The sequence below is a fragment of the Chitinophaga sp. genome, from assembly GCF_039596455.1.
Classification (GTDB): Bacteria; Bacteroidota; Bacteroidia; order Chitinophagales; family Chitinophagaceae; genus Chitinophaga.
The window spans coordinates 1-115,343 of the sequence record NZ_JBCNJR010000002.1; the positions used below are offsets into that span (position 1 = coordinate 1).

The following is a 115,343-nucleotide window of genomic DNA, read 5'->3' on the forward strand; positions in this document are numbered from 1 at the left end:
TCTTTGTCTTGCTTTTCGTCCAGCTTCAGATCTGCCACCTGCTTACTTTTCAGCTTCGTTTTAGCGTCCTGGGCATAACCCATGGTGGTTACGCCGGCCAGGAACATGAATAATAAGATCTTCTTCATATTAATGACGATTTTATAGATAGACCGGTAAAAAAGTAAAAGGTTTAACGGGCAGGCACAAAAAGAAACCCCCGGTGAATACCGGGGGCCATCATACACCAAAACAATCTTACGGTTTTTTATCGCAAGAAAAGCAGCTCTCTGTATTTGGGGAGACCCCAGATCTTGTCATCAACCAGGAACTCCAGTTTATCCGAGTGGTAGCGGATAACGTCAAAGTATTGTTCCTTGATCTTTTCACAGTAATCGATAGCTTTCTGACGGCTGTCTTCCAGCTTGTTAGCCACTTTGCGGGCTTCGATCATAGCCTGTACGTTTTCGCTGATGACGTTGATGTGTTCAGATATCTTCGTTGCAATTTGTTTCTGTGCCTTGTAGGAATCTTCGCTAAAGCCGGCTTCCTTCAGGCCTTTGATATTGGCCAGCAGCTCATTCAGGTATTTGATGGCAGCGGGCAATATGTTGTTGGTGGCCAGGTCGCCAATTACGCGGGCTTCGATCTGCACTTTCTTCACGTAGTCTTCCAGGAGAATTTCGTGACGGGCATGCAGTTCTTTTTCGTTGTAAACACCGGTTTCGGTATACAGCTTGGTAGCTTTCGGCGTTACCATGGCATCCAGCGCTTTGGGCGTGGTTTTGATGTTGGGCAGGCCGCGTTTTTCGGCTTCTTTGGCCCATTCTTCGCTATAACCGTCGCCTTCAAAGAGGATCTTCTCAGATTCAACGATGTATTTGCGCAGTGTTTGCATGATGGCGATCTCTTTCTTCTCGCCTTTTTCGATGAGGCCGTCTACTTCTTTCTTGAAGTCTATCAGGGTTTTGGCCATGATAGAGTTCAGCACGGTCATAGCGGAAGCGCAGTTAGCGGAAGAACCCACGGCGCGGAACTCGAACTTGTTGCCGGTGAAGGCGAACGGAGAAGTACGGTTACGGTCGGTGTTGTCCAGCAGCAGTTCCGGAATGTGGCGGTGCAGGTCCAGTTTCAGGATGGCCTCATCCTGCTCGTCAAATTTATTATTTACGCGGCTTTTTACTTCCTGCAGTACTTCAAATAGGTATTTACCGGTGAATACGGAAATGATGGCCGGGGGAGCTTCATTGGCGCCCAGACGGAAGTCGTTGCTGGGAGAGGCAATAGAAGCGCGCAGCAGGTCTGCGTAGTCATGCACGGCCTTGATGGTGTTCACAAAGAAGGTGAGGAACATCAGGTTGGTCTTCGGCGTTTTGCCGGGAGCCAGCAGGTTTACGCCGGTGTCTGTAGCCAGTGACCAGTTGTTGTGTTTGCCTGAACCGTTGATGCCGGCAAAGGGCTTTTCGTGCAGCAGCACTTTCAGCCTGTGGCGTTTGGCCACTTTGCTCATCACGTCCATCAGCAGTGAGTTATGGTCTACCGCAATGTTCACTTCTTCGAAGATAGGCGCGCACTCAAACTGTGCGGGAGCCACCTCGTTGTGACGGGTGCGCAGGGGAATGCCCAGTTTGTAAGACTCTTCTTCAAAATCGCGCATGAAAGCGTATACACGCTCAGGGATGGCGCCGAAGTAGTGATCTTCCAGCTGCTGGCCTTTAGCGGGCGCATGGCCTACTACGGTGCGGCCGGCCAGCACCAGGTCAGGACGGGCATTGGCCAGACCTTCATCGATCATGAAATATTCCTGCTCCCAACCAAGGGTGGCAGTTACTTTGGTTACGTTCTTGTCGAAATAGTTGCACACGTCTACAGCGGCCTTGTCAAGCGTAGAGAGCGCTTTCAGCAGCGGGGCCTTGTAGTCAAGGGATTCGCCGGTGTAGGCCACAAATATTGTGGGAATGCAAAGGGTTTTACCCGTACCTTGCTCAATGATGAAAGCAGGAGAGGAGGGGTCCCATGCAGTGTAGCCGCGGGCTTCAAAAGTAGCGCGGATGCCGCCGTTGGGGAAGCTGGAAGCATCGGGCTCCTGTTGTACCAGGGCGTCTCCGTCAAAAGTTTCAATGCTGGAGCCGTCACCTTTAATAGTAAAGAAGGAGTCGTGCTTTTCTGCGGTAGTGCCGGTAAGAGGCTGGAACCAGTGGGTATAGTGGGTTACGCCCTTCTTCATGGCCCAGGCTTTCAGGCCGGAGGCAATTTGATCAGCCATTTTACGCTCGATCTTGTTGCCACCTTTAATAGAGTTCATCAGGCTTTTATAAGCCTCATCACTCAGGTGTTCCCGTACTGCTTTGCCGGTAAACACATTGCTGCCGAACACGTCTGTGATTTTGCCATTCAGTTCGGGCTTTACTTTAAAATCAACGCCGGTGAGATTTTCCAGCGCCTGAAAGCGTAACGATTGCATGATGTGAAATATTTTTTACAAAAGAACGCTAGTTTGGCTTAATATGCAAGATGTTTCCGCTTTTTTAACCAAAAAATTGCATTTGTCCCGAAAAAACCTTATATTTTTAATTTTTGAGTAAATATTGGAGGGTCTGAGGTCTTAAAACTGATATATTTAAAATATTATAATACATATAGCCGCCTTCCTACTGTTTCTTGTCAATTGAATTAAAACTATGTAGTTTTGCATCTTCCTTTTTAAATCTTCATCAATACATGCAAACCACAGTAGAAACCGCAGAACAGTTAGGACTTACCGCAGACGAATTTGAACGTATTCAATCCATCCTGGGCCGCGTTCCCAATTTTACGGAACTCAGCATGTACTCTGTGATGTGGAGCGAGCATTGCAGCTACAAAAACTCCATAGTATGGCTCAAGAGTCTGCCCCGCGAAGGCGGCCGCCTGCTGGTTAAAGCCGGTGAAGAAAATGCCGGCCTGGTAGATATAGGTGACGGCTGGGCTTGCGTGTTCAAAATAGAGTCTCACAACCACCCCTCCGCGCTGGAACCCTTCCAGGGCGCCGCTACAGGCGTGGGCGGTATCCATAGGGATATATTTACCATGGGCGCCCGCCCCATTGCCGCCCTCAACTCCCTGCGCTTCGGCAATATCAATGATCCTAAAACGCAGCACCTGCTGAAAGGCGTGGTAGACGGCATTGGCCACTATGGCAACTGCTTTGGCGTACCCACCGTTGGCGGTGAAGTATATTTTGAAGATTGTTACGGCACCAACCCGCTCGTGAACGCCATGAGCGTTGGTGTGCTGAAAGTGGGCACCATGGTGTCTGCCACCTCTCACGGAGAAGGCAACCCTGTATTCATAGTAGGCTCCGCCACCGGCAAAGACGGCATTGGCGGCGCATCTTTCGCTTCTGCAGACATTACGGAAGAAAGCGCCAAAGACCTTCCCGCTGTACAGGTGGGTGACCCCTTCCAGGAAAAGAAATTGCTGGAAGCCTGCCTGGAAGTAGTGAAAACCAACGCCCTTGTAGGTATGCAAGACATGGGCGCCGCAGGCATCACCTGCTCTACCGCTGAAATGAGCGCCAAAGGCGAGCATGGCATGATCATCCACCTGGACAAAGTGCCCACCCGCCAGAAAAACATGAAAGGCTGGGAAATGCTGCTTTCTGAAAGCCAGGAGCGTATGCTCATAGTAGTAGAGAAAGGCCGTGAAAAAGAAGTGCTGGACATTTTCGACAAATGGGACCTCCACTGCGTACAGATCGGTGAGGTAACCAAAGACCCCGTTCTCCGTTTCTATATGAACGGTGTGTTGGAAGCGGAAGTGCCCGCTGAAAGCCTGGTGCTGGGCGGGGGCGCTCCCCAGTATCACCGCGCCTACGTGGAGCCCAAATACTTTGAAAAAGTAAAAGCCTTTGATATCCAGAACATCCCCGATATTACCAAACCCCAAGCAGTAGCGGAAAAAATAGCGCAACTGCCCAATATAGCCTCCAAACGCTGGGTGTACACGCAGTACGACAGTATGGTGGGCACCGCCAACGCCAGCACCAACGCGCCCAGCGATGCGGCCATTGTACTGGTAAAAGGCACTAAAAAAGCGCTGGCCGTTACCACAGACTGCAACAGCCGTTATGTGCATGCAGACCCGCATGCCGGCGGACAAATAGCCGTAGCCGAAGCAGCCCGCAATATTGTGTGCAGCGGCGGCGAGCCGGTAGCCATCACCAACTGCCTCAACTTCGGCAATCCGTACGATCCGGAAGTATATTACCAGTTCGTACACGCCATCAAAGGCATGGGCGAGGCCTGCCGGAAGTTCAATACACCTGTTACCGGCGGCAACGTAAGCTTCTACAACCAGTCTCCAGACGGCCCTGTGTACCCTACGCCTACTATTGGCATGCTGGGCGTGCTGGACAGTATGGACCAGCGCATGACGCTTGGTTTCAAACAGTCTGGAGACCTGATCTATATTGTAGGCCGCAGCTATAACGACATCAGCAGTTCCGAATACCTGCACAAGCTGATAGGCGTGGAATTCAGCCCCGCTCCCCATTTTAACCTGGAAGAAGAGCACAAGCTGCAGCAGGCCATCACCAAACTGATCCGTGGCGGCCTCATCCAGTCCGCACATGACGTGAGCGAAGGCGGCCTCTTCATCACCCTGCTGGAAAGCGCCATGGCCGGTAAACTGGGCTTCGAGGTGCATACCAACAAAGATTTCCGGAAAGACGCCTATCTCTTCGGAGAAGCGCAGAGCCGCGTAGTGGTGAGCGTAAGCCCTGAAAACAGGGAGAAATTCGAAGCCCTGCTGCATGGCCTTGTAGATACCTCAGACCACTCTGTGCGGTACGAAAAAATAGGTGTGGTAAAAGGAGAGAGCATGGTGATAGACGGTGAAGCCTGGGGCCTGGTAGAAGAATGGAAAGGAAAATACGATACAGCGCTGGAAAACCACCTGTAATTGGCATAAATAAAATCAGTAGAAGGCGGCCCGTTGGAGGCCGCCTTTTTTGATGGCTCCCTCAATTGTTAATGCCCGCGGCGTCCGCCCTCCGGAATTGTTAAGAGACCCGCCCGTGTTATTCCTCTGCCACGCGCTGCAGCAATGTGTATTTTTTACAAATTACCTTGCCGATCCCCTCAAGCCCTTTGCCATGGCGGGAATTATTATGTTATGCCGCATACTCCTTTTACAACTGTTTTAACATCGCGTTAACAAAATACCACATTCGTGTTATGGTTATACCGGAGAACTGCGTTATTTTTGGTTAACGTTGTAAAGCAACGATCATTGTTCGAGCAGCGCCCTGAGCCAGCGCTTATATGTTAGACAGAAATCCCCTAAAGACATTAACTAAAAGTATTGATCATAAATCATTCTATGGTTTACCCGGCGGTAAATCATATTCTATGATGACCTTAACTTTTTTTTATTACCATGTCCTCATGAACGATCGATTCTTAAGATCATGTATTACACCTAGTGAAAGAACGATTTGTTTCAGGGCTGACTAACCATCAGCCCTCTTTTTTTGCCCTTACTTTACGGAGTCTGAAATGTTGGGAACCGGCAGCCGGCCCCCTATGAGGCCGCCGTTGTGTCACTCCCTTCAACGGCTGTAGGGTGTGCCCGGCGGGAATAAAAAAGGAGCGCTCCGCAGAACGCCCCTTTCGTGTATGTAACGTACTTACTTTACCGGTTATACCACAGGAATTTCCGCAACGGCGTACACCTTCTGGTCAAGTTTGGCCTTGGTTTCGGTGAAGGCTTTCAGCGTCAGCTCAATGTCTTCGTCTGAATGCGCCGCCGTGGGTATCAGGCGGTAAATGATCTGCCCTTTCGGGATCACGGGGTATACCACTATGGAGCAGAAAATATTGTAGTTCTCGCGGAGGTCAAGGCACATGGCAGTGGCTTCCGGAATGTCTCCCTGCAGGTAAATGGGCGTAACGGGAGAGTTGGTGCGGCCAATGTTGAAACCCCGGTCTTTCAGGCCCTGCTGCAGTTTGTTCACATTGCTCCACAGCTTCTCTTTCAGTTCCGGTTTCTGCCTCATCAGCTGCACGCGTTTCAGGTGGCCTATCACGATGGGCAGGGGAATAGATTTGGCAAAGATCTGGGAACGCATGTTGTAGCGCAGGTAGCTGATAATGTCTTTGTCTCCGCTCATGAAAGCGCCGATAGATGCGCCGGATTTGGCGAAGGTGTTGAACAGCAGGTCAATCTTGCCCTGCACGCCCTGCTCTTCCCCGGTGCCTGCGCCGGTTTTGCCCATGGTGCCGAAGCCGTGCGCATCATCTACCATAAAGCGGAACTCATATTTATCTTTCAAAGCTGCAATTTCTTTCAGCTTGCCCTGGTCTCCCGCCATGCCAAACACGCCTTCGGTCACCACCAGGATGCCGCCGCCGGTTGTTTTGCACAGCTCCACCGCGCGTTTCAGCTGTTTTTCGCAGTCTTCAATATCATTGTGCTTGAATACGTAACGGTGCCCCTGGTGCAGGCGCAAACCGTCTATGATGGAAGCATGGCACTCCGCATCGTATACGATCACGTCACGTCTGTTACAGATAGCATCGATAGCGCTCATAATGCCCTGGTAGCCGTAGTTGAGCAGGGTGGTATCCTCCTTGCCCATGTACTCGCTCAGCTCCTTTTCAAGCTGCTCATGGTAATTGGTGTTACCGCTCATCATACGCGCTCCCATGGGAGAAGCAAGGCCAAAATCAGCGGCCGCCTGGGCGTCTGTAGCACGTACTTCCGGGTGGTTGGCCAGGCCCAGGTAGTTGTTGAGGCTCCAGACTATTTTTTCCTTCCCCCGGAACTTCATCCGGGGCCCTATTTCACCTTCCAGCTTGGGAAAGGCGAAGTAACCATGGGCTCTCTCGGAATGCTCACCGATAGGGCCTTTATGCTTCAGCAGTTTCTCGAATATATCCATATGATTATTAAAATGAAATTAAAATTCGCTCACAAAGGTATTAAAATATTATTTTTTGTAAACTTAGGTTACTTTTACGCCTTTATTTTTTCCACGTATATCAGTCACGGAGCAAGTTAGGAATAAATCAATGTTTTATATGAGCCGTATTAAATTATTGACCGTCATTTGCATGCTGACGGCGCCGGTTGCCTTTGGACAGAAAGCTACATCTCCCACCACGGGCTTCCCTCCCAACTATGGAAAAAAGGTGCAGAAAGAAGTGCCCCGGCCAAAACTGGTAGTGGGCATGGTGGTAGACCAGATGCGCTGGGACTATCTTTACCGTTATTACGACCGTTATACTGAAAGCGGCTTCAAACGCCTGCTCAACGAAGGGTTCTCCTGTGAGAACACCATGATCCCCTATACGCCCACCATTACCGCCTGCGGCCATACTTGTGTGTACACAGGCTCTGTGCCGGCTATTCACGGCATCATCGGCAACGCCTGGTATAACAGGGCGCTGAAACGCAGCGTGTATTGTACAGAAGATACCACCGTAACCGCCGTTGGCGGCAGTGAGGGCGCCGGCGAAATGAGCCCCCGCAACATGCTCACCACCACCATTACAGACGAGCTGCGTATGGCCACCAACTTCCGCAGCAAAGTGGTAGGCGTAGCTATTAAAGACCGTGGTTCCATTCTTCCCGCAGGCCACAGCGCTACCGCCGCTTACTGGTATGATGGCGTAACCGGCAATTTTATGACCAGCAGCTTTTACATGAAAAGCCTGCCCACCTGGGTAGAAACCTTCAATAACCAGAAGCTGCCTGCAAAATACCTCTCACAGCCCTGGAACACGCTGTACCCCATTGAAACCTACGTGCAGAGCACGGCAGATGACAAGCCGTACGAAGGCCGCTTCAAAGGCGCAAAAAACTCCGCCTTCCCGCATGAGCTGGCCGGTATGATGGGCAACAGCTTCGGTATCCTTTCTTCCACGCCTTTCGGCAACACCTTTACCCTGGAGTTTGCCAAAAAGGCCGTAGAAGGCCACCAGATGGGCAAAGGTCCCGTAACAGACTTCCTGGCCGTGAGCCTTTCTTCTACAGACTATGTGGGCCACCAGCACGGCCCCAACTCCATAGAAATTGAGGATACTTACCTGCGTTTAGACAAAGACCTGGGAGAGTTCTTCAAATATCTTGACAAAACCGTGGGCAAAGGCCAGTGGCTGTTCTTCATTACAGCAGACCATGCCGTGGCGCATGTACCGGGTTTCCTGAAAGAGAACCGCATCCCCGGCGGCAGCTGGGATGACGGCGCTATGGTGAAATCTCTCAACGCCGCTGCAGAGAAGGAATTTGGCCTGAAAAAAGTGATCCTCTCCGCTTATAACTACCAGCTGAGCCTTGACAATGAGGCGCTGGAAAAAGCCGGCAAGCAGGAAGAAGTAAAACAGTTCCTCATCCGTGAAACGCTGAAATGGCCGGGCATTGCCAATGCTTTTGACCTGCACAAAATGGGCGCCACCGCCCTGCCTGAGCCGCAGAAATCCATGATGACCAACGGCTATAACGTTCAGCGCAGCGGAGACATCATGGTGGTACTGCAGCCCGGCTGGCTGGATGGTGGTAATACCGGCACCACCCACGGCCTCTGGAACCCCTACGATGCCCATATTCCCCTGGTATGGATGGGCTGGGGCGTACGCCACGGCAAAACCAACCGTACCACGCATATGACAGATATTGCGCCCACCGTGGCCGCCATGCTGCGCATCCAGATGCCTAACGGCAGCGTAGGGCATGTCATTGAAGAAGTGACGAAATAGAATCCCCATATACAACGAACAACTAAACGCCTTTGCCGGAATTTCCGGCAAAGGCGTTTAGTTTACAGGCAGTTATGTATACTGTTTAATCGATAAAAATAAATCACTTACATTTGGCTGATGTCCGGATTAACCTATCATATCGCAGACCGGGTGGCCACCATTACCCTTAACCGGCCGGAGAAGCGCAATGCGCTCAATGGCGTGCTGGTAAAGGAATTGCGGCAGGCCTTTGCCCGTGCTGAGCAAGATGGCGATGTGAAAGTGATTGTGCTGGCCGCCAATGGCAAAGCCTTTTGCGCGGGGGCAGATCTTGACTATCTGCAGCAGCTGCAGCAAAATAATTATGAAGAGAACCTGGCAGACTCCCGGGAACTGATGCTGCTGATGCAGGAAATTTATTCCCATCAGAAGGTGGTCATAGCGCAGATAGAGGGCGATGCCCTTGCCGGTGGCTGCGGCCTGGCCTCTGTGGCAGATCTCAGCTTTGCCGTGCCGGAAGCCCGCTTCGGGTACACTGAAGTGCGTATCGGGTTTGTACCGGCGCTGGTGAGTGTTTTCCTGGTCAGGAAAACGGGGGAGGGCAGGGCCCGGGAACTGCTGCTCACGGGGGAGCTGATTACGGCTGAACAGGCTGCGGCATACGGCATTATCAATAAGGTGGTGCCGGCTGAGAACATCAGGGCGCATGTGGCCGAACTGGCGCGGCGCCTTTGTAACGAAACCTCTGCTAACTCATTGAAGATCACCAAAACACTGGTACGCACGGCGCTGGACCATCCGTTGCCGGAAGCGCTGGAAAACGCTGCCCGCCTCAACGCGGAAACCCGGCAGCATCCGGACTGCAAGAAGGGGATAGGCGCCTTTTTGAATAAGGAAAAACCAGTGTGGTAGCGGGTTTGAAGCATTTGGCACAGATTTTTCACACATACCTATGTACTAAAGGACCAATTATGCGAAAATTGTTACAGATAGGGGGATTGCTGGCGGGCCTGGTGGCCGGCATGGCAACGCCGCTCCTGGCGCAACGCACCATATCAGACGCCAGGATCACCTATAAAGTAGAAGTGCCGCAGGAACAGTTGCAGATGGAAGCCATGTTTGCCAACAGCTCCATGATGCAATACATCCGCGGCAACCAGAGCCGCATAGACATGAATTTTAACGTGGTGAACTACACCTACCTCATCAACGCCCAGGAAGAAACCGTGGTAACGCTGATGGACAATCATGGGGATAAATACCTGATCCGTACGGACAAAAAGGGCTATGAGCAAGACACCAGGAAATACCTGAACACCCAGTTCACGGACCAGGCCGAGACACGGGAAATAGCCGGTTACAAATGCCGGAAGGCCATCGGGAAAATGGAGGATGGCAGCACCTTTGACGTGTATTATACGCTGGAGATCATCCCGGAGAACAAATACTACAACCGCCGTTTCATGAACCTGAAAGGCATTCCCCTGGAGTTTGAAATTGTGACCAAATCAGGCTCCAAAATGAAGGTGACCGCTACCAAGGTAGACCTCAGCCCCGTGCCCGCCTCAGTGTTTGACGTGCCGCGCGGCTATAGGGAAATTACCGCCGAAGAGCTGAAGAAGATCAGGGGCTAGGGGAGGTATAAGAGGAATAAAACACTTTATAGCAAGGCCGTTCCTGGGAACGGCCTTGCCTTTTATAGGTGTAAGCGTCCGTTCTTCATCATTATTTCGCCGAAGCCCCAGGGTGACCCGCTCACCATGGCTGCTATAAAGGCGCTTTTCAAGCGATGCTTCAAGCTGCATTGCCTGCCCCGTGGCAGCGTTCCGATACCTTGTCAAACGCTTAACTCGCTGCCGCCCCGTGGTGTCTTCCCCAATACCCCAAAACGCAAAAAAGGCCGCTCTTCCGAACAGCCTTTCTGCAAAATCTCTTTCAAAAAAATAGGTTCCTTAATTCTTCCTGAATGGAAGGTTAAACTGTACCTGGTGGTACCGCATACCGTTTACAGGCAGCGCCTGTACGGTATAGGGAACAATGTAGGTCACATTCCCCTTTTTATAAGTCACCACAGACTTAACATTGACAGTACTGTTGTCAGAACTGAGATTGAAATTCGTTTTCAGTATGCCACTGGCCTTAAAGCCCGCGTCAAGGCTCAGATTCGTTTTAGGCATGGCGGTGAGGTTGTAGCGGGTCTCTGTCTTTTTTACAACCTTGTCCTTTTCGCTATCCAAATTACCGCCCAGATCATTGGCTTGTACACTGAGTGCAACCATGAACAAAGCACTTACCATGAGGCAAGACAATGAAAATCTTTGGATTATGTTAGTTTTCGGCTTCATTGTGATGCAAATATACTAAAAAATCATCTATCATAACGGAATCTTAAGGCAATTTACCTAATTATCTTAAGAAAATGTTAAAAAATACATAAGCGGTAAGCACTAACTTGTTTGGTGACAGCAGCAAAATCACATATATTTACATCAATGAATCACGATTTCCCATCATTTAATGAGTTTAACGAGGATTTTGAAGATTTGAGGGACTTGCTTCAGCAATTTGAGAATCTAAAGGAGGGCAGATCTCACGCCTTCCTGGATGAGGATTCTTTCGAACAGATCATCGACTATTATGATGAACATGACGAGCTTAACAACGCCCTCCAGGCCGTTGAGATCGCCATTGAACAATTCCCCTTCTCCTCCACGCTCCTGCTTAAAAAATCAGCCCTTCTCATAGAAACCAAAAAATACCGTGAAGCCCTGGCGTTGCTGGAAAAAGCCGCCCTGCTGGACAGTAACGATATTAACCTCTATATTCTCAAAACAGACGTGTACCTGGCCATGAACCAGCACGAGAAAGCCGCCGCCCTGCTGGAAGAGCAGATCTCCCAGTTTGACGGGGAAGACCGTACTGACCTGCTGCTGGAGCTGGCAGACGTGTATGACGACTGGGAAGAATTCGAGAAGGTGTTTGACTGCCTCAAAATGTTGCTGGAGTACGATCCCAACAATGAGGAAGCGCTGCACAAGATCTGCTTCTGGACGGAGTTTACCGGCCGTAATGAAGAAAGCATCCGCCTGCACACCAATATCATCAACGAGCATCCCTACAACCAGCTGGCCTGGTTCAACCTGGGCACGGCCTACCAGGGCCTGAAGCTCTACGAAAAGGCCATAGACGCCTACCAGTATGCCGTGGTGATAGACGAGCGGTTTGACTACGCCTATCGCAACATGGGAGACGCGTTTATCCATCTCCGTAAGTTCAACGAGGCCATTGAAGTGCTGCAGAAACACCTGGAAGTGGCCAAGCCGGAAGACGTGATCTACGAGGCCATCGGCCATTGTTACGAAAAGATGCGCAAGTTCACGCAGGCCCGTTATTACTACCGCAAGGCTTCACACCTGAGCCCGAATGACGACAAGCTTTATCTCAAAATAGCCAAGGCGTACATGACGGAAGAGAACTGGGAAAACGCCATCAAGTCACTCCAGTCTGCCCTCCGCATCAACAAACACAGCGCTGAGTACAACATCACCCTCGGCCAGTGCTACCTGCAGCTGGGCAGTGACAAGGAGGCCCTGGTGCACTTCCTCAACGCCGTACGCATACGGCCCAACAGCGCCCAGGCATGGAAGGAGTTTGTACGCGGTCTTTATGCCTCCGGGCATGTAGAGGAAGCCCTTACCCAGCTGGATGCCGCAGAAGGCCGCCTGGGCCGCAAGCCCGTATTCCTCTTTTACCGGGCTGCCATGCTCATTGCCACCGGCAAAACCAAGGAAGGCCTGCTGCAGCTGGAAACGGCGCTGCAGCTGCATCCACGCCAGGTTAAAAAGATGGTGGAGCTGGACCCCTCCATTCTCCAGCATACCGCCGTGGTAGACCTGGTTGCCCGCTACAGGCGTAAACGTTAAGTCATTTTTTGCCTCTTCTATTTCAGAACTTCTTATTTTTGCCGCGGTTTTCTAAATTGTATACCATTTGAAAAGCCAACAAAACCAATCCAATTACAAGGTAGGCATAGCTAAGTATGACAGTTTGGTGGGAAAAGACCATTAAGAAGAATAAAATCGTGCAAAATGAATTTTAATCTGACGCAAATTCCTGAAAGAACGGGCAAGCCCCGGAGCTATGGACTAACCATGGTGATGGACAAAGGCCTGAGCGTTGAAGAAGCAAAAAACTTTTTATCCGCGGCTTCCCCGCACGTGGATATTGTTAAGCTGGGATTTGGCACCTCTTTCGTAACACCCAACCTCCGTGAAAAAATTGCCCTTTACCAGAATGCGAACATCCCTGTCTATTTTGGCGGCACCCTGTTTGAAGCGTTCCTCATCCGCAACCAGTTTGATGAGTACGTGAACGTGGTGAAGGACTATGGGATCTCTTACATGGAAGTGTCTGACGGTTCCATCACCATTCCGCACGCTGAAAAATGCGGCTATATTGAAAAGCTTACCAAACACGGCCTGGTGCTGAGTGAGGTGGGCTCCAAAGATGCGGAGCACATCATTCCCCCCTACAAATGGATTGAGCTGATGCGGGCCGAGCTGTCAGCCGGCGCCTCCTATGTAATTGCGGAGGCGCGGGAAGGCGGCAACGTAGGCATTTACCGCGGCAGCGGCGAAGTGCGTGAAGGCCTGGTACAGGAAATACTCACCCAGATACCCGCAGAAAAGATCATCTGGGAAGCGCCGCAGAAAGACCAGCAGCTGTACTTCCTGGAGCTGGTAGGCTGCAACGCCAACCTGGGCAACCTGGCCCCCCACGAGGTAATTCCCCTGGAGGCCATGCGTGTAGGCCTCCGTGGCGATACTTTCCATCTTTTCCTGGACAAAGAATAACAGACTGTTGCAGGCCATGTGCCCCCGTACATGGCCTGTAACTTCCAATTGAATACAATGCGCTTGTTCGGCCTCATCGGTTTCCCGCTTTCACACTCTTTTTCCAAAGGATTCTTCACGGAGAAATTCCAGCGGGAAGGCATTACAGACTGCCGCTACGAAAACTTTCCCATCCCCGCCATCTCTCATTTCCCCGAACTCTGGGAGCAGCATCCTGAGCTGGAAGGCATGAACGTGACCATCCCCTACAAACAGGAGGTGATCCCCTTCCTGCATCACTTCAGCGCCGCAGCCAAAGCCATTGGCGCCGTTAACTGCATCCGCCGCAAAAATGGGGAGCTGACCGGGCATAATACAGACGTTATCGGTTTTAGCCGCTCCCTGCAGCCGCTGCTGCAACCGCATCATACCAAAGCCCTGATATTGGGGGCAGGCGGGGCGGCCAAAGCAGTAAAGTACGCCCTGCAGGAGATGGGGATTGCCTATACCGAAGTAAGCCGCAAATATTTTGACGGCACTATCGCTTACGAAGCAATAACGCCCGCGGTAATGGAAGAGCACACGGTGATCGTGAATACTACGCCGCTGGGTATGTACCCTAATGTAGATGATGCGCCGCCCATTCCTTATGAAGAAATCACCTCCCGTCATCTGCTATATGACCTCATCTACAACCCGGCCGAAACGCTGTTTATGAAGAAGGGCGCGGAGCGCGGCGCCGCTGTGAAGAACGGGCATGAAATGCTGATCCTGCAGGCGGAAGCTTCCTGGGAAATATGGAATGCGTAAACGGGTAACAACCTGGCTGCCGGCACTTTACACGCGCAACGCATACAGCACGCGGAACGTTTTATGCTCCCTGGCTCACCGGTTTGATCATGTAATACATACAGGTGGTGAAAAAGTTCCTGACGAAGGGAATGCCTTTCAGCCAGCCAAATTGCTCACGGGGTGTGAGGTTGAACTTGTATTTGTAAATAGGGTTGATGAGGTAATATTTTCTTTGGGTGATGGCATAACCCGTAGCCGCCACAATTTTCTCGAACCGTTCTATGGAAATGCCCGTGTCTACCAGCTCCATCAGCTCCTTCACCGTACCCTCAGATTCTCCGAAAGTCTTCAGCAGCCCGCGGTAAAGCGGCCTGGGAAGCAGGTGAACATAAGGCAGAAAGCTCAATATCTTGCTGTGGCAGATCTGCTGGTGCCCGCCATGCGGCATGTACCAGGGCGGAAAGCCGAAATACACCTGGCCGCGCACGCTCAGCAGGTTCTTCAGATAGTCTACCAGCTTGTGCTGGTCGGGGATGTGCTCAATGGCATCTTTTAGAATGATGATATCGAACGCATGCTTGAACTCCCCGAAAAAATCAACGTCGTAAATATTTTTCGCGATCAGCTGCAACTGCCCGCTGTCTGCGTACGGGCCCAGGAACCCCTTGGCCAGCTCGATCCTTTCCGGGAAAAGGTCTACCCCCACACACCGGCAGCCCGCTTCCAGGAAGGGTGTGAGCACCCCGCCTTCGCCGCAGCCTATCTCCATTACCCGCAACCCCTTCAGGTCAGGGAACTCCTGCTGTATGAAGGGCATCACATAGCTCCGCGAGTTATCTACCTGCTGCTGGTACCGTAATGTGGCGTCTGAGTGTTGTGGTAATGACATGCTTTTAAAAATTGCGTGAAAATAGGACTAATTTTGGAATGGTTTTAGCAAATAAACGCATGTTGAGAACGTTACTTTTGATATTATTCGCCCTCCCCGCCGTTGCCCAGCAAAAGGAGGTGACCGGCATTAGGGCCGTGTATGATTCCAACGCCGTGGCCGAACTGTACAGCACCACGCCCATTGGCCTGGTTGTTACCTATGCAGACGGCAGCGAGCGCAAAACGGCCGGACTGCTGAAGGGAGACCTGCGCTGGAGCCAGGTGATAGTAGAAACGCCCTTTGGTGAATGCAGCAACGGTGTATTACGCTTCAACCGCAACCAGGTCCGCCCAGATAATTACCGCATGCGGCTGCTCGTCAAATTCAGGGAGCAGCCTTCCAAACAGCACGAAGTAATGCTGCAGCTGCCGTACCTCACCGGCATCCGCTTTCACCATTATGCAGACAGCCTGAAGCGCGGCATCCATTTTTACCTGAACGTGGAAGGCATCTACAACAGCGGCAAGATATACCCGCTGGATACCACCCGCATCCGCTTCAGCGCCAACGCCGGCAAGCTGATAGGGCAAGACCTGCTGCTGCCCGTTACCGACAGCTCTACCCGCAGCATTTCCGTGAATGCTGTTTACCGGGGAGACCGCCAGATGACGGCCGTTACCGAAATACCCGTCAAACAGGCGCCGGAAGACGAGTCTATGATCATCAAAAACGAAAAAGACCTCTTCAGCAAACCGAAAAAAAAGCGCAATTAACCTGGATGGGATGTGGTATGAAATGCAGGCTCCATGGGCTTTTGGACAGAACCTGCGCGAATTGGCCGCTAAATATTTGCATTATATGCAGCTTTGACGTACCTTTGCAGCGGCAAGTCTTATACGACCAGCTCCTGCTGAACTCCCCCAGGACAGGAATGTAGCAAGGGTAGGCGGTTGAAGCGGTGCGATATAAGTAACTTGCCATTTTTTTTTCCACATGGCCAGTTCTCTCCTTACAATTCCGGAAAAATATTGCTGCTTTGATTAAATTGCCCCGGATTGGCGGAACGGGAACAGACGCCCGCATTTATTCAAACATAAACGATCTCCCAATATGAAATTCTTTATTGATACAGCAAACCTTTCGCAGATCCAGGAAGCGCATGACCTGGGCATCCTGGACGGCGTAACCACCAACCCTTCGCTCATGGCCAAGGAAGGCATCAAAGGGGAAGCTGCCATCATGAAACACTATGAAACCATCTGCGAAATGGTGGAAGGCGATGTAAGCGCCGAAGTACTCTCTACAGACTTTGCTTCCATTGTGGAAGAAGGCAAGAAACTGGCCGCCATTCACCCCAATATTGTGGTGAAGGTGCCCATGATCAAAGACGGTGTGAAAGCCATCAAATGGTTCACTGAAAACGGCATCCGCACCAACTGTACGCTGGTGTTCTCCGCCGGCCAGGCCATTCTGGCCGCCAAGGCAGGCGCCGCCTATGTATCCCCCTTCATTGGCCGTATTGATGACAGCAACTGGGACGGTATTGAGCTGATAGCCCAGATTGCCCAGATCTACAGCATCCAGGGCTTCAAAACGGAAGTGCTGGCCGCTTCCATCCGCACCCCCCTGCACATTGTAAAATGCGCCGAAAACGGGGCCGACGTATGCACCTGCCCGCTGGATTCCATCCTGGGCCTGCTGAAGCACCCCCTCACGGATATTGGCCTGGCCAAATTCCTGGAAGATGCCAAAAAGATGTAATAACAGGTATCATAAACGTATAGAAGGGAGCAACCGCCAGGTTGCTCCCTTTTTTTTGTGCCTGATAGCGCCGTAAAGTGACCCAGGCGAGGCCTACCGGTTTTGCCGCTCAGCCCAAAGAGGCGCTGGGCATGTTCCCTTCTTTACGCCCCCGCCCGCTTCCTGCGCCGCAACAACCAGCGCCCCACCTTATCCAGACCTTTATCCCAAGCTGTACCTGTTCTGTTTCTAACCCAGTTCTGTCCCGTACCTGTTCCGCCTCTTAAATAGACGCGGAACAGGTACGGGACAGATACGTGACGGATACGGAACAGATACGGCACGGGTATATAGTTGTACCAGGATATGCACAAGTATCAACCAAAATAATCCCGGAGTAACACCAGAAAATAGCCCTCGCTATCACCCAGCCATTCTCAAACTTTCATTTCCCCCGCGAATTTTTTTTTACTTTTAATTTATTACAACTATCTTACTACCTCGTAAAACTATGTACCACGTTAAACAATACTAATTCACTTTAAAAAATAGCCAGAACACACGCATGGAAGCAAAATTCATCATGGCCCTCGACCAGGGAACCACCAGCTCTCGCGCTATCATTTTTGACAAATCAGGGAACATTGTAGCAGTGGCCCAGAAAGAATTTAAACAGATCTACCCGCAACCGGGCTGGGTGGAGCATGACCCGAACGAGATCTGGTCTACCCAGGCCGGCGTGGCCGCAGAGGTTATTGTGAAGGCAGGCACTACGGGAGACAACATTGCGGCCATGGGCATCACCAACCAGCGTGAAACCACCATTGTATGGGACCGTAAAACCGGTAAACCGCTGTATAATGCCATTGTGTGGCAAGACAGGCGTACGGCCGCCTATTGTGATGAGCTGCGCAGCAAGGGGCTGGCGGAAGACATCCGCAGCAAAACCGGCCTCATTGTAGACGCCTATTTCTCCGGCACCAAGGTAAAGTGGATACTGGACAACGTAGCAGGCGCCCGCGCCAAAGCGGAGGCCGGAGAGCTGGCTTTCGGCACGGTAGATACCTGGCTGATCTGGAACTTCACCAAAGGCAAGCTGCATGTAACAGATGTAAGCAACGCCTCGCGCACCATGCTGTTCAACATCCATACCCAGCAGTGGGACGAAAGCCTGCTGAAGCTGATGAACATCCCCGCCTCCATGCTGCCTGAAGTACGGGCCTCCAGTGAGGTGTACGGCCATACCGAGGCTACGCTCACACCCTTCGAGATCCCTATTGCCGGCATTGCGGGAGACCAGCAGGCCGCGCTCTTCGGCCAGATGTGCACAGAGCCCGGCATGGTGAAGAATACCTACGGCACCGGCTGTTTCATGATGCTGAACACGGGCAGCAAAGCCATTACCTCCGGCAACAACCTGCTCACCACCATTGCCTGGCGCATTGGAGATAAAACGCAATATGCGCTGGAAGGCAGCATTTTCATTGGCGGCGCCGTGGTGCAGTGGCTGCGTGACGGCCTGGGCATCATCCGCCATTCTGCGGATGTGGAAGCGCTGGCATTGTCTGTTAAAGATACAGACGGCGTATACCTGGTACCCGCCTTTGCCGGCCTGGGGGCGCCCCACTGGAACCAGTACGCACGCGGTACCATTGTAGGCATGACGCGGGGCACCAAAGATGCCCACATTGCCCGCGCGGCGCTTGACAGCATTGCTTACCAGACCATGGACGTGCTGAAGGCCATGGAAGCAGACGCCGGCATGAACATAGCGGAGCTCCGCGTAGATGGCGGCGCAACGGCCAACAACCTGCTGATGCAGTTCCAGGCGGATATTATGGGTACCAACGTGGTGCGCCCGAAGGTGACGGAAACTACCGCGCTTGGTGCGGCCTATCTGGCCGGCCTGGCTACCGGCTTTTGGGACAGCATTGATACCATCCGCAGCCAGTGGAAGGAAGATGCACGTTTTACGCCCAAAATGGAAGACGCGCAGCGGGAGGAGATGACAAAAGGCTGGGACCGCGCTGTGCGCGCCGCAAAAGTATGGGCTGAACAATAATTACCACCTCTAAAAAAACTGATATACAATGTCCACATTCCTGGCAGAACTGATCGGTACCGCACTGCTCATCCTCCTGGGGGATGGAGTAGTGGCAAACTGTGTACTCAACAAAAGTAAAGGGCAGAACGGCGGATGGATCGTTATTACAATGGGCTGGGCCATGGCCGTATTTGTAGGCGTATTTGCAGTGGGCGCATACAGCGGCGCGCACCTCAATTCGGCCGTAACGCTGGCGCTGGCCGTAACCGGTGGTATTGAATGGGCGCAGGTGCCCGGGTATCTCGTTGCCCAGCTGCTGGGTGCCATCCTGGGCGCATGCCTGGTATGGGTAGCCTACAAGCAGCAATTTGACGCAACAGATGATGCAGACGGCAAGCTGGCCGTTTTTTGTACCGCCCCTGCCGTTCGCGGTACGGCTAACAACCTGCTCACGGAGATCATCGGCACCTTTGTGCTCATCTTCGGCGTATTCTACATTGCAAAAGGGGAGGTAAATCTTGCCAAGCTGGAGGGCCTGCCTTCGTCCCTGGGTACCCTGCCATCCATACCGGTGGGCCTGGGTGCGGTAGATGCCCTGCCGGTAGCGCTGCTGGTGCTGGCCATCGGCCTTTCTCTTGGCGGGCCTACGGGGTATGCCATCAACCCCGCCCGTGACCTGGGGCCGCGCATTGCGCATTTCATCCTTCCCATCAAAGGGAAGCGGGATAGTGACTGGGGTTACGCGTGGGTACCCATAGTGGGGCCCATCATAGGTGCATTGCTGGCAGCGGCTTTACACCTGGCATTGAAATAAGTATTTTCGTCTGATAAGCGAACAGGCAGTTTCTTAACATAGAGACTGCCTTTTTTTTGTGTTTTTTATTTTTATCTTCATGCCGTCCCTTCCACCGGATGACATGACGGCTTATTCCACATATACTGATACTGTACTGCTGGACCTGCTGAAGGCCGGAGACCACCGTGCCTTTGATGAGCTGTACAACCGCCACTGGAAAGCTCTTTACCAGACCGCCTACGCCGTGCTCCGGGATGAAAGCGCCTGCATGGACATTTTGCAGGATATTTTTGTGTGGTTGTGGGAACACCGCAGCCACCTGGTGCTCACCACCGTGCGCGGTTATCTCACCATGGCCGTCAAATACAAGGCCTCCAACTACATCCGCCGCCTGCACCAGCAGCGGCTCTTTTCCGGGCAGGTTGTTGTGCCTGAGCCGGCGCCGGCAGACGGGGAATTGTCTGTTGAGCTGAAGGAGCTGAAAGCCATCGTTCTCCATTTTACGGAACACCTGCCTGACCGCTGCAGGGAAGTTTTCCTGCTGAGCAGGAACGAGTATCTCTCCAACCGGGAAATTGCACAAAGGCTGGGCATTTCCGAAAAAACGGTGGAAAACCAGATCACCACCGCCCTGAAGCGCCTGCGGGTGAAGCTGGGCAATCTTTCTTCTCTCCTGATACTTTTCTGATTTTTTTTTGACAGCGTATAGGGGGTACGGCTTTTCTGCGTGCCTTATATACACATACCCGGTACATGAACGAAGCGGAATTTATCAAGCTGGCTGGCAAGATCAGTGAAGGCACGGCCTCCGATGAGGAAATAGCGCAGTATAACGCCTGGTTTGACGCTATGGCGGCCAAAGCGGAAGAAGTGGAGGTGGAAGACCGCACCGGTCAGCAAATCAAACGCAATATAGATCAGCAGCTTTCCCGCCGGAGAGGCGGCAAACCGCCCCTGGCTGCATGGCTGGCGGCGGCCGCATTGCTGGCCGGTATTGTGCTGGCCTGGATGCTGTTCAACCAGGATGAAAAAAAAACCGGCTCGCCGCAGATGGCCATTGTGGTGGAAAACAAGGCGCCGGGCGGCAACAGGGCCGTATTGACGCTTGCCAATGGCCGCAAGATTGCGCTGGACGATGCGGCTGCCGGAAACCTTGCCACGCAGGCGGGCGCCCGCATCACCAAATCTGCCGGGGATGAAGTGATCTACGAATCTGAAGGCGGAAAGAATGCCACGGAGATGGCTTACAACGTTATCAGCACGCCACGTGGCGGCCAATTCCAGGTACGGCTGCCGGATGGCACCAGGGTTTGGCTCAATGCCGCTTCTTCACTGCGGTTCCCTACCTCTTTTGAAGGCCGCGTCAGGAAAGTGGAGCTTTCCGGCGAAGGGTATTTTGAGGTGGCGAAAGACGCGGGGCATCCTTTCATTGTAACATCTTCCGGCCAAAGCATACAGGTATTGGGAACGCACTTCAACGTAAATGCCTATGGAGACGGCGGCCTGGTACGCACTACTTTGATGGAGGGCAGCGTACGCGTGAACGGCGAGCATGAAAGTAATATGCTGGTACCCGGAGAACAATCGCAGCTCAATATCCGGTCTGGCTCCATGCGGAAAGTGAAAGCGGACGTTGAGCAGGTGATGGCCTGGAAGAACGGGAATTTTCTATTCAATGATACCTATTTGCCAGACATCATGCTGCAGCTGTCACGCTGGTATGATGTGGAGGTGGCGCAGGATTTTCCGCGCATCCGCTACAACGGCGGCATTCCCCGCTCCATGCAGCTTTCAGACGTGCTGAAGATGCTGGAAGAAACGGGGAACATAAAATTCCAGCTGGTAAACAATACGATTACTATGAAACACTGAGCACCGGCAAACACATTCAACCAAATAGTGAACAACAGGATTATGAAAAAACATTAAGAGACAAACACATTCAACCAAAAAAAGTAACCGGCTACGGGGCAACGTAACCGGTTGTATCAGGTCAATTTACGGTTATCAAAACAGGCCGTTCGGATAACTTATTTCTTAAACCTAATCGTGCAAATGTATGAATTTCGGTATTCTATGCAAGGGAATCCCGTACCCCTACCAGAATCTAACTAAAATCATCAGGGTTATGAAGCTGACAGCCATGCTACTCACGGCTTTTCTCGTTCAGATATCGAGCGCAGCCTATCCCCAGCAGGTCAGTCTTGAGCTGGAAAATGCCTCTCTCCGAACGGTGTTTTCGGAGATCAGGAAGCAGACCGGTTACCAGGTGCTGTACAGCACTGAAATACTGGAAGGCGCTTCGCCGGTAACGCTCCGCGTGCAGAACGTCAGCGTAGAACAGGCGCTGAAAGCGGCGCTGCAAGGCCAGCCGCTGAGTTACCGCCTGGAGAACAGGATCATTCTCATCACGGCCAGGCGGCAGCCGCCAGCTCCTGCGCCGGCACAGGAGCCCCCGCCGCAGAGAACAATCAACGGCCGGGTTACCAACGCCCAGGGTGAAACGCTGCCGGGCGTAACGGTGCGGGTGAAAGGTACCTCGCTGGGCACCACTACGGATGAGCACGGGAAATTCACGATCAATGTACCTGACAACGCAGATACGCTACTCTTCAATTATATCGGTTACTCCCCACAGGAACTGCGGCTGGGCGGGCGCTCCACACTCAACGTCGTTTTGCAGGAGCAAAGCTCCGGCCTGGATGAAGTGGTGGTGGTGGGCTATGGCACCCAGAAAAAATCGGTGGTAACAGCTGCCATCAGTACGGTTGACCAGAAGACCATCCGGGAAACGCCCGGCGCCAGCCTGCAGAACCTGCTTACGGGAAAGGTGAGCGGCTATTTTTCCCAGCAGCGTAGCGGCCAGCCCGGCAGCGATGCCGCTGAAATGACCATCCGCGGTGTAGCCACTTACAATGGCGGCGTATCTCCGTTGATACTGGTAGATGATGTGGAATACAACCTGGGGCAGTTCCAGTTCATCAACGTAGATGAGGTAGCATCTATCTCTATCCTGAAAGATGCAGAAGCCACCGCCATCTACGGCGTAAAGGGCGCCAACGGCGTAATACTGGTTACCACCAAACGCGGTAAAACCGGCAAGCCTTCCATAGAGATACGCTCTGAGGCAGGGGTACAAGTACCGGTGAGAACGTTGCGCACGCTCGGTGCGTATGATGCGGCGGTGCTCACCAATGAGGCGCTGGTGAACGATGGCCTTGCGCCTTTGTTCAACGATGAAGACCTGGAGCTGTACCGCAACGGCACAGACCCGTACGGCCACCCGGATGTAGACTGGTACAAGACCATTTACCGCAACCTGGCGCCCATGACGCAGACCAACCTGAACTTTTCCGGTGGCGCCAAACGCGTACGCTACTTTCTTTCTATGGGCTACCTGAACCAGGGCGGTCTGCTGAAAGACATTCCCTACAAAGGCAAAGAGCCGGAGCCCAATACCAGCAAGGTCAATAACAACTATTACCTGCACCGTTACAAGTTCCGCTCCAACCTGGATATTGATGTGACCAACTCATTGAAGGTAAAGCTTGACCTTACAGGCACGCTGGCGGAAACCAACCAGCCTACGCCCAATGTAGCCTTCCAGATATTCCAGTATGACTACACGCGGCCTTACGGCTACCCGGTGTACAACCCTGACGGGAGCTTCGGCTATCCCGATGCAGGTTTGTACCAGCCCAGGGACAAGTTTAACAACATTGCGGCCCTGATGTCTCTGGGCGGCTACTCCCGCAGCTATAACAATTTCATGAACGCGGGCTTTACGGCAGACCAGCAGCTGGACGCCCTGCTCAAAGGCCTCTCTGTAAAAGGGATGGCCACTTATTCCTACGCCAACACGGCCACCCGCTCGCAGACGCGTAGCGGCATTCCCGCTTATTACTACAACCCGGAAGACGGCTCCTACACGCCGCGGGACGTGAATATTTACCGCGTTGCGCCTTACACGCTGGGGTATGGCGGCGGTACGCCCAACCACCGACTCAACCTGCAGGCCAGCCTGAATTACAACGGGAATTTTGCCGGCGGGCACAATGTAAACATGCTGCTGCTGTATAACCAGACCAGCTACTATGAAGGAGCGGCGCTGCCCTTCAACTTCCGCGGCTACACCTACCGCTTCGGCTACAACTACAAGGAGCGTTATGTGTTCAGCGCGTCGGGCGCCTACAACGGTTCAGACCGTTTCATTACCCAGAAACGTTTCAACCTTTTCCCGGCATTTGCACTGGCCTGGAACGTACATAACGAGAACTTTTTCCGTGACAGGCTGCCGTTTGTGCAGCAGCTGAAGCTGAGGGGCTCTGTGGGCGTAGTAGGCAACGATAATATCGGGGATGTGAACCAGTACTTCTTTGAAGAGAAATACGTAAGGAGCGGCGGTTATGCCTTTGGTGAAACGCCCAACCCCGTATCAGCCATTATCGAAAGTGACCAGGGTAATAACGATGTAAGCTGGGAAACGGAAAGGAAGTGGAACTTCGGTATAGACCTGGCGCTGTTCAATAACAAGGTTAGCGTTACCGCAGATTACTTCCACAATTACCGGTACGACATTCTGACCCGCCGGCAAACCATTCCCCGTTCTTTCGGTGTGCAAACGGCTACACTTCCTTATGTGAACCTGGGTGAAGTGGAGAACGCCGGTTACGAGCTGAACATCCGGCATAACGGCACCATGGGCAAGGTAGGTTACAACATTGGCGGCATGATGACCTTTGCGAAGAACAAGGTATTGTTCCGGGACGATCCGCCTGCGCTCTACCCCTGGCAAGACCGTACCGGCATGCCCATTGGCACCAACCGCCAGTACATCTGGGAAGGCACGTTCTACACGGCAGAAGACCTCACCAAGCCAGACGTGCCCAAACCTGCCGGCACCGTGCGTGAAGGATTCCTGCGGTATAGAGACCTGAACGGAGATGGCATCATCAATGTAGATGACATGGCCTACACCGGCCGTCCCAACCTGCCCAGCACCGTGCTGGGAATTACGCTGGGCATCAACTACAAGGGTTTCAATATCTCCGCGTTGTTCCAGTCTAACCTGGGCGCAGACTCACATACCAGCTTCGATATGGCAGTGCCTTTCAAAGCAGCCCTGCAGCCGCTGCACATGAAACGGTGGACGCCTGAAACCGCTGCCACGGCAGAGTTTCCGGCCCTCACCTCCAACTTCGTAGGCACCTATATGAACCCGAACGGCAACCTGTCTACTTTCTGGACGCAAAGCACAGATTACATCCGCCTGCGTTCCGTGGAAATGGGCTACACCTTTCCGCAGCAGTTCTCACGGCGCTTGAAGCTTTCTTCGCTCCGGCTGTTCGCCAACGGGTACAACCTCTTCACCTGGTCAAAGTTCTTCGACAAATACCAGTATGATCCTGAAGTGGCGGCCAACATCGGCACTTACGTATATCCCGTTACCAGGATATTCAACGCAGGCCTCAACATCAGCCTTTGATACCAGTCATCTACCTTAATTATCAATCAGCTATGTACAAGCATACCACCATATTATACATCCTGTCTGCCATCACGCTCACCTGCCTGTTCAGCTGCAGGGATGCCAAAGATTTCCTGGACCCGAAGTCTACGAATGAGCTGAATGAGGCCGCGGTGTTTGCAGACAGCGCCCGCACCATGGACTTCCTGGCTGGTATTTACAGTCGCCTGGAATTCGGCAACAACGCAGGCAAGGAAGTGAATACCGTAGGCGCGGGTTTCAGTGAATGTACGGACGAAGCGGAAACCCGCTGGCCCGGTGCGCACAACGTGCCCAACCAGATATTCGGCGGCACCTTCGGGCCTAATTTTTATGCCAAAACAGATAATTCCTGGAGCTATCTCTACACCGGCATCAGGCATGTGAACATCTATCTCAAGAACCTGCCCAACATGCCGCTTTCACAGCAGCTCAAAGACAGAACGGCGCTGGAAGCGCGTTTTCTGCGGGCGTATTTTTATCATAACCTTACCAAATACTGGGGCGGTGTAATATTGGTGGGAGACGAAGTGTTCAGCCTCAACGCGCCCAATGAAGCAGGCAGGAATACGTACGCGGAATGTGTAGACTACATTGTTGCTGAAATGAATGCCATTGCGCCGGCCTTGCCCTTGAGCTACAGCGGCATTAACTACGGGCGTATTACCCGCGGCGCGGCGCTGGCGCTCAAGGCCAGGGTATTGCTGTATGCCGCCAGTCCGTTATTCAACGGCGGCAGCTTTGCCACCGAGGCGGATGTAGTGCCGTTAACGGCCTATCCTTCCGCAGATGCAAGCCGCTGGAACAAGGCGCTGCAGGCAGCGCAGGAAGTAATAGATATGAACCGCTATGCGCTTCATACAGACAATACTACCCGCCCCGGCAACGGCTTTTACCAGCTCTTCCTGGAAAGGGTGAATAACGAATACATCCTGGCGGAAATGGTGGCTGCCAACAAAATTGTTGAGGCCGCTACCAATCCCCCTTCGCGCAACGGCTCCTTCCTGCGCTACCCCTCACAGCAACTGGTAGATGCCTTTCCGATGAAAAACGGGAAAGCCATCGCGGAGGCAGGCTCAGGCTACAATGAGAACAACATGTACGCCAACCGCGACCCGCGTTTCTATTTCACCATCATTTACAACGGTGCGCCCTTTTTCGACCACCGCACTAACTCTTTTACGCCGGTGTACACATATGAAGGCGCTAACCTGGACGGCCTCAAACCAGCTTCCAACAACACCGGCACCAGTACCGGCTACTACACCAGGAAAGCCGCAGACGAGACCATCAGCGCGGCCAGTTCCGCCAATACCCTGCGCTGCCCGCCCATTATCAGGTACGCCGAAGTACTGCTCAACCTGGCCGAAGCCGCCAATGAAACCGGTGACTGGCCCAGGGCAAGAACGCAACTGGTAGAGCTGCGCAAACGTGCCGGCATAGATCCGGGGCCGGATCATCTCTACGGCCTTCCGGCAAGCCCCAACCAGGAAGAAGCCCGTGAGCTGATCCGTAAGGAGCGCTTCATTGAGCTGGCTTTTGAAGAGCACCGGTACTGGGACGTTCGCCGCTGGCGCATCGGGGAGCGGTATGATCAGAAATCCATAGAAGGCATCCGCATCAGGCGTAATACAGACGGTACTTTCACCCAGGCCAGGTTCAATGTGAGAAGTCCGCGCTACTTCAAGGTGAACAGCTACCTGTTCCCGATCCCGCAAACGGAGATTGCGGTAAACCGTAACATCAAGCAAAATCCCGGATGGTAATCCTTTAAGGAGTAAAAACAGAGAAGCATGAACAACTATATAAAGATCATATTCAGCCTGTTCTTCCTGGCGCCCGTAGCTGCGTATGCCACAGGCCCGTTTTTCCAGGATACTGCCAGGCTGCCGCTGCAGCAAGACAGCATTTATCCATTGTTCTTCGCACAAAAGCAAAAAGACCGGCTGGTATCTGCCGTGGGCTTTGCAGATGGCGAAGCGCTGCGCGCCGTGCCGCTGACCGGTATCGGGAATGCACTGACCGGCAGAATAGCCGGCCTGGCCACCACACAGGAAAACGGCGAGCCGGGTAATGATCAGCCTGTTTTTTCCCTGCGTGGAAGAACGCCGCTGGTACTGGTAGATGGCATTCCCCGGAACATCTACACCATTTTGCCGGAGCAGGTGGCATCTGTTACCGTGCTGAAAGACGCCCTGTCTACCGCCGCGCTGGGGCTGAGAGGCGCAGACGGGGTGATCATGATCACCACGCGCAAGGAGGCGGCGCAATTGGGGCATAACATGGATTTTTCCGTGAACACCGGCATTGCGCAGCCGCTGCAACAGCGTGAGCTGCTGTCTTCCGCCGCCTATGCCGAGCTGTACAATGAAGCGCTGCAGAATGACGGAAGACCTGCATTGTATACTGCGGATGATATTGCCAAATACCGCAATGGCAGCGCTCCCTATACGCATCCCGACAACAACTGGAACGCGCGCATCATGGAAAAGCAGGCGCCTTACCAGCGGTACGTGCTCAGCGCAGACGGTAAAACAGAGGCCCTGGGCTATTTTCTTTCCATTGACTACCTGAAGCAGGAGGGCCTGCTGAACCAGAACAGCCTCAACAGCTACAGCACCAACGTAGATTACCGGCGCTTCGGCTTCCGCGGTAATGTGAGCATAGACCTTTCGCCGCGCACCAAATTATCCCTGAACATACACGGCTCCAGCCGCCGGCGCAACGCGCCCGGAGGCGCTGCCGCGCTCAGCTTTGCGCCCAACACGGGCAGGCTGGATATTTCAACGGGCAGCGTATCTGGGCTGTTCAACAGCATACTCAATACACCCGCCAATGCGTACCCCGTATATAACCCCAACGGTTCCTTCGGCGGCAACCAGCTGTTCTCCAACAACATCTGGGGGCAGTCTACCGGCGCCGGCTACTCGCAGATCAATATGAATGACGGGCTGGCAGACCTGCTGCTGGAGCGGGATATGAGTGATGTCTGGAAAGGATGGTGGATAAAGGCTACTGCTTCCTACACCATGGAGATCATTCACAACATCATCCGCAACAAAAACTTCGCTACCTATGAAATGAAAATAACCGGCGCCAATGATACGCTCTACCGGCAGTTTGGCAGCATCAGCGAGCAGAACAATTCTTCCGGCGTAAGCGTGCGCAACGGTTCGCTGTTCATGGACTTTTCAACCGGTGTTTCCCGGAGCTGGAAAGAGCATCACCTGGACGTAGCCCTGCACTACCAGCGCAGCACCGCCCGTTACGGCAGCCAGTTGCCGTTTGTGATCAAGAACGGCATTTTCCGTGCGGAATACCGCATGGGCAACCGGTATATTGTTGACCTGGCGGCTTCCTACAGCGGCAATAACTGGTACAAGCCCGGCCATCAATACAATTTGTATCCCGCGGCAGGCATTGGCTGGAATGTGCACAACGAAAATTTCTTCCCGGAAAACGGGTTGGTTGACCACCTCAAGCTGCGCACTACCTATGGCCTTACGGGCCGCATAGACGCCAACTACTTCAGCTACCTGTACACCTATTCCAATTACGGGTCTGCCTATTACATTGGCACCGGCGCCGGGGGCGTGCAGGGAACCGAAGAGAGCCAGTTGCCTTACGTACGCACTACAGAAAAGGCCCTGAAATGGAACATCGGAACAGACATCGGCATGCTGAACAACCGCGCCACACTCTCCGTAGACTATTACCGGAACCAGTTCTTTGACCTGCTGCAGCAGAGAGGCCGTAACACAGCGCTGCTGGGCGCTCCCTACCCGGCGGAGAACATCGGTAAAAGCCTGTACACCGGGCTGGAAGCCACCGCGCGCTGGGCAGACAAAGTGAATGCCCTTGACTATTATATTGCCGCCAATATGGCCATACAGCGGGGCCGCGTTACCTACAACGATCAGGCCGCACAGGCATACCCCTGGATGGAAACAACGGGAGACCGCATCGGGCAGCAATACGGATATATTGCAGACGGCTTTGTGACCAGCGCCGGCGAAGGCCCGGTGGTGGAGGGATACCGCTCCGTGCCCGGAGACCTGAAGTACCGGGACCTGAATGGTGACGGCGTGATCAATTTCTATGATGTAACGAAGATAGGCCCTGACAAGCCGGAGATATACTACGGCATCAGTGCGGGCATTACGCTGAAAGGCTTTGACCTGTCCCTGCAGATAGCAGGCCTGGCCAACCGCATGATGAGCCTTACCGGCCTGGGAGAATGGGAGTTCCAGAACGAAGGGAGAGGCCCCGCCTTTCCGCATCACTACGGCCGCTGGACGCCTGAAACCGCCGCCACCGCCACTTATCCGCGCCTGACCGCGGGTTTCAATCCCAACAATCATGTAAACTCTTCGTTCTGGCTGGCCTCCGCAGACTTTCTGCGGCTGAAGACCGTAGCGCTGGGATATACTTTCCGCGGCGGAGTATTGGACCGCCTGAAGATCAAGGGCTGCCGCGTATTTGCAAGCGGCTACAACCTGCTCACCTTCAGCGGGCAAGACCGGTTTGACCCGGAAAACGGCAGCCTGGGATACCCGCTGCAACGTATTCTCAACGGAGGCATATCGATCAAATTTTAATTGAAAGCTCATGAACATCAAAATATCCATACTGGCGGCAGCAACTTTTGTTTTTGCGTTCTCCTGCAAGAAGTACGAAGACTATCCTGTTGAGCGGATCACCAACAACATCGTGTACGATTCGCTTGACAAGAACGCTACCTATGCGGAATGGGTGGTGAACGGCATTTACGCCTTTCTGCCGAACGGGTATAACCGTATAGACAATGTGGTGCTGGACGCCGCAACAGACGATGCCGTTGCGTCCAGCTTCGGCAGCAATATTGAAGTGCTTGGAAAGTCTAGGCTCTCCGCCGTGAACAATCCAGACGATAAATGGGCGCCCGCGTATGAGGCCATCCGCAGGGCCAACCTGTTCCTTGCCAACATTGATGTAGTACCGCGTGATGCCGTTACCAAAGCCTACTGGAAAGCTGAGGTACGGTTTATCAGGGCCATGAGCTACTTTGAATTGCTGCGCCGCTACGGCGGCGTACCGCTACTGGGAGACAAGGCCTATTCACTGGAAGAGAACATCCTGGTGAAAAGGAGCACATTTGATGAAGTGGTGGCCTACATTGTGCAGGAATGTGATGCCATTTTCCCGTCTCTGCGCACAGACCCGATAGACAATACCAACCTTGGCCGCATCACCCAGGCCGCTGCGCTGGCGCTGAAAAGCAGAACGCTGCTGCTGGCCGCCAGCCCGCTGAACAACCCCGCGGATGACCCCGCCAGGTGGGCCGCCGCCGCCGCGGCAGCCAATAGCGTGATCAGCCTGGGTAAATATTCGCTGGCAGGTAATTTCAGGGATGTGTTCACCGTTCGCAAGAGCCCGGAAGTGATATTGGCCTACCAGGCCGCGCAGCATTCCAACCTGGAGCGGCAGAACGCGCCCGTGGGGTATGTGGAACCTAATGTGAGCCAGGGATATGTTAGTCCAACACAGCAGCTGGTAGATGCCTTCCCCATGCTGAACGGCCTTGCCATTACTGACGCCGCTTCCGGCTACAATCCTGCCAATCCATACGCCGGCCGTGATCCGCGCCTGGCCGCCACGGTTTTTTATAACGGTATGATGTGGCTGGGGCGCTCTGTTGAAACGTTTGAAGGCGGGTTGGATAACCCGTCCGCCGAAGTGCGCGTGGCGCGCCGCACACGCACAGGGTATTATATGCGCAAGTTCCTGGGAGATTTTGCCGCCGCCAGTGATTATTCTAACCAGAACCACAATTTCCCTATCTTTCGCTATGCGGAAATATTGCTGAACTATGCTGAAGCCGCCAACGAAACAGACAACCGGGGGGCGGCATACACGCAGCTGAAAGACATCCGCAAAAGAGCAGGGCTGCAGGCGGGAGCAGATGGCCTGTATGGCCTGAAAGCCAATATGAGCAAAGCGGAAATGCGGGAGGCCATACGGCTGGAACGGCGGCTGGAGCTGGCTTTCGAGGAGCACCGGTACTGGGATCTCCGGCGTTGGAAGGTGGCGGAGCAAACGCTGAACAAACAGGTATCCGGCGTGAAGATCACCCGCAACGCCAACGGAACGTTCGCGTACAGCTATCAGCCGGTAGACTATGTTTCCTTTGCCGCCAAACAATATTTATATCCTGTACCTTATAAGGAAGTTACCGCCAGCGGCGGCAACATTACGCAAAACAAAGACTGGTAATAATAGACACATGAAACAACTGCTTATTCTTTCCTTTTGCTGCGCCGCGTTAACCACGGTGGTGCATGCACAGCAAAAACCGAACATCGTGTTCATTCTTGCGGATGACCTGGGGTATGGGGATATTGGGCCGTACGGGCAGCAAAAGATCAAAACACCGAACCTTGACCGCCTTGCCAAACAGGGCATGTGTTTTACTTCCTTTTATTCCGGCACGTCTGTTTGCGCGCCTTCCCGCGCATCGTTGCTGACCGGCTTGCATACCGGGCATACCTACATTCGTGGCAACAAGGAAATACAGCCGGAAGGGCAGGAGCCGCTGGCAGACTCCGTGCAAAGCTATGCCAGAATGTTGCAGCAGGCAGGTTACACTACCGGGGCTTTCGGCAAGTGGGGCCTGGGTATGGTAGGCACCAGCGGGGCGCCTGATAAAAAAGGTTTCGATACCTTCTTCGGCTACAACTGCCAGCGGCAGTCGCACCGCTATTACCCCACCCATTTGTGGGATAATGACAGGAAAGTAATACTCGAAGGCAATAACCTGCAGCAGAAAAAGGTGTACGCACCGGAGCTGATACAGGAAAAAACGCTGGCTTTCATTGAAGCCAACAAGAGCCGGCCGTTCTTCCTGTTCATTCCTACCGTGCTGCCGCATGCGGAACTGCAGGGGCCGGAAGATGCATACTACCGCCAGTACGAGCACAGCTTCAGCGAAACGCCGCATAAGGGTAACGACTACGGCCCGCAGGCCTCTGTGGGCGGCTACGCGTCTGTTGCAAAACCGCGCGCCACCTTTGCCGCTATGGTAACGCGCCTGGATGCATACGTGGGGCAGGTGCTGGACAAGCTGGAAGAACTGGGGCTGTCCCGCAACACCATTGTCATATTCAGCAGTGACAACGGCCCTCATACAGAAGGCGGCGCAGACCCGGCATTTTTTAACAGCAGTGGCGGTTTCCGCGGCGTAAAGCGAGACCTGTATGAAGGCGGCATCCGCGTGCCCTTTATTGTGAAATGGCCGGGCAAGGTAAAGGCCGGCAGCCGTACCGCGCAGCCTGCCGCCTTCTGGGACCTGATGCCTACATTCCTTGACATAGCGGGCGCCCCGCCGGCAAAGGCAACAGACGGCATATCCATATTGCCCACCTGGCTGGGCAAAGGCAGGCAAAAGGAACATCCCTATTTTTATTGGGAATTCCATGAAGGCGGTGGCCGCCAGGCCGTACGCGCCGGCAAGTGGAAGGCCGTTCGCCTGCAGGTGAAAAAAGACCCTGCCGGCCCCCTGGAGCTGTATGACCTGCAGCAAGACCCTGGTGAAAAGCATAACGTGGCGGCACAACACCCAGATATTATAAAGAAAATGGATGGATATATGCGTGCAGCGCACGTGGAAAGCCCCCTTTTCCCCCTGATCGTGCAACAATAACCCGGTACGGAAATGTGTTGAACAGGCGGTGGTTTCCCGGAAAAAAGGGAGCTGCCGCCTGTTCTTTTTTACAGTATCTTTCATTTTATACTGAAAGTTTTGTACTTTTGATAAAAATTAACAATGGTATGGCATTTGTGGCCAATTTGCTGTAGCATTTAAATCACAAATCATGATACAACCGAACATACCGGATACAGACCGGCCCAGGGTAGTGATCGTTGGAGGAGGATTTGCAGGCATTAACCTGGCTAAGGCTTTAAAGCGCGCCCCCGTACAGGTAGTATTGCTGGACAGGAACAATTACCATCTTTTTCAGCCCCTTTTATACCAGGTAGCCACTGCCGGCCTGGAACCAGACAGCATAGCCTTTCCGTTGCGCGGCATTTTCAAGCACCAGAAGAATTTCCATTTCAGGATGGCGGAGGTGAAAAACGTGAATGCGGCAGAGAACATACTGGTCACCAATATTGGTGATATCAAATACAATTACCTTGTTGTTGCCACCGGCAGCAACACCAACTTTTTCGGCAACAAGCTGATAGAGGAGCATGCCATTGGCATGAAATCGCTGATAGAAGCGGTGCAGATCCGCAACTATGTGCTGAAACAGTTTGAAGAGTGCCTGCTGTTGCAGAACGAAGCGGAAGTAAGGCCCAAGCTCAACTTTGTGATGGTGGGCGGCGGGCCTACCGGTGTGGAACTGGCAGGCGCTTTTGCGGAGCTGCGTAAATACATTCTTCCGAAAGACTACCCGGAGCTGCCCCTGCACCTGATGAACATCTACCTGATAGAAGCAGGCCCGCGCGTGCTGGCGGGAATGACAGAGGCCAGCAGCCGGAAAACCTTTGAAAGCCTGGAGCATATCGGCGTAAAGGTGATGACCAATGTGGCGGTAAAAGATTATGACGGTCTCAACCTGTTGCTCAGCAACGGGGAAACCATACAAACGCAGTCATTGCTGTGGTCTGCCGGCGTTAAAGGCGTGCCCATTGCCGGTTTGCCGGAAGGAGAGGTGCTGCCCAACGGGCGGGTGAACGTGAATGAGTTTAACCTGGTAAAAGGCACCAACAATATTTACGCAATAGGAGATATTGCCCTGATGGTGAATGATGACAGGTTCCCGAAAGGGTACCCCATGGTGGCGCAGGTGGCCATGCAGCAGGGTAAGCAGCTGGGCAGGAATATCCAGGCGGCTTTGAAGGGGTATGGCCAGCAACCATTCAAATACAAAGACCTTGGCAGCATGGCTACCATTGGCCGCAACCGGGCTGTGGCAGAGTTTGCGGGCATCCGGCTCAGCGGTTACCTGGCCTGGATAGCCTGGATGGTGGTTCACCTGCTGAACCTGTTGGGCTTCCGTAACAAGCTGGTGGTGTTCATCAACTGGTTTTACCGGTATTTTACGTACGACCGTGGTACCCGCATCATCATCAAACGCGGGGCAGCCAATATTGTGAAGTTGCGGCAATCTGTATACCAGACAGACCCCGTTACGCCGGTTACCGGTTAACGGCTGCGGTTCAGCAGCGAGTTGAGGCGCAGCTGGCCTACCAGCTCATCATACCGCCCGCCCAGGGAACGGAAGTATACCAGCACGGTGTAGGAGTTTTCCGTTTCCCACCAGTTGCCCTCCGTAAATTCCGTACTGAACTGGTTGTTGGTTTTGTCCAGCAGCCCGTACACGTAGTTGTAATAGCCCTGCTTGAGGTACAAGGCCCCTTCATAGGCCTGCCGCGGGCCATTGTAGGTCATTTTGTTGAGGGTGTTAAGCTCGTAATTGGTCAGTTCCCCGAAAATATACATATCATACCCGGCATAGGGTTCTTTAGCCGGGAAGGTGAAGTTTACCCGCGCATAGTCTCCCTCAAAGCTGGGGTCATAGTCTTCTATGATGCCGGGGTAGAACATGCCGTTGATATCTTTCAGGTATTGGTATACCACATTGTCACGCGGGAAGTCAGGCAGCACCGTTACTTCCGTGCTGGATTTGCGGTAGTCCGTTTTCTGCACCCGTTCCGTTTGCAGGCGGAAGCTGCGGAGGTCTACCCAGCGCCACTCTTTCATGGCGGGAAAAATACAGTCCTGCTCCGCATTGTACTCTATCACATCCCCTTTAATGAACATCGGTTTCAGGTTGGTGATGGCATTGTCCCAGCGGTTATTCTGCTGTATCACCAGCTTCACCTGGTCAAAGGGGTTCTGTACGTTCAGGCCTTTGGTATTAACGGCCACGTTGATCTTTTGCGAAGTGCGGAACAGCTTGGGGTTAGTGGGCTGGGAAATGAAGCCCGTTACGCCTGCCCGGTTATTGTATACCATCAGCCTGCGGGTGAAGGCCAGCTTGGACGTGTCACTGTCAAGATACACTTTCAGCAGGTAATTGCCCGCTTTGGTGGGCATGCAGTTGGAGTTGGGTATCTGCAGGCTGTAATGCACATATTTTTGCAGGGCAATGCTGGAGAAGCGGAAATTCCTGATCTGGTTTTCTGTAAAGCCCCGGAGGTACTCAATGGGGTTGAGCCTTGCCGGCTTCCAGTCTGCATCACAAAGTACCAGCGTGTAATAATACGTGCGCATTTCATTAAGCAGGTCGTCAAAGCTCAGCTCCAGCGTTTCATTGGAGTTCAGGGCCACCACGGGCATGCCCAGGGGCTCTCCCGGCGGGTTCAGCTTAACTGTGGCAATGTTGCGGTGATAAATGTGGTCTGGCGTAATGGCATTCTCCTGTGCCCGCAGGGTCAAAAAACCGAATAATGCCACAACGGTAAAGCATGCTTGTGCTACTTTCCTCATAGCTGTAATTTACAATGAATTTCTAAATTGTATAAATTGCGGCATGCGCGTTTCCCTGTTTATTGCCGGAAGGATAGCCTTCAACCGCTTTTCTTCCTTTTCCAAGTTCATTATCAACATAGCCATGATTGCCACGGCTTTCAGTGTGGCGGTGATGATAATGGCCACTGCGCTGATCAACGGCTTTCAGCAGGTTATCTCGGACAAGATCTTCAGCTTCTGGGGCCACATGCACATCACCCAATACCAGGTGAACGCAGGCCCGCTGGCGGAACAGGTGCCCTTTATGGCAGACAGCGCCCTGGAGGCCGGAATCCGCGCGCTGCCAGGTGTGAAGGAGGTAGACGCGTTTGCCACCAAAAGCGTGATCGTCAAAAAAGACAAGGAAACAGAGGGCATGATATTCAAGGGCATTGCCCCCGGCAATGAGCCCGCTTTCCTGGAAGAAGGCCGTCCCATCCGGTTTACAGACAGCGGTTATTCTTCCGAGATCATTGTGTCTGCCAACACTGCGGCGCTGCTGCAGATAAAGCTCAACGACGCCGTCGTGGTATATTTTGTACGGGGAGACGGGCTGCCGCCCCGCGCGCGCAAGCTCACCGTTTGCGGCATTTATAAAACCGGCATCGAGGAGTATGATAAAACTTACCTGATAGGTGATATGGGGCTTGTTCGCCGCCTGAACGACTGGGAGCCGGGTGAAATAGGCGGCTACGAAGTGTTTCTTGACAACTACCGGCTGATAGACAGCGCCCGCAGCAGCATCGGGAACCTGCTGCCGGATGAGCTGGCGCTGCGCAGCATGCAGGAAGTATACCCCAATATTTTTGACTGGCTGGGCCTGCAGAATAAAAACGAGACTATCATCCTGGTGATCATGACCATTGTAGCGGTGATCAACATGATCACGGCCATTCTTATTCTCATACTGGAAAGAACGAACATGGTGGGCATTCTGAAGGCGCTCGGCATGCGCAATGGCGCTATACAGGGCATTTTTATTTACCAGGCGGGTTACATCACGCTGGCCGGCATCCTGATAGGCAATGTGCTGGGCATTGGCCTGGCGCTGCTGCAGCAATACACCGGTTTTTTCAAGCTGCCCGAAGAATCCTATTACATGACGATGGCGCCCATTGCCATCCAGTGGTGGAAAGTGATACTTATCAATGTGGGTACGCTGCTCATCTGTGTGCTCATCCTGCTCATACCATCCTTGCTGGTACGCCGCATTGTACCGGTAAGGGCTATCCAGTTCAAATAAGCAACCGGCCGCAGATAATGCCGGTGGCCACGGCTGCGTTGAGAGATTCCGCTTCTCCCAGCCGCGGTATGGTAATGCGGCGGCTGCAGTGCTCCAGCACGGCGGCGCTCAGCCCGCGAGATTCGTTGCCGATGAGAATGATGCCTTCTTTCAGCGGCGGAACGTTCACAATGTTATCCCCGTGAAGCGTGGCGGCATAGGAGGGAATATGGGGGTGGGCCTGCAATAGTTCAACCAGGGGCTGTACGTATACCGGTACACGCAGCAGGCTGCCCATGGTAGCCTGTATGGTTTTGGCGTTGTAGGCGTCAGCACTGTCTGGGGAGCAGATCACCTGGCGGATGCCAAACCAGTCGGCTATACGAATAATGGTGCCCAGGTTACCGGGGTCTTGCAGGGTATCCAGCGCAAGGGATACTGCCCCCTCCAGCCGCAGCGGCGGCAGGGAAGGCATGTCTGCCAGGGCCAGCGCCTGGTTGGGCGTGGAAAGCGAAGAGAGCTGCTTTAATACCTCCGGCGTTACCATTTCTACCGCAATGCCCGCCGGCACCCGGCGGCCTTCCAGCCACTGCGCAGTGGCATATACAGCTTTCACGGCGGCGGCGCTGCCGGTGATCAGTTCCTGCACTATCTTGTCACCCTCCGCTACAAACTGGCCGGATTTTTGCCTGTTTTTTTTGTGTTGTAATGATTGAATATATTTAATTTGCGCCTTTGATAACATGGGGTCAAACCTACAGGAAATCCGGCATTCAGCCAACAGCCCCTCTCGAACAGGGATGTGTAAGTACCCAAATGCAAACTACCAGTGAAGAAAAAGACATATGCACCATCTATCCATCTGCCGGTACCGGCGCTGCTGATGCTGCTATGCCTTTTGCTGAACGCCTGCTCCAACACAAGATACCTGCAGCAAAACCAGAGCCTGCTTACAGGCAGCAGCGTAAGTATTGAGGGCAAACTCCCTTCCGCGGAAAAGAACAACCTGAAGAATGACCTGAACTCTTCCTCCCTGATGCTGCAGAAGCCTAACCAGAAGGTGCTGGGCACCCGGCTCAAGGTGTGGCTCTACAACAAAAAAACGTACGATAAAAAAAGCAACTGGTTCTGGAACCTGGTGCTGGCAGAAAGAAACCTGCAGGCGCCGGTGATATTCGATTCTTCCAAAGCGGCGGAGTCTGCCGCCCGCATGGTGTCCTATCTCAACAACCAGGGCTATTTCTACGCCACTGCTACTTACAAGGCAGACATCAAGGCCCAGAAAGCGGATGTGACCTACCAGGTGAACACCGGCAAGAACTTCGTGATCAGGAAAATCCTGTACGATATACCTGATACGGCCATTGCCAAAATTGTGAAAGAAGGCGAGAACCTCTCCCTGCTGAAAGTGAACGATGCCTACAAGGCCGGCAACCTGCGCGATGAGCGGGAGCGCCTCACCCGCATGATCAGGGACGCAGGTTATTACAAGTTCAACCGTGACCTGGTGTCTTTCACCGTAGACACGTTGAACAAATCCCTGTTCCTTGACCCGCTGAACCCTTTTGAAAGCATGCCCACCGTGCTGAGCGCAGACCAGAAGCCTACGATGGACATAGAGGTGAGCATCCGCCAGCCGGAAGATTCCGCCAGTGATCTGACCAAAATATTTTACCTGAACAAGATCTACGCTTTCCCGGACTTCAAGCTGCAAGACAATGTGAATGACACCACTTTCCATACCACAGAAAGCCGCCACCTCCTTGTAAAATATCATGAGAACCTCATACGCCCGCGGGTGCTCACGCGCGCGGTGCAGCTGAGGAGCAACGACAAATATTCCACCACTAACTACAACAACACTGTAAACCGCCTGTATGACCTGAACCTCTGGCAGTTTGTGACCGTGCAGTTCCGGGAGAGCAAAGACACCGTGCAGAAGCTGGACGCATTCATCCAGCTCACCCCGCGCAAGAAGCAGGAGCTGAGCGCCAACATAGACCTCACCACCAGTAGCGACTATTTCATAGGCAGCGGCGTATCACTGGGGTACCGGCACTTCAACGTGAACCGGGCCGCCAATGAGCTGCACGTTACGCTGAAGGGCGGGGTGGAAGTGGTGCGCAACGCCAGCCGGTTCGATATGCAGGCCACGGAATACGGTATTAACGCAGACTTCATCCTGCCGCGTTTCATTACACCTTTTCGTGTGCGGCAGAGCAACCGCTCAACCGCCAAAACGAGAATATCCGCTGGTTTCAACAACCTGCGCAGGATAGACAAGTTCAACATCCGCAACGTTACCGGGGCTTTCGGGTATGAATGGAACGAGTCCATTTACAAGCGGTGGACGGTGAAGCCGTTCACCCTCAACTACGTGGGCGTGGTGCTCACCCCCGGCTTCAAGGATACGGTGGTAGACCCCAACCCCTACCTGCGGCGCAGCTTTGAGCCTGCGTTCATCGGCGGGGAGGCCATCTCCTACACCTTTGCCAACAACGATATTTTCCATAAAAGGCAAAACTCCTACTTCCGCGCCACTTTTGAAGAATCAGGCATGTGGCTGAAAGGCGTGAACGGGCTGATACATGTGATCAGCAGCCGCAGTGAGAACCTGGAAACGCTGGCCAGGGTGAATATTTCGCAATTTGTGCGGGGCGAAGTGGATTACCGTCATTACTGGAACTACAACAAGTCTTCCGTGGCTACCAGGGCCTATGCCGGTTTGGGCATTCCCTACGGGCAAAGCGACGTATTGCCTTACATCCGCCAGTTCACCGCCGGCGGCCCCAACAGCATCCGCGCCTGGCGCCTGCGTACGCTGGGCCCCGGTTCGTATACAGACACGTCTTCCATAGCCGCTATCTTCCCTGACCAAACCGGCGATCTCAAGCTGGAAGGTAACGTGGAATACCGTTTTGACGTGCTGCGCCTGTTTGGCGGCACTATCAACCTGAAAGGCGCTACCTTCCTTGATTTCGGTAATATCTGGATGTTGAAGAAAGATACGCTGCGCCCAGGGGCGGAATTCCAGGTCAAGAACCTGTACAAACAGCTCGCCATCGGCACAGGCCTGGGCGCACGGCTGGATTTCAGCTATTTCGTGATCCGGTTCGACTGGGGTATTCCCCTTAAAAAACCTTATCCCACCCGGAACAACAGCGGGTGGTACATTGGGGAATGGGCGCTGGGAGACAGCCGCTGGCGCCGGGATAATGTGATCTGGAACATTGCTATCGGCTATCCGTTCTGATGCGCCTGTTTATACTGCTCAATAAAATCCGTTACTTCTACCGCATCTTCCAGCCTGAACGCGCCTATGCGGGTGCGGCACAAGCTGCTCAGGTACGCGCCGCATCCAAGGGCCGCCCCAAAGTCATTTGCCAGTGAGCGGATGTAGGTACCCGTGCTGCACACTACCCTGAAATGCACTATGGGCAGCTCAACCGCGGTAATTTCAAAAGCATGTATCACAATGGCCCGTGGTTCCACCTTCACGTCCACGCCTTTGCGGGCCAGGTGGTAAATGGGCTTCCCGTTCTGCTTGATGGCGGAATGAATGGGTGGCATTTGCTGCTGCGGGCCGGTGAAGCGGTCTGCATACCCCTGCAGCTCTTCCCGGCTAAGGGCCGGTACGGGCTGGTGGCCCTCCGGCTGGGATTCCAGGTCAAAGGTAGGGGTGGTGGCGCCTAGGGTAAAAGTGCCGGTGTACTCTTTTTCCTGCGCCTGGTATTCATTGATCTTTTTGGTCATTTTACCCGTGCAGCAAATGAGCAGCCCGGTAGCCAGCGGGTCAAGCGTGCCGGCATGGCCTATTTTGGCTTTAGTGGTATTGCGGATTTTGCGTACAACGTCAAAAGAGGTCCAGGTTAACGGCTTGTTGATCAGCAGCACGGCACCTTCCTGGTAGTTTTGTGTTTCAGACATCTTGCAAAGATAAATTTAATTTGGGCGCCTATACAAACGCTTTCAGGCTCTGCCGGTACTCCTGCATGAGGCGGCTCACAATTTCGTCTACCCCTGTAATGTCATCTACCATTTCAACGCTTTGGCCGGCGCTCCACAACTGGTTGTAATAGTTGGGTTTGATGGCCTTCTGCAGTTTTTTCATGCCCTTCATCTGCACCATCATTTTGAAGTACTTGCGGGTGCGCGGGTTGCGGGAAAGCCATTTTTCCCAGGATGTTTGTTTGTAGCCCAGCTTTTGCGCGGCAGGGGTGTTGATGATGTTGCAGGGCGTGCCGGAAAGGCGCTCCGTGAGCACAATATCTTCCATGCCGTGGCTGATAATGGCCTGCTTGTATTCATCGCTCACGCCGGCTTCCGTGCTGGCAATAAAGCGTGTGCCGATAGACACCGCGTCTGCCCCCAATACCATGGCGCTGGCCATTTGCTGCCCTGTGGCAATGCCGCCTGCCGCTATCACCGGCACTTCCGGGAAGGCCTTTTTCAGCGCCGGTACCAGCACGTGCATAGGGTAGGGGCCCGCATGGCCGCCTGCGCCCGCGCAAACGGCAATAAGCCCGTCTGCCCCGTTCTGTACCGCTTTGGCCGCATGCTCCAGGTTGGTTACATCACAGAGTACTTTGGCGCCGTAGCTGTGGGCGCCGTCTATCACCTCCCGCGGGTTGCCCAGGGAAGTGATGTAAAAGGGTACCTTGGCCGCCACGCAGGCATCCAGGTGTTTTTTATAGAGCGGGTTCGTTTTCTGAACGATCAGGTTTACGCCGTAGGTGCCTTGCTGCACGCCGGCTTTGGTTTCATTGAGCCTTTCCAGCAGCGCTGCCAGCTCACCTTCGTTCCGGTAATTGAGAGAAGGGAAAGTGCCGGCAATGCCGCTGCGGATGGCCGCTTTTACCATGGCCTCATTGCTCACCAGGAACATGGGGGCCATAATAAGCGGGTATTGTAAACCCAGTGTCTGAGAGAGTGAATGGTTCAATTGTTGTCGTTTTTAGAAGTGCGCGCCAGTTGACGGGCCACGTATTTGCCCAGGATGTCAAACTCCAGGTTCACTACGTCTCCCGGCTGCAGGTATTGGATGTTGGTATGCTGGTGGGTATAGGGAATGATGGCCACCGTAAAGGCGTTGTCCGTAATATCAAACACCGTAAGGCTGATGCCGTTGAGGCAAACAGACCCTTTTTCTACTATGAGGGGGGCAAAACCTGCATCAAAACGGATGCGGTACAGCCAGCTGCCGTCTACTTCCTGAACAGACTCGCAGGTGCCGGTGCCGTCTACATGCCCCTGCACAATGTGCCCGTCTATACGGCTGTTGAAGATCATGGCCCGCTCCAGGTTAACGGCGTGGCCCGGCCGTATGGCGCCCAGGTTGCTTTTCTGCAGGGTTTCCGCTACCGCCACGGTTTTATACCGGTCTGCCTCCACTGCCGTAACCGTGAGGCATACGCCGTTGTGAGACACGCTCTGGTCTACCTTCAGCTCCGGTGCTATGGATGATTGTATGGTGATCTCGAGATTTCCGCCTTCCTGCACTGCGGAGGCCACAGTGCCCATTGTTTCAATAATGCCGGTAAACATAATAATCGTAATATTGGACCCCGAAATTAGGCAATTAAAATTGCGTGTGAATAACTTTGAAAGTTGAAAAATACTCCGTATCTTTGCCGTCCATAAAAATTTATAAAGGAGATTTATGTTAATTATCGATTCCAAAGATTGCGAAAACATAGACAAAGCGCTTAAAAAGTATAAAAAGAAATTTGAGAAGGCCAAGATCCTGCTGCAACTCAGAGAGCGCCAGTCATTTACAAAACCTTCCATCCGCCGCCGTACGCAGGTGCTGAAAGCTGTTTACAAACAACAGCTCTCTACCGGAAAGTTTGACGCATAAGAAACGACCCAACTTATTAGTAATACATAGATTGATGATTGTAAGGTTTTCTATAACTTTACAGTCATCAATTTTTTTGTATTCGTTATGACCGGACTACCCGCACTGGCTGAACAGTTCCTCTCTTATCTTGCGCTGCAGAAACGTTATTCGCAGCATACTACCGCCAGCTACCGGCTTGACCTTCAACAGTTTTTTGAGTACATGCAGGCCGTATACGGGCCTACCCCGCTGGGAGAGATAGATGCTTTCCAGGTGCAGTCATGGCTGGCCACAGGGTTGCATGGCAGGGGAGAGCAGGAAGACGCTTCCGCCGTTACCATCCGGCGGAAAATATCCACTTTAAAATCATTTTTCAAGTTTGCCGTACGGGAGGGCGCCATTGCCCAAAGCCCCATGTTCAGGGTGGTGAGCCCCAAAATGCGCAAGCGCCTGCCCTTGTTTGTGGAAGAAAAGGGCATGCAGCAGGTGGAGCGGAACCAGGCATGCGGGCAACCCCTGTTTGCAGATGATTTTGACGGCGCCACCCGGCAGCTGGTGCTGGATATCCTGTACCAGACCGGCATCCGCCGCGCGGAGCTGATAGGGCTGCGGCACGATGGCATCAGCCTTCCCAACAGCCACATCAAGGTATTGGGCAAAGGCGGCAAGGAGCGCATCATTCCCATCAGCAACCACCTGGTGGCTGCTATCAGGGCATATATGGAGCGCAAGCGGAGCGAGCTGGAAAACCCTGACCTGCAGTACCTGCTGGTGAAGAAAGACGGCCGGCGGGTGAATGAAGGGTATGTGTACCGTACTGTAAAGGCCGCGCTGGGGCAGGTGACCACTCTCTCCAAAAAAAGCCCGCATATACTCCGCCACACCTTTGCTACGCACCTGGTCAACAACGGGGCGGACATTAACGCCGTAAAAGAGCTGTTAGGCCATGCCTCGCTGGCCAGCACGCAGGTGTACACCCACAATACCATAGAGAAGCTGAAGAACGTATACAAACAAGCCCACCCCAAGGCCTGAGCGGCCGACCCTTGCATATCAATATAAAGGTTGACAAGGTACTTCACGCATACAGAACAGCACAACGATTGACCGCTGTCAGTTGTTATATAGCTGACAGGGGTTAACATTGCATAAAAGTCATTTTAACAAAATTTTTCAGGAAGAAAATGGAATAAGATAGAAAGTTCAGTAAATTAGTAACAAGTTCTTTACCATAAACAAAATCGCCTATGAAAAGATGATTACGTGCTTGAAATCAGATTGTTAAATGTAAAATTTAAGTGTTATGAATGTTCAAATTCAGACCGTGCGTTTTGATGCGGACGCCAAATTAATTGATCATGTGAATAAACGGATCCAGAAACTTTCCACTTTTTACGACCGAATAGTATCTGTTGAAGTTTTTTTGAAGTTAGACCAGTTAGCCCACCAGATCAAGGATAAGATAGCTGAAATAAAAGTGCACATACCCCGTCACGATTTTTTTGTAAAACATGAGTCCAAATCTTTCGAGGAATCCTTCGACCTTGCCTTTGATTCGCTTGTAACCCAGATCAAGCGCCAGAAGGAGAAGAATTTACATTAATTTTCTAAAAATATTTTGGAATTAAATATCTCTTTACTACCTTTGCCATCCCGATTCAAAAAGGGGTCGGCGAAGGTAGTAAAGTTCTTTACTGTAGGGCATTTAAGCCAACTTAAACCGGTGTTGTGAGCTACTTTAAACGGGTAGTTTTTTGCGGCAGCGGGAAAAGTTTTGTACAGAAAAATGTGCCTTGCGGGAGTGAAAAAAAAGATTTGGTTCTTAATAAGATTCACATTTATTTTGCGCTTCCTTTAAACGGGGTGTTAAGTTTTTTCTTGACAAAAAAATTGCCAGCATAGCTCAGTTGGCCAGAGCTACTGATTTGTAATCAGTGGGTCGGGGGTTCGAATCCCTCTGCTGGCTCGTAAGAGTTACGGGCTGTAAAGTACCGGGCAAAGAAAAATAAGTTGGGCAGGTTCCAGAGCGGCCAAATGGGGCGGACTGTAAATCCGCTGTCTTTCGACTTCACAGGTTCGAATCCTGTCCTGCCCACGAATCAGTTACGAATTGGCGTTACGGATTACGAATTGAAAAAGTGTCGTAATTCGTAATTGTGCAGATAGGAGTGAGGTTTTTTTCGTGATGCGCAATTCATAATTGCGGGAGTAGCTCAGTTGGTAGAGCGACAGCCTTCCAAGCTGTAGGTCGCGGGTTCGAACCTCGTCTCCCGCTCATCATCACAACTGCTGTTGTAGCTCAGGGGTAGAGCACTTCCTTGGTAAGGAAGAGGTCGTGAGTTCAATTCTCATCAACAGCTCAACGTTTCGGATACAGGAAACTGGCAAACGGTTGACGGTGTCCGAAATTTGAAGTTTAACTAAGCCGGTAAGCTCAATGGATGAGCGGCCCTGACCGTAATTGGGGGAGGTGCAGGTTCAATTCCTGCGATTGGCTCCAGTTTGTAAAACGTTTTTAAACAACTATAATACAATCTTTACAAACCATCTTAAAAAAAAATACAATGGCAAAAGAAACCTTTAAGCGGGATAAACCCCACGTTAACATTGGTACCATCGGTCACGTGGACCACGGTAAAACTACCTTGACTGCTGCCATTACTACAATTCTGGCAAACAAGGGCTTGGCTGAGAAAAGAGGATATGACGAGATCGACGCGGCTCCTGAAGAAAAAGAAAGAGGTATTACCATCAATACAGCACACGTTGAGTATCAGACAGCCAACCGTCACTATGCTCACGTAGACTGTCCGGGCCACGCCGACTATGTGAAGAACATGATCACTGGTGCAGCTCAGATGGACGGTGCTATCCTGGTGGTTGCCGCTACAGATGGTCCGATGCCGCAAACGAAGGAGCACATCCTCCTGGCCCGCCAGGTAGGTGTACCCCGTATTGTTGTATTCATGAACAAAGTTGACCTGGTAGACGATCCGGAACTGCTGGAACTGGTAGAGATCGAGATCCGCGACCTGCTGTCTTCTTATGGCTTTGATGGCGACAATGTGCCCATCATCCAGGGTTCTGCTACCGGTGCTCTCGCCGGCGACGAAAAATGGGTGGCTAAAATCGACGAGCTGATGGAAGCTGTGGATACTTATATCCCGCTGCCTCCCCGTCCGGTTGACCAGCCGTTCCTGATGTCTGTAGAAGACGTGTTCTCCATCACCGGTCGTGGTACTGTTGCTACCGGTCGTATCGAGCGCGGTCGTATCAAAGTTGGTGACAACGTTGAGATCGTAGGTCTGCAGTCTGAATCACTGAAATCTACCTGTACTGGTGTGGAAATGTTCAAAAAACTGCTGGACGAAGGTGAAGCTGGTGACAACGCCGGTCTGCTGCTGCGTGGTATTGAGAAAACTCAGATCCGCCGTGGTATGGTTATCTGCGCTCCCGGTTCTATCACTCCGCACACTGACTTCAAATGCGAAGTATACGTACTGAGCAAAGAAGAAGGTGGCCGTCACACGCCGTTCTTCCAGAAATACCGTCCCCAGTTCTACTTCCGTACTACTGACGTTACCGGTGAAGTTGAACTGCCTGCAGGTGTGGAAATGGTAATGCCTGGTGATAACATCGGCCTGACCGTTAAACTGATCCAGCCCATCGCTATGGAAAAAGGTCTGAAATTCGCTATCCGCGAAGGTGGCCGTACCGTAGGTGCTGGTCAGGTAACTGAGATCCTGAAATAATCAGTAGCAATACTGTAAATAAAAAGCCATTAGCCTTAGCGGTTTAATCAATAGGGATTATATTTGCCAGAGGTCAAAGCGCAATAGCTAATGGCTTTTACATACACGGGTATGGTGCAACGGTAGCATACGGGTCTCCAAAACCTTTGATCTGGGTTCGAATCCTAGTACCCGTGCCAAGAATTAAATTGCCGGACAGTAAAATTCAAGGATTTTACTCCACGGCAATTTTTATCGTTCATATCAGGATAACTTATTACCATGAACAAAATCACCAATTATTTCAGAGAATCGTATCACGAACTGGTTCATAAAGTATCCTGGCCCACCTGGCGGGAACTGCAGTCCTCTACCATGATCGTTCTGATCGCCACCATCATCATCACGCTGCTGGTGTGGGGTATGGACTCTGCCTCTCACCTGGTTTTATCGCAATACTATAAACTGTTTCAATAATGGATGAAGCCCAAATCCCCACTCAGGAAACCAAATGGTACGTGCTGCGCGTGGTGAGTGGCAAAGAGAAGAAAGTAAAAGAGTACCTGGACATTGAAGTTCGCCGCAGTGACTGGGGCAACGTGATCACCCAGGTGTTCCTTCCCGTGGAAAAAGTTTATAAGGTGCAGGCCGGTAAAAAAGTGATGCGCGAAAAGAACTTCTACCCCGGTTATGTGATGATAGAAGCCATCGACGGTAAAATGAACGACGAAGTGATCCAGGCCATCCGCAACGTTTCCGGCGTGATCCACTTCCTCGGTAAAGAAAAACCGATTGCACTCCGCAAGTCCGAAGTAAACAAAATGCTGGGTAAAGTAGACGAGATCTCCGACCAGGGCCTCACCATGAGCGAGCCTTATATTGTTGGAGAAACCATCAAGATCATTGACGGGCCGTTCAACGACTTTAACGGTGTGATAGAAGAAGTGCTGGAAGACAAGAAGAAGCTGAAAGTGACCGTAAAGATCTTTGGCCGTGCTACTCCGGTAGAGCTGAACTTCATGCAGGTAGAAAAGATCAGCTAAGGCTGATTGTTGTAAATATTCAAAAAGGTTGCCGCTTCAAACGGCAACCTTTTTTTATGCCGTTACTGGCGGGTCAGTTTGATTTCCATGTTCTTGAATTCAGTGCCGTCCTGCATCATGTACATTTCCATGGTCTGGGTATTGTCATCCACCCATTTTACCACCTCCCGTATGTTGAGGTCTTTCCCGGAGGTGGGGTCTGTAGACTTGCCGGTGAAAGTGATGCTGCGCGTGGCATCGTCCCACTTGCCTTCCAGGTACATGACACCGGTGCTCATGTTATCTACCCAGGTGGAGAAGAACATCTTTTTGGCGTTGTCATAACCCATTACGCCGATGCCTTCGAAGGGCTGACCTCCCATGTCTCCCGTATGGCGGCTTTCCTGGTAGCGGCCGCCCAGGATCATTTTGTTGGTGCAGGCGCCCATCTGCTTTGAGGGCGGGGCGCCGGGAGCCATCCAGAACGTGATATCCGTTTTCCAGTTGCCGTCAGCCATGGCCATCATTTTGTGCATGGGCCCGGGAGTGGCATATTCCATCCAGGCTTTTTCCATGGCGGCGGTGTCTTGTGCATGTGTGAGCAGCTGCGTTGCGCAGACGAGTGCGAGCGTTAAACAAATGCGTTTCATATTCGGGGTATTTTGTACCTGTGAAGGTACGCAATACTTGTATCAGCAACGTTTTATGCGGTGCCACATGCAATTGGGGCTGTTATTCCAGCGTGAGCATTTTCAGGCAAACCGGGTTGGGTACCTGTATTTCCTGGCCGGTGGGGCTCAGGAGGCCGGTAGCCGCATCCCGCTTGAATATTACAATGTTATTGCCGTTCTGGTTGGCCGCCAGCAGGAAGTTGCCGGAAGGGTCTATCATGAAGTTGCGCGGGTGCTGACCGCCAGAGGCCTGGTGACCCAGCAGTTGCAACATGCCCGTTTCCGGGTGAATGGAAAAGATGGAGATATTGTTCAGGTCTCCCCGGTTGGACATATAGAGATGTTTCCCGTCCGGAGACACATGGATGTCTGCACTGCTGAAATTGCTGCCGGTATAATCTGCCGGCGCTGCCGAAATGGTTTGCAGCGGGCGGAGGGTACCATTTTCATAGCGGAAGGCCGTTACCTTGCCGGAAATCTCGTGCACCACGTAGGCGAATTGGCCGTTGGGGCTGAAGGTGAGGTGCCTGGGCCCGCCGCCGGGCTCAACGTTGACAGACGGGGTGGCCGCGGCGCGGAGAGGCGCTATGGCATGGGCCGTATTGAAGTCGTACACCATGATCTTGTCTATGCCCAGGTCTGGTACAAACACCTGTTTACCATCAGGCGAGAAGTTGATAGAATGAACATGGGGCGCCTTCTGCCGCGAGGCCACAATGCTGGAGCCGTTGTGGACGAGGGTTTGGGAGGCTGTACTCACTGTACCGTCTGTCCGCACCGGCATTACGGAAATGCTGCCGCCTGCATAGTTACCGGTAATGGCAAATTTGCCTGCTTTGTCCATATTGATATGGCAGGGGCCGTTACCCACGCCGTCTTGCTGGTTGAGGAGGGTCAGGCGGCCGGAGGCGGCATCGAAAGAGAAGGCGTATACGCTGCCGGTGCGGTTTTTACCCGATTCGCTGACGGCGTAAACGTGTTTTTGGTCGGGAGCAACTACCAGGAAGGAGGGGTTGCTGAGCCCTTCTGCGGTGCTGACGTGGTGGAACTGGCCGGTGGCAGGGTCTTTTTTGTATACATAAATGCCTTTGCTTTCACCGGAAGTGTAGGTGCCTACGAAGAGAAATTGTGTTTTTTGCATGGGTGGGTGAATGTTTGCAAAAAGAGGTATCAAAAGAAAGAGAAATTTCATACAGTGGAAAGGAGGTTTGGAGGATAATAATACAAAAAATTCCGGGTGTTAACACCCTCTTGTAAATGAATAAAATGAACGGAGGGGATTTGGGGGAGAGGGGGTAGATTTGGGGAGCACAGCATTCCTTAAACCGTTAAATTTGTTGAAAATGCTCGTATATATGAAGAAAGATGATGCAATAAGGAAAAAATTGCATGAATTTATAGACGCTGCGGACAGCCGGGCGCTAAGGGCATTGGAGAGCATTGTGGGCGGCGGACAGGATTCTCCGTGGTGGAATAATGAGGAATTTGTGGCGGAGATGAAACGGCGGTGGAAAGATTATGAAGAGGGAAGAGAGAAGGCTTTTAGCCATGAAGAAGCAATGGAGATGGTAGAAAGAGGGCTGAAAAAAGTGAAGCACGGGTAGGGGAGTATGTTTCAACTCATTTATCTTTCCGGGGCTGTCACCGACCTGCAGGAGGCTGCCAACTGGTATAAACAGCAGCAGGCAGGCAGGGGGCATAAATTCCTGCAATGCATCAGGGAAAAACTGGCTTACCTGCAGCGGTATGCGGCAAGTTATCCCCTAAGGAAGGACTGGTTCCGCGAATTTTTTATCAGGAATATCCTTATGTGGTGGTGTACCGCCTGAACAAGCGTAAAAAGCGCCTGGTTATTTGCGCAATTTTCCACACCTGCAGAAATCCGGTGGAAAAGTTCAGAAGATGACGTATCTTTGACTATGAGACAGTATGCGGTATGTTGCTGACTAACAGCTACTTAACCATTAAAGTTAAACCCAATTCCCGGATAATAGCAAAAAAAATGCCGAACTCCAAACAATTTTTGCTAATAATTTAATTAATACCTACCTTTGCATCCCCCTTAAAATGTCTTTTTAAGACTTTTGAGCTTTGGGAGTTTTCTACGGTTTACCGTGGGGGACGTTTAACCAAATTAAAAACAGAATAATGGCAAAAGAAATCGCAACGTACGTGAAACTGCAGGTGAAGGGCGGCCAAGCCAACCCTGCACCTCCGATTGGTCCCGCTTTGGGTTCCAAGGGTGTGAACATCATGGAGTTCTGCAAACAGTTCAATGCCCGTACCCAGGATAAAATGGGTAAGGTATTGCCGGTTTTGCTGACGGTGTACACCGACAAATCATTTGACTTTGTAATCAAAACGCCTCCGGCCCCCGTGCAGCTGATGGAGGCTGCCAAAATACAAGGTGGTTCTAAAGAGCCTAACCGTAACAAGGTGGGTAAAGTATCCTGGACGCAGGTAGAGGCTATTGCAAAAGACAAGATGCCCGACCTGAACTGCTTCACCCTGGAAAGCGCCATGAAAATGGTAGCCGGTACAGCGCGCAGCATGGGTATTACCGTGGATGGTAAAGCGCCCTGGGAAAACTAAATTGTTCACCCTGTGCAAGCAGGTTAACTTTAAATCATTTTAAGAAATGGCAACCAAGAAAAGAAAAGTGGCTGACACTAAGGTGGACAAAAATAAGGCATATAGCCTGAAAGAGGCCTCCACCCTTGTTAAAGACATTAACTGTACTAAATTCGACTCTTCTGTCGATTTACATATCCGCTTAGGCGTTGATCCTAAGAAGGCTGACCAGGCTATCCGTGGTTCCGTAACGCTTCCCCACGGTACTGGTAAGACCAAAAAAGTTCTTGTACTGTGCACTCCGGACAAAGAGGCTGCTGCCAAAGAAGCCGGTGCTGATTTTGTGGGCCTGGACGAGTTTATTACCAAAATTGAAGGCGGCTGGACCGAGATCGATGTGATCATCGCTACTCCTGCTGTAATGCCTAAAATTGGTAAGCTTGGCAAGATCCTGGGTCCCCGTAACCTGATGCCCAACCCGAAAACCGGTACTGTTACCAACGATGTAGCAGCTGCTGTGAACGAGGTGAAAGGCGGTAAAATTACCTTCAAAGTAGATAAAGCGGGTATCATACACGCTTCTATCGGCCGTGTGTCTTTCGCATCTGAAAAGATCGAGCAGAACTCTCAGGAGCTGATCAACGCGATCATCAAGCTGAAACCGGCTACTGCAAAAGGTACTTACCTGAAAGGTTTATCTATGGCCAGCACTATGAGCCCGGGTATTGTAATTGACACTAAATCTGTTCAAAACTAATTGATAACCAGGTAAAAAGTACTTGTTGTCAATGCCAAACACAAAGCAATGAACAAAGATCAAAAAAACGAGGTTATTGAGCTGCTGAAAGGCAAGTTCTCTCAATACAGCAACTTTTATATCACCAATACGGAGTCTCTGACGGTAGCGCAGGTGAACCACCTGAGAAAGGTTTGTTTCGACAAGAACGTGGAAATGAAGGTGGCCAAGAACACACTGATCAAAAAGGCCCTTGAAAGCCTGAACGATGAGAAATACGCTGGTGTATATGAGGCACTGCATGGCGTAACCGCCCTGCTGTTCTCTGACAGCCCGAAAGAACCGGCGCTGATCATCTCCGATTTCCGCAAGGAAAACGCCAAACTGGAAAAACCCGTACTGAAAGCCGCTTTTGTGGGCGAAGAAGTATACCTGGGCGATAACCAGCTGGCTACCCTGGTGAAAATCAAGACCAAGAACGAGCTTATCGGCGAAGTTATCGGTCTGTTGCAATCTCCCGCAAAACGCGTTATTGCTGCTTTGCTGGAAAAAGCAAACAAAGAAGGCGGCGAAGTGGCAGAAGCTCCTGCGGCAGAGTAACCTTCACCCCCGGGCCTGGCCCGGCATCAATCATGGCTTCCAAGTCAAAATATAAACAAACATCTGTTTAACAACATTTTAAAAAACATTACAAAACATTATACAATGGCAGACGTAAAAGCATTAGCTGAACAATTAGTAGGTCTTACTGTGAAGGAAGTACAAGAACTGGCAGACGTTCTGAAGAACGAATACGGTATCGAACCTGCTGCTGCTGCAGTTGTTGTAGCTGCTGACGGTGGCGGCGGAGCTGCTGCTGCTGAAGAAAAAACTGCATTCAACGTAATCCTGAAATCTGCTGGCGCCAGCAAACTGAACGTGGTGAAAGTGGTGAAAGACCTGACCGGTCTGGGCCTGAAAGAAGCCAAAGAACTGGTTGACGGTGCTCCGAAAGCAGTAAAAGAAAACGTGAGCAAGGCTGAAGCAGAAGACCTGAAAGCGAAGCTGACTGAAGCTGGCGCTGAAGTTGAGATTCAGTAATTCTTTGCATCATTATACATCTTTTTGAGGTCAAAAAGTGCTCCGGCACTTTTTGGCCTTATTCCCTTTGGGAACGTGTGTTTCGGGATGGGCTGCAATTGGGGAAATCACTGCGAAGTGTGCAGGTCATCGGGGTTGAAACACAATTATTTGGGTGTATTTGCCAAAGAATCATTAATTTCCCTTATTTAGTACAAGTCATATTAACTGCTAACTTCGAATATGTCTCTAAAAAAAGCCCAAACTAACGAAAGAGTAAATTTTGGAAAGATCAAACAAGTTGCTGAGACACCGGATCTGTTGGCTATCCAAATCCAATCTTTCAAGGATTTCTTCCAATTAGAAACCACACCAGACAAGCGAAACAACGAAGGCCTTTTTAAAGTATTCAAGGAGAACTTCCCTATTACGGACACCCGTAATATCTTCAACCTGGAGTTCCTGGACTACTTCGTGGACCCTCCGCGTTATACCATCGAAGAATGTATTGAGCGTGGGCTGACGTACTCCGTGCCGCTCAAGGCAAAACTACGGTTGAGCTGTAACGATGAGGAACACGTAGACTTCCAGACCATTGTGCAGGACGTGTTCCTGGGCAATATTCCGTACATGACCCCCAGAGGCACTTTCGTGATCAACGGCGCTGAACGTGTAGTTGTTTCCCAACTGCACCGGTCCCCGGGTGTTTTCTTTGGTCAATCCGTGCATCCTAACGGCACCAAGATCTACTCTGCAAGGGTGATCCCCTTCAAAGGCGCCTGGATGGAGTTTGCGACGGACATCAACAACGTGATGTACGCCTACATCGACCGTAAGAAGAAGTTCCCGGTTACCACCCTGTTGCGTGCCATCGGCTACGAAACAGACAAGGACATCCTGGAGCTGTTTGGCATGGCTGACGAAGTAAAAGCAGACCGCAAAAACCTGGAAAAATACGCCGGCAAAAAGCTGGCTGCCCGCGTTTTACGCAGCTGGGTAGAAGATTTCGTAGACGAAGATACCGGTGAGGTGGTGAGCATCGAAAGGAACGAGATCGTGCTGGAGCGCGATAGCATCCTGGATGAGGCCAACATCGAAATGATCACCGATATGGGCGTGAAATCCGTATTTGTGCAGAAAGAAGAGGTGAGCGGCGACTTCGCCATCATCTACAACACCCTCAACAAAGATACTTCCAACTCCGAACTGGAAGCCGTTCAGCACATCTACCGCCAGCTGCGTGGTGCCGATGCGCCGGATGACGAAACAGCAAGGGGCATCATTGATAAATTATTCTTCTCCGACAAGCGTTATGATCTTGGCGACGTAGGCCGCTACAAGATCAACCGCAAGCTGGGCCTTTCCACCCCGCTTGACATGAAGGTGCTGACCAAGGCAGACATCATCTCCATCATCAAATACCTGGTGCAGCTCACCAACGGTAAGGCGGAGATAGATGATATTGACCACCTTAGCAACCGCCGTGTACGTACCGTGGGAGAACAGCTGTACGCCCAGTTCGGCGTGGGCCTGGCCCGTATGGCCCGTACCATCCGCGAGCGTATGAACGTAAGGGACAACGAGGTATTCACGCCGGTAGACCTGATCAATGCGAGAACCCTTTCTTCCGTGATCAACTCCTTCTTCGGTACCTCCCAGCTTTCCCAGTTCCTGGACCAGACCAACCCCCTGTCAGAGATCACGCACAAACGCCGTATCTCCGCACTGGGCCCCGGCGGTCTGAGCCGCGAGCGTGCAGGCTTTGAGGTTCGTGACGTACACTATTCCCACTACGGCCGCCTCTGCACTATTGAAACGCCTGAAGGTCCGAACATCGGTCTTATCTCCACCCTGTGCGTACACGCCATGGTGAACGAGATGGGCTTCATTGAAACGCCTTACCGCAAGGTAAAAGACGGTAAAGTGGACATGAACAAGGTGGAATACCTGAGCGCCGAAGAAGAAGATTCTGTAAAAATCGCACAGGCAAACGCTCCCCTGGATGACAAGGGCGTGTTTGTGAACGATAAAGTGAAATCCCGCGAAACCGGCGATTTCCCGATCCTGGAACCAGGAGAAGTGGAATACATGGACGTGGCCCCCAACCAGATCGTTGGTTTGAGCGCTTCCCTGATCCCCTTCCTGGAGCACGATGACGCCAACCGTGCGCTGATGGGATCAAACATGCAACGCCAGGCCGTGCCCCTGATCAACCCGCAGGTACCTATTGTTGGTACCGGGCTGGAAGGTAAGGCCGCACGTGACTCCCGCCTGCAGATCACCGCTAATGGCAAAGGTGTGGTTGAGTTTGTAGACGCAAACGAGATCCATGTACGCTATGAACGTGATGAAATGCAGAAGCTGGTGAGCTTTGAAGATGACCTGGTGATCTATCAGCTGACCAAGTTCGTTAAAACCAACCAGAGCACCTGTATCAACCTTCGCCCTGCAGTGAAGAAAGGACAGCGTGTGGTGGAGGGAGACTTCCTCACGGAAGGCTACGCTACCCGCGCCGGTGAGCTGGCCCTGGGCCGTAACCTGAAAGTGGCGTTCATGCCATGGAAAGGGTACAACTTCGAGGATGCCATCGTGATCTCTGAACGTGTGGCCAAAGAAGACTGGTTCACGTCCATTCACATTGACGAATACGAGCTGGAAGTACGTGATACCAAGCTGGGTGAAGAAGAGCTGACCCCCGATATCCCCAACGTGAGCGAAGAGGCTACCAAAGACCTCGACCAGAACGGTATCATCCGTGTGGGCGCCCACATCAAGGAAGGTGATATCCTGATCGGCAAGATCACTCCCCGCGGTGAATCTGATCCTTCTCCCGAAGAAAAACTGCTGAGAGCCATCTTCGGTGACAAGGCTTCCGACGCGAAAGACGCTTCCCTGAAAGCACCCCCGTCTACAGAAGGGGTGGTGATAGACAAGAAGCTGTTCTCCCGCGCCAAAAAAGACAAGAACTCCAAAACCCGTGAAAAAACGGCGCTGGAGAAACTGGAGAAAATACACCAGAAGAATGAGGAAGACCTGATGGAAGTGCTGATGGGCAAGCTGTTGACACTGCTGAAAGACAAAACGTCTGCCGGCATCACCAACACTTACGGTGAAGTGCTGATCTCCAAAGGTTCCAAATTCTCCAATAAAAACCTGGCCAACGTTGATTTCCAGAATGTGAACCCGCTTGGCTGGACCACAGACCAGGATACCAACGACCAGATCAATACCCTGCTCCACAACTATAACATCAAGTATAATGAGGAGCTGGGCCGCTACAAACGCGAGAAGTTCAACATCTCTATTGGTGACGAGCTGCCCGCGGGCGTGCTGAAACTGGCCAAAGTTTACCTGGCCAGCAAACGTAAGCTGAAAGTGGGTGATAAGATGGCGGGCCGCCACGGTAACAAGGGTATTGTGGCCAAGATCGTGCGTGACGAAGACATGCCTTTCCTGGCAGACGGTACTCCGGTAGACATCGTACTGAACCCGCTGGGCGTACCTTCCCGTATGAACCTGGGTCAGATCTACGAAACCGTACTGGGCTGGGCCGGACAGAAACTGGGTGTGAGGTTTGCTACTCCGATCTTTGACGGTGCCAGCACCGAAGAGATTGCTCAATACATCAGCGAGGCAGACCTGCCGAGCTTCGGTCACACTTACCTGCACGACGGTGAAACCGGCGAGCGCTTCCACCAGAAAGCAACAGTAGGTATCATCTACATGCTTAAACTGAGCCACATGGTGGACGACAAAATGCACGCCCGTTCCATTGGACCGTACTCTCTCATTACGCAACAGCCGCTGGGTGGTAAAGCCCAGTTCGGTGGCCAGCGTTTTGGTGAGATGGAGGTGTGGGCACTGGAAGCATATGGCGCCGCCAACATCCTGCAGGAGCTGCTCACCATCAAGTCTGATGACATTGTGGGCCGTGCCAAAGCATATGAATCCATCGTGAAGGGAGACAACATACCGAAAGCCGGTGTGCCTGAGTCCTTCAACGTATTGATCCATGAGCTGCGCGGTCTGGGTCTGGACCTGAAGTTCGATTAAGATAATTTATAACGGCTCCCGGCAACCACTGCCGGGATGCCGTATAATATCATGTGAAGACACAGGCCATGGCAAGACCATGCATCATTTCCAATGAATTTTCTTTAAATAACATACAATGGCCATCAAAAAAGAAAATCGTCCTAAATCAAATTTTAGCAGCATTACCATCAGTCTTGCTTCACCGGATACCATCCTGGAGCGTTCTTATGGCGAAGTGCTGAAACCCGAAACCATCAACTACCGTACTTACAAACCGGAACGTGATGGTTTGTTCTGCGAAAGGATATTCGGTCCCGTAAAGGATTACGAATGTTATTGCGGAAAATACAAACGTATCCGTTATAAAGGCATTGTGTGCGACCGCTGTGGGGTAGAGGTTACAGAGAAAAAGGTGCGTCGTGAAAGAATGGGCCACATCCGCCTGGTTGTGCCCGTTGTACATATCTGGTATTTCAAATCATTACCCAATAAAATCGGTTACCTCCTGGGCATGTCGTCCAAAAAACTGGAAACCATTGTGTACTATGAAAGGTATGTGGTGATCCAGAGCGGCATCAAGCAGGAAAAGGGACTGAACTATGGCGATCTGCTGACGGAAGAAGAGTACCTGGACATCCTGGATACCCTTCCGAAAGACAACCAGCTGCTGCCTGACGAAGACCCGAACAAGTTCATCGCCAAAATGGGCGCTGAAGCGGTAGAAATGATGCTGGCCCGGATAGATCTGGACGGCCTTTCTTACCAGCTCCGCAACCAGGCCGCCACTGAAACTTCCCAGCAACGTAAGGCGGAAGCGCTGAAGCGTTTGAGCGTAGTGGAAGCGTTCCGTGACGCCAATGGCCGTGTAGACAACCGTCCGGAATGGATGGTGATGCAATACATCCCCGTTGTTCCGCCGGAGCTGCGCCCGCTGGTTCCCCTGGACGGCGGCCGTTTTGCGTCTTCCGACCTGAATGACCTGTACCGCCGGGTAATTATCCGTAACAACCGTCTGAAACGCCTGATCGAGATCAAGGCGCCGGAGGTGATCTTGCGTAACGAAAAACGTATGCTGCAGGAAGCTGTGGATTCCCTGTTCGACAACTCTAGGAAATCCAACGCCGTGAAAGCAGAAGGCGGCCGTGCGCTGAAATCGCTCTCTGACGTGCTGAAAGGTAAACAAGGCCGTTTCCGTCAGAACCTGCTCGGTAAACGTGTGGACTACTCCGGCCGTTCCGTAATTGTGGTAGGTCCTGAGCTGAAACTGCACGAGTGCGGTCTGCCGAAAGACATGGCGGCAGAGCTGTTCAAACCGTTCATTATCCGTAAACTCATAGAAAGAGGCATCGTTAAAACGGTGAAATCAGCTAAAAAGCTGGTAGACCGGAAAGAAGCCGTGGTATGGGACATCCTGGAAAACGTACTGAAAGGTCACCCCGTACTGCTCAACCGTGCTCCTACGCTTCACCGTCTCTCCATCCAGGCGTTCCAGCCCAAACTGGTGGAAGGTAAAGCCATTCAGCTGCACCCGCTGGTGTGCTCCGCGTTCAACGCCGACTTTGACGGTGACCAGATGGCGGTACACGTACCGCTGAGCAACGCGGCCATACTGGAAGCACAGCTGCTGATGCTGTCTTCTCACAACATTCTCAACCCGCAGAACGGTACGCCCATCACCCTGCCTTCACAAGACATGGTACTGGGCCTTTACTACATTTCCAAGGGTAAAAAATCTACGGACACTGAAATCGTAAAAGGCGAAGGCAAAGCCTTCTACTCTGCGGAAGAAGTGATCATTGCGCATAACGAAGGCCGTGTAGACCTGCATGCCAACATCCGCGTAAAAGCCGATGTACGCCTGGCCAACGGTACCCTTGAGCGCAAGCTGATAGAAACTACGGTAGGCCGTGTGATCTTCAACCAGTACGTTCCGAAAGAAGCAGGTTTCGTAAATGCCCTGCTGACCAAGAAATCACTGCGTGAGATCATCGGAGACATCATTAAAGCAACAGACATTCCGAAAACTGCGAAGTTCCTGGACGATATCAAACAACTTGGTTTCCGTACAGCCTTCCGCGGTGGTCTGTCTTTCAATATCAATGACCTGATCATCCCCGACGCCAAGCAGCTCATGATTGACGGGGCTTCTAACGAGGTGGATGAAGTGTGGGACAACTACAACATGGGTCTGATCACCAACAACGAGCGTTACAACCAGATCATTGACATCTGGAGCCGTGTGGACACGAAAGTGACCGAAACCCTGATCCGCGAGTTGGCAACAGACAAGCAGGGCTTCAACTCCGTGTACATGATGCTGGATTCCGGCGCCCGTGGTTCCAAACAGCAGATCAAGCAGCTGGCCGGTCTGAGAGGTCTGATGGCCAAGCCGCGTAAGAGCGGCTCTACCGGTTCAGAGATCATTGAGAACCCGATCCTTTCCAACTTTAAAGACGGCCTGAACGTATTGGAGTACTTCATCTCTACGCACGGTGCCCGTAAAGGTCTGGCGGATACGGCGCTGAAAACGGCTGACGCCGGTTACCTGACCCGCCGTCTGGTAGACGTTGCGCAAGACGTGGTGATCACCGAAGAAGATTGCGGCACCCTCCGTGGTATTGCAACATCAGCGCTGAAAGACAATGAGGAAGTGGTAGAACCGCTGTACGACCGTATCCTGGGCCGTACTTCGCTGCATGACGTATTTGACCCGATCTCTGAAGAACTGCTGGTTGCAGCAGGTGAACAGATCACGGAAGAAATAGCGAAAAGCATTGAAGACAGCAGCATAGATTCCGTAGAGATCCGCTCCGTGCTCACCTGCGAAAGCCGCAGGGGCGTGTGCGTGAAATGCTATGGTAAAAACCTGGCCACAGGCTATACCGCACAACGCGGTGATGCCGTAGGCATCATAGCCGCCCAGTCTATCGGTGAGCCTGGTACCCAGCTTACACTGCGTACGTTCCACGTAGGTGGTGTGGCCGGTTCCGCTTCCGTAGAATCTACCCTCACCGCCAAGTTTGACGGTACCGTACAGTTTGACGGCCTGCGTACCACTACCTTCGAAAATGCCGAAGGCGAGAAAGTACAGGTAGTAATTGGCCGTACCGGTGAGCTGAGGATCATGGACGTGAAGAACGACCGCCTGCTGATCACCAACAACGTACCTTACGGTTCTACCCTGAGCGTAAAAGACGGTCAGAAAGTAACCAAAGGCGACGTGATCTGCACATGGGACCCTTTCAACGCCGTTATCGTATCCGAAATTTCCGGTACTACCCGCTTCGACAGCATTGTGGAAGGCATCACCTACCGCGAAGAAGCTGACGAGCAGACCGGCCACCGCGAGAAAGTGGTGATCGAGACCAAAGACAAGAACAAGATCCCGTCCATCATTGTAGATGGCAACAAGGAAGCTAAATCATACAACCTGCCTGTAGGCTCTCACATCGTGATTGAAGAAGGAGACGCCGTAAGGGCCGGCCAGGTAATAGTGAAGATCCCCCGCGTGATCGGCAAGCTGAGAGACATTACCGGTGGTCTGCCGCGTGTAACGGAGCTGTTTGAGGCCCGTAACCCCAGCAACCCCGCTATTGTATCTGAAATTGACGGTGTAGTAGCCTTCGGTAACATCAAACGCGGTAACCGCGAGATCATCATCGAAAGCCGCGAAAGCCAGATCAAGAAGTACCTGGTGCCGCTGACCCGCCACATCCTGGTACAGGACGGCGACTTCGTGAAGGCAGGTACTGCGCTGTCTGACGGCTCCATCACCCCGGCAGATATTCTCTCCATCAAAGGTCCGTTTGCCGTACAGGAGTACCTGGTGAACGAGATCCAGGAAGTATACCGCCTGCAGGGTGTAAAGATCAACGACAAGCACATTGAAGTGATCGTTCGCCAGATGATGCGGAAAGTAACTATCGAAGATCCGGGAGATACCCGCTTCCTGGAAGGCGATACTACAGACAAGTTCGAGTTCTTTGAAGAGAACGACCAGATATTTGACAAGAAAGTGGTAACGGACGCCGGTGAATCAACCAACATGAAAGCCGGTCAGATCGTAACCCTCCGCCAGGTGCGCGAAGAAAACTCCATCCTGCGCCGTGCAGACAAAAAGCTCGTGGAATACCGCGACGCAGAGTCCGCCACGTCCAGCCCGCTGTTGCTGGGTATCACCAAAGCATCACTGGGTACGCATAGCTGGATCTCCGCTGCATCCTTCCAGGAAACCACCAAAGTACTGTCTTCCGCTGCCATCAACGGCAAGTCTGACGACATGCTGGGCCTGAAAGAGAACGTGATCACCGGCCACCTGATACCGGCCGGTACCGGTCTGAGAGAGTTCGAGAACATGATCGTAGGCTCCAAGGAGGAGTACGACATCCTGGCCTCTTCCAAAGAAGTGTTCCAGTTCGACGAAGAAGAATAAGTATTATCCTGACCAGATGAATAAAAAAAGGGGAGCGTACAGCTCCCCTTTTTGTTTTACGGAAGGAACCCGTTTGCCGCTCCTCACTTTTTAATGAGAAATTAATCCCCGGAACCCTGTTTTGATTTTGATTTTCTGGAGGAAGGCCGTATTTTGTAAGCTTATGTAAGCTGATATGAAAGTTTATGAAAATAAACCGTAACATCTTCCCGAAAAAAAATATTAGAAAACATAATACCATGCGTCTACGTTATCGACTTACAAAAAGTCTTTTTATGATGCCCGCCATGCTGGTTGCTGTTGCAGCACATGCCCAGGTACAGCTGAACAACCATAACGTGCCTACAGGTAAAGCGGGCGCCCTCGTGGGGCAGCTTTTTGAGGCCGGCAAGCCCTCCAGGTCTGCCAAACTGGTGGAAGACACCTCCGGGCTGTTTACCATCAGCAAAAAGGGCGAAATACGGCTCAAAAAGAAAGCTTCTTTACGGAAAGAAGACCCTGCTTTTAAATATGCCATTACCGTGTCTACTGCGGCAGGGCAGGAAGGCTTTATACTGGTAAAGGACAATTTCAGCCGTAACAAGGTGGTGGCCCACCGCGGGGCCTGGAAGCACCACGCCGGCAGCCAGAACTCCCTCACTTCTTTCCGTGATGCGGTGCGCCTGGGCTGTGAAGGTTCCGAATTTGACGTATGGCTTTCCTCAGACGGGGTGCCTGTGCTTTCTCATGACCCGCACATTGGCGGTAAAGTGGTGGAAGAGACCACTTTGGCCGAACTGAAAAAAGTGGAGCTGAAAAACGGAGAAGTGGTGCCTACATTTGAAGAGTACATCCAGGAAGGTATGAAGCAGAATACCACCAGGCTGGTGCTGGAGCTGAAACCTTCCAGGATAAGCAAGGAGCGTGGCCAGCAGCTGGCGCAAGCCTGCATGGACCTGATCCGCAAGTACAAATGCGAAGGCTGGATGCTGTACATCAGCTTTGACTATGACATCTGCAAGAAGGTAGTAGCGATAGATCCGTTTGCCAAGGTAGCTTACCTCAACGGCGAAAAATCTCCCGCGGAGCTGGCGGCAGACAAGATCTGGGGCTTTGACTACAACTGGAAAGTGATAGACAAAGACATGAACATCTTCAAGGAGGCCCGCAAGCACAATGTTACCGTCAATATCTGGACGGTAAATGATGCCAAGCAGATGGAGACCTATCTGGCTGCAGGGGCAGACTTCCTGACCACAGACGAACCTGAGATAGCGATTGAAAAAGTGAAATAATTACCGGAGAGCGGGTGCCTGACCTTCCAACACCCGCTCTCATCCTTGTTTTCCCCTTCCCGCCAACATTTTACCCCCATTTCCATTTTAACGTTTTTTTATATCCCAAAAACCTTATTTTAGCCGCCACAACTATTCATTTCTAATCATTAGAGTTAAAAAATCTACCGATCAACATGTACACTCGTCAATTTTTTGTGAAAAACGGACTCATCCTGGCGGCGGTAGCCGGAATATTTGCTGCCTGCCAACAGGGTAATAAACCTGCCGCTGCAAAGGGCGCTGACTCTTCAGCGCAATCAGGCAACGGCATTGAACAGCGGCTGGCATACGTAGATATTGACTCACTTGAAGCACACTACGATTATTTTAAAGAAAAGAAAGCGGAACTGGAGAAGAAGAAAGAGGCCGCCCAAAACGAGATCAGCGGTCGCGAGCGCCAGTTGCAGAACGAGCTGTACGCATTGCAGCAAAAAGCCCCCACCATGACGCAGGCCGAAGGCCAGGCTGCAGAGGCCAGTCTTCAGAAAAAAGCCCAGCAGCATGAGCTGGACCGTCAGAATAAATATGCGCAATTGCAGACGCAGGAAGCACAATTCAATGAAGACCTGCAGAAGCGGCTGGATGAAACTATCAAGAAATACAACGCAGACAAGCGTTATTCTTTCATTTTCTCTTACCGCGCCGGCGCCAGCAACATCCTGTATAAAGATGAGGCGTATGATATCACTAAAGACGTGATCAAGGAATTGAACGCTGCCGCTCCCGCTAAAAAATAATGCAGGAATGCTGAAATATATTAAATTTAATCCCGGCCATAACAGCCGGGATTTTTTTATCAACCTACGTATTCACAACAATATCAACCGCTACCATGTCAACTAACCAAGAAAACGCCTTTAAACCAAGCCTCAGCCTGGTGGATGCCACCATGATCGTTGCCGGGTCCATGATTGGGTCCGGTATTTTTATTGTTTCTGCGGAAGTAGCGCGTTCCATGGGCTCTGCCGGGTGGATGATGGCTATGTGGGTGTTGGCCGGCGTGGTAACGCTGATTGCCGCCCTCAGTTATGGCGAGTTGTCTGGCATGTTTCCCAAGGCCGGCGGGCAGTACGTGTACCTGCGCGAGGCCTATAACCCGTTTATTGCTTTCCTTTTCGGCTGGACGCAGTTTGGCGTGATCCAGACAGGTACCATTGCGGCCGTGGCCATGGCCTTTGCCAAGTACGTAGGCTACCTGGCCCCGGAACTGGGGGAAGGCAACGTGCTGTTCTCCATTGGTGTGTTCAAACTGTCTGTAGCGCAACTGGTGGCCATAGCCTCCATCATTGTGCTTACCTATATCAATACAAAAGGGGTGAAAAACGGGAAGATCATCCAGACCGTGTTCACCTTCACCAAATTGTTTTCTCTCTTCGGGCTGATCATTTTCGGGTTGCTGGTAGGTGCGAAGGCGGAGATATGGAATGCGAACTGGGCAAATGCCTGGAATAGCGCCAGCCTCCAGATGTCAGATAACGGTGAGGTAATGGCCACCGCCCTCACCAGCCTTGCATTTTTCGGTGCCATAGCCGTCTCCATGAAAGGTACCCTGTTTTCCAGCGACGCCTGGAATAACGTAACCTTTATTGCCGGAGAGATCAGGAACCCGCAGAAAAATATAGGTCGTGCCCTGTTCCTGGGCACTTTCATTGTGACCATTATTTACGTAGCCGCCAACCTGATGTACCTGGCGGTGCTGCCTTTCAATGAAATTGCCTTTGCCGCGCAGGACAGGGTGGGCGTGGCTGCCGCGGAACGTATATTTGGCGTCGGCATTGGCGCGGTAACCATAGCGGTGATGATCATTATTTCCACTTTTGGCTGCAATAACGGCCTCATCCTTTCCGGTGCGCGCATTTATTATACCATGGCAAAAGACGGCCTGTTCTTCAAAAAAGCCGGTGACCTGAACCAGTTCAACGTGCCCGGCTACGGCCTGTGGGTGCAATGCATCTGGGCCAGCCTGCTTTGCCTGAGCGGGCGTTATAATGACCTGCTGGCCATGGTGATTTTCGGTGTGCTGGTATTTTACGTGATCACCATACTGGGCATTTTTGTGCTGCGCAGAACGCGGCCGGAAATACCCCGCAGCTACAAGGCCTTCGGTTACCCTGTGCTGCCCGCGCTTTACGTGCTGATAGCCTCCGCGCTGGCGCTGTTGCTGCTGAAATATGAATGGCAGTACGCCATACCGGGCCTGGGTATTATCTTGTTAGGCATCCCGCTGTATTTCATAGCGTTAAGAAGAAAATAACAATACAAGGCCCCGGCAACGGGGCTTTTTTTATTCGTATGCCCGGTGGCGTTAGCTTGCTGAGAACCTTTAAACACCGGGTTTACAACGGTTTGCAAAACCGGTTTTGAAATTTTTGAAAAAATGCCCCACTGCAAAACGGTGGCAGCAGTGCGTGCTAACTTTATACAAGCCTCCGGGAAGAAAGGAGGGAATGCCAATTTAGTCCTGACTAATGCATAACAGTGTAACTGCGGCGTATAACCCGAAAAGACAATACCTGTAGAGAAGATATAACCAGACGAGACACGGAAAATCCGCACCACCGGTTTTCCAGAAATTATGTTGATCATGCTTTGTTATTGGCTTGTTGCTGTCGTCACCAACAAGCTGATAACAGGCATGTTCAAAAAATCAATTCAAGTTGCTAATGATTATTTAAGAGCCCACTTTCAGAGAACCATTAAGAGCCTACACAATTGCATTCTCGAACATTCACATGATTTATGCCCGGCACATTGTATCTACGATGTGCTTTTTTTTTGCCCTTCAGCCGTTTCTGGATTTAAATGCCAAAAAAGGCATATTGCCTGAAAGTTAAGTTGATTACATTTGTTGCATGTTTACCGCACTTTGCATCCGCATTTTTGACCAGAGCATTGCTGACTATCACCGCTATGATGATATTCACAGGGCTATTGAGAATCCGTACGAAAAAACCGCCATTGAACACCTGTTATATGCCAAAAACTGGATAGACACCGTGCAATGGCACCTGGAAGACGTGATCCGCAACCCGCAAATAGACCCGGCAGAAGCGCTGGGCCTCAAGCGCTGGATAGACCGTTCCAACCAGGAGCGGACAGATATGGTGGAATACATAGACAGCTACTTCCTTGACAAGTACAAGGACGTAACGCCCAAGCCCGGCGCCGCCATCAATACAGAAAGCCCCGCCTGGGCCATAGACCGCCTTTCCATTCTGAGCCTGAAGATCTACCACATGCGGGAGGAAGCCACCCGCGCGGATGCTACCGAAGAGCACCGCCGAGCCTGCCAGGCCAAGCTGGACGTGTTGCTGGAGCAGCAGCGAGACCTCTCTACCGCTATTGAAGAGCTGCTGGAAGATATTCTCCAGGGCCGCAAATACATGAAAGTGTACAAGCAGATGAAGATGTACAACGACCCTTCGCTTAACCCCGTACTGTATGGCCAAAAGCCGTAGTTCACATACCATTCTCGCTATTCGCTTTTCGGCCATGGGAGATGTGGCCATGACCATTCCTGTAATGCGGGAAGTGCTGGCCGCCAACCCGGAGCTGACCATCGTTTTTGTGACCAACAAGAACTGGGGCGCTTTGTGTGAAGGCATTCCCCGGCTGGTTTTTTATCCGGCAGACCTGAAAGGGGTGCATAAAGGCGTGCCAGGCCTCTACAGGCTGTTTGCCGCCCTGCGTAGAGACCACCCCGGCATCAGCGCGGTGGCAGACCTGCACCATGTACTGCGCTCCCGCATTGTTCGCTCGTTTTACCGCTTTTTAGGCATTCCCGTGGCGGTGATAGACAAGGGACGTGCAGGAAAGAAGGCGCTAACCCGGAAAGAAAACAAGGTGCTGGAACCGCTGGAAACCACTATTTCCCGGTACCGCAGAGTATTTGCTGCCCTGGGCCTGCAAACGGCCGCTGTGGCGCCTGTTCACCGTCAATTACCTGCCCGGAAGCAGGTAGGGATAGCGCCTTTTGCAACATATAAAGAGAAAACATATCCATTGGCCAAAATGGAGGAAGTGATACGGCAATTGCTGGAGCGGGAAGAGGCAGATATCCTCCTGTTCGGAGGCGGCCATCATGAAGTGGAACAGCTGCAGCAGCTTGCGGAAAAATACCCGGCGCTTACCGTTGTGGCCGGCCGCCACAGCCTGCAGCAGGAGCTGAACATCATCAGCCAGCTGCATGTAATGGTAAGCATGGACTCTGCCAATATGCACCTGGCCTCATTGTTTGGTGTGCCGGTGGTATCTGTATGGGGCGCCACGCATCCCTACGCCGGTTTTATGGGCTTTGGCCAGCCGGAAAAAAACGCCGTACAGATAGACCTTTATTGCCGGCCCTGCTCCGTGTTCGGTAACAAACCCTGCTTCCGCGGAGACCATGCCTGCATGGAGCAGCTGGCCCCGGAACGTGTAGTGGAGCGGGTGCGTGAAATACTGGCGGGGTAAGGGATTGGGGCGATTTGGTCAAAAAAAGAGCAAGATTTTTTTGCAGAAATGAAAAAAAGTATACTTTTGCAATCCCAACGAACGATTGCCTCATAGTATAATGGTAGTACGACAGATTTTGGTTCTGTTTGTCTTGGTTCGAATCCAGGTGAGGCAACAACAATAGAGCAGTTCGAATACTATCGGAAAATGACGCTCAACAATCTTTAAACCCGCTGCGAACGCAATTGCAGCGGGTTTTTTTGTTAGCATAGCTTACTTTATTGTCTCACTGTGCCAGCCGGTTCCCACCTGGCCTGTCTCTCACCTGCTTTATACGCCTGTATAGCAAGTCAATGCCAAGAGTGCCTTCCATGCCATAGTCTCGGTAGCCATGTCATATACATTTTCCAGTTTATAATTGTCTGCCAGTACATAAAAGGTTACAGCGCGCAGAAGTTGTACTTCACTGTTCCATGTTTTTTTTGTGAGAAAACAGAAAAGGTAATGCTCAGGGCGAATAAGAGAAGCGCAAGTCTCATAAATGGGATACGGGTTTACATCTTTTAAATGCAGGAAAAATTGTCCGGAACGCTCCGGAACTGCCGCCGCACAATTTTTCCCCGGATATGTTATATTATTGTAGCACAAATGGTGCTATGAATAAAAAAGATGCCAATGAACTGTCTGGCGTAAAGGAAATTGCGAGAAGGGCCGGGGTATCTGCCGCTACGGTAGACCGGGTGATCCATAAACGGAAGGGCGTTTCAGACAAAACGCGTGACAGGATCAACGCCATTATTGCGGAGCTGAACTACCAGCCCAACCTGCATGCGCAGCGGCTGGCCTCCCGCAAGGTAGTGCATATTGCCACCCTCATCCCGGAAAGCTCTGATGAAACCAGCTTCTGGGTGGGGCCGTTGAAAGGTATTGAGGAAGCGGAAGCGGAAGTGATGCAGTACAGCGTGAAGGTGCACAAATACTTTTATAACCAGAACAATAAGAAGTCTTTTGTAAAACAGGCCAAGGCCATCCTGAAAGCCAGACCAGACGGGGTTTTGCTGGCGCCTTCCTTTATGGAGGAATCCGTACATTTTGTAACGGACTGTGAAGCGCAGGGCATTCCTTATGTGCTGATGGACTCAGACATTCCAGGCCGCAGCAATATGAGCTACATTGGGCCTGACCTTTACCAGAGCGGCCTGCTGGCGGCTCACCTTAGCAGTTACCTGCTGCAGGAGAATGACAAGGTGCTGATCGTCAATATTTCAAAGGAGATAGACAGTGATCACCACCTGCTGCGCAAGGAAGAAGGATTCAGGGCATATTATAAGGAGCATGGGCGGGAGGGCATCATCATCAAGCGTGATATTCACCAGCTGGACCATGCTTCCATAGAGGCCGGCATCTCTAAAGAGCTGCAACGGCACAAGAATATCCGCGTTATTTTTGTGACAAATTCCCGCGTGTCTGCCGTGGCGGCTTACGTACAGCGGCTGCCGCAGAAGGTGATACTGATCGGGTACGATTTTCTGAAGGAAAACATTGATTACCTGCATGACCGTACCATAGATTTCCTGATCTGCCAGAAACCCCAGCAGCAGGCATACAAGGGCGTGATGGCCCTGTACCAGCATATTGCATTTTCCGCTCCTTTAGGTAAGGTACACTACATGCCTATTGATATCATTACCAAGGAAAACTTCTCGTCTTATGAAAAATAAGCGGCCGGCAGAGCGGGGTGAAATTTTTTTTCTTCCCCCGTTCAGTAACCAAAACCGGCCATGGTATTGTATTCCCATCCAAAAAACGGCGCAAAAAACAGCTATAAATTCATCCTGAAATCAAGAAAATTGAAAATTTTTTAAAATTTACGGGCACGTGCCCGTAAATTTGTGTAAATTAGATTCCGGAAAGAATGATCAACCAGGATTGATATCCGCCGGCCCTGGCGGAAGTGACAGCGGCATGTTCTATGCATCATTAGAGGCGGGTGAAAAAAGCTACAGTAAAAAATCAAAGAGGCGTCCGGCCAGGTGAATTCGCAACTCAATTCCTATCAATACTTAAACCCGGCATACATGGAAAATAATATTTCGCAAAACGACGCCCCCAACCCGCGGCGCTCTTTCCTGAAATCTTCAGGGGCGCTTACGGCAGGCCTTTTGCTGGGCGGCTCCCTCAAAGCCGCAGATACCTTTCACATCAACGGAAGCGCTGCCACCCCGGCCATATTGGGCGGTGAACCGGTGCGCCGCGCCACCTGGACAAAATGGCCTATCTGGAAACCGGAAACGGATGAGCAGCGGGTGGTAGACGTGATCAGGAGCGGCATTTGGTCAAGGGCCAGCGTAGTGACGGAATTTGAAAAAGAATGGGCCGCCGCGCTGGGCGTGAAAAGGAGCCTGGCCGTAGTAAACGGCACCAACGCCCTGGTAGTAGCGCTCAACCAGCTTAATATCAGGACCGGCGATGAAATTCTGGTACCGCCGTACACGTTCATTGCCACCATCACTGCAGTGCTCTCCAACGGCGCCATGCCGGTATTTGTAGATATAGACCCGGATACTTACCAGATAGACCCTGCCAAGCTGGAGGCGAAGATCACGCCGCGCACTAAAGCCATCATGCCGGTACACATCCTGGGACTGCCGGCAGATATGGACCGCATCATGGCCATTGCCAGGAAACATAACCTGGTGGTAGTGGAAGATGCCTGCCAGGCGCACCTTGCGGAATATAACCATAAAAAAGTAGGCACCATCGGCAACGCCGGCTGCTTCAGTTTCCAGAACTCCAAGAACCTGGCCATTGGGGAAGGCGGCGCTGTAGTGAGTGATGATGAGGCTTTTATGGACCGTTGTTTTTCTTATCAAAACTACGGCTATCCCTATGGTACCATGGCGGGTGTAGTAGGAGCGGGCAGCACCATGCAGGGAACCAAGGTGCGCCTCACGGAATACCAGGCGGCTATAGGTCTCTCGCTGCTGAAAAGGCTGGACGGGGAAACCACTACCCGCAACAACAACGCGGCCTACCTGAAATCACAGATCAGCGGTATTCCCGGTGTGCGCCCCTATAAGCTGTATGATAAAGTGACGAGAGGTGCGTTCCATCTGTTCCCCTTCCGGTACAATGAGGCCGCGTTCAAAGGCCTGCCGCGAGAAGCGTTCCTGAAGGCCATGCGCGCGGAGGGCATCCCCTGTTCCGGCGGGTACACCGTGCTCAACAACCAGCTTTTCCTCAAAGATGCATTTGAGTCTAAAGCTTACCAGAACTCCTACCCAAAAGAACAACTCAATTTCGAAAGATACGTGGCGGACAACCGCTGCCCGGAAAATGAAAAGCTTTGCAAAGAGGCAGTATGGTTCACGCAAAACATGCTGCTGGGGCCTAAAACGGATATGGACGACATTGCCGCGGCCATTGCACGCATTCAGAAAAACGCAGACAAAATAAAACTGGCCGCAAAAACATAAACATCAGCCCAATATGAGTACGCATCACACATTTCAATTGAAAAAATTGAAAGCGGGTTTCTTTTGCCTGTTCCTCCTTATCTATCTCAACTGTCCGGCCCTGGCGCAAAGAGGGTGGAAGGCAGGCACGGCCCGCGTAAACATTACCCCGTCCACAAACATGTGGATGGCGGGTTTTGCTTCCCGTACCAAACCGGCGGAAGGCAAGATGCATGACCTTTGGGCCAAGGCGCTGGCCATGGAAGATGCACAGGGGAAAAGGGTGCTGTTGATCACTTCAGACCTGTTGGGTTTTCCCAAATCTGTTTCAGACCGCATCCGTAACGCTATTCAAACAAAATACAAGCTGCAGCGCAGCCAGGTAATGCTCAACAGCTCACACACCCACTCCGGCCCTGTGATCGGAAATGCGCTGTCAGACATCTACCTCTTTGGCGCAGACCAGGCCAAACTGGTTGAACAATATTCTTCAGAGCTGGAAGCTAAAGTGACAGACCTGGCGGGTAAAGCGCTGGCAGACCTGGAACCGGCTGAACTGTTTGTACAGAACGGCGTAACACGCTTCCAGGTGAACCGCCGCAACAACAACGCAGGTTTACTGCCCTGGGTGTCTGATCTCAACGGCCCTAATGACTATGCAGTGCCGGTCATCAAAGTGCAAACGCCTAAAGGAAAGCTGAAGGCGGTGGCTTTCGGTTATGCCTGCCATCCAACCGTATTGAGCGGCAATCTGTATTCTGCAGACTACCCCGGTTTTGCCATGCTGGAGCTGGAAAAAACTTATCCCGGCGCCACTGCCCTCTTTTTCCAGGGAGCCGGCGCTGACCAGAACCCGCTCCCCCGCGGTACGGAAGCACTGGCCAAACAATATGGCAAAGAGCTGGCTGCCGCCGTAGAAAGGGTATTGGAGGAAGACATGAAAAAGCTGGCGCCCACCATCACTACGGCTTATGCAGAAGTGCGCCTGCCGTTCACCAACCTGCCTGATGAGGCCAAGCTCACCCAACTGGCCACCAATGGAGTGGAAGGTTATCCCAGGCGTTGGGCCGCCCGCATGTTGGCAAAAGTGAAAAACAACGAGCCGCGTGACAAAGACTACCCCTACCCGGTAGAAGTATGGAAGCTGGGAGATCAGCCGGTGATAGGGCTCGGCGGTGAGCTGGTGGTAGATTACAGCATCAGGCTGAAAGAGATCTTCGGGCTGGATGCTTTTGTGATGGGCTATTGTAACGATGTCATGTCTTACATCCCTTCCTCCCGGATATTACGGGAGGGCGGCTACGAGGGCAACATGGCCTGCATGGTATACGGACTGCCTACCGCGTGGAGCCCTGAAACGGAAACCATCATTCTGCAGGAAGTGATCAAACTGGCCAAAGAAGCGCAGATACCGCTGCGGCCGGTGGTTCTTTAAAAAAAAATAATTCTGATCATCCATATGAGTACAATGCCATTATCACGCAGGGAATTTATTGCAGGGGCAGGCATACTGCTGGCCGGTACGGCCCTGAAACTGCGCGGCGCGGGTTTACCTGAGCCGGAAGCGGAACAGTTGATAGACATTCACCAGCACATCAGCTATATGGGCCGCTCTGATGCAGACCTGATGCATCACCAGCGGGCGCTGGGCGTAACCCGTACCATCATGCTGCCGTCAGGCACGCCGGTCAAAAGGCCTTCCACGCACGATGGCAAGTCTAACGGCCTGCAGGCTAAAGCCGGCGGCAATGAGGCCTGCTACCAGCTGGTGCAGCAGTACCCCAAAGAGCTGCTGTTCGGCGCTAATGAAGTACCTGACCTGCCTGGCGCCACAGCGGAAATTGAAAAGTACCTCAAGCTGGGCGCAGTGGTAATAGGCGAACTGAAATTCGGGGTGGACTGTGATTCCCGGGAGATGCAACGCATCTACGAGCTGGCGCAGGCCTACAATGTACCGGTATTGATGCACTGGCAGTTTAACATGTACAACTACGGTTTTGACCGCTTTCATAAAATGCTGGAAAAATACCCGAAGGTCAATTTCATCGGCCACGCCCAAACCTGGTGGGCCAATGTGGACAAAAGTTATACAGACAAGCAAGGGCTTTATCCAAAAGGGAAAATAACGCCGGGCGGCCTTACAGACCGCTTGCTGAGTGATTATCCAAATGTGTACGCAGACCTTTCCGCAGGCTCAGGCCTCAACTCCATTACGCGTGATGAAGAACATGCAAAAGCATTCCTGAAAAAGCACCAGGATAAGCTGATGTATGGCAGTGATTGCCTGGACGCCACGGCAGAGCTGAAGGATTGCTCTGGTGCGGGCACATTGGCGGAAGTCAGGAAACTGGCGCCTGATAAAAAAGCGCTGAATAAAATACTGTACAAGAATGCGAAACGAATATTCCGGTTATAGAAAAATCAAGCAATGATACCAGTAGACACAGTTACAGATAAAGCACTGACAGCCAAGCCATATTTTTCAGGGTTCGAATTGGCCCATGACACTTATAACGCGATTACAGCCGCCAGCAACGGAAAGATTTACTACGTGCTCTCATCAGAGTCTTATGACATTGGAGGGCAGATTTATGTATATGATCCCGCTACAGACCGTTCTGAATTTCTGGCAGATCTTACGGAAATATGCGGGGAAAAAAATGCGTCCACTATTCCGCAAGGCAAAAGCCACGTGCGTTTTCACGAAAGCGGGGGCAAGCTGTATTTTGCTTCGCATGTAGGCGTATATGAAATGATAGACGGTATGGAACGCCTGCATGTGCATGCACCGGCGGGCTACAAGCTTTACCCCGGCGGGCACTTTCTTTCATATGATCTGAATACCGGCCGGTTTGAAGACCTGGCCATTGCCCCGGAAGGTGAAGGCATTATTACCATGACCATGGACAAGGAAAGGAAACAGTTATACGCGCTTACCTGGCCATTGGGTTATTTGATCCATTATAACATACATACAGGAGAACTGAAGAACCTTGGTTTAACCTGTGCCCGCAGTGAGGCCGGAACGGTGGGGGATGATTACCGCACCATCTGCCGCTCCATGTTCGTAGACCAGGATAAGGGGAATGTGTACTTTTCTACCGCGGAAGGTTCCATCTTCACCTATCATCCTTCAGGTAACGCCCTGGAGAAGCTGGAAGACGTAGATCTGAAGATAGACTACTTTGGTACTTACGATGCCACGCGCCCCGGCAGCATGGGGTATAACTGGCGCAAAATATTCTGGTACGCGCCTGAAAAGGTAGCGTACGGTGTACATGGCAACTCCGGCTACCTGTTCCGTTTTGACCCGGCTGAAAAGAAAGTGGAGATCGTAGACCGTATTGCCTCCTCATTGTCTCAGAAAAGCGGCATGTATGACCAGTTCAGCTACGGCTATCTTGGTTTCATACTGGGCCCAGACGGAGAAACCATTTATTACCTCACCGGCGGCCCGGTGTACGAGAACGGAAAAAGGGTAACCGGGGCCAGCCAGATAGCAAAGGGTGCGGCAAAAGGCATAGAAAACCTGCACGTGGTTACCTATCACCTGCCTACCGGCACGTATAAAGACCATGGCGCGGTGTTCTATCCTGACGGAAGCCGTCCTACGTACGTCAATTCCATTGCCATTGGCGCAGACGGCAATATCTACACCCTGGCGCGGTTTAACTGGCAGGGCAACGAGATACAGGACCTGGTGAAGATCCCGAACCCTTTCCGTTTAAAAATTTCCTGAATCCACTATGAAAAAATTAATAACAGACAGCAACATGAAGAACAGGCGTATTTTTTTAGCTATCGGTGTGGCGCTACTGGCCGCATGTAACGAGCCGCGGTACAAGGGCCCGCTTTCACCGGAAGAATCCATAAAAACGTTTGACGTGGCAGAAGGCTTCAAGGTAGAAGTATTTGCAGCGGAGCCATATGTGAAAGATCCTGTAGAGATGGTGTTTGATGAAGAAGGGAACTGTTTTGTGATGGAAATGGGAGATTATCCCTACAAGCCGGAGAAAGGGCGGGGTACGGGCAAAATACGCCAGTTGAAAGATATGGACGGGGACGGAAGGATAGATTCTGCCATTGTATTTGCTGAAGGCCTGCCCAGCGGTACCAGCATGTTGCCGTGGCAGCAGGGCTTGCTGGTAACGGCGGCGCCCGATATATTATTCATGAAAGATACAGATGGAGACGGGCGGGCAGACAGCACGGAAGTACTGTTCACCGGTTTTTTTGAAGATAACTCGGAGGCCCAGATCACCAGCCTGCGTTACGGCGTAGATAACTGGATCTATGCCAACAACAACGGGCAGAAGGGCCTGGTAAAATTCCTGCGCAAGCCGGATGCGCCGCCGGTGGCCGTAGGCGGCGGAGACTTCCGTTTCCGGCTGGATAAAGGGCTGTTTGAAGTAGAATCCGGCGTTGGGCAGTTTGGCCTGGCCATGGATGACTACGGGCATCGTTTCTTCACGCAGAACACATTGCATATACAAACGGCGCCTATTCCCTGGCGGTACCTGCACCGGCATGATTACCTGCCGTCCTACAGGGGCGTAGCCAATATTTACAAGGATACACCGGTGGTGTACCAGGTGAGCAAAACGCCTTACTGGCGGCAGGAGCGTACAGACCGGCGGCAGAAGGCATACGATGAGCAAGGCCTTGGCAGAAAAGAATATGCAAGAGAGCATTTCACCGGCGCTTCCGGCGGCACAGATTATAACGGCGCCGGTTTCCCGCAGGAATATTACGGTTCCGTGTTTACCGCGGAAGTGGCTTGCAACCTGGTACACCGTGACCAGATAGACACCTTGCACAACGGGCCTTTCTTTGCGGCGAGGCGGCCGGCAAAAGAATTGAAAAGAGAGTTCATTGCGGCGTCAGACCCCTGGTTCCGCCCTGTGAACCTGGCCAATGCGCCGGATGGTTGGCTTTACCTGATAGACATGTACCGTCAGCATATAGAAACACCGGTATCTATTCCGGAAGACCTGAAAACGGATATGGACTTTATGCTGGGCAACCAGTACGGCCGCATCTACCGGATTGTACCCACGGGCGCCACAGTGCAGCACAATGTAAAACCCGGCCTCCGCGGCAAAACAACAGAAGAGCTGGTAGCGCTGTTGGGCAACGCCAGCCGCTGGTGGCGCGTGAACGCTCAACGGTTGCTGGTGGAAAGGAAAGACGCCGCTGCTATTCCCATGTTGAACGCGTTGTACATGTCTGCCAACGCCAGTGAAAAGGCACGGCTGCATGCCTTGTATACGCTGGAGGGGCTGGATGCGCTCAACAGCGGATTGGTAAGGCAAGCCATGAATGACCCGGCGCCCGGTATTCGTGAACACGCTGCTATATTGGCGGAGCGCTATCCGGATTGTTTGCCTGCACTGCTGAAGCTGAGCGAAGACACGGTGCCCCTGGTGGCCTTCCAGGCTACGCTGAGCCTTGGCCAGTTCCCGATAGATAAAACTTCAGGAGCCTTGGCCACTGTACTGGAGAAATACGCTAAAGACAAATGGTTCCAGTCTGCCATACTCAGTTCACCAGCCGGTATTTCCATGCAGTTCCTTACGTATTTGCAGACCACCGGTGCGCTTGACAAGGAAGGCCGCTCAGACAAAGGCGGGTACCTTGCCACCTTTGCCCATGCTGTTGCCGCGCGCAACGCAGCAGGGGAGGTGAGCCACCTACTGACCCTCGCGCCGCAGCTGAACGAAAAATACCAGACGGCTATTTTGGGTGGTGTTACCACCGGCCTGAAAGCCGCCAAGAATAAAACCGCTCCCGATGCTGCCTTCGGGCCTGCCCTGGCGGCATTGGAAAAAAGTGCAGACGGAAAGGTGAAGGCGGCCGCGGAAAAATTGTCCGCATCATTGAAGGAAACAGAAAAAACAGGCGGCAAATAGATCTGCCGCAAAACATATTCGCACAAAAAAGAGAAAGTGTAAAAACACTGCATGATGGAAAAACAGCATTATTCGCGCCGTTCGTTTCTGAGAAATACTTTTTCATCTGGCATGCTGCTGCTCACAGGCGGCCTGCTGGCTGCAGGCTGTGGTGACGGCAAAAAAGAAAACAAAGCGGAGGAAAAGCTGACTTCCTGCCAGGACTATAGCCACCTTACGGAAGAAGACCTGGCGGCGAGGAAGAAACTGGGATATACAGACGCTTCTCCCGATCCCGAAAAGCATTGCAGGCTGTGCAACCTCTACAAGCCCCCGAAAGAAGGGGCTAAATGCGGAGGCTGCCTGCTGTTTAAAGGGCCGGTAGAAGCGGAGGGCACCTGTACGTACTGGGCGCCCCAAACCTGACAAATGTACCAATAAATCATACCGTCATGATGAAACGCTTGTCAACACTTGTGGTACTGGCTTTGCTGTGCCAGTACCCCCTCTTTGCCGGTAACAGTCCGGGTAACGGCCGCGGGCAGCCGCAACAGCTAAAAGGCACCTACAGCGGCCTGCCGCGCCTTGCTAATGACCGGGCAGATCTGCCGCGCCTGCTGGCCGAACTAAAAGACATTCATGCCAATACGTACAACTGGCTGATCTGGACACGCGCAACAGACTGGGACGATCTGCAGGCTTTTCTGCCCATGGCGCGCAAGGCAGGCATTAAAGTGTGGGTAACACTGGTGCCGCATTCCGAATCTCCCCCGCATGCCAAATATTTTTCCGAACCCTTCCGGCTCGATTTTGAACGCTGGGCCAGGGAACTGGCCACACTCAGCCTGAAAGAGCCCGCCCTTACCGCCTGGAGCATAGATGATTTTGTGCACAACCTGAAGGTATTCACGCCGGAATATGTTGGCAGGTTCACCGCCGCGGCAAAGGCCATTAACCCCAGGTTTGCCTTTATTCCCTGCTGTTATTACCGGCAGATCAATGCCGCCTTTTCATCCACCTATGCACCTTATCTCGACGGAGTGCTGTTTCCCTACCGCGCTGAATCTGTAAAGGCCAACCTCACAGACGCCACGCAGGTGAAGGCGGAAATAGATACCATCAAACAATTGTTCGGGGCTTCTTTCCCCGTAATACTTGACATCTACGCCACCGCCCACAGCCGCCTGGGGCCGTCTACGCCGGAGTATGTGAAAGACGTGCTGAAGGCAGGCCTGCAAAATGCGGACGGGGTGTTTATCTACTGTCATCAAGACCCTGCGGCCCAGCCGGAGAAGTATGCCGTAATCAGGCGGGGATTTGCGACAGCGAAAAAAGGCATACCATAAAGACGATAGAAGCATACAGCCGAAAGGCCTGAGAACAACAGAAATCGGGAAAACAACAAACGCTCGCCTCAGTCAAAAGACATTCAGCACAGGATTTATTATTCGAAAAACCGTTTAAATATTCGCTTACACGGGTACGTACCCGAAACTCAACCAAAAGTATTACATATGATTACGCAAAAACCTTCGTGGTGCATCCCATTACGGATGGGAGGTGTCATGCTCATGCTATTCCTTTTCGTAGCGCCCGGGCAGTTACGGGCGCAGCAACAAAAAACGGTCACCGGCACCGTGCGTGAGCAGCCGGCAGGCACGCCCATGCCCGGCGTGCGGGTAATGGTGAAAGGCACCTCTAAAGGCGCCAGCACCAACGAGCAGGGCAAATATACCCTCACCGTGCCTGAACAGGCCATACTGGAATTTTCCTTTATAGGCTACCGCAAAGAAGAACGCCCCGTGGCCGGTAAAACCACGATAGACGTGAGCCTGGAAAGGGAAGATGTAACATTGAACAACGTGGTGGTGATAGGTTATGGTGCAGTAAAAAAACAAGACCTCACCGGTTCCGTGAGCCAGGTAAAAATGAAAGAGCTGACCAAAGCGCCGGTAGCTTCATTTGCAGACGCGCTGGCGGGCCGGGTGGCCGGTGTGCAGGTGTCTTCTAATGACGGCCAGCCCGGTGGCGCGCCCAACATTGTGATACGCGGCGCCAACTCCCTCACGCAAAGCAACGCACCGCTGTACGTGATAGACGGCTTCCCGGTAGAGAACCCTGAAAACGCGGCCATTAACCCGGAAGAGATAGAGTCCATGAACATTCTCAAAGACGCTTCCGCCACTGCCATCTACGGTTCCAGGGCGGCCAACGGTGTGGTAGTGATCGAAACCAAACGGGGTAAAGCAGGTAAGCCGGCCATTACGTTCAACACCTCTTACGGCTTCCAGGAAGTGCCCAAAACCATAGAAATGATGAGCCCTTACGAGTTCATCAAATACCAGTATGAACGGCGGCCTGACATTACCGCGGAAAAATATTTCACAGACGGCAAAACGCTGGAGTCTTACCGCAACACGCCGGCCATAGACTGGCAGAACGAAGTGCTGCGTAAAGGCCCTATGAGCATCAGCAATATTGCCGTTCGTGGTGGTAACGACGTAACTAAATATGCCATCAGCGGATCGTTGTATGACCAGAAGGGCGTAGTGATCAATACGGACTTCAAACGCTACCAGGCCCGCTTTACGCTGGACCAGGACATTGGCAAGAAACTGAAGGTAGGCGTAACCGCCAACTACAGCCGCCTCAAAACGTTCGGGCAGCCGGTGGCCTCCAATCCCGGTTCCAGCTCTATTTCCACTTACCTCTGGTTCAGGGTGTGGGCATACCGCCCGCTTTCGGGAGATGAGGTGAGCCTTACGGATGAAATAGCTGACCCAGAGAATATCACGCCGTCTGACATCCGCATGAACCCGTTGATTACTGTGCAGAACGATTTCACGAGAGACCTCTCTACCGTCTTTTCCGGCAACGCTTACCTCAGCTACAGCATCACAGATGACCTGGTGCTGCGCCTCAGCGGTATTGCCAACGGGGAGATCAGGAAATCAGAGCGGTTCTACAACAGCAAGACCCCGCAAGGCAGCCCGTTGAACCCTAACAACCTGCGCGGCGTTAACGGCAGCGTGGGCAATACGGAGATCAATATCTGGAGCAGCGAGAATACGCTCACCTATAACAAAACTTTTAATCAGCATCATAACCTCACTGCGGTAGGCGGTTTCTCCGCGCAGGAAACAAGAGTGGCCACCAACGGCTACGCCGCGCAAAACCTGCCTAATGAAAATCTCGGTGTAAGCGGTATGGATGAAGGTGTACCCTATTCCGGCACGGCTACTTCTGAAGGCAATACGCTCATGTCTTTTTTTGGCCGCATCAATTATAACTATCGTTCCAAATACCTGCTCACTGCCACCTTCCGCGGAGACGGCTCCTCCAAGTTTGCACCGGAGCGCCGCTGGGGATATTTTCCTTCCGCCGCCATTGCCTGGAACATGCAGGAAGAAAACTTCCTGCAACCGGTGAAAGCGGTGTCAAACGCCAAGCTCCGCCTCAGCTATGGTATTACAGGTAACAACAGGGTAGGGAATTTTGAATGGTTTGACCGCCTCACACAAAGTATACAGGGTTACTCCTTCAACAATGGCACGCCTTCTTCTACCATCAACCCGGCTAATATTGCCAATAAAGACCTGCGCTGGGAACGCACCGCGCAATTGAACCTGGGCTATGACCTGGGCCTGTTCCGGAACCGCATTGAATTTACGGTAGACCTCTACCGCAAAATTACCAACGATCTGCTGCTGCGTGCAGACCTGCCGCCCAGCACCGGTTTTGGCACAGCTTTCAAGAATATAGGCCGGTTGAAGAATGAAGGTATTGAATTGAGCCTGAACACGGTCAATATTGCGAAAGGTGATTTTACCTGGCAAAGCAACTTCAACATCAGCTTCAATAAAAACACCATTCTTGAACTGACGGAAGGGCAGCAGTTCCTCCAGAACGCTGTTTCTTTTGAGTCACAGTTTTCTTCACCGCTCTATCTCTCTGCCATAGGCCAGCCCGCGGGCATGTTTTTCGGGTATTTGTTTGACGGTGTGTACCAGTATGCAGACTTTGACAGCCCGGCGCCGGGCGTATATGTGCTGAAAAAGGAGCAGCCGGCTAATGGCACAGGCAGAACGGCCATTCAGCCGGGAGATATCAAGTACAAAGACATCAACGGAGACGGCCTGGTGAACAGCCTGGACATGGTGGTGATGGGCCGTGGCCAGCCTATTCATACGGGTGGTTTCATGAACAATTTTTCTTACAAGGGTATTACGCTGAGCGCATTTTTGCAATGGTCTTACGGCAACCAGATCTACAACGCCAACCGCCTCACGTTTGAAGGCAACAGCAACGGCCGGCATGAAATGAACCAGTTTGCCAGCTACGTGAACCGCTGGTCTCCGGAGAACCAGACCAATGCCAATTACCGCACCAACGGTCATGGGCCCATTGGTTATCACTCTTCCCGCGTGCTGGAAGATGGCTCGTACCTGCGGCTGAAAACGGTATCACTTTCCTATAGCCTGCCCGCACGCTACATCCGCAGGCTGAGCATGAGCAACCTGACATTCAGCATCACCGCCCAGAATTTGCTCACATGGACGAAGTATTCCGGCATGGACCCTGAAGTATCTGCCCGCAACTCCGTGCTCACGCCGGGCTTTGACTTCTCCGCCTATCCGCAGGCACGCACCCTGATGTTTGGGCTGAATGCCAATTTCTAAACCATTAAACTGATCCGGCATGAAAAAGTTATGTAGTTTGCTGGCCATAATAGCCGTAACGGCCGGCGCCTGTAAAAATTTCCTGGACGTAAAGCCGTCTGACTTCCTTTCTTCTTCCAATTATTACACCACTCCTGCTGAGCTGGAAACAGCGCTCACCGGGGTGTACAACATACTGTCCCATTCTGCTTTATACCGCGGCGGCATTGTATACCTCAACGGCTTTGAGGCAGATGAGGCTTACATCAACCGTTCTACGCTCATCAACTATCCTTTCACGTTTGACTATACGGCCACCAATCCTACCATAGAAGGTTTCTGGTTTGCCTGCTACACCGGCATCAACCGCGCTAATACATTGTTACAAAACGTAGACAAGAATACTGCGCTTGACCAGGCCCTTCGGGATAAGGTACGTGGCCAGGCGCTCTTTTTAAGAGGCTACTACCTGTTCCTGCTGGCGCAGAACTTTGGCGGTGTGCCCGTTTTCCTGGAACCGGTGGCTTCAGTAGAAGGTACGGATGCCAAACGGGCCACGCTCAAGGAAACTTATGACCAGGTGCTGGCAGATATGGAAAAGGCGGAACCGCTCGTTGAAGAGATCAGCGTAGCCAAAAGCAGCAGGGTGAACAAGTCTGCCGTAAGAGGCATTTTGGCGCGGGTATGCCTGAATATGGCCGGGCAGCCGCTGAATGACCAGAGCAAGTATGAAGCCGCAAGGAAGTGGGCTAAAATGGTGATAGACGATGGTTCCCATGCGCTGAACCCTTCCTACGCAGACATATTCATAAAAATTGCGCGGGATGAATACGATATCAAGGAAAGCATCTGGGAAGCAGAGTTCTGGGGTAACGGCATGGACGCGTATGCCATGGCGGGTAACAATGCTCGCATCAACGGCCCGGCTTCCTCCAATCCCAATACTGGTATGTGCCCGGCATACGTTAACATCACCGGCAAGTTTTACAACGCTTTTGAGACGGGAGACCTGCGCAAGCCCTGGAGCATACCCAACTTCAAGTACCTGGCCACCGGCCCCCGCGGCGCCAAAACATATGAGGCCCCGCCTACGCCTACCAACGTTTACCTGGTGAACACCGGCAAATACCGGCGGGAATATGAAACGCTCACACCGCAGAACATCAACAGCAGCCCGCAAAACTGGCCGGTGCTCCGTTTCGCTGATGTGTTGCTGATGTATGCCGAAGCGGTGAACGCCATCAGCGGCCCCACTGCGGAAGCGGTAGGTGCCGTGAACCTGGTGCGGCGCAGGGCCTGGTCTAAAGGCATTAAAGAAGTGACTATTACAAATGGCGGTGCAGGCTACACCAGCGCCCCCACCGTGAGCTTTAGTGCCGGCAGCAATGCGCAGGCCACTGCGGTAATAGCAGACGGCAAGGTGACCGGCGTCACCTTTGCGCCGGATGCCGTGGTGGGCGCTTTAACAGGCAGCTATACTTCCGCGCCCGCCGTTACTTTCAGTGGCGGAGGGGGCAGCGGCGCAACGGCCACCGCCACCATCTACACCGCGGCGGATGCAGACGTGCCTGCTACTGCTACCGCCACCAAAGAAAGCTTCCTGCAGTTCATTCAGCAGGAGCGTTTTCGGGAGCTGAATACGGAAGGATTGCGAAAGTTTGACCTCATCCGCTGGGGCATATTCGTGTCTTCCATGCACCAGGTGGCTGACATGATACAGCAAGACGTAGGCGCGCCCTCTTACCTGCAACGCTTCCGGAGCGTAACGGAAAGGCATAACCTCTGGCCCATCCCCGCGAAGGAAATGACACTGAACAGGCAAATGGTGCAAAATCCGGGATGGGAATAAACCAGTGGCTCACACAAAAAAAGATCATGTATGAAATTCAGTCATCTTATTATTTTTAGCAGCCTGCTGCTGCATATGGCCTGCACAAAAGACATTGAGCTTAACGGCGGCACGCCTGATTTTGAGGTAGTTTCCACTACCGGTACTTTCAAGCGCGGCGAACCTGTGCTATTCAAATTTGCCGGTGACGCCGATAACATATCCTTTTATTCCGGCGAGCCGCAGAAAGATTATGCTTTCCGCAACGGCAGAACAGAAGCTGCCACCGGCGGGCTGCTGGCCTTCACTTCAGCCGTTACAGGCGGTGCGCAGGCAGGCCAGTTTTCCGTGCTGGTCTCTTCAGACTTCAACGGCAACTATACAGACATTGCAGCGGTAAAAGCCGCCACGTGGACGGATATTACCGCCCGTTTTACGCTGGGTTCAACCGCTACCTTTGCTGCTTCCGGCACTAAAGACGTAACAGACCTGCTGGTGAAAGGCAAGCCGCTGTATGTGGCTTTCCGGTACATCACCAAACCGCAGCAGCAAAACGGCGCCGCCCGTACCTGGATGGTGCAGGGTTACACCTTCCAGGGCATCACGGCACTGGGCAATCTGACCGGCGCGGATATGTTTACCGGCGCTTTCAGGCTGGTAACTTCCAACCCGGCCACCGCGCCGGCCCGTTCAGCTGTGAGCACCAGCCGCCTCACCCTGCTGGCCAACGAGTTTACGACAGACAATGACCCGCTAACGGAAAACTGGGCCATTGGCGCACCGGTAGCCTGGGAGCAGCTCAACCTGGGGCCGGACAGGCCTGTGGGCATCAAGGGGGGAACGGGCGCGCGGCTGGAAAGCTATGCGCACACGTATACCCAACCCGGTACTTATAAAGCCAGCTTTGTGGCGGCTAATGTGAATATAGACGAGCGCAGTGAAGTGGTAAGGGAAGTAACGGTTACGATCCAGTAACGCAGGGTGATTGATCCGCCACTCCTGTTTAACCTGGTTATATTTCAGCTGAAAAGGGCTGGCCAAATGGCCAGCCCTTTTTACAGCAACAGGTAAGGTGTTATAATGTTTCGTAAATGAAGTTGTAATAAGGGAACATTCCTCCTGTAACCCCATCCTGGTAAATGGAGGTGATCTGGAACTTTACAATAGTGGAACCGCTTTTCAGCAGCAGCGTTCTGCCGCTCACCGGCTCTACGGTATGGCCAACCCAGTGATAGATATACCAGCCTTTGCTGTTGGCGTAGGCTGCCACGGGCGCAGGGGCAGGGCCGGTTACCTGGTCCATGCCTATAATATTGGGAGCGCCGCTGGGGTGAGCGCCGGGGTTCGTGGCCGCTGCCCAGTCTGCCGCGGTCACTGCGGCAAAACTTTTGTTGATGAACTTCAGGGAGTCAGCAGAAGTAATGTCTCCTGTGGCAACACCGGTCATTTTTATTTCGTAAGTGCTGGGCGTACCGGCATTGTTTTCCGAAAAGCGCCAGTAGAAATTACCGTCTGCCGGTTGTCCGCTGCCGGGGCTATAAGCCTGTTTGAAATTCTTTACGGTATATACGTTGCCGTTGCGATATACTTTGCCGCCGGCTACAACGCCCGGCCCGGTAATGTCTGAGCTGTCACCATCGGGGATAATAACGGACAAACGGGAACTGTTGTCTCTCAACAGGGGGCTTTCAGGGGATGCAACATCATGTTGCTTGGAGCAGGCTGCCAGCAGCAAGGTGGCCAGCGTAAATGCGGATAGTGTTTTTGTGATATGTTTCATAAAAAACGGGTTAAATAAATGAAGGGTTTATATACCTGTTGCGGTAATATTTTTGAGGGATTATTCTGTAATGGTAATTTTAGCCGACCCGCTTACCGGCACGTATACTTTTTGCGGTTTTGTCCATGACCAGAACCCGATAAAGTCGGTAGTACGCAGGTCAATGAACATGCCGTCTGCCTCATAACCTTCCAACTGGTACACACCAACGGGGAAGCTGGATGGTACGCGGTAGGTGGCTGTGGTAGCGGTAAAGCTCACCAGCTCAAAGGCGCCTATTTCCCGTTCTGCCCATTCCGGGGTATACCCATATACCCGCGCTTCTTTCATTTCAAGGAAACCGGTGCCGCTAAACGTAATGGTATTGCCGCGCTTTACGGTAAAGGGCGTGTTCAGCGGGTCTGCTTTCGGCTTTTTATCGCTGGGGTACAGTACCGCAAAGCGGTACTCTTCGGAAACATAACTTTGCATGCCGCTGGTTATTTTAATGCGGTAGGCGCCTTGTTTTATATCGTCCGTGTCCGGCACCTTGATCTCCATGATATTCCCTTTATACTGGTTGGAGCTAAAGCTGAGGGGGCAATTTTTTTCCCTGCCGCTGCTGTCAATGATGTAAAATTTGGTGAGCGCCGGATCTCGTGCCAGGTAGAGAATGCCGTTGTCAGTAGATACCTCTATAACGCCGCCTTTCGTTGTTGTCAGGTTCAGGTCCCGCACAACAATGGGTGGCTGGTTCACCTGTACTTTCAGGAAGTAGGTTTTGGTAGAGCCGTTCTGCGCCTTTACGGTGAAGCTGGTACCGGTTTTGAGATCTACCGCTGTACCCGGTGCAGGGATTACTTCCGCTTTTTCCGAAACGGTAATGGCCGGTGTAACGGTAGCAGGCATAGGGATGTAGGACGGCCAGTACACAATGATACTATCTCCGCTGATGGCTCCGTTAATTGTTTCCGCTGCGGGTGTTTCAATGCTGAAACTTTGAATGCTTTTGTAAGGGAAGGCGGCCGTTTCCGTTTCTTTTTTACAGGCAACGGTCAGCGCCAGCAGGCATAGAACGATGAATATTTTATGGTTGAGCATGTTATCTTGAATTACTGGAGTTTGGTAATACGGATGGGATACTGCATAGTGGCGGATTTCCCGTAAACATATACCCGCACTTTATACAGACCGGTAGCGGGCAGCGCGGTAACTATCGGAGGGTAAGGCTCATTGAATTTTGCGATGGAAATATTCAGCCTGGTAAGGTCATTGTTAGTAGAAAGACCAACGGCGAGCGGAGGATATTCCTTGCCCGATTCATCTACCAGCAGCACCTCCAGCAGATCATGATTTTCATGAAACCCCGTGCCTTTGACCGTAAAGCTGATGCTGGAAAAACCCGGCTTCATGTCGAGCGTATATTCATTTACATCTGTTGCGCTGGCACTCAGCTCTTCCAGGGTTACAGGCGGTTGCTGCGCTTCAATTTTCAGCGTGTAGGTACGGGTTCTACCATTGGCCGCCGTAACAATGTATTTTATGGGTCCCTTTTTCCTGAATATGCTCAGGAGGCCTTCAATGAAGGTGCCACTGGCAGGCTGTATGGTAGCGCCTGCGGTTACTTTTATTTCAGGCTCCAGCGTTACCAGCTGCCGGTAAATGGGCAGGTATACGGCTATGGTGCTGTCTTTTTCATTGATAGCGCCCTGTATGGGCTCACCCTGTACGTTCACGATCTTGTATTCCAGTATTTGCGCCGGATACTCTTCCGGCGGGGCTACAATTTCCGTTTTGGTACAGGCGGGAAAGAGGAGGGCCGATGTACAGCAGGCTATGGCTGTAAGGCGTAGATATTGTTTCATTGTTTATTGTCTGACTTATTTGATATCAAGGTTTTTGCTGCCATCCATCTGTATGGCGTAAGTGAAGGTGACAAAGCCAGGTTTATCATCACGAGTGGGATTGGCCGGCCCGTTTTTGTACAGGCTCTCTATCATCACCTTGGCATAATGCCCTTTATGTGTCTTAACGATCATAACTCTTGGCATGGAGTACACAATGTGCGCTTTCTTGGGATTGCCGGGGAAGAGGCTGCCGTAGAAATCATAATGCCCCCAGCCGTCAAATTCGCTCTGGAAATGGTCCAGCGCAATATCCCGCGTGAGGAACCGGTTGTCTTCTGCCGGTACTGTTTTCACAGCATCAAACGCAGATTGCCAGAGAGATGAGGGAATAGGCAGGGTATGCGGTTTGAAGTTGAGCGTATCATAATATTGCGCATCAAACTTCCTGTCTACCACCAGGTACAGCAAGGCTTTGCCGGGGCCGCCAAAGGCAGGGGAGCCGGTGGCGGTGCCATTGTTGGGGTATACGCTGCTGTTGTAGATGCCGTAGAATACAATGTCCCAGTTGCCGGTTTGCCGCTGCGAAGCAGGAATTACGCGGTTTTCTTCGAGGCTGTAATAAAGGGAAACCGCATCTCCGGAAGAAGTGGCATTGGTATCTGCTACCAGGTTTACGATACGGTACACACCCGTCTTAACGCTATTGCCGTTGCCGGGTGGTCCCGGCTCAGGGGCGGGACCGTTGTCTTTTGAACAGGCCGCCAGCAGCACTGCTCCGCAGAGCAGCAGCCCGGCCCGGCGCCATTCTTTTTGCATGAACGTCATGGTTAATTGGTTTTTAGATCGCGGCTGCCGTTTTCCTGCACAAAATATTTGAAGGTGAGGTAGGGGGCAGGCCAGAAAAGATCGGTAACTACAGGCGGGTTGCCTTTGTAAATATTCAGCAACGCCAGTTTGGCAAAGCGGCCGTCAGCCGTTTTTACAATAAATGTTCTGTTTTTAATGGGCACGGCAATGTGGTTGTTCAGGGAGTAGAAGTACCACCCGTAGCCGCTGCCGCTGTCCCAGCCTACACCGGCCACCCCGTTGCGCTCAAATTCTTCGTCAGCGGGCGCGGCATGCACCTGGTCATAAGGCGCTTCAATAATCACCATCCTGCCTACGCCAGGGCCGCCGTAACCAGGCGTGCCGGCTACAGTGCCGTTGTTGGCCACTACGTAGGAATTGTATTCTTTGGTGAAGGCAATGTCCCAGTCCGCGTTCTTCAAATATTGCGCGGAGTCTGCCGCTGTTTTGATAATGCGGGTTTGCCGCGTGCTGAAGCTGAAAGTAACACCGTAAAACGGCCGCTTCTCCTTGCCGTCAACGCCAGTGCCCATGGAGGCCAGCGTATCTCCGGGCATATCGGAAATAATGGTACTTTTGATATCCTGCGGAGCGGGCGGCGCATCGTCCTTACTGCAGGCGGCAAAAATACAGGCAGCGGAAAGGTATATGAGTGCACGTTTTATCATGATGCAAAGTTGCGCACATGCGTCAACCACTTAGGGAAAAGAAGCTACCCGTCAGGGAATTTCCAAACACGATTTTTCCGTTTGGGTAAGCATAATTCCGGAAAGGGCAAATGACATTTGTGTGACAGTGGTAATTTTGATCTGCAATTAAAACAGATCACTTATGAACAAACATTTTGTAGCCATTAACTACATTCAATGCAATGCAGATTACCAGGAAAGGTTTGAGCAATTGTTTGCCACCCGTGCCGGCGCTATAGATACCATGCCCGGTTTTGTGAACATGCACGTGCTGCGCCCGGCAAAGCAGGAAGACGCTTACCTGATTGTCAGTTACTGGGAAAATGAACAGTCCTTTAAAGACTGGACCCGTTCTGAAGCCTTTATGGCAGGCCACAAACGCGGGTTTGAAGATATAGCGAAGGCCAAGGCAGAGGGTAAACCTGCACCCATGAGCAGCGATTTCAAAATATACCAGATAATCAGCGAATAATGGAAACAACTACCAGGCAAAAAGTGGTCAAATGGCTCAAAAAGCTGGGCTTTTGGGGGTTCATATTCTTCCTGGTGAAAGGGCTGTTGTGGCTGGCCGCCATTTACTGGCTGGCAAAGTAATAACCGGAACGGTAAGGCGGTATTCGCTTTACCGTTTCATAATGCCCGGTGCAAAGCCGAAGTGTTTTTTGAATGCCCTGGTGAAATGGGCAGTGTGTTTGTAACCCGAAAGATATGCTACTTCAGACACGTTTTTTCCCTGTGCCAGCAGTTCCCGCGCATGCGTCATTTTTATTCCCTGCAGATATCCGTACACGGTAGTGCCGAATACCAGCTTGAAATGACTTTTCAGGTACGCATCATTGGTACCTACCTGGTGGGCCAGGTCTATGAGCGTACAGGGACTGTTCATGTTGCTGATGATAATATCACGCGCCAGGTACATGCGTTCCACGTCTTCTTTCTTTAATGTACGCGTATTGGCATCCTGCCGTATGCCGAGTATCTGTTCATACTGTTTTAGCTGAATGGCCAGCAGCTCCATGGTTTTGGCCTTGAGGTAGAGCTGTTTGTAGCGCCCGTCCAGCGGACAGTTCAGCATGTCATATAAAATAGTGCTGATGCCGGCCTGCAAGGGCAGGTGCTCTTTACTGAGAGAGGCCGGCGCGTTGTGTGCCATGCTCTGGTGGAACATGGTATACAGCGGATGTTCTTCCGGCAGGAAGTTGAGCGTCAGCTCAGGACTGATACCCAGCTCAAAAGTTTCCAACGGCTCATTGGCGTGCCAGTTCAGGTGTATTTCCTGCTGCGGGAAAAACAGGTAGTTATATTGCTGCTTTTCGAAAGACACGAGCATTTTATGCCCGGCATCTATGTGGTAACTCTTGCTGCCGCTGATGGTATAGCTTAATTGCAGGAAAGGCTGCTGGTTGGCAATCACTACTTTGCCGGCCTGGCTGGAGCGTACATTGTAATAACCAAGATGTATACCTTCCGGACTGGATAACTCGTACAAATATCCCTGGTGCACCTGTGAGGCAAGCGTCTTTTTCTTTTCCCTGAGACTGTCCCTCCCGTGAATATCAAATGCACAGGATTCGTACAGCCGGGTTTGATCTGGATGGAGTGCAGACAAGGGTAATGAAGTTTTAGCGGTTAATGCAACAATATTAAATGATTTAGCTTGTTAACGGTACCGCAGGAAGGATTGTAAAAATACTGTCATGGTGCAAACCCTTTGTCATGCTGTGTTTGACAACGCTTTTTTTCCGTATATGGTAAATAATTTTCCCTCATTGATTATCGAAAGGGCATGCGGCGAAGCGATTTTTTTCTCCATTTCTGGTAACTGATTTTCCCCGGCTGCATATTTTATTGCGGCAACTTTGTACCCGCATGAAAATAGTGATACGTATTGCGCTATACCTGCTTTGTTTTCTTACGGCGCATGCTGCATGGGCGCAGCATGCGTTGAAAGGCGTGGTACAGAGCAGGGGGGCTGGCGTGCCGGCTGCCACTGTAATGGCGTACAACGGGCAGTACCGCCATATGGTGCAGGCGGACTCAACCGGTCATTTTGTGATGCGCCTGCCCGCCGGCCGCTTTTCAGTAACAGCCAGTTGCATCGGCTTTACCACCGCCACCAGCAGCGTATACATTGGCCGTACGCCGCTGCCCCTGCTTTATATAGAAATACAGGCGTCGGAACAGGGCCTTGACGCAATAACGGTAACGGGCACACGTTATGCAAAAGAAGATGACCTGATAGACATCAAAAAAGTAGCCAGTCCGGTGGCGGTCATAGATAAAAAACAGATCACCGCCATGGGCAGCCGGCGGCTGGATGAGGTGCTGCGCGAGCAAACGGGCATGGCCGTTGTAAATGATCTGGGGGCTGGCAACCGGAGCATTGGCCTGCAGATGCAGGGCTTTGGATCAGAACACATACTGGTGCTGCTTAACGGCCAGCCCATGACGGGGCGGTTTAACGGCAACTTTGACCTTTCGCGCATCAGCGTGTCTGATATTGAAAGGGTAGAGATCATTAAAGGCGCCAGCAGCAGCCTGTATGGCAGTGAGGCGCTGGGCGGGGTAGTGAACATCATTACCCGGCAGCATTTTACGGCCACCCGCGGTGCGGCCAGCCTGTTGTACGGTACCTACAATACGCTTGACGCAGGCGTTGAAGGAGAAACGGGCTTCCGGCAAGAGAAAGGCGGCGCCTATGTGGCGGCCAACGTTTATCGTACAGACGGTTTTAATGCCAATACCACCTACCTCAAAAACGGGCAAACATCGCCCCCGTACCACAGTTACAACCTGCAGGGCCGTTTGAAGCATGCGCTCGGCAAAAAGAGCATGCTGCATGCGGGCCTGCGCTTCGGCAGCCGTCATTCCGTAATGACCAGGTCTTACGGTACGCAGCCTTTCCGTGACAAGCTGCATGAAACAGACCTGAACGGCTCCCTGGTGCTGAACAGCCAGTTCAGCAATGAGTGGAAGCTGCTGCTGCGCTACTACCTCACGCACTACGCTACAGACCAGGCAGTACATGTAATAGAGACCGGCCATACGCTTCAGCACAACGAGTTTTCCCAGTTCATTCACCGCCTGGAGGCGCAAACCGAAAAAAAATATTTCAATGACCGTCTTACGCTAACCGGTGGCGGCGGTGGTGACTACCAGCAGATGAACAACACCCTTGCCGAAGGCCGCAACAGCATGACCAATTATTTTGTTTACGCGCAAGCCAACTATACACCGGTACAGCAATTGACTCTCATTGCCGGCGGCCGGTATGACGGGAATACCGTGTATGGCGGCCGCTTCAACCCCAGTGTGGGGCTGCGGTATAACGCATTGCCGTGGCTAGCCGTCAACGCTTCAATGGGGCAGGGCTACAAGGCGCCCACCTATGCGCAGCTCTACCAGGCGTTTACCAATATAACGCAAGGCTATACGGTAATTGGGGCCAACAACTTCGCGGAAAAGGCGGCAGCTATGCAGCAGGCCGGCCTGATCCAGCAAATATGGCCCAACGCCGGGCTGCCGGGCAACCTGCGGCCGGAGGTGTCCACTTCCTATAATGCGGGTATGCAAATTACTGCTGCCGGCCGTGTTACGGTAGGCATCAATGGTTTTTACAACAATATTTCCGATCTCATTAATACAGAACAGGTAGGCATTATGAAGAACGGCCAGCAGCTTTTTTCCTATTTCAATATCGCCCGTACTTACACCCGTGGTATGGAAGCCAGCCTGAAATATAACATTGTGAAGGGGCTTCACCTCACCGCCGGTTACCAGTACCTGCAGGCCAAAAGCCGTGATGTGGAAGATTCCATTAAAAGCGGTACCGGCGCTTATGCACAAGTACGTACAGAAAGCGGCATCCGCCCCGCCCGCCCCGCAGACTATTTCGGGCTGCCTAACCGCAGCCGGCATATGGCTAACCTGCAATTGTTATATGAATATGCGCCATGGGGGCTTACGGTATCTGCCCGCGGCAGCTACCGCGGCAAATACGGTTTTCTTGATATGGACAACAACGGGTATATTGATACCTATGATGTATTTGTGAAAGGCTACACGCTGGTGAACATTGCCATGCAGAAAGAGCTGCTGGCAAAGAAGCTGTTGTTGCGGCTTTCGGTAGACAACATCGGGAACTATACAGATTACCTCATGCCCTCCCAGCCGGGCCGCGTGCTTATGGGCGGAGTTACCTGGCGGTTTGTCCAAAAGGAAAAATTAAAACAATAGATTGTTTTTCACCGGATTTAACCTAACTTTGCGCTCTCAAAAGATTTGGAAAATTCAGAAAAACGCTGGATTTTTGTAGAGAGAAAAGTTTATAACTGGTTAATAATCAGTAATTATTGCCTGATAGTATAACGGTAGTACGACAGACTCTGACTCTGTTTGTCTTGGTTCGAATCCAGGTCAGGCAACTCCGGTAAAACGCTGCAATTCGCTATTGCAGCGTTTTTTTATTCAACCCCGCAAAGCAGCTCCGGAAGTTCCATTTCCCAAATCTTTTGTACTTTTCTCGGCATGGTCCCTGTAAAAAGAGCCCTTTTGGCACTCTGTTTTGTCGTTTCCGGCCAACTGGCACAAGCGGCGGATGGCCCGCTGTGGCTGCGTTATCCTTCTATCTCGCCAGACGGTAAGAGCATAGCCTTTACCTACCGGGGCAACCTCTATAAGGTGCCCTCCACCGGCGGTACAGCCTGGCCGCTCACTATGAATGGCGCCAATAACACCATGCCCGTTTGGAGTGACGACGGACAGTTTATTGCATTTGCGGGCAACCAGGCCGGTAATTTTGATGTATATGTAATGCCCGCCGCAGGAGGGGAGGCCAAACGGCTTACCTGGCATTCTGCAGATGAGTTCCCTTATGATTTCTCTCCCGGCGGCAGGAACGTGGTATTTGGCGCGGTCCGGATGGATGACCCTGCCAACCGCCAGTTCCCCTCCGATGCGTTACAGGAATTATACGAAGTGCCCGCAGCGGGCGGCCGGGTGAGTCAGCTGCTCACTACACCCGCAGAAGACGCCAAAATCAGTACAGATGGACGTTTTATTGTGTATCACGACCGGAAGGGACGGGAGAATAGCTGGCGCAAGCACCAGGTATCCGCTATAGCCCGTGACATATGGGTCTATGACAGCCATAACAAAACGCATCTCAAGGTCAGCACCTTCGGTGGTGAAGACAGAAACCCAGTCTGGGCCGGTTCAGGTCATATCTTTTACCTCAGTGAGCAGGCCGGCAGCTTCAATGTATTCCGCACTTCCACCCGGGAAAACAGCACGCCGGAGCAGATCACTTTCATGAAAGATCACCCCGTCCGTTTCCTCAGCATTGCCGGTAACGGTACGCTTTGTTTCGGGTACAACGGGGAAATCTATGTGAAGCCGCAGCAAGGGGAAGCCGTCAAGGTAGCGGTAAACATTGCCACAGCAACAAAACAGGAGGAGGAAAAACGTTTCCCTTTTCCGGACGTTACTGAACTGGCGCTTTCTCCCTCCGGTAAAGAGATTGCCTTTGTCATGCGTGGAGAAGTATTTGCCGGCAGTGTGGAAGGGGACATGATCAAAAGGATTACGAAAACACCGGGTGCGGAAGCGGGGCTGAGCTTTTCGCCAGACGGGCAGGCCTTGCTGTACGCCGGTGAACGCAATGGCCGGTGGAACATATACCGCTGCGCGCTCGCAGACCGTGAAGAGCGTTTTTTCTTCAATGCTACCTCCCTGGAAGAAACGCCGCTGATCGCCAATGAACATGAAAATTACCAGCCCCGGTTTTCTCCTGACGGCAAAGAGATCGCTTTTGTGGAGAACCGGGCAACCCTGAAAATATTCAACATGGCCAGCCGTCAAACCCGTACCGTTATGGGGCCGGATCAGCTATATAGCCGCAATGATCATGACCAGTATTTTGAATGGAGCCCGGACGGCCGCTGGCTGCTGGTGAAATACAATGAACAGGGCAGCGGTAACGATGAAGTAGGCATCATTGCCGCAACCGGGAAGGAGAAACTGGTAAACCTCACCCGCAGCGGTTACAGTGATGTTAATCCGCGCTGGATGATGAATGGCAGAATGATGATCTGGCAAACCGACCGGAACGGGCTGCACAGCTATGCCAACAGCAGTACACGGCAGAACGATGTGTATGCCTTGTTCTTTGACCGCGCGCTCTGGCAATATTTTAACCTGGATAAAGATGAGGCGGCCCTGCAAAAAGAGCTGAGGAAAAATGATCAGGATGAACAAAGCGGCATAGACTGGGATGGCCTGGAGCTGCGCAAGGCAAGGCTTACCACGCATCCCGCGCTCCTGGGCAGCGCGCTCATCAGCAAAGACGGGGAAACGCTCTATTACCTTGCCCGTTTTGAAAAGAAATACGACCTCTGGGCCTGCCATCTGCGCACCAGGGAAACGAAGCTCCTGTTGCCGCTTAACATAGATGATGCTTTTATGCAGTGGGACAAAGAGCAGAAGTACATGTATGCGCTGGCAGACGGCAAGGTGCTCCGTATAGACCCTGCCGGTGGAAAAAAAGAATACCTGGCCTTCAGCGGAGAGATCACCATCAATACCGCCCTGGAAAGGAAAGAAATGTTTGAGCACGTATGGCGCAGAACAAGGGAAACTTTCTACACCGCCGGTATGCACGGCGCCAAATGGGACGTGCTGAAAACGAATTACGAAAGATTTCTGCCGGATATCAACAACAACTATGATTTTGCCGAAATGCTGAACGAGCTGCTGGGAGAGCTGAACGTAAGCCACACAGGGGCCAGCTTTAGCGATGACCGCAAGGATGGAGATGTTACCGCATCTCTGGGAGCTTTCTATGATCTTACTTTCGAAGGCCCGGGCATGGCGGTTAAAGAAGTGATGCAGGGCGGCCCGCTGGATGACCCTGCTTTTGGTATCCGCCCCGGCACCAGCATTGAAGCGGTTGACGGGGAGCCCGTAACACCGGATAAAGATTTTGCTTTTTACCTGAACAGGAAGGCCGGTAAAAAGATCGCCCTGGTACTCCGGACCGGTAAAGAAACGCGGCAGGTGCAGGTGAGGCCTGTAACGCCTGAGAAGGAATTTGACCTGCTATATGAGCGCTGGGTAAAACGGAACGAAGCAGAAACGGAAAAGCTGAGCAAGGGAGAATTGGGCTACGTTCACCTGTACCGAATGAACGACGCGGCCTACCGCCATACCTACGAAGAAGCGCTGGGCAAGTTTCCCGGCCGCAAAGGGTTGGTGGTAGATACACGGTTCAACCGGGGAGGAGACCTGGCTTCGGAGCTGATCATGTTCCTGAGCGGCACCAGGGTGCGCAATAATACAACAGACCGGTTCCTGGTATACAGCGAACCGGCTTTCCGCTGGACGAAGCCTTCCATTGTGCTGGCCTGCGAGGCCAATTACAGTGATGGCCATTGTTTTGCACATGACTACCAGGTGCTCAAAATGGGCAAGCTGGTGGGCATGCCCGTACCGGGCAGCTGTACGTGGATGACCGGCCAGTCCCTGCAAGACAACACCCTGCGCTTCAGCGTGCCTACCCTGGGTGTGAAAGACCTGGCAGGCCGCTACCTTGAAAATTCGGAAACCCGGCCTGATGTACAGGTAATGAATGCCTTTGATAAAGTGGCCGCCGGCCAGGACCAGCAACTGGAAGCGGCCATACAGACATTGATGAAAGATCTGCAACGTTGACAGGGGAGGAAAACAATATCACCTATTGGGAAGGGATGCGGAAAGGGAACAAACAGGCCCTTTTTGATCTCTACAACAGCACCTATTTCCATCTGGTGCGTTTTGGCCTGAAGCTCACCGCCAATGACGAACTGGTGAAAGACTCCGTTACCCAGCTATTTCTCCAGTTATGGGAAAAACGTCAGCGTCTCCAACCCGTTACCCAGGTAAGGGCCTACCTTTTTACTTCCCTCCGGAGAATGCTGGCAGACCAACTGGAATATCACGCCAAAATAGAAAACGCCATTGAGCGGATGGGCCGGCAGGAAACGGCCAGCGAGCTGCCATATGAGGAGATTATCGTCCGGGTGCAGCAAGATGAGGAGATGAAACGCAAACTGTACCATGCCATGCAGCAGCTTACCCCGCGGCAAAAAGAGCTGATAGACCTGATGTTCTTTGAAGGATATACCTACCAGCAAATTGCAACCCACACCTCCCAGACCGTAAAAACCGTGTACAACACCATGTACAATGCCATCAAGCTGCTGCGGGAGCTGCTGAAATAGCTTTTTCTAAAAAAAAGTGGATTTTTTTTGGGTAAAAACGCTTTTCCCGCCGTCAGTTATGGAAAGGTGTATGTAGTATGAGCAACCGTTACCGCAGCGCGGAAGATTTTGTTTGTGACGAATCCTTCCAGCGATACTGTCTTGGGACCGACCCGTCTGCCGTTGATTTCTGGGAAAACTGGATCAAGGAGCATCCGCATGCTTCCGGTGAAATAGCCGAAGCAAGGAAGCTGTTTTCCTTGCTGAATGCCAACCAGGGCAACCTGCAGGAGCAGGCGCGTGAGTTGAAAGACGGTATGGAGCGGTCTATGCTGCTGAAGGAAGAGTTCGGCCAGCGTGAGGCTACTACGGCCAGGAGGTCACGGAAGGCGCTGTACATAGGCATTGCGGCATCCATTCTGCTGGCTGCGGGCGTTTTTTATACCTGGGAACAGCAGCGCAACACGGTTGAGTTGCCGGTGGCTTCCACGGTACATTCCGGCGCGGAACCGCGTAAAACCGTCATGCTGGCTGACGGGTCTGTGATTACCATGCGCAACAACAGCGCTATTTCCCTTTCTGAAGGCTTCAGCAAAACCAACCGCGTGCTTACCCTCTCCGGGGAGGCTTTTTTTGATGTGAAGCACGATCCGCAGCATCCCTTCATCGTACACACCAAAGATGCCAGCATAGAAGTGCTGGGCACCGTTTTCAATGTGAGCGCATACCCGGAAAATTCCTATACCGAAACGGCCCTGTTCCGCGGGAAGGTGCAGGTAACCTCAAAAGAGGACCCTGCCCGTAAAACGGTGCTGATGCCCAGCCAGAAGCTGGTGATACAGTCCGGCGGCAAACGGGATACTTCGTTTTCTGTCCGCTCCCTGGCGGTAGACCCGGTAGATCACAAGGCAAAAGAGATAGCATGGGTGAGGAGCCGGCTGAAGATACAGGATGAAACCCTGGAGCAGATTGCCGGACGGCTGCAGCAGTGGTATGGTATCCCCATCGTCATTACCGATGAAGAAGTAAAAAAATACAGCTATTCCGGAACGTTCGAGAGCGAAACGGTTATCAAGGCGCTGGAAGCCCTGCAATTATCTTATCCCTTCAGCTTTGAGGTAAAGCAAGGCAGAGTGGTGATCAGTAAATAAAAAAGGAAACGTTGGCGCGTTTTCCTGTCAACCAAAATAAATAATATGAAGTAAAAATGGGAAGCGTTGGCGCGCTTCCCGGAGTTTAGAAAATGTATAAGGCTATTCACTCACTAAACCATAACAAAGTTATGAAACTCCCGCTATTGTTAGCTATGAAACTATTTACGCTATTGCTTCTCCTGGGTTTCCAGGTGTATGCCGCTACCGGCGCAGGGCAGGACAGGATCAGCCTGGACCTGCACAAAAGCAGTATACGCAAAGTGCTCAACGAAGTAGAGAAACAGACCAGCTACCGCTTTGTTTATCACAGCGGTACGCTTCCCGAAAGCCAGCGTGTAAGCATTTCCGTGCAGAATGCAGAGCTGGCGCTGGTGCTATCCCGTGCATTTGCGGGGCTGCCGCTGGAATACGTAGTAAAGGAAGATAACCTTGTAGTGATCGTTTCCGCCACGCAGCCGGCCGCCTTGCAGGAAAAAGTGATCAAAGGCCGGGTAACGGCAGCCTCCGGGGAAGCATTGCCCGGCGTGGCCGTGCGCATCACCGGTACCAATACCGGCGCAGCCACGGACGGAGACGGGCGCTTTGCCATTACGGCAGGCGAAGGCGCAAAAACCCTGGAGTTCAGCCTGCTGGGCTTCACGCCGCAGCAGGTGACTATTGGCGCCCAAACGGAGATCAACGTAGTGATGCAGCCCTCTACCACCAGCCTGGGAGAAGTGGTGGTAACGGGTTATACCGGGTATAACAGGAGCAAATCGGTTTCGGCGGCTACAACGGTGGGAGGTGACCTGATCAGTGAAGTGCCCGCCGCCACCTTCGAGCAAGCCCTCCAGGGGCGTGTGCCGGGCCTGAGCGTGAATGCCATTTCCGGCCAGCCGGGTACCAGCGCGCAGGTAACGCTGCGGGGCGTGGGCACCATAGCAGGTAATACGAACGTACTGTACGTGATGGACGGCGTGCCTATTGAAGCCAATGCCTTCCAGGCCATCAACCCCGGAGATATTGAATCGGTGACCGTATTTAAAGATGCCTCTGCAAAGGCTTTGTACGGCTCCCGCGGCTCCAACGGCGTCATCGTGATCACTACCAAAAAAGGTAAATCAGGAAAAGTAGCGGTAGAATACCGCTCTCAATACGGCCTTTCCACACTCACCTCACCGAAGTTCAATATGATGAACTCCGCGCAAAGGAAAGAGTTTGAAGAAGGCATAGGGCTGGAAACCGGCGCGGAGGCCGGCCCGTTCTGGACGTATTCCCGGCAAAACCCGGATTACGCCGATAAAACCGCCGCGGAAAAAGCGGAAGCAGACCGCATCGTAGACAGCCTGCTGCAGATGAATACAGACTGGCGCGACCTCTTTATGCGTAACGGCCGCTACATGGAACAGCAGATCAGTGCCAGCGGCGGCAACGAAAATATCAGGTTCTATTCGTCCCTTAATTATTTTGATCAGCAGGGCCTGGTGAGGGTATCTGGTCTCAAACGTTACACCGTCAGGAACAACCTGGACTTCACGGCAGGAAAATTCACCGCCAACCTGAACGCTAACCTGGGGTATTCCAAAAGCAGCCTGATACAGAGCGAAGGCAGCACTGCGGCCAACAACCCGCTGTCTGCCGTATACTACGCATTGCCTTATGAATATCCCTTTGCACCTGACGGCAAGCTGGTAACTACCGGAGACGGGGCTGACTATCCCGTGCTTGACCTGCGCGAAGGCAGCGACTCGTACGAAAGGATGCTGAATACCTCCAGGCTGCAGAACCAGTTGAAAATGATCATCAGCACTTCCCTCAACTACGAGATCGTGAAAGGGCTGGTTGCCAAAACAAGATTGGGTGTGGATTACAGGGACCAGACCAATGAAGAATGGATCAATCCGGATTCCTACGCCGGGCGCAGGGTATCCAACGGCCGGCAGGGCAGCTACGCGGAGGGTGTAAGCCGCCGGTCTTCCATCATTTCCACCTCCGGCCTCACGTACAGCAATGTTTTCAACAGCAGGCATGACCTGGAAGTGTCTGGCTATTTCGAATATCTTGAAAACTCTGTCCGCTCTTTCGGCTATACAGGCTACGGCCTTGACCCGCGCCTGCCGCGGACGCCGGCCGGCGTTGGAGACCCCGGTACCTTTGTGCCGCTGCTGAACGGCGGCAAGTCAAAGAACGCCACGGCCTCTTATATTGGCCTGTTGCGTTATACTTACAACAACAAATACACTTTCAACGGCAGCTACCGCTACGATGGTTCCTCCATGGTGCCTGAAAGCAACCGCTGGCACGGTTTCTACTCCCTGGGCGTTAGCTGGGAGGCCAAACGTGAAGCATTTCTGCAGGATATAGACTTTGTTCCCATGCTGCGTGTAAGGGCCAGCTATGGCACTACGGCCAGCCAGTTCATCAATGATTTTGCTTACCTGGCAACCTTCACCAGGGGCAGCTACGGAGGCAACCCGGCCATTGTGCCCAGCCAGCCCGGCAATGCGGACTATGACTGGGAGTACGCCAAAGAGATGAATATCGGCTTCGACCTGGGCCTCACCCCCTCCAACCGCATTCGCCTCACCGCAGAATACTACAACCGTGTAACGAGCAACCTGTTCATAGACCAGCGGCTGTCTTTCACAGCCGGCGTGCCTGACGAAACGCTGCCCATCAGCTCCGGCAAAATGCGCAACCGCGGCGTTGAGCTGGACCTGCAGGGAGACATCATCCGCAGAAAAGACTTTACCTGGACGCTGGGCGCAAACATGGCTTATAACAAAAACAAGGTGCTGGACCTTGGCGGCGCCGATGAATTTGAATACGGCTATACCGGCATCATCCGCGTAGGGCTGCCTTTCGGCTCCCACTACGCGCCCAAATGGGCCGGTGTAAACCCCGCTAACGGAGACCCGCAGTATTACGACACAGAAGGCAAGATCACTACAGAATATGACGCTGCCACCATGAGCGTGGCGGAGTTCGGTACCTACATCCCCGAGATCACCGGTGGTATCAATACCGGCATCACCTGGAAGAATTTCTATTTCAATGCGCTCCTCAGCTTCAATACACGCGTCATGCGGTACAACAACGAAGATTATTTCAACGAAAACCCCAGCTTCATCACCAGCAACCAAAGCATCCGGCTGCTGTATGACCGCTGGAAGAAACCGGGAGACCAGGCTCTGTTGCCACGTATCAGCGCAGACCGCAACTTTACTTCAAGGGATATACAAGACGCGTCTTTCCTGCGCCTGCGTAATGCCAACATCGGTTACAACCTGCCGAAGCATGTACTCGGCGGCCTGCGTTTCATCAACGGCGTGCAGATCTACCTGCAAGGCCAGAACCTGCTGACCTGGACAAAGTGGAGAGGTTTTGACCCTGAAAACGGTAATGAATACGCCCGCTTCAGCTACCCAACTCCAAGAACTTACGTGGCAGGTCTAAACGTTAACTTTTAATCTTCTCCCGGCATGAAAAAGTATTTTCTCTTCATCATCACCATCACCTTCGCTGCTGCCGCGTGCAACAAGCAGCTGGACCTTCGCCCATCGGATTATATAGACCCTGAAGGCGCTTACCGGAACGTAGATGATATTGGCCAGGGTTTATTAGGTGCGTATTCCATACTGAATTATTATTCCAGCATCCGTTACACCTCGCTGATAACGGACGAGAACATGCTGCCTTCCGAAAACAGCACCGGCTCAGGCGTAGCCACCCACCGCTGGCAGTATGACGGCAGTTTCCTGCATGATGCCTGGAAAGACAATTACATTGCCATAGACCGCGTTAACCGTGCCCTCAGCGCGTCTCGCGGCGTACCCGTAAAACCGTCCGAGCAGGAAACACTGGCGCAGTACCAGGGAGAGCTGCTGGCGCTGCGGGCTTACTGCCACCTGGAGCTGGTGCGTAACTTTGCCGAAAAATATGAGGCTTCGGCCATGGGCGTACCGTATATGGACAGCTCCTACATCGGCAAACCGGCCAGGCTGTCATTTGCTGCCACCATGCAGAAGATCAATGAAGACCTTGTGGCCGCAAAGGCATTGATCCCCGGAGGTTTTGATGACCGTACAAGGCTCACCAAAGCCGCTGTGTCTGCCCTGCAGGCACGCGTGGCCCTGTATGAGAAAAACTGGGCCAACGCCATCACCTACGCCACCGAAGCTATCAATGCGCTGCCGTTAGCTACCCGCGCCCAGTTCCCGCAGATATGGAAAGACAACAGTACTGCCGAAGTGTTCTGGAAACTCAAAAGGGTAGCGGGAGACGAAGAGGTTGGCGGATTTTATACGCAGGCCGGTTTCCTTGACAACCCCGCCGGCAGCAGGCTTTACTACGCCGCATCTTTCAAGCTCACTAACCTGTTCGACAAAAACAACGACATCCGTTTTTCCTCTTACATCAAAATAGACCCGGGCCGTGAAACAGCCGGCCAGGTACCGAACGCTGTGGTAAAATACATCAGCGCCAATCCTTCCATGGCCAACCTGGTAGACCTCAAGCTGCTGCGTACCGGCGAAATGTACCTGATACGCGCAGAAGCCTATGCGGAAGAAGATGAGCCCGGGCTTGCCGCGGCAGACATCAATGCCCTGCGCGCCGCGCGCATTGCAGGCTACACGCCGGTTACCTTTGCAGACAAGAACGCCCTGATCAGCGCGGTTATCACAGAACGGTTTAAGGAGCTGGCATTTGAAGGCCACCGGCATTTTGACCTGCGGAGAAGGAACCTCAATATTTCCCGCAATCCGGAAGATGCCGTGAACGCCCTGGGCGCCGTACTGCTCACCCCTGATGATCCGGAATACGTATTTCCTATTCCCAACAGCGAGCTGCGCGCCAACCCGAACGTTAAACAAAACCCTGGCTACGTGAACAAATAAAGCATGAAACAGTTACTGACAGTTATTTTTACAACGGCTTGCCTGTACGCGCAGGCACAAACCATCAGGGAGGCAAAACAGATCAGCGGCAGAATAGCGTCTCTGGGCGTTACCGGAGACACGGCAGACGTAGTGACCCGAACCCGCGGCGGTGTAGCCCTTGTAGGCGGAGGCGGAGACGTACCGGGCGCATTCCGGTGGATGATTGACCGGAGCGGGGGAGGGAACGTAGTAGTGATACGCGCGTCAAGCAACTATCTCTATAACCGTACTATTGACAGCCTGGGCAAAGTTGCGTCAGTGGAAACCCTTCTGATAGATTCCAGGGAGGTGGCGGACAACCCGGCCGTAGCGCGTGTAATACGCAACGCGGAGATGCTTTTTATTTCAGGCGGAGACCAGTCCAATTACATGAATTTCTGGCGGGGCACCAGAACAGCGGAGGCCATCAACTACCTGCTGAACGAGAAGAAAGTGCCCGTAGGCGGGACCAGCGCGGGCTGCGCTGTGCTCACTGGCATGTACTACAGCGGGGAGAACGGCAGCGCCACGGCGGAGGCCCTGCAAAACCCGTACACAGATCTTGTAACGCTGTACAACAACGATTTTCTGCGCCCGCCTTTCCTGCACAACGTGATCAGTGACCAGCATTACGTGGCCCGCAAGCGCCAGGGAAGGCACATGGCGTTTCTTGCACGCATCATTACTGACTGGAAAGTATTTCCCAGGGGCATTGCACCTGATGAAAGAACGGCGGTATGTATAGATGAAAAAGGCGCCGCGCAGGTATTTGGGGAGGGGAAGGCTTATTTCCTCATCACCGACCCGCGGCATGCGCCGGAACAATGCGCCCCCGGCAAACCTGTGCAATGGTCAGGCAACAGGATGGCGGTGAGCGTATACGAACTGCAGGGCGCCGACGGCGGGAATGGTCAATTTTCCGTAGCTGATTTTAATCCCGTAAAGGCGAAAGGAGGAAAATGGTATTACTGGTGGGTAGAAAATGGTAACTTAAAGGAAAGAGCAAAATAATATGTATAAACATCTTTTAATGCTGCTGGCCGCAGCCGTCACCACAATGTTCAGCGGTTGCATGCACAAGGCGCCTGAAACAAAGGCCGGCAACTATGTACTGGTGGTGCATGGCGGCGCCGGCACTATTCTCAGAAAGAGCATGACGCCTGAAAAGGAAGCGCAATACCGCGCAGGGCTTGAAGCTGCGTTGAAAAAGGGTTACGAGGTGCTGGAAGCCGGCGGCTCCAGTGTGGACGCCGTGGAAAGCGCTATCAGGATACTGGAAGACAACCCCCTGTTTAACGCCGGTAAAGGCGCTGTATTTACGCACGACGGGCGTAATGAGCTGGACGCTTCCATTATGAACGGGAACGGCCTGGCTGCCGGTGCTGTTGCGGGTGTACGTACCATCAGGAACCCGATTTCACTGGCAAGGGCCGTGATGGAAAAGTCCGGCCACGTGATGATGGCGGGCCGCGGTGCGGAACAATTTGCAGCGCAGGCAGGCATCGAGATCGTAGATACGTCTTATTTCCGGACAGATGCGCGCTGGCAGGGCTTGCAAAAGGCGCTGGAAGAAGATTCCATCAAAGCGAAGCTTGACCACAGTTATGTGCCGCAGCAAGATCCCGGCATCCGTCATAACGACAACAAGTTCGGAACGGTAGGTTGCGTGGCCCTGGATAAAAAAGGGAACCTTGCTGCCGGTACTTCCACCGGGGGCATGACCAATAAAAAATTCGGCCGCATTGGTGATTCTCCCGTCATAGGTGCGGGCACTTATGCCAACAACCGCACCGTGGCCGTGTCCTGCACAGGCTGGGGCGAATTTTATATCCGCAACGTGGTGGCTCATGACCTTTCCGCCATGATGGAATACAAAGGGCTGCCCGTGGAGGAAGCAGGTAAAGCCGTCATTAAAAAAGTGGGCGACCTGGGAGGAGACGGGGGACTGATTGCGCTGGACAAAGACGGGAACATGGCCATGCCTTTCAATACCGAAGGCATGTACCGTGGTACGGTGACGAAGGATGGGAAAATTGAGATACTGATCTATAAAGATTAAACCTGCAAGTGGATATCACGAAGCCGCTTTCCGTATGGAGAGCGGCTTTTGTATTGCCTCTCCGGATGAGTACTGCGGCCGTGTAGCGGCCCGTTCAAAAAAATGGTTGAAGAAGTCAATATTGTTCCGTACTTTTTAGAGCATGTACAGAAGAGATTTTATCAGGGCTGCGGGCATCATGGCTATGCCTGCACCTCACGTAGCGTCCGCCGTTGACCCGCGCCGCATCCGCGTTGTGAAAGCCGCCGCCCGGTTTGAGCGGGAACCGCTGTTGAGGCCCTTCGGCTTTAAAGGCAACTATCTTACGGAATTATGGCAGGTGGCCACACGCCTCACCGCCGCATCTGGCAAGAGCGGCATTGGGCTGGCCACGCAAAGCGTGCTGTATGGGGATGCAGAGCTGTTTGCCGCACACACCGAGCTGAAGGGCAACGCCATGATGTTTGCGCTGGTACAAAAAACGCTGGATATTGTGAGGGAAACTCCTTTCACCACGCCGCTTGACTTGCAGGAGAAAATATTGCCCCGCGTAATTGCCGCAGGCAAGGAAATTACCGGGCGTCAGCAGTTGCATTACAACTTTGTGCTCAACGCGCTGGTAGCCATAGATAACGCGGCCTGGCTGTTGTACGCAGCGGAAAATAACTGCCGCAGCTTTGACGAGATGATACCCGCTCCTTACCGTGCTGCATTAGGCTACCGCAACAAGCAGATCGCTGTAATGTTCCAGGTATCTTACAACATGCCGGTGGCGGATATTGTACAAGCTGTAAAGAACGGGTATTTCATCATCAAGATAAAAACCGGCTACCCCGGCAGCCAGGAAGAGATGCTGGCCTTTGACATGGCCCGGCTCACAGAGATACACAATGCGCTGAAAGACCTGTCCCAGCCCCACACCCGGCACGGCAACGTGTGGTACACCATGGATGCCAACGGGCGGTACGCGGAAAAAGATACCCTTCGCCGTTATCTTGACCATGCACGGAGCATTGGCGCATTTGACCGCATACTGGTGTACGAAGAGCCTTTCCGGGAAGACATGCGGGAACCCGTGGGCGATCTCGGCGTTCGTATGGGCGCGGATGAAAGTGTACATTCCGAACGGGACGCCCTGCAGCGGCTGCAGCAGGGATATAATGTGCTGGTGCTGAAAGGCATTGCCAAAACCCTGAGCCTGAGCATGCGCATAGCTAAACTGGCGGAGGAAAAGAAAGTGCCCTGCCTCTGCGCTGACCTCACCGTAAACCCCGTGCTGGTTGACTGGCACAAGAACCTGGCCGCCCGCCTGGCGCCTTTCCCAGGTGTAGGCATGGGCCTTATGGAAACCAACGGGGATATGAACTATCAGCACTGGGCAGACATGAAAGGATACCTCCCCGCCGCCGGCGCATCGTGGACAGAGGCGCAACAGGGCGTATTTAACCTGGGCGCAGATTTTTATGCGGAAAGCGGGGGAATTTTCAAGCCATCGCAGCACTACCAGGAGCTGTTCAAATAAACTTACCTGTACTCCACCTGGCAATTCTCGCAAAAGAACGTTCTCCGCTGGGTGGTGCCCATATACTCTTTCACAGCCGGTATGCCGCACCGCGGGCATATTTTTTTGGTATGAATGAGCCAGTGTTTCTTCAGCACAAAAGCCTTTTTCCACTCCAGGAAATCAAAGCTGTATTGTACAGCCTCTTTTACCAGCAGTTTGCGTTGCTGCAATGGCAGTTTGCCGGTCAGGCTGCGCGGGTGCACCCTGATGCGGAAGAGCACTTCGTTTTTGATGATGTTGCCCACGCCGGCAAAAATATCCTGGTTGAGGAGCACGTCACACACCAGTGTATCAGTTTGTTTACGGAGTTTGGCCATGGCCTTTGACCTGTCAAAGGCGGGGCTCAGTACATCGGCAGACCAGTCGTACACCTCATCCAGCGGTTCTTCTATAAAGCGCAGGGAGCTGGTGTAAAAATTCACCTCCCCGTTGCGGAACTGCAATTGCAGGCGGGGCGGCATATCTTTCCTTTCGTTGATGCGGTAGGTGCCGAACAGCAAAAAATGCACGCGCAAAGCAAAGCCCGGGAAACAGATAAGCAGCTGCTTGCCCCAGCTCTTGATGTCCAGTATTTTTTTGCCTTTCATGCGGGCAATGTCAAGGCTGGAATTGCCGCTCACCTCCAGCACTTTCTTGCCGCAAAAGGGAGCAAGCGCTTCCCTGAGAATTACTATGGAAGGGCCTTCTGGCATGCTGCTGATAAAACAACATCCGCGCCATTCTTACAGCAGTATTACACGCAGCACATATACCACGGCCATGGTGATGAGGCCCATGAGCACGGTGGCGCCGGAATATACTTTAAGCATGGGTTTCATTTCAAGTCCGGAGAATTTGCTGATCACCCAGAAGTAGGCGTCGTTGGCATGGGAGATCATCATGGAGCCGCCGCCCAGCGCCAGCATGCAAAGCAGCCTGCCCATGCTGCTGTCAAGTCCCAATACCGGCAGCAGCGGCTGAATAATGGAAGCGGCGGTGATGATGGCTACGGTAGAGGAGCCTTGCGCTGTTTTCAGCAGAAAGGCCAGCAGAAAGGGGAAAATAATCCCCAGGTTCCCCAGTTGCAGTGAGCTGTTAAGATGGTCCCCTATTTTGGTGGTAGCCAGCACTGCGCCAAACGCTCCGCCTGCGCCGATGATCACCAGTATGCTGCCCGCTTTTTCAGCAGCTTCCTGCATGAGATGGCTCACCTCATTGCGCTTCCAGCTGCTGCCCGTGAAAAAGGCCAGTATAACGCCAATGAAGAGGGCAATTACAGGGTCTCCCAATATATGAAGCAGGCTGCCGCCTTTCTGAAGATCGCTGAAAGCGCCTGCTGCAATGAGCAGGATGGGAACAAGGATGGGCAGAAAGGCTTTCCAGGCGGGAAGGTCAGGCAGCGTTTCTTCAGCAGTAGCGGCTTCCTGCTGCGCTTGCGGAATTTTTTTGCCCATCCAGGCGGCCCACCAACAGCCGGCCACGGCTGCCGGGATGGCTACCAGCGCGCCTATCAATATCAGTTTGCCGATGTCTGCACCAATAATGCCGGCCGCTGCAGTAGCGCCTGGGTGAGGCGGCACCAGGCAATGCACGGCATACAGCCCGGAGGCCAGGGAGACGGACATTACCAGTATGGACACACCGCTGCGCCGCGCTACAGACTGGTTGAGCCCGCTCAGTACAATGTAGCCGGAGTCACAGAAAATAGGCAAGCCAACAATGAAGCCGGTAATGCCCATGGCCGCCGCCGCATTTTTTTCTCCCACCATTTTCAGGATGGCCGCCGCCATTACCCGCGTGCTGCCCGTATGTTCCAGCACTACGCCCAGCATGGTGCCCAGCATGATCACAAAGCCCAGGTTTTTTAAGATGTGCCCGAAGCCCTCCTTCATAGCCGTAATGATATCCGCTACAGGCAACTGCACGCCCAGGCCCACTACAAAGCAGGCCAGGAACAGCGCAAAAAAAGCATGTACCCTGAATTTTACCGTCAGCAATACAATAAGGCCGATGCCGGCTGCCAGAGACAGCAGTACTTGAAGGAAAGCCGTAGACATAACGTGCATTTGTTGTATGCACAATATAACAAATGATTTTTTTAGATCAGGTCAAAGGCGAGGGCAAAACGGGTAATATCATAATTGGACTGTACGTTCAGCTTGTGTTTGATGTTGCGGCGGTGGGTAGACACCGTTTTCCCTGAAATGTTCAGGATGCCGGCCATTTCAGCGGAGTTGTGGCCCAGCGCCGTCAGCCGCAGTATTTCTTTTTCCCGGCCCGTGAGGCCTGCAAAAATGTGTTTGTTGCGGTGCAGGAAATTATTTTCTTCCAGCAGCCGGTTTACTTTGGTGGTAATGTGGTGATGAGGGTCTATGGGCAATGCAAAGGTGATCACGTGGGTGGGCCGGCCTTCTTCATTGCGCAGGTAAACGGTGGTGGCGCTGAGGTACCAGCTCCAGTCTTCAGCAGCCGAAGCGCGCACCTGCTGAAAGAAAGAAACGAACCCGTTTTGCTGGTCGTTTTGCAGCATGCCCAGTATTTTCGGAACATATTCTGCAGATTCCTGCGGGTTGAAGAAACGTGTGAAATACTCCGGCCCCATGGCCTTCAACTCTTCCAGCGTGATGTTCAGCCGCTTTTGTCCGGCGGGAGACATGTACTCTACAGACTGCGTCTGGAGATTGTGGATGATCACTACGGCGGGCAGATCGTCTCCAATACGCCGCATGGCCTCCAGTTTTCGGGATAATTGCTCATGACTGCTCATAGATATTGTAGGATTCCTTACAATATACGGAGCAAAAACGTTTAAAGGTGCAAAATTCCTTCCATCACTATCACTGATGAGCCGCTTACCCAAATGCCGTCCTGCGTGGCCCTGAACCGCAAAATGGACGGCTGCCCCATTTTAACGCCCTGCAGCAGGGAATAATCTTTGTTTTGATGAATGTACCCTTTCTGGAAAAGAAAACCTCCCAAAGGCCCGGCAGCGCTGCCTGTGGCCGCCTCTTCGGCGCCGGCTGCAGGGTTGAAAAAGCGGGCCTGCACCGTTTGCGGCGTGTCTTTATCAGTAAGGGTAAAACAATAGCAACCCTGGAAGCCATACCCCGTGGCCAGGTTGCGGAGAGCGGCAGACCGGGGCTCCGCGCGGTTGAGGGCTTCCACGTTTTTGAGGGGCACCATCAGGTGGGCTACTTCCGTTTGCATCACGGTGGGCTGCCAGTCATGCAGCAACAGGTCTTCCGGCTGCAGCCCCAGCGCAGCGGCCATGTCATCTGCCGGCACGGTGTTGCCCGCCGTGGCCGGCTTTTGCAGCATGCCAATGAATGGTACGTCTTGCCCGGTGTTTTCTAAGGAAAGCGCAATACGCCGGTCTTTCATGATCACAAAGGGGCCGTTTTCCTGAATGCGGAAAACGTTCATGTCTTTTAACACGGCCAGGCACACCGCGCCCAGCAGGTTATGGCCGGCCCCGTCCGTTTCTTTGCCGGAAGGGGTGAAGGAGCGCACCCGCAGTGATTTTTCGCTTTTGGAATAATGCATAAAAGAAGTACCGGAGTAGCCGAACTCCCGGGCAATCTGCTGGTACAGGGTTGTCTCAAGCTCTTTGCTGGTTACCACCACAGGTAATGGATTGCCCTTGAACCTTTCGCTGGTAAATACGTCCAGCACGTAATATTGCATGGTTTTCATAGATAGCGGACTCTGTCTTAACTGGGATTAAAAATACAGGTCAGGGTGCTATCCACCAAAAAAAGCGGCGGTAAATATTACATGCCTGTACTGCCATCATGCCAGCGAAAGCAGCTTGTTGCGCACCAGCAGGCAGGCGCCGATGATGCCCGCTTTTTCGCCCAGGCGGGAAAGGATCAGCTGCGTGTCGTTATTCACCAGGCTGAGGGAATATTTGTTGATAGCGCTTTTGATAGGAAGGCGGATGTACTCTCCCGTAGTGGAGAGGCTGCCGCCAAGGATCACCAGTTCAGGGTTGTACAGGTTGATCAGCACTGCAATACCCTTGCCCAGCTTTTCCCCGATTTCCGCTACCAGTTCAATGGCCAGCACATCATCGTTATTGGCGGCATGAATGATGTCAGACAGGGTTATCTGCTCCGGCTGTTTGTGTTTGCGCATCACCACGGTAGAAAAGCCCGCTTTGAGCTTTTCCTGGAACTTGCGTACAAGCGCCTGCCCGGAAGCTTCCGTTTCAAGGCATCCCTTTTTTCCACAGTGGCAGATCAGTTCATTATTAAAGAAGGGAATATGGCCAAACTCGCCTGCAAACCCTGATTTGCCGTAGTAGAGCTGCCCGTTGATGAGTATGCCCAGACCAATACCGTGGTCCAGGTTCACGAACAGCACGTTCTTCTCATTGTTAACGGTACCGCTGCTGAACTCGCCATAGGCCATGGCGCGGGAATCGTTTTCCAGGAAAGTGCGGATGCCGATGCGGGATTCCAGTACCTTGCTCAGCGGCTCCTCATCAAAATGGAAAAAGCTGTAGCTGTAGCCGGTAGCGTAGTTGATGCGCCCGGTGAGGTTAACGCCCACGCCCAGCACCTTTTCCCTGCCCACGGGCAGTTCATCTATGAAACGTTGTATGATCTTGCACAGCTCATTGAGTGAGGCGGCGGTATTCTGCAGGTCGTACGGTATTTTTTCCGTGAACTTCACCAGGTTCTTCTTGAAATCCAGCATGCCCAGGTTCACATGGTGGCGCTTCACTTCCACGCCCACAAAAAAGCCCGCGTCCGGCGCCATGCCGTATACATTGGGCCGGCGGCCTCCGGTACTGTCTACCTTGCCATAGTCATGTACCAGCCCTTCCTGCAGCAGCTCGTTGAGCAGGTGGGTTACTTTGGGCGTACTGGCGTTCAGCTCTTTGGCAAGGTCAGCAATAGTGGCATTGTTGATGTTGGCAAAATAAGCGATGATCTTCTTCTTCAGGTTCAGGTTCTTGTACGCTACACCGCCCAGGTTTTCATTATTCAATTCTTCAAAAAAAGTGGGATGCTCCATATTATTGTTGGGGGAAATAATTCCATTAAAAAGTTTTCACTCCGGTTGCACCTGCCTCATTTTACATCTTCCGGTAAAGATAATCTTTTTAAAAAAAATTAAAAACAATTAGGGAAAAAGATGCTGGATTCTTTATAAAACCCTGTGTATACGCACTCTTGTACTATTTTAAGCCCATTTGCTACTTCTTTTAACGAACAGGTTAATTACGATATAGTTAATAAAATTTGTTAAAAAGTATTTGTCTTTTAGTAAAATATATTCTTATTTAGAGCATTCATTTTAATAGTTAGGGTTCAATACCTATGTACCGGCTATAAAATGCTGGTGAAACACGCCAACGGATACGACAATGACGACCAGGCCTTACGGAGGCAGGCCTGATGTACATAGACACGGAGAAGACATTTTCAGGAACACGTTAAGACAGTAAGCATGCGCAATTGCAGGAGACTATTATTATTGTTATTCGGATTTATCTACACAGCGGCCAGCGCCCAGCAACAAACAGACCTGCTGGTAATTGGCGGTGGCGCCAGCGGCACCATGGCCGGCATACAGGCTGCCCGCATGGGCGTCAATACCATGATCATTGAAGAAAGCGCCTGGCTGGGCGGTATGCTCACCTCCGCCGGCGTGTCTGCCATAGACGGCAATCACCGCCTCCCTTCCGGCCTCTGGGGCGAGTTCAGGTCACATCTCTATAAATATTACGGCGGCCCGGATTCCGTATTTACCGGCTGGGTGAGCAATTGCCTGTTTGAGCCGCATGTTGGCAATAACATCCTGAAACAGATGGCCGGTGCGGAAAAACAATTACAGGTGCTGTATAATACCCGCTGGCAAGCCGTTCGCAAGGAAAACGGCGGGTGGCTGGTTACGGTGCGGCAAGGCAAAAAGACGTTCGGGATAACGGCAAAGCTGGTGATTGATGCCACTGAGCTGGGTGATGTGATGGCTGCTGCGGGTGCAAAATATGATATCGGGATGGACAGCCGGAGTGAAACGGGAGAGGAGCAGGCGCCTGAGAAAGCCAATGATATTATCCAGGACCTTACCTATGTGGTGGTGCTGAAAGATTACGGCAAAGGCAAAAACAAAACCATTAAAAAGCCGGAAGGTTATGACCCGGCCATGTTTGCAGGCAGCTGCGACGTATCTGACCCCGCTACGTTCGATTCTCCCAACAACAACTGCCACCAGATGATGCAGTACGGCCGCCTGCCCAACAACAAATACATGATCAACTGGCCGAAATCCGGCAATGACTATTACCTCAACATTATTGAAAAAACGCCCGCGGAGCGGGAAGAGGCACTGAAAGCAGCCAAGCTGCACAGCCTTCGTTTCATTTATTACCTGCAAACCGCGTTGGGTTATAAACACCTGGGCATTGCGGACGATGAGTTCCCTACGGCAGACAGGCTGCCCATGATACCCTACCACCGCGAGTCTCGCCGTGTAAAAGCCGAAGCCTTGCTTACGGTGAACCATGTGGCACGGCCTTATGACCAGCTGCAGCCGCTTTACCGCACGGGCATTGCCGTGGGAGACTATACCATTGACCATCACCACGAGAAAAATACGGACGCGCCGAAAATAGACTTCGTAAAAATAAGAGTACCCTCTTACAACGTGCCCATCGGCAGCCTGGTACCTAAAGATGTAGACGGGCTGATAGTAGCGGAAAAAAGCATTGGCGTTACCAACATTGTAAACGGCGCTACCCGCCTGCAACCTGTGGTATTGGGCATTGGCCAGGCCTCCGGTGCGCTGGCCGCCGTGGCCCTGCGGGAAAAAGTACAGCCGCGCCAGGTTAGCATCCGCGCTGTGCAGCAAGCCCTGCTGGATGCCAAGGCCTACATTATGCCTTTTATAGACGTGCCGGCTGAACATCCGCATTTTGCAGCCATTCAGCGTATAGGTGCTACCGGTATATTGAAAGGAGAGGGCCTGCCTTATAAATGGGCTAACCAGACCTGGTTCTACCCGCAGCGGGAAATTTCCTGCTACACGCTCACAGAAGGCCTGCGGCCGTATTATGAACCGCTCCGTACCTATTGGGACGCCTCCGGAGAACCGCTTACGGTAGAATTCCTGCTGGAGCTGTTCAAAAAAGCCGGCAGGGAAATAACCCTGCAGGAGCTGGCTGCCGGTTGGGGCGCCCTGCAGCTGCCCGGCACGCCGGAACTAAAAACGCAATTGAACAGAGGCGCCGCCGCGGTGCTTGTTGACAAATATTTACAACCATTCCAACGCAGCGTGGATTTTCAAGGACAATTCAAAACGATTAATCAATAAACCTAATCAAGACTTATGGAAGTGTTATCAGCCAAAAAAAGTACGTTGAGGTGGATGCTATGCCTGGCCATGCTCATGGTCCCCACCATATTCACGTACGCACAAACAGGTACCGTGAGCGGTACGGTAACGGACGATAAGGGAGGCCCGCTGCCGGGTGTAACCGTGCAGATCAAAGGCACGTCCCAGGGCACACGCGCCGATGTAGAAGGAAAATTTTCCATTGCCCTTAAAACGCCTTCAGCTGTGCTGATTTTCAGCTACCTGGGCTTCGAAACGAAAGAAGTTACCACCGGCCCGGCCGCCAACCTGGTCGTTAAGCTGGCGGAGGCTACCAAAGGGTTGAATGAAGTGATCGTAATAGGCTATGGCCAGCAGAAGCGCCAGAATGTGGTGGGCTCTGTAGTGCAGATCAATGCAGATCAGTTGAAACAGGCACCGGCCATGAACATCACGAATGCATTGGCTGGCCGCCTTCCTGGCCTGACCACCCTGCAGCAATCCGGCCGCCCCGGTGCGGACGATGCTTCGCTGCGTATCCGTGGTGTAGGTACCACAGGCCCCAACCAGGGCCCGCTGATCGTAATTGACGGGGTTCCCCGCAGTCATATGTCCAGCCTTGACCCCAGCGAAATTGAGACTATCACATTGCTGAAAGACGCCGTATCTACTGCGGTGTACGGTTTGCAGGGCGCTAATGGTATCATCCTGATCACCACCAAACGTGGTAAGAACCAGAAGCCGGTAGTGACCTATGACGGTAGCGTGCAGTTAACGCAAAACACCCGTTTCCCCAAGTTCCTCAATGGCCCTGACTACATGGAGTGGTACAACAGGGGAACGGATATGGACAATGATTACAACGAGCAGGTGGGCGCCAACCTGGTTCCGCACATCTACTCGCAGAAACAGATAGACGACCTGCGCAACGGTACCAATACCAACCCGCTGCTGGGTAATACAGACTGGGTGGGCAAACTGGCAGGGCGTAACGCCTTTGCGCAGAGCCATAACGTTTCTGTAAGAGGTGGTACTGACAAAGTGAAGTATTTCACAAGCGCCGGTCTTTTTGATCAGGACGGCGTTATCGAGAATACCGGTTTCAAGCGCTACAATGTTCGCAGCAACCTGGATGCGCAGTTGAACGATATATTCTCTGTTTCCGTAGACCTGGCTTTGCGTCAGACCAACACCCGCACACCGGGCATCTCTCCGGACAATACAGCTTACCTGAACCCCTGGTACCAGGCTGTGAGAATGTTGCCTAACCTGCCTGAATATGCGCCTAACGGCCTGCCAGTTGCATACAACAGTAATGCCGGCTGGGTAAACCCGATAGCTTCCGTTCAGCAATCCGGTTATCAGAACTCCCAATCCAACATCTTCCAGGGTAACATTGCTATGAAGGCGAGGATTCCCTGGGTGAAGGGACTGGAAGTGAAGCTGATGGCAGCTTATGATAAAACCGGCACCGAAAATAAAAGCTGGCTCACGCCGTATCCCTTGATGGGCCGTGCAAGAGACCAGATCACCGGAGACTTTGTGCCGCTGACCACCGTGCCTGGCATTACCAGAACAACGCTCCGCCAGTCATACAGCCAGGCATGGCGTAAAACGTTCCAGCCCAGCATCAGCTACAATGCTACATTCGGCGACCACGAGGTTACTGCGCTGGCACTGTACGAGTTCAGCCAGGGAAACAACAACGTATTTTCTACCGGCGCCAGCAACTTCCCGCTGATAGACATTCACGAGATCGATTTTGGCGGCCAGGACGCACTGGATGTTATCAAGCCTACAGGGAACAGCTCAAACGATTCCAGGGCAGGTTACGTAGGCCGTATCAACTACGCCTACAAAGGCAAATATCTCGTGGAGGTGTCTAGCCGGTACGACGCATCTATTTACTTCCACCCTGATTACCGCTGGCAGAACTTCCCGGCAGTTGGTTTGGGCTGGGTAGTAAGTAAAGAATCATTCTTCGAAAACATGAGAGGCACTGTAGACTTCCTGAAGCTGAAAGGCTCTATGGGTAAGATGGGGAATGACAGGATAGCCGGCGGTCTCTATCAATACTATCAGACTTACAAGCTGACAGAAAGCCCGGTAATGGTAATAGGCGGTAAACCTGTTTCCGCTATCTATACCAGTGCTCCGCCTTTCCCCACTATTACATGGGAAACATCTACGATGACCAGTGTAGGGTTTGAGTCAATGTTGCTCAACGGTAAACTGGGAGTAGACTTTGACTGGTTCTATAAAGTAACGGAAGATATTCTGCAGGGCCAGGGCGGTTTGTACCCGGCTACCATAGGCGGCTACTATCCTGCCAACGTAAATTCC

At 52.4% G+C, this 115,343-nt stretch carries 86 protein-coding genes, 7 tRNA genes and 1 other RNA gene (1 of these 94 running past the window's edge); 72 read left to right on the forward strand and 22 right to left on the reverse strand.

From position 1 onward, the window contains the following. Positions 1–247 precede the first annotated feature (247 nt). Positions 248–2,443 carry a glutamine synthetase III gene (locus ABDW36_RS09710; RefSeq protein ID WP_343701707.1) on the reverse strand — a complete coding sequence of 732 codons (2,196 nt, stop codon included), beginning with the start codon at positions 2,441–2,443 and terminating at the stop codon, positions 248–250. Between the two features lie 257 nt (positions 2,444–2,700). Here ABDW36_RS09710 and purL point away from each other — a divergent pair, with 257 nt between their 5' ends. After that, on the forward strand, positions 2,701–4,920 hold the full coding sequence (gene purL / locus ABDW36_RS09715; protein WP_343701708.1) for a phosphoribosylformylglycinamidine synthase subunit PurL: 2,220 nt from the start codon (positions 2,701–2,703) through the stop codon (positions 4,918–4,920). Between the two features lie 739 nt (positions 4,921–5,659). Here purL and ABDW36_RS09720 read toward each other — a convergent pair. Then, positions 5,660–6,901 carry a pyridoxal phosphate-dependent aminotransferase family protein gene (locus tag ABDW36_RS09720; RefSeq protein ID WP_343701709.1) on the reverse strand — a complete coding sequence of 414 codons (1,242 nt, stop codon included), beginning with the start codon at positions 6,899–6,901 and terminating at the stop codon, positions 5,660–5,662. 139 nt (positions 6,902–7,040) lie between these two features. Here ABDW36_RS09720 and pafA point away from each other — a divergent pair, with 139 nt between their 5' ends. From pafA to ABDW36_RS09735, 3 genes are all read left to right on the forward strand, one after another. Then, on the forward strand, positions 7,041–8,717 hold the full coding sequence (gene pafA / locus ABDW36_RS09725; protein WP_343701710.1) for an alkaline phosphatase PafA: 1,677 nt from the start codon (positions 7,041–7,043) through the stop codon (positions 8,715–8,717). 120 nt (positions 8,718–8,837) lie between these two features. Further along, positions 8,838–9,611 carry an enoyl-CoA hydratase-related protein gene (locus ABDW36_RS09730; RefSeq protein WP_343701711.1) on the forward strand — a complete coding sequence of 258 codons (774 nt, stop codon included), beginning with the start codon at positions 8,838–8,840 and terminating at the stop codon, positions 9,609–9,611. Positions 9,612–9,670: 59 nt separating this feature from the next. After that, positions 9,671–10,333, forward strand: a complete 663-nt coding sequence (locus ABDW36_RS09735; protein WP_343701712.1) for a hypothetical protein — start codon at positions 9,671–9,673, stop codon at positions 10,331–10,333. A gap of 318 nt (positions 10,334–10,651) precedes the next feature. On the opposite strand, the gene ABDW36_RS09740 is transcribed toward ABDW36_RS09735, so the two are convergent. Then, positions 10,652–10,978 carry a hypothetical protein gene (locus ABDW36_RS09740; RefSeq protein WP_343701713.1) on the reverse strand — a complete coding sequence of 109 codons (327 nt, stop codon included), beginning with the start codon at positions 10,976–10,978 and terminating at the stop codon, positions 10,652–10,654. A gap of 264 nt (positions 10,979–11,242) precedes the next feature. Between ABDW36_RS09740 and ABDW36_RS09745 the strand changes: the two genes are divergently transcribed. From ABDW36_RS09745 to ABDW36_RS09755, 3 genes are all read left to right on the forward strand, one after another. Continuing rightward, positions 11,243–12,622, forward strand: a complete 1,380-nt coding sequence (locus tag ABDW36_RS09745; protein WP_343701714.1) for a tetratricopeptide repeat protein — start codon at positions 11,243–11,245, stop codon at positions 12,620–12,622. 165 nt (positions 12,623–12,787) lie between these two features. Then, positions 12,788–13,552 carry a phosphosulfolactate synthase gene (locus tag ABDW36_RS09750; protein WP_343701715.1) on the forward strand — a complete coding sequence of 255 codons (765 nt, stop codon included), beginning with the start codon at positions 12,788–12,790 and terminating at the stop codon, positions 13,550–13,552. 57 nt (positions 13,553–13,609) lie between these two features. Continuing rightward, positions 13,610–14,341, forward strand: coding sequence for a shikimate dehydrogenase (locus tag ABDW36_RS09755; RefSeq protein ID WP_343701716.1), 732 nt, complete (start codon positions 13,610–13,612; stop codon positions 14,339–14,341). 61 nt (positions 14,342–14,402) lie between these two features. Here the strand turns inward: ABDW36_RS09755 and ABDW36_RS09760 are convergent, their stop codons facing one another. After that, positions 14,403–15,212 (reverse strand): class I SAM-dependent methyltransferase, encoded by an 810-nt coding sequence (locus tag ABDW36_RS09760; protein WP_343701717.1) that lies wholly within the window; start codon positions 15,210–15,212, stop codon positions 14,403–14,405. 59 nt (positions 15,213–15,271) lie between these two features. Here ABDW36_RS09760 and ABDW36_RS09765 point away from each other — a divergent pair, with 59 nt between their 5' ends. The 13 genes from ABDW36_RS09765 to ABDW36_RS09825 all read left to right on the forward strand — a co-directional run bounded on the left by ABDW36_RS09765 (position 15,272) and on the right by ABDW36_RS09825 (position 34,471). Then, positions 15,272–15,967 carry a hypothetical protein gene (locus ABDW36_RS09765; protein WP_343701718.1) on the forward strand — a complete coding sequence of 232 codons (696 nt, stop codon included), beginning with the start codon at positions 15,272–15,274 and terminating at the stop codon, positions 15,965–15,967. Between the two features lie 110 nt (positions 15,968–16,077). Continuing rightward, positions 16,078–16,177, forward strand: an RNA gene (ffs, locus tag ABDW36_RS09770) — signal recognition particle sRNA small type. A 127-nt stretch (positions 16,178–16,304) separates the two neighbouring features. After that, positions 16,305–16,955: a fructose-6-phosphate aldolase gene (gene fsa, locus ABDW36_RS09775; protein ID WP_119078807.1), complete on the forward strand. Its 651-nt coding sequence runs from the start codon at positions 16,305–16,307 to the stop codon at positions 16,953–16,955. Positions 16,956–17,499: 544 nt separating this feature from the next. Further along, on the forward strand, positions 17,500–18,996 hold the full coding sequence (gene glpK / locus ABDW36_RS09780; RefSeq protein WP_343701719.1) for a glycerol kinase GlpK: 1,497 nt from the start codon (positions 17,500–17,502) through the stop codon (positions 18,994–18,996). Between the two features lie 28 nt (positions 18,997–19,024). Beyond that, positions 19,025–19,792 (forward strand): MIP/aquaporin family protein, encoded by a 768-nt coding sequence (locus ABDW36_RS09785; protein WP_343701720.1) that lies wholly within the window; start codon positions 19,025–19,027, stop codon positions 19,790–19,792. Positions 19,793–19,871: 79 nt separating this feature from the next. Next, on the forward strand, positions 19,872–20,462 hold the full coding sequence (locus ABDW36_RS09790; RefSeq protein WP_343701721.1) for an RNA polymerase sigma-70 factor: 591 nt from the start codon (positions 19,872–19,874) through the stop codon (positions 20,460–20,462). 65 nt (positions 20,463–20,527) lie between these two features. Continuing rightward, positions 20,528–21,646: a FecR domain-containing protein gene (locus ABDW36_RS09795; RefSeq protein WP_343701722.1), complete on the forward strand. Its 1,119-nt coding sequence runs from the start codon at positions 20,528–20,530 to the stop codon at positions 21,644–21,646. A 256-nt stretch (positions 21,647–21,902) separates the two neighbouring features. Continuing rightward, positions 21,903–25,259, forward strand: a complete 3,357-nt coding sequence (locus ABDW36_RS09800; RefSeq protein ID WP_343701723.1) for a TonB-dependent receptor — start codon at positions 21,903–21,905, stop codon at positions 25,257–25,259. 32 nt (positions 25,260–25,291) lie between these two features. Then, positions 25,292–27,046, forward strand: a complete 1,755-nt coding sequence (locus tag ABDW36_RS09805; RefSeq protein ID WP_343701724.1) for a RagB/SusD family nutrient uptake outer membrane protein — start codon at positions 25,292–25,294, stop codon at positions 27,044–27,046. 27 nt (positions 27,047–27,073) lie between these two features. Continuing rightward, the gene (locus ABDW36_RS09810) at positions 27,074–29,878 is read left to right on the forward strand and encodes a SusC/RagA family TonB-linked outer membrane protein (protein ID WP_343701725.1); all 2,805 of its coding nucleotides are present in this window, start codon (positions 27,074–27,076) and stop codon (positions 29,876–29,878) included. Positions 29,879–29,888: 10 nt separating this feature from the next. Then, positions 29,889–31,532: a RagB/SusD family nutrient uptake outer membrane protein gene (locus tag ABDW36_RS09815; protein ID WP_343701726.1), complete on the forward strand. Its 1,644-nt coding sequence runs from the start codon at positions 29,889–29,891 to the stop codon at positions 31,530–31,532. Between the two features lie 10 nt (positions 31,533–31,542). Beyond that, positions 31,543–32,958 carry an arylsulfatase gene (locus ABDW36_RS09820; protein ID WP_343701727.1) on the forward strand — a complete coding sequence of 472 codons (1,416 nt, stop codon included), beginning with the start codon at positions 31,543–31,545 and terminating at the stop codon, positions 32,956–32,958. Between the two features lie 172 nt (positions 32,959–33,130). Continuing rightward, a complete protein-coding gene (locus tag ABDW36_RS09825) occupies positions 33,131–34,471 on the forward strand; it encodes an NAD(P)/FAD-dependent oxidoreductase (protein WP_343701728.1) in 1,341 nt (446 codons plus the stop codon). On the opposite strand, the gene ABDW36_RS09830 is transcribed toward ABDW36_RS09825, so the two are convergent. Then, a complete protein-coding gene (locus tag ABDW36_RS09830; RefSeq protein WP_343701729.1) occupies positions 34,468–35,754 on the reverse strand; it encodes a DUF5103 domain-containing protein in 1,287 nt (428 codons plus the stop codon). The genes ABDW36_RS09825 and ABDW36_RS09830 overlap by 4 nt on opposite strands. A 43-nt stretch (positions 35,755–35,797) precedes the next feature. Between ABDW36_RS09830 and ABDW36_RS09835 the strand changes: the two genes are divergently transcribed. Further along, positions 35,798–37,018 carry an FtsX-like permease family protein gene (locus tag ABDW36_RS09835; RefSeq protein ID WP_343701730.1) on the forward strand — a complete coding sequence of 407 codons (1,221 nt, stop codon included), beginning with the start codon at positions 35,798–35,800 and terminating at the stop codon, positions 37,016–37,018. On the opposite strand, the gene ABDW36_RS09840 is transcribed toward ABDW36_RS09835, so the two are convergent. Beyond that, positions 37,011–37,646: an RNA methyltransferase gene (locus ABDW36_RS09840; RefSeq protein ID WP_343701731.1), complete on the reverse strand. Its 636-nt coding sequence runs from the start codon at positions 37,644–37,646 to the stop codon at positions 37,011–37,013. The genes ABDW36_RS09835 and ABDW36_RS09840 overlap by 8 nt on opposite strands. 180 nt (positions 37,647–37,826) lie before the next feature. Between ABDW36_RS09840 and ABDW36_RS09845 the strand changes: the two genes are divergently transcribed. Continuing rightward, positions 37,827–40,250, forward strand: a complete 2,424-nt coding sequence (locus ABDW36_RS09845) for a BamA/TamA family outer membrane protein (RefSeq protein WP_343701732.1) — start codon at positions 37,827–37,829, stop codon at positions 40,248–40,250. On the opposite strand, the gene truB is transcribed toward ABDW36_RS09845, so the two are convergent. From truB to ABDW36_RS09860, 3 genes are read right to left on the reverse strand one after another with little or no spacing between them, the layout of a single operon-like run. Further along, entirely contained in the window at positions 40,238–40,924 is a 687-nt protein-coding gene (truB, locus tag ABDW36_RS09850) for a tRNA pseudouridine(55) synthase TruB (protein ID WP_343701733.1), read from the reverse strand. The two genes, ABDW36_RS09845 and truB, sit on opposite strands and share 13 nt — an antisense overlap. Positions 40,925–40,952: 28 nt before the next feature. Continuing rightward, positions 40,953–41,939, reverse strand: a complete 987-nt coding sequence (locus tag ABDW36_RS09855) for a nitronate monooxygenase (RefSeq protein WP_343701734.1) — start codon at positions 41,937–41,939, stop codon at positions 40,953–40,955. Continuing rightward, entirely contained in the window at positions 41,936–42,541 is a 606-nt protein-coding gene (locus ABDW36_RS09860; RefSeq protein ID WP_343701735.1) for a riboflavin synthase, read from the reverse strand. The genes ABDW36_RS09855 and ABDW36_RS09860 overlap by 4 nt, the downstream gene beginning before the upstream one ends. A 115-nt stretch (positions 42,542–42,656) precedes the next feature. Here ABDW36_RS09860 and rpsU point away from each other — a divergent pair, with 115 nt between their 5' ends. From rpsU to nusG, 11 genes are all read left to right on the forward strand, one after another. Beyond that, positions 42,657–42,854 carry a 30S ribosomal protein S21 gene (gene rpsU, locus ABDW36_RS09865; protein WP_119078825.1) on the forward strand — a complete coding sequence of 66 codons (198 nt, stop codon included), beginning with the start codon at positions 42,657–42,659 and terminating at the stop codon, positions 42,852–42,854. Positions 42,855–42,941: 87 nt separating this feature from the next. Then, a complete protein-coding gene (locus tag ABDW36_RS09870; RefSeq protein WP_343701736.1) occupies positions 42,942–43,871 on the forward strand; it encodes a tyrosine-type recombinase/integrase in 930 nt (309 codons plus the stop codon). A 268-nt stretch (positions 43,872–44,139) separates the two neighbouring features. Next, positions 44,140–44,439 carry an HPF/RaiA family ribosome-associated protein gene (locus ABDW36_RS09875; RefSeq protein ID WP_343701737.1) on the forward strand — a complete coding sequence of 100 codons (300 nt, stop codon included), beginning with the start codon at positions 44,140–44,142 and terminating at the stop codon, positions 44,437–44,439. Positions 44,440–44,728: 289 nt separating this feature from the next. Then, positions 44,729–44,802, forward strand: a tRNA-Thr gene (locus ABDW36_RS09880). 46 nt (positions 44,803–44,848) lie between these two features. Continuing rightward, positions 44,849–44,931 (forward strand) — tRNA-Tyr (locus tag ABDW36_RS09885). A 107-nt stretch (positions 44,932–45,038) separates the two neighbouring features. Then, positions 45,039–45,111, forward strand: a tRNA-Gly gene (locus ABDW36_RS09890). Between the two features lie 13 nt (positions 45,112–45,124). Next, positions 45,125–45,196 (forward strand) — tRNA-Thr (locus ABDW36_RS09895). 204 nt (positions 45,197–45,400) lie between these two features. Beyond that, positions 45,401–46,588, forward strand: coding sequence for an elongation factor Tu (gene tuf / locus ABDW36_RS09900; protein ID WP_343701738.1), 1,188 nt, complete (start codon positions 45,401–45,403; stop codon positions 46,586–46,588). 105 nt (positions 46,589–46,693) lie between these two features. After that, positions 46,694–46,767 (forward strand) — tRNA-Trp (locus tag ABDW36_RS09905). A gap of 82 nt (positions 46,768–46,849) precedes the next feature. Beyond that, complete coding sequence (gene secE, locus ABDW36_RS09910; RefSeq protein WP_119078830.1) at positions 46,850–47,044, forward strand: preprotein translocase subunit SecE; 195 nt, start codon at positions 46,850–46,852, stop codon at positions 47,042–47,044. Further along, a complete protein-coding gene (gene nusG, locus ABDW36_RS09915) occupies positions 47,044–47,610 on the forward strand; it encodes a transcription termination/antitermination protein NusG (RefSeq protein WP_119078831.1) in 567 nt (188 codons plus the stop codon). The genes secE and nusG overlap by 1 nt, the downstream gene beginning before the upstream one ends. Before the next feature lie 62 nt (positions 47,611–47,672). Here nusG and ABDW36_RS09920 read toward each other — a convergent pair whose 3' ends face one another. Next, positions 47,673–48,239: a DUF1579 domain-containing protein gene (locus ABDW36_RS09920; protein ID WP_343701739.1), complete on the reverse strand. Its 567-nt coding sequence runs from the start codon at positions 48,237–48,239 to the stop codon at positions 47,673–47,675. 82 nt (positions 48,240–48,321) lie between these two features. Next, a complete protein-coding gene (locus ABDW36_RS09925) occupies positions 48,322–49,401 on the reverse strand; it encodes a lactonase family protein (RefSeq protein WP_343701740.1) in 1,080 nt (359 codons plus the stop codon). A gap of 214 nt (positions 49,402–49,615) precedes the next feature. Between ABDW36_RS09925 and ABDW36_RS09930 the strand changes: the two genes are divergently transcribed. The 25 genes from ABDW36_RS09930 to ABDW36_RS10050 all read left to right on the forward strand — a co-directional run bounded on the left by ABDW36_RS09930 (position 49,616) and on the right by ABDW36_RS10050 (position 83,647). Further along, positions 49,616–49,864: a hypothetical protein gene (locus tag ABDW36_RS09930; protein WP_343701741.1), complete on the forward strand. Its 249-nt coding sequence runs from the start codon at positions 49,616–49,618 to the stop codon at positions 49,862–49,864. 6 nt (positions 49,865–49,870) lie between these two features. Further along, the gene (locus ABDW36_RS09935; protein WP_343701742.1) at positions 49,871–50,089 is read left to right on the forward strand and encodes a hypothetical protein; all 219 of its coding nucleotides are present in this window, start codon (positions 49,871–49,873) and stop codon (positions 50,087–50,089) included. Between the two features lie 319 nt (positions 50,090–50,408). Further along, positions 50,409–50,852, forward strand: a complete 444-nt coding sequence (gene rplK / locus ABDW36_RS09940; RefSeq protein ID WP_119078834.1) for a 50S ribosomal protein L11 — start codon at positions 50,409–50,411, stop codon at positions 50,850–50,852. Positions 50,853–50,898: 46 nt separating this feature from the next. Beyond that, the gene (rplA, locus tag ABDW36_RS09945; RefSeq protein WP_343701743.1) at positions 50,899–51,588 is read left to right on the forward strand and encodes a 50S ribosomal protein L1; all 690 of its coding nucleotides are present in this window, start codon (positions 50,899–50,901) and stop codon (positions 51,586–51,588) included. Between the two features lie 48 nt (positions 51,589–51,636). Continuing rightward, complete coding sequence (gene rplJ / locus ABDW36_RS09950; protein WP_343701744.1) at positions 51,637–52,167, forward strand: 50S ribosomal protein L10; 531 nt, start codon at positions 51,637–51,639, stop codon at positions 52,165–52,167. 105 nt (positions 52,168–52,272) lie between these two features. Beyond that, positions 52,273–52,647: a 50S ribosomal protein L7/L12 gene (gene rplL, locus ABDW36_RS09955; RefSeq protein WP_343701745.1), complete on the forward strand. Its 375-nt coding sequence runs from the start codon at positions 52,273–52,275 to the stop codon at positions 52,645–52,647. Between the two features lie 222 nt (positions 52,648–52,869). Then, positions 52,870–56,679 carry a DNA-directed RNA polymerase subunit beta gene (rpoB, locus tag ABDW36_RS09960; protein WP_343701746.1) on the forward strand — a complete coding sequence of 1,270 codons (3,810 nt, stop codon included), beginning with the start codon at positions 52,870–52,872 and terminating at the stop codon, positions 56,677–56,679. Between the two features lie 118 nt (positions 56,680–56,797). After that, the gene (gene rpoC, locus ABDW36_RS09965; RefSeq protein WP_343701747.1) at positions 56,798–61,093 is read left to right on the forward strand and encodes a DNA-directed RNA polymerase subunit beta'; all 4,296 of its coding nucleotides are present in this window, start codon (positions 56,798–56,800) and stop codon (positions 61,091–61,093) included. A gap of 275 nt (positions 61,094–61,368) precedes the next feature. Then, on the forward strand, positions 61,369–62,367 hold the full coding sequence (locus ABDW36_RS09970; protein WP_343701748.1) for a glycerophosphodiester phosphodiesterase family protein: 999 nt from the start codon (positions 61,369–61,371) through the stop codon (positions 62,365–62,367). A 176-nt stretch (positions 62,368–62,543) separates the two neighbouring features. Next, positions 62,544–63,146 (forward strand): OmpH family outer membrane protein, encoded by a 603-nt coding sequence (locus tag ABDW36_RS09975; RefSeq protein ID WP_343701749.1) that lies wholly within the window; start codon positions 62,544–62,546, stop codon positions 63,144–63,146. 95 nt (positions 63,147–63,241) lie between these two features. Next, positions 63,242–64,663, forward strand: coding sequence for an amino acid permease (locus ABDW36_RS09980; RefSeq protein ID WP_343701750.1), 1,422 nt, complete (start codon positions 63,242–63,244; stop codon positions 64,661–64,663). Positions 64,664–65,261: 598 nt separating this feature from the next. Beyond that, positions 65,262–65,867 carry a DUF4254 domain-containing protein gene (locus ABDW36_RS09985; RefSeq protein ID WP_343701751.1) on the forward strand — a complete coding sequence of 202 codons (606 nt, stop codon included), beginning with the start codon at positions 65,262–65,264 and terminating at the stop codon, positions 65,865–65,867. Continuing rightward, positions 65,851–66,861, forward strand: a complete 1,011-nt coding sequence (locus ABDW36_RS09990; protein ID WP_343701752.1) for a glycosyltransferase family 9 protein — start codon at positions 65,851–65,853, stop codon at positions 66,859–66,861. Before ABDW36_RS09985 ends, ABDW36_RS09990 begins: the two co-directional genes overlap by 17 nt. A gap of 86 nt (positions 66,862–66,947) precedes the next feature. After that, a tRNA-Gln gene (locus tag ABDW36_RS09995) sits at positions 66,948–67,018 on the forward strand. Between the two features lie 481 nt (positions 67,019–67,499). Next, positions 67,500–68,564 carry a substrate-binding domain-containing protein gene (locus ABDW36_RS10000; RefSeq protein ID WP_343701753.1) on the forward strand — a complete coding sequence of 355 codons (1,065 nt, stop codon included), beginning with the start codon at positions 67,500–67,502 and terminating at the stop codon, positions 68,562–68,564. 357 nt (positions 68,565–68,921) lie between these two features. Further along, positions 68,922–70,319 carry an aminotransferase class I/II-fold pyridoxal phosphate-dependent enzyme gene (locus tag ABDW36_RS10005; protein WP_343701754.1) on the forward strand — a complete coding sequence of 466 codons (1,398 nt, stop codon included), beginning with the start codon at positions 68,922–68,924 and terminating at the stop codon, positions 70,317–70,319. A gap of 13 nt (positions 70,320–70,332) precedes the next feature. Further along, a complete protein-coding gene (locus ABDW36_RS10010) occupies positions 70,333–71,733 on the forward strand; it encodes a neutral/alkaline non-lysosomal ceramidase N-terminal domain-containing protein (protein WP_343701755.1) in 1,401 nt (466 codons plus the stop codon). Between the two features lie 24 nt (positions 71,734–71,757). Then, positions 71,758–72,714, forward strand: a complete 957-nt coding sequence (locus ABDW36_RS10015; RefSeq protein WP_343701756.1) for an amidohydrolase family protein — start codon at positions 71,758–71,760, stop codon at positions 72,712–72,714. Positions 72,715–72,726: 12 nt separating this feature from the next. After that, positions 72,727–74,037 (forward strand): hypothetical protein, encoded by a 1,311-nt coding sequence (locus ABDW36_RS10020; RefSeq protein WP_343701757.1) that lies wholly within the window; start codon positions 72,727–72,729, stop codon positions 74,035–74,037. A gap of 7 nt (positions 74,038–74,044) precedes the next feature. Further along, complete coding sequence (locus ABDW36_RS10025; protein ID WP_343701758.1) at positions 74,045–76,207, forward strand: PVC-type heme-binding CxxCH protein; 2,163 nt, start codon at positions 74,045–74,047, stop codon at positions 76,205–76,207. Positions 76,208–76,318: 111 nt separating this feature from the next. Beyond that, positions 76,319–76,612 carry a high-potential iron-sulfur protein gene (locus ABDW36_RS10030; RefSeq protein WP_343701759.1) on the forward strand — a complete coding sequence of 98 codons (294 nt, stop codon included), beginning with the start codon at positions 76,319–76,321 and terminating at the stop codon, positions 76,610–76,612. Positions 76,613–76,638: 26 nt separating this feature from the next. Beyond that, positions 76,639–77,532, forward strand: a complete 894-nt coding sequence (locus ABDW36_RS10035) for a hypothetical protein (protein WP_343701760.1) — start codon at positions 76,639–76,641, stop codon at positions 77,530–77,532. Between the two features lie 219 nt (positions 77,533–77,751). Next, positions 77,752–80,865, forward strand: a complete 3,114-nt coding sequence (locus tag ABDW36_RS10040; RefSeq protein WP_343701761.1) for a TonB-dependent receptor — start codon at positions 77,752–77,754, stop codon at positions 80,863–80,865. A 19-nt stretch (positions 80,866–80,884) separates the two neighbouring features. Next, on the forward strand, positions 80,885–82,693 hold the full coding sequence (locus tag ABDW36_RS10045; protein ID WP_343701762.1) for a RagB/SusD family nutrient uptake outer membrane protein: 1,809 nt from the start codon (positions 80,885–80,887) through the stop codon (positions 82,691–82,693). 30 nt (positions 82,694–82,723) lie between these two features. Beyond that, positions 82,724–83,647, forward strand: coding sequence for a DUF5017 domain-containing protein (locus ABDW36_RS10050; protein WP_343701763.1), 924 nt, complete (start codon positions 82,724–82,726; stop codon positions 83,645–83,647). Between the two features lie 100 nt (positions 83,648–83,747). Here ABDW36_RS10050 and ABDW36_RS10055 read toward each other — a convergent pair whose 3' ends face one another. Genes ABDW36_RS10055 through ABDW36_RS10075 form a run of 5 tightly spaced genes read right to left on the reverse strand, consistent with a single transcriptional unit; the run spans position 83,748 to position 87,792 of the window. Further along, positions 83,748–84,452 carry a hypothetical protein gene (locus tag ABDW36_RS10055; RefSeq protein WP_343701764.1) on the reverse strand — a complete coding sequence of 235 codons (705 nt, stop codon included), beginning with the start codon at positions 84,450–84,452 and terminating at the stop codon, positions 83,748–83,750. 60 nt (positions 84,453–84,512) lie between these two features. Next, the gene (locus tag ABDW36_RS10060; protein WP_343701765.1) at positions 84,513–85,532 is read right to left on the reverse strand and encodes a hypothetical protein; all 1,020 of its coding nucleotides are present in this window, start codon (positions 85,530–85,532) and stop codon (positions 84,513–84,515) included. An 11-nt stretch (positions 85,533–85,543) separates the two neighbouring features. Then, positions 85,544–86,296, reverse strand: a complete 753-nt coding sequence (locus tag ABDW36_RS10065; protein WP_343701766.1) for a hypothetical protein — start codon at positions 86,294–86,296, stop codon at positions 85,544–85,546. A 15-nt stretch (positions 86,297–86,311) separates the two neighbouring features. Beyond that, the gene (locus tag ABDW36_RS10070; protein ID WP_343701767.1) at positions 86,312–87,103 is read right to left on the reverse strand and encodes an HmuY family protein; all 792 of its coding nucleotides are present in this window, start codon (positions 87,101–87,103) and stop codon (positions 86,312–86,314) included. Between the two features lie 2 nt (positions 87,104–87,105). Further along, positions 87,106–87,792, reverse strand: coding sequence for an HmuY family protein (locus tag ABDW36_RS10075; protein ID WP_343701768.1), 687 nt, complete (start codon positions 87,790–87,792; stop codon positions 87,106–87,108). Between the two features lie 163 nt (positions 87,793–87,955). Here ABDW36_RS10075 and ABDW36_RS10080 point away from each other — a divergent pair, with 163 nt between their 5' ends. Beyond that, on the forward strand, positions 87,956–88,285 hold the full coding sequence (locus tag ABDW36_RS10080; RefSeq protein WP_343701769.1) for an antibiotic biosynthesis monooxygenase: 330 nt from the start codon (positions 87,956–87,958) through the stop codon (positions 88,283–88,285). Next, positions 88,285–88,407: an alanyl-tRNA synthetase gene (locus tag ABDW36_RS10085; protein ID WP_119079550.1), complete on the forward strand. Its 123-nt coding sequence runs from the start codon at positions 88,285–88,287 to the stop codon at positions 88,405–88,407. The genes ABDW36_RS10080 and ABDW36_RS10085 overlap by 1 nt, the downstream gene beginning before the upstream one ends. A gap of 28 nt (positions 88,408–88,435) precedes the next feature. On the opposite strand, the gene ABDW36_RS10090 is transcribed toward ABDW36_RS10085, so the two are convergent. After that, positions 88,436–89,422 (reverse strand): AraC family transcriptional regulator, encoded by a 987-nt coding sequence (locus ABDW36_RS10090; RefSeq protein ID WP_343701770.1) that lies wholly within the window; start codon positions 89,420–89,422, stop codon positions 88,436–88,438. A 260-nt stretch (positions 89,423–89,682) separates the two neighbouring features. On the opposite strand from ABDW36_RS10090, the gene ABDW36_RS10095 reads away from it, so the two are divergent. The 10 genes from ABDW36_RS10095 (at position 89,683) to ABDW36_RS10140 (ending at position 105,659) form a co-directional block, all read left to right on the forward strand. Further along, a complete protein-coding gene (locus ABDW36_RS10095) occupies positions 89,683–92,049 on the forward strand; it encodes a TonB-dependent receptor (RefSeq protein WP_343701771.1) in 2,367 nt (788 codons plus the stop codon). A 117-nt stretch (positions 92,050–92,166) separates the two neighbouring features. Beyond that, positions 92,167–92,237, forward strand: a tRNA-Gln gene (locus ABDW36_RS10100). Positions 92,238–92,364: 127 nt separating this feature from the next. Then, the gene (locus tag ABDW36_RS10105) at positions 92,365–95,520 is read left to right on the forward strand and encodes a S41 family peptidase (RefSeq protein WP_343701772.1); all 3,156 of its coding nucleotides are present in this window, start codon (positions 92,365–92,367) and stop codon (positions 95,518–95,520) included. Then, the gene (locus ABDW36_RS10110; RefSeq protein WP_343701773.1) at positions 95,517–96,068 is read left to right on the forward strand and encodes a sigma-70 family RNA polymerase sigma factor; all 552 of its coding nucleotides are present in this window, start codon (positions 95,517–95,519) and stop codon (positions 96,066–96,068) included. The genes ABDW36_RS10105 and ABDW36_RS10110 overlap by 4 nt, the downstream gene beginning before the upstream one ends. Before the next feature lie 77 nt (positions 96,069–96,145). Beyond that, entirely contained in the window at positions 96,146–97,198 is a 1,053-nt protein-coding gene (locus ABDW36_RS10115; protein WP_343701774.1) for a FecR domain-containing protein, read from the forward strand. 155 nt (positions 97,199–97,353) lie between these two features. Beyond that, positions 97,354–100,650 carry a SusC/RagA family TonB-linked outer membrane protein gene (locus ABDW36_RS10120; protein ID WP_343701775.1) on the forward strand — a complete coding sequence of 1,099 codons (3,297 nt, stop codon included), beginning with the start codon at positions 97,354–97,356 and terminating at the stop codon, positions 100,648–100,650. 12 nt (positions 100,651–100,662) lie between these two features. Next, the gene (locus tag ABDW36_RS10125; RefSeq protein WP_343701776.1) at positions 100,663–102,078 is read left to right on the forward strand and encodes a RagB/SusD family nutrient uptake outer membrane protein; all 1,416 of its coding nucleotides are present in this window, start codon (positions 100,663–100,665) and stop codon (positions 102,076–102,078) included. Positions 102,079–102,081: 3 nt separating this feature from the next. Further along, positions 102,082–103,110, forward strand: coding sequence for a cyanophycinase (locus tag ABDW36_RS10130; RefSeq protein WP_343701777.1), 1,029 nt, complete (start codon positions 102,082–102,084; stop codon positions 103,108–103,110). Between the two features lie 19 nt (positions 103,111–103,129). After that, a complete protein-coding gene (locus ABDW36_RS10135) occupies positions 103,130–104,158 on the forward strand; it encodes an isoaspartyl peptidase/L-asparaginase (protein ID WP_343701778.1) in 1,029 nt (342 codons plus the stop codon). Positions 104,159–104,300: 142 nt separating this feature from the next. Beyond that, positions 104,301–105,659: a mandelate racemase/muconate lactonizing enzyme family protein gene (locus ABDW36_RS10140; protein ID WP_343701779.1), complete on the forward strand. Its 1,359-nt coding sequence runs from the start codon at positions 104,301–104,303 to the stop codon at positions 105,657–105,659. 2 nt (positions 105,660–105,661) lie between these two features. Here ABDW36_RS10140 and ABDW36_RS10145 read toward each other — a convergent pair whose 3' ends face one another. The 5 genes from ABDW36_RS10145 to ABDW36_RS10165 form a co-directional block, all read right to left on the reverse strand. After that, positions 105,662–106,393: a DNA-formamidopyrimidine glycosylase family protein gene (locus ABDW36_RS10145; protein WP_343701780.1), complete on the reverse strand. Its 732-nt coding sequence runs from the start codon at positions 106,391–106,393 to the stop codon at positions 105,662–105,664. 30 nt (positions 106,394–106,423) lie between these two features. Next, complete coding sequence (locus tag ABDW36_RS10150; protein ID WP_343701781.1) at positions 106,424–107,737, reverse strand: GntP family permease; 1,314 nt, start codon at positions 107,735–107,737, stop codon at positions 106,424–106,426. 41 nt (positions 107,738–107,778) lie between these two features. Further along, complete coding sequence (locus ABDW36_RS10155; RefSeq protein WP_343701782.1) at positions 107,779–108,408, reverse strand: helix-turn-helix transcriptional regulator; 630 nt, start codon at positions 108,406–108,408, stop codon at positions 107,779–107,781. An 80-nt stretch (positions 108,409–108,488) separates the two neighbouring features. Beyond that, positions 108,489–109,373: a PhzF family phenazine biosynthesis protein gene (locus tag ABDW36_RS10160; RefSeq protein ID WP_343701783.1), complete on the reverse strand. Its 885-nt coding sequence runs from the start codon at positions 109,371–109,373 to the stop codon at positions 108,489–108,491. 96 nt (positions 109,374–109,469) lie between these two features. Then, positions 109,470–110,699 (reverse strand): ROK family protein, encoded by a 1,230-nt coding sequence (locus ABDW36_RS10165; protein WP_343701784.1) that lies wholly within the window; start codon positions 110,697–110,699, stop codon positions 109,470–109,472. A 435-nt stretch (positions 110,700–111,134) separates the two neighbouring features. On the opposite strand from ABDW36_RS10165, the gene ABDW36_RS10170 reads away from it, so the two are divergent. Together ABDW36_RS10170 and ABDW36_RS10175 are read left to right on the forward strand one after the other, a co-directional pair. Continuing rightward, a complete protein-coding gene (locus ABDW36_RS10170; protein WP_343701785.1) occupies positions 111,135–113,000 on the forward strand; it encodes an FAD-dependent oxidoreductase in 1,866 nt (621 codons plus the stop codon). Between the two features lie 15 nt (positions 113,001–113,015). Continuing rightward, on the forward strand, positions 113,016–115,343 hold the 5' portion of the coding sequence (locus tag ABDW36_RS10175) for a TonB-dependent receptor (RefSeq protein WP_343701786.1). Its footprint extends 873 nt past the window's final position; 2,328 of the gene's 3,201 nt are visible here — the first part of the coding sequence; the start codon lies at positions 113,016–113,018; the stop codon falls past the right edge of the window.

Excerpts from the sequence above, each read along its gene's own strand:
- ABDW36_RS09795 (WP_343701722.1), top strand. The coding sequence starts at position 20,528 with ATGAACGAAGCGGAATTTATCAAGCTGGCTGGCAAGATCAGTGAAGGC.
- ABDW36_RS09990 (WP_343701752.1), top strand. The coding sequence starts at position 65,851 with ATGGCCAAAAGCCGTAGTTCACATACCATTCTCGCTATTCGCTTTTCG.
- ABDW36_RS10065 (WP_343701766.1), bottom strand. The coding sequence starts at position 86,296 with ATGAAACAATATCTACGCCTTACAGCCATAGCCTGCTGTACATCGGCC.
- ABDW36_RS10130 (WP_343701777.1), top strand. The coding sequence starts at position 102,082 with ATGAAACAGTTACTGACAGTTATTTTTACAACGGCTTGCCTGTACGCG.
- ABDW36_RS10000 (WP_343701753.1), top strand. The coding sequence starts at position 67,500 with ATGAATAAAAAAGATGCCAATGAACTGTCTGGCGTAAAGGAAATTGCG.
- ABDW36_RS10050 (WP_343701763.1), top strand. The coding sequence starts at position 82,724 with ATGAAATTCAGTCATCTTATTATTTTTAGCAGCCTGCTGCTGCATATG.
- ABDW36_RS10135 (WP_343701778.1), top strand. The coding sequence starts at position 103,130 with ATGCTGCTGGCCGCAGCCGTCACCACAATGTTCAGCGGTTGCATGCAC.
- ABDW36_RS09785 (WP_343701720.1), top strand. The coding sequence starts at position 19,025 with ATGTCCACATTCCTGGCAGAACTGATCGGTACCGCACTGCTCATCCTC.
- nusG (WP_119078831.1), top strand. The coding sequence starts at position 47,044 with ATGGATGAAGCCCAAATCCCCACTCAGGAAACCAAATGGTACGTGCTG.
- ABDW36_RS10030 (WP_343701759.1), top strand. The coding sequence starts at position 76,319 with ATGCTGCTGCTCACAGGCGGCCTGCTGGCTGCAGGCTGTGGTGACGGC.
- ABDW36_RS10170 (WP_343701785.1), top strand. The coding sequence starts at position 111,135 with ATGCGCAATTGCAGGAGACTATTATTATTGTTATTCGGATTTATCTAC.
- ABDW36_RS09925 (WP_343701740.1), bottom strand. The coding sequence starts at position 49,401 with ATGCAAAAAACACAATTTCTCTTCGTAGGCACCTACACTTCCGGTGAA.
- ABDW36_RS10025 (WP_343701758.1), top strand. The coding sequence starts at position 74,045 with ATGAAAAAATTAATAACAGACAGCAACATGAAGAACAGGCGTATTTTT.
- ABDW36_RS10080 (WP_343701769.1), top strand. The coding sequence starts at position 87,956 with ATGAACAAACATTTTGTAGCCATTAACTACATTCAATGCAATGCAGAT.
- ABDW36_RS09755 (WP_343701716.1), top strand. The coding sequence starts at position 13,610 with ATGCGCTTGTTCGGCCTCATCGGTTTCCCGCTTTCACACTCTTTTTCC.
- rplK (WP_119078834.1), top strand. The coding sequence starts at position 50,409 with ATGGCAAAAGAAATCGCAACGTACGTGAAACTGCAGGTGAAGGGCGGC.
- rpsU (WP_119078825.1), top strand. The coding sequence starts at position 42,657 with ATGTTAATTATCGATTCCAAAGATTGCGAAAACATAGACAAAGCGCTT.
- ABDW36_RS09930 (WP_343701741.1), top strand. The coding sequence starts at position 49,616 with ATGAAGAAAGATGATGCAATAAGGAAAAAATTGCATGAATTTATAGAC.
- ABDW36_RS09735 (WP_343701712.1), top strand. The coding sequence starts at position 9,671 with ATGCGAAAATTGTTACAGATAGGGGGATTGCTGGCGGGCCTGGTGGCC.
- ABDW36_RS10125 (WP_343701776.1), top strand. The coding sequence starts at position 100,663 with ATGAAAAAGTATTTTCTCTTCATCATCACCATCACCTTCGCTGCTGCC.
- ABDW36_RS09860 (WP_343701735.1), bottom strand. The coding sequence starts at position 42,541 with ATGTTTACCGGCATTATTGAAACAATGGGCACTGTGGCCTCCGCAGTG.
- glpK (WP_343701719.1), top strand. The coding sequence starts at position 17,500 with ATGGAAGCAAAATTCATCATGGCCCTCGACCAGGGAACCACCAGCTCT.
- ABDW36_RS10045 (WP_343701762.1), top strand. The coding sequence starts at position 80,885 with ATGAAAAAGTTATGTAGTTTGCTGGCCATAATAGCCGTAACGGCCGGC.
- ABDW36_RS09730 (WP_343701711.1), top strand. The coding sequence starts at position 8,838 with ATGTCCGGATTAACCTATCATATCGCAGACCGGGTGGCCACCATTACC.
- ABDW36_RS09765 (WP_343701718.1), top strand. The coding sequence starts at position 15,272 with ATGTTGAGAACGTTACTTTTGATATTATTCGCCCTCCCCGCCGTTGCC.
- ABDW36_RS10040 (WP_343701761.1), top strand. The coding sequence starts at position 77,752 with ATGCTCATGCTATTCCTTTTCGTAGCGCCCGGGCAGTTACGGGCGCAG.
- ABDW36_RS10020 (WP_343701757.1), top strand. The coding sequence starts at position 72,727 with ATGATACCAGTAGACACAGTTACAGATAAAGCACTGACAGCCAAGCCA.
- ABDW36_RS09875 (WP_343701737.1), top strand. The coding sequence starts at position 44,140 with ATGAATGTTCAAATTCAGACCGTGCGTTTTGATGCGGACGCCAAATTA.
- ABDW36_RS10085 (WP_119079550.1), top strand. The coding sequence starts at position 88,285 with ATGGAAACAACTACCAGGCAAAAAGTGGTCAAATGGCTCAAAAAGCTG.
- ABDW36_RS10120 (WP_343701775.1), top strand. The coding sequence starts at position 97,354 with ATGAAACTATTTACGCTATTGCTTCTCCTGGGTTTCCAGGTGTATGCC.
- ABDW36_RS10010 (WP_343701755.1), top strand. The coding sequence starts at position 70,333 with ATGAGTACGCATCACACATTTCAATTGAAAAAATTGAAAGCGGGTTTC.
- rpoC (WP_343701747.1), top strand. The coding sequence starts at position 56,798 with ATGGCCATCAAAAAAGAAAATCGTCCTAAATCAAATTTTAGCAGCATT.
- ABDW36_RS10095 (WP_343701771.1), top strand. The coding sequence starts at position 89,683 with ATGAAAATAGTGATACGTATTGCGCTATACCTGCTTTGTTTTCTTACG.
- ABDW36_RS09820 (WP_343701727.1), top strand. The coding sequence starts at position 31,543 with ATGAAACAACTGCTTATTCTTTCCTTTTGCTGCGCCGCGTTAACCACG.
- rplJ (WP_343701744.1), top strand. The coding sequence starts at position 51,637 with ATGAACAAAGATCAAAAAAACGAGGTTATTGAGCTGCTGAAAGGCAAG.
- ABDW36_RS09975 (WP_343701749.1), top strand. The coding sequence starts at position 62,544 with ATGTACACTCGTCAATTTTTTGTGAAAAACGGACTCATCCTGGCGGCG.
- rplL (WP_343701745.1), top strand. The coding sequence starts at position 52,273 with ATGGCAGACGTAAAAGCATTAGCTGAACAATTAGTAGGTCTTACTGTG.
- ABDW36_RS09760 (WP_343701717.1), bottom strand. The coding sequence starts at position 15,212 with ATGTCATTACCACAACACTCAGACGCCACATTACGGTACCAGCAGCAG.
- tuf (WP_343701738.1), top strand. The coding sequence starts at position 45,401 with ATGGCAAAAGAAACCTTTAAGCGGGATAAACCCCACGTTAACATTGGT.
- ABDW36_RS09790 (WP_343701721.1), top strand. The coding sequence starts at position 19,872 with ATGCCGTCCCTTCCACCGGATGACATGACGGCTTATTCCACATATACT.
- ABDW36_RS09825 (WP_343701728.1), top strand. The coding sequence starts at position 33,131 with ATGATACAACCGAACATACCGGATACAGACCGGCCCAGGGTAGTGATC.
- ABDW36_RS10165 (WP_343701784.1), bottom strand. The coding sequence starts at position 110,699 with ATGGAGCATCCCACTTTTTTTGAAGAATTGAATAATGAAAACCTGGGC.
- ABDW36_RS09920 (WP_343701739.1), bottom strand. The coding sequence starts at position 48,239 with ATGAAACGCATTTGTTTAACGCTCGCACTCGTCTGCGCAACGCAGCTG.
- secE (WP_119078830.1), top strand. The coding sequence starts at position 46,850 with ATGAACAAAATCACCAATTATTTCAGAGAATCGTATCACGAACTGGTT.
- ABDW36_RS09980 (WP_343701750.1), top strand. The coding sequence starts at position 63,242 with ATGTCAACTAACCAAGAAAACGCCTTTAAACCAAGCCTCAGCCTGGTG.
- ABDW36_RS10115 (WP_343701774.1), top strand. The coding sequence starts at position 96,146 with ATGAGCAACCGTTACCGCAGCGCGGAAGATTTTGTTTGTGACGAATCC.
- ABDW36_RS10145 (WP_343701780.1), bottom strand. The coding sequence starts at position 106,393 with ATGCCAGAAGGCCCTTCCATAGTAATTCTCAGGGAAGCGCTTGCTCCC.
- ABDW36_RS10060 (WP_343701765.1), bottom strand. The coding sequence starts at position 85,532 with ATGCTCAACCATAAAATATTCATCGTTCTATGCCTGCTGGCGCTGACC.
- ABDW36_RS09870 (WP_343701736.1), top strand. The coding sequence starts at position 42,942 with ATGACCGGACTACCCGCACTGGCTGAACAGTTCCTCTCTTATCTTGCG.
- rpoB (WP_343701746.1), top strand. The coding sequence starts at position 52,870 with ATGTCTCTAAAAAAAGCCCAAACTAACGAAAGAGTAAATTTTGGAAAG.
- ABDW36_RS09985 (WP_343701751.1), top strand. The coding sequence starts at position 65,262 with ATGTTTACCGCACTTTGCATCCGCATTTTTGACCAGAGCATTGCTGAC.
- ABDW36_RS09935 (WP_343701742.1), top strand. The coding sequence starts at position 49,871 with ATGTTTCAACTCATTTATCTTTCCGGGGCTGTCACCGACCTGCAGGAG.
- ABDW36_RS10035 (WP_343701760.1), top strand. The coding sequence starts at position 76,639 with ATGATGAAACGCTTGTCAACACTTGTGGTACTGGCTTTGCTGTGCCAG.
- ABDW36_RS10055 (WP_343701764.1), bottom strand. The coding sequence starts at position 84,452 with ATGAAACATATCACAAAAACACTATCCGCATTTACGCTGGCCACCTTG.
- fsa (WP_119078807.1), top strand. The coding sequence starts at position 16,305 with ATGAAATTCTTTATTGATACAGCAAACCTTTCGCAGATCCAGGAAGCG.
- ABDW36_RS10150 (WP_343701781.1), bottom strand. The coding sequence starts at position 107,737 with ATGTCTACGGCTTTCCTTCAAGTACTGCTGTCTCTGGCAGCCGGCATC.
- pafA (WP_343701710.1), top strand. The coding sequence starts at position 7,041 with ATGAGCCGTATTAAATTATTGACCGTCATTTGCATGCTGACGGCGCCG.
- ABDW36_RS10140 (WP_343701779.1), top strand. The coding sequence starts at position 104,301 with ATGTACAGAAGAGATTTTATCAGGGCTGCGGGCATCATGGCTATGCCT.
- ABDW36_RS10160 (WP_343701783.1), bottom strand. The coding sequence starts at position 109,373 with ATGAAAACCATGCAATATTACGTGCTGGACGTATTTACCAGCGAAAGG.
- ABDW36_RS10155 (WP_343701782.1), bottom strand. The coding sequence starts at position 108,408 with ATGCGGCGTATTGGAGACGATCTGCCCGCCGTAGTGATCATCCACAAT.
- ABDW36_RS09740 (WP_343701713.1), bottom strand. The coding sequence starts at position 10,978 with ATGGTTGCACTCAGTGTACAAGCCAATGATCTGGGCGGTAATTTGGAT.
- purL (WP_343701708.1), top strand. The coding sequence starts at position 2,701 with ATGCAAACCACAGTAGAAACCGCAGAACAGTTAGGACTTACCGCAGAC.
- ABDW36_RS10075 (WP_343701768.1), bottom strand. The coding sequence starts at position 87,792 with ATGATAAAACGTGCACTCATATACCTTTCCGCTGCCTGTATTTTTGCC.
- ABDW36_RS09805 (WP_343701724.1), top strand. The coding sequence starts at position 25,292 with ATGTACAAGCATACCACCATATTATACATCCTGTCTGCCATCACGCTC.
- ABDW36_RS09830 (WP_343701729.1), bottom strand. The coding sequence starts at position 35,754 with ATGAGGAAAGTAGCACAAGCATGCTTTACCGTTGTGGCATTATTCGGT.
- ABDW36_RS10005 (WP_343701754.1), top strand. The coding sequence starts at position 68,922 with ATGGAAAATAATATTTCGCAAAACGACGCCCCCAACCCGCGGCGCTCT.
- ABDW36_RS09710 (WP_343701707.1), bottom strand. The coding sequence starts at position 2,443 with ATGCAATCGTTACGCTTTCAGGCGCTGGAAAATCTCACCGGCGTTGAT.
- ABDW36_RS09810 (WP_343701725.1), top strand. The coding sequence starts at position 27,074 with ATGAACAACTATATAAAGATCATATTCAGCCTGTTCTTCCTGGCGCCC.
- rplA (WP_343701743.1), top strand. The coding sequence starts at position 50,899 with ATGGCAACCAAGAAAAGAAAAGTGGCTGACACTAAGGTGGACAAAAAT.
- ABDW36_RS09750 (WP_343701715.1), top strand. The coding sequence starts at position 12,788 with ATGAATTTTAATCTGACGCAAATTCCTGAAAGAACGGGCAAGCCCCGG.
- truB (WP_343701733.1), bottom strand. The coding sequence starts at position 40,924 with ATGTCTGAAACACAAAACTACCAGGAAGGTGCCGTGCTGCTGATCAAC.
- ABDW36_RS09835 (WP_343701730.1), top strand. The coding sequence starts at position 35,798 with ATGCGCGTTTCCCTGTTTATTGCCGGAAGGATAGCCTTCAACCGCTTT.
- ABDW36_RS09970 (WP_343701748.1), top strand. The coding sequence starts at position 61,369 with ATGATGCCCGCCATGCTGGTTGCTGTTGCAGCACATGCCCAGGTACAG.
- ABDW36_RS09815 (WP_343701726.1), top strand. The coding sequence starts at position 29,889 with ATGAACATCAAAATATCCATACTGGCGGCAGCAACTTTTGTTTTTGCG.
- ABDW36_RS10015 (WP_343701756.1), top strand. The coding sequence starts at position 71,758 with ATGAGTACAATGCCATTATCACGCAGGGAATTTATTGCAGGGGCAGGC.
- ABDW36_RS09720 (WP_343701709.1), bottom strand. The coding sequence starts at position 6,901 with ATGGATATATTCGAGAAACTGCTGAAGCATAAAGGCCCTATCGGTGAG.
- ABDW36_RS10070 (WP_343701767.1), bottom strand. The coding sequence starts at position 87,103 with ATGACGTTCATGCAAAAAGAATGGCGCCGGGCCGGGCTGCTGCTCTGC.
- ABDW36_RS09800 (WP_343701723.1), top strand. The coding sequence starts at position 21,903 with ATGAAGCTGACAGCCATGCTACTCACGGCTTTTCTCGTTCAGATATCG.